The sequence below is a fragment of the Mesorhizobium sp. ESP6-5 genome (genome assembly GCF_020164695.1).
Taxonomy (GTDB): Bacteria; Pseudomonadota; Alphaproteobacteria; order Rhizobiales; family Rhizobiaceae; genus Mesorhizobium; species Mesorhizobium australicum.
In genome coordinates this window covers 169096-284438 of record NZ_JAIUGR010000008.1, presented here as the reverse complement: position 1 = coordinate 284438, position 115343 = coordinate 169096, and the positions used below count along the sequence as shown (strand labels likewise).

The window sequence follows — 115343 nt, the reverse complement described above, 5'->3', positions numbered from 1 at the left end:
GTCGTGTTCCTCGCCTTGGTCCAGACCGCAAAGGTGCTGCGTGGCCTGAGCGATGTCACGCCGCCCGACCTGCTTTCCCTGCTCGATCTCGTGGCGCTTGCCACCGTCTGCGACGTGGTGCCGCTCACGGGCGTCAATCGCGCCTTCGTCGTCAAGGGTTTGCAAGTGGCGCGACAGCAGAAGAATGAAGGCATGGCCGCGCTGGCACGAGTGTCGCGCGTTGGCGAGCCGATCAGCACCTTCCATCTCGCCTATCTGATCGGTCCGCGCATCAATGCGGGCGGGCGCATTGGCGATGCGGCACTCGGCAGCCGGCTGCTTGCAACGGACGATCCCGTCGAGGCGCAGACCATCGCAGAGACGCTAGACCGGCTGAACCAGGAGCGGCAGCTGATGGAGCAGGAGATGCTCGCCGCCGCGCGCGCCGAAGCCGATGCCGAGCTCGCGGGCGGCAGCGGCCCGGCGATCGTCGTCACCGCCAGCAACAGCTGGCACCCCGGCATCGTAGGCCTGCTTGCCTCACGACTGAAGGATCACGCACGGCGGCCGGCCTTTGCCATCGCCTTCAACGCCAACGGCACCGGCACGGGCTCGGGCCGTTCGGTGTCGGGTTTCGACCTTGGCCGGCTGGTGCGCGAAGCCGCCAATGCCGGGCTCATCGTCAAGGGCGGCGGCCATGGCATGGCTGCCGGCATCACCGTCGAGCGGGCAAGACTGGGTGAGCTCAGGGCCTTCTTCGAGGAGCGGGCAGCCGCCGACGTTTTCAGGTTGCAGGATGAGGAAAGCCTGGCGATAGACGGCGCGCTTGCCGCCGAAGGCGCGACGCTCGGCCTGCTCGATGCGTTGGAAAAGGCGGGGCCCTTCGGTGCCGGGCATGTCGCGCCTGTTTTCGTGCTGCCGCGCCATCGGCTGGCCGACATCAGGCCGGTCGGCACCAACCATATTCGCGCCGATTTACAGTCGGAGAGCGGCGGCCGCATCCAGGCGATCGCCTTTCGCGCCGTCGATACGGTGCTTGGCGAGTTCCTTTCCAAGAACCGCGGCAAGACGGTGCATGTCGCCGGCTCGCTGTCGGGCAATTACTGGAACGGCAACCGTACGGTGCAGTTTCGCATCATCGACGCCGCGCGGGCGTAGGGCGCGCCGGAAACCCGCGCAATTCAGCCGGCCGGCGCATAACGCAGCAACGTCACGCCCTGGGGGAGACTTTGCGTGCCGAGCGGGGTCAGCGCCAGCGACAGGCCGGATTCAAAATATGGCTTGCCGCCACCCAGCACCACGGGATGCATATAGAGCCGGTATTCGTCGATGAGGCCGGCTCGTGCCAGAGAGGCGGCAAGGTCGGCGCCGCCAAGGATGACGAGGCCATCGGCCTGCGCCTTGAGAGATCGTACCGCATCCTCCGCATCGCCATCAACCAGCCGGGCATTGAGCCCGACTTGCCGAAGCGTGGTCGAGAAGACGATCTTCGGCGTTTCGCGCCATGCATGGGCAAAATCCCGCTCGACCTCGGTGGCGCCGGTTTCGCGTTCAGGGCTGTCCCAGAAGCGCATGGTTTCGTACATGCGCCGTCCGGCGAGCACGGCGGAAGCCTGCCTCATCATGTCGTTGAAGTGCTGGTGCAGTTCCGCCTCGGGCACTGGCAAGCCGATGTCCCCGTTCGATCGGGCGATATAGCCGTCCAACGACGTCAGCATGGAATAGACAATCCTGGCCATCGGCACCTCCGCCTCAAGCGACGCAGACACCATAACCAATTGCGTTTGGCAATCAGTTTGCCCTGAGGCCAATACAACTTGAGGAACGGTCTAGGCGAGAACCGTCTGCAGCCGCGTCAGTTCGCCGATCTGCGCCATCGTCGCCTGGTAGCCGAGCTGGATCGCCTCGTCGGCCCGGTGAAATTCGGTGAGGCCGATATGGCTGAGCTTGGGCTGCAGCGACATGTCGGGCGGATCGCCGGCAAGTCTCGCCCGCGAAATACGGTCCTGGATGATGTTGAAGGCTTCGACCATCACGCCGGTGATGCCCAAACGCGTCTGGTGCGATTGGTGTTGGGCGTCGACCTGGCCGGGCCTTGGCGCATCCTTTTCGATAACCAGCTCGCCAGCGCTGTGCTTGATCACGGCGGCGCGGCCGAACAGGTCGTAGTGGAGGTTGACCGCCACGACGAGCGGCTGCTCGTAGGCGCGGCAGACCGAAACGGGCACCGGGTTGACCAGCGCTCCGTCGACCAGCACGCGGCCGTTGCAATCGACAGGCTCGAACACGCCAGGCAGCGCGTAGGACGCGCGCATGGCGGTGATCAGCGATCCGCTCGACAGCCAGATCTCGTGGCCGGTGCGGATTTCCGACGCGACGCAGACAAATGGCTTGGGCAGATCGTCGAAGCGGATGCCGGCCACGTGCTCGCGCAGGCGCGCGTCCAGCTTCATGCCGCCGAAGAGGCCGCTGCCGCGCAGGTTGAGATCGAGCAGGCCGAAGATACGTCGTCTGGTGAGGCTGCGGGCGAACTCTTCCAGCTCATCCAGTTTGCCGGCGAGATAACAGCCTCCGACCAGGGCGCCGATCGAGGTGCCGGCGATCATCGAGACTTCGATGCCGGCTTCATCGAGCGCGCGCAGCACGCCGATATGAGCCCAGCCTCTGGCGCAACCGCCGCCAAGCGCGAGCGAAATACCTGTTTTCTTGGGGGAGGTTGTTTCGGATGCGCCGCCTGCCGAGGACAGGCCGTTGGCCTCCCTGACATCTGGTCTGTTACGCAATGACGCCCATTCGAGCATCATGATCTCCCTTGTCCCAGGCTAGTATACGGACGGGCCGTATCGAAATGATGAATCTATGTGGTCGGTGTCAGGCAGAAGGTTCAAGCTGATGGCTTCCGATACGTGTTTTCCGCATCGAACAGCGGCTTGCTGCCGTCGTCGGCAAGCGTCCCCTTGCCGTCGATCAGCCCCACCGTCCGATAAAAGCATGAACGCCGGCCGGTGTGACAGGTTGCGTCGTGGCCCAACACTTTCACGCGAAGCCACACCGCATCCTGGTCACAATCCGTGAGCATCTCGACGACATGCTGGAAATTGCCCGAGGTTTCGCCCTTCTTCCAGAGCGTGTTGCGCGAGCGCGACCAGTAATGGGCAATGCCTGTTTCCAGCGTCAGAGCCAGCGCCCGTGCATTCATATGCGCGACCATCAGCAGCATGCCGTCGGCGGCATCGGTGACGACGACGGTGACAAGACCGGCGGCATCGAAGCGCGGCGAAAACACCGCGCCTTCCTCCAAGGCTTTCTTGTCCGAGGGAGCTTCCGGAAATTCCAGTGCCGACATTGCCGGTCTATCTTCCTATTGACCGCGACGTCGGCAAAGGGCTTACGCCCTGCCGCCGCGCACCATGGTGACAAAACGAACCTGCTCTTCGGGCGTATCCTTGAAGACGCCTGTGAAGGTGGAGGTCAGCGTGGTGGAACCTTGCTTGCGGATGCCGCGCATGGCCATGCACATGTGCTCCGCCTCGATCATGACGGCAACGCCGCGCGGGTTGAGCACATCCTGGATGACGCCGGCAATCTGGGCGGTCAGGGCTTCCTGCGTCTGCAGCCGATGGGCAAAGATATCGACGACGCGCGCGATCTTGGACAGGCCGACGACCTTGCCGTCGGGCAGGTAGCCGACATGCGCCTTGCCGATGATCGGCACCATGTGATGTTCGCAATGCGAATGGAACTGGATGTCCTTGACGATGACCAGGTCATCGTAGCCGGCGACCTCCTCGAAAGTACGGCCAAGCTCCTCGGCCGGGCACATGTCGTAGCCGCCGAACATTTCGCGATAGGCCTTGGTCACGCGCTTGGGCGTGTCGATCAAACCCTCGCGATCCGGATTGTCGCCGGTCCAGCGCAGCAAGGTGCGTACGGCGGCCTCGACTTCGGCCTCGCTCGGGCGGTCGGTGACCGGCTTTTCCATATAGGCGGACTGGGGCATTAGTTTCTTGATGACGGCATCCATAAAAGGCGTCTCCCGTAGTTCCTCTCTGAGGAGGAACGAGTTGAACGGACCACGACCTTTCGGTGTCGGAAACTCGCCCCGTTTCCAGCCCCGTAAGCGGCGTGAACTTCCCGGCAAGGACAGTGGCGTTCGCCGCCTTGTCGATACCGGACTGCCAGCATTATATATGGTCGTGCCGAGCGAATGAAAGACGCAACAACGGCAATCGCTGTTCGCTTGGCGGCGACGGATTGGAAAATAATGATCAACGACGTCTACAACGCGAAAATTCTCGGTTTTGCCGGAAATATTGCCCGCATCGGCCGGCTCGATCATCCCGACGCGACTGCGAAGGCGCATTCCAAGCTGTGCGGGTCGACCGTTACCGTCGACCTCAAGATGGAGGACGGCGTGGTCACCGACTTCGCCCACGACGTGAAGGCCTGTGCGCTCGGACAGGCATCGTCCTCGATCATGGCGCAACATGTCGTCGGCGCCAGCGCCGAGGAATTGCGCGCGGTGCGCGAGACCATGCTGAAGATGCTGAAGGAGAACGGCGCGCCGCCGGAAGGCCGCTTCGCCGACCTCGGCTATCTGGAGCCGGTGCGCGACTACAAGGCGCGTCATGCGTCGACCATGCTGACTTTCGACGCCGTGGTCGACGCCATCGGCCAGATCGAGAAGAAGCGCGCCGACGAAGCGGCCTGAGAGTGGTCTTCGACCTTACGGTGAGCGGATCCCGCCAGAGCGGTCGTTCATGCCATGGCTTGGTGTTCGCCGGTACTCTTGCCGCTTCACTTGTGTCGGCCGGTGGCTCAAGCGGGGCGGAACCAGCAGTCCAGCGCGATATCGGCGACTATCTCATGAGGGCCGTCCAGCCCTGTTGGAACGTGCCCGCAAATGCCACAAGTACTGCACGCGTCCGGATCAGCCTGAACAAGGACGGATCGCTCGCCGGGCCGCCAAAAATCGTCGGCCCCGTGACATCGGCAAGGCATAAGGTTGCCGAAGCCGCCATTCGCGCGATCACGCGTTGCGCGCCGTTTCCCGGGCTGGCGTCCTACGGCGCCGACTATGATTTGTGGCGCGACATCGTCGTCACATTCTACCCAGCAGTCGACCCGGCGGCGGGACATCCGTCCATGGACATCAACGACCTCAATAAACTTCTCGGAAAATACAAGAAGGTAAAGTAGCCGGCTCCGGCCAGCGCACGGCTCAGGCCGGAGCTTTCAGCGCTCGCCTGCTTTCGCTGAATTCGCTTCTTAGCCAGTCGGCGAAGGCCGCGGCCGGTTCGGAGAGACTGTGCAAACTCCTGGCCACCAGCCAATAGGCCCCGGATGCGACATCGATGTCGAACGGTTTGACCAGTGCTCCGGTCTCCAATTCTTCTCCAATCTGCAGGAGATCGCCCAGCGCCACGCCGTGGCCGAGCAGCGCGGCCTGCTTGGAGAGTGAGGCGTCCGCAAGCATCGGCCCGCGCGTGGGCATGGCGTTGGCGGGTACGCCCGCCGCCTCGAACCAGCGCGTCCAACCCTGGCGGTTTTCCTCGTGCAAAAGCGTGAAGCGAGCAAGATCGGCCGGCTTCCCGAGGGCTGGGCCCGATGAAAGCAGCGCCGGCGACAGAACCGGCGAATCGACTGTCGAGGCCAGCCGCTCGGCTTCGCTGCGGGGCCATGACGTCGCGTTCGAGCTGAAACGTAAGGCAAGTTCGGGCTGGTCGCTGCGGAACTCGATCAGCCTTGGGTCCACTTCGAGGGAGACGTCGATATCGGGCCGCAACTGGCGAAACCGGTTGAGCCGGGGCACCAGCCAGACGGATGCAATCGACGGCTCGACGCTGACACGAACCACGGCCTGCGCGGGAACCGCGACCAGTTCCGAGAGTAGTTTGTCGATGTCGTCGAAACTTCTGACCAGTTGAGCAAGCAGCCGACGGCCTGCATCCGTCAGTTCGACGCGGCGATGGTGCCGTTCGAAAAGCGGTTGGCGCAGGAAGGTTTCGAGTTCGCGAATCTGCCGGCTGATCGCCGCCTGCGAGACGAAAAGCTCCTCGGCGGCCTTGCTGAAGCTCAAATGCCGCCCCGCCGCCTCGAAGCTCCTCAACGCCGTAAGGGGCAAGCGTCCACGCTTCATTTCGCATAACCCAGGATTATCCGAAACGGAAATTATACTCGTTTGAAGGCGAAGGCCAGCGGCGGTCTAATCGTCTTCAAGGAGATGCCGCCATGATGCAGTTGCTTGAGATCCTTGGCGACGTCATACGGATCGCGACGTTCCAATGGCGCGACGAAAGACGCGCTACAAGGCATCACGAAGAATGGTCTCATCCTGGCCGCTGGGCGCCGCCAGCCGACCGACGGCCATTTCGCCGTTCCCGCCCGTGACCGCACGGCGATCGGGATTGCGTTCTCCGGTGCAAGCGCACATCTATCAGCTGGAAAACGCGGAGATCGCAGTGGGCGACCAGCACAGGCATGCGCATACAGCCGGAGCGTCGAGGCGCGGCCGCAACTGGCCCGGCCCCTGGCGCAAGACGCCGGGCCGCTTGCTCGGCACCTCGCTCGTGCGGCTTTACCAATTGACGCTGTCCGGCTTTGTCGGCAATTCCTGCCGCCATCTGCCGACCTGTTCGGAATACGCGCATGAGGCGATCGCCCGCCATGGCCTTTGGGCCGGCGGCTGGATGGGGTTGTTCCGCGTGCTGCGCTGCGGCCCATTCGGCACGCATGGCATCGATCTGGTTCCGGAAGCGCTGGCGGACCGTAACGTCTGGTTCATGCCCTGGCGTTATTGGCGGGTCGGCCGCAAGCGCGGCGAAGCGCAGGGCTAGGGTGGCTGGTCACGCCGCGCTGTTTACGCTCCGGTAGGGTTAACGCAAGCCTGCACAACAACTGCGCATTTGAGACAAAATCGAGACAAGAGACCCCGCTAAGCCCGCTCGCGAACCCCCTTCTGGAGCGAGCAGAAAATGCGCAATGTCGATCGTCTTCCCTTTATCATGGCTGGTGTCCTGTTCCTGCTCGCCTGGCTGCTGGGATTTCCGATGCGCGCGCAGTCCGCGCCGCTAGCGGATGTGCAGTGCACGCTGATCGCCGATGCCCAGAGCGGCAAGACGCTTTACCAGGACGGTACCTGCGACCAGCGCTTCAGCCCGGCCTCGACGTTCAAGATGCCGCTTTCGCTGATCGGCTACGACGCAGGCATCCTTGCCGATGAACATACCCCGGCATGGGACTACAAGCCTGAGTTCAACGCGGTGAAACGCGACCAGAAAACCGTCGATCCGACGATCTGGGAACGCGATTCCATCATCTGGTTCTCGCGCGAGATCACCCGCAAGCTCGGAACTCAGAAATTTGCCGGCTACGTATCGAAGTTCAACTATGGCAATGGTGACGTTTCCGGCAATCCTGGCAAGGATGACGGGCTCACCCATTCCTGGGTCAACTCCTCGCTTAAGATCACGCCAGTCGAACAGGTTGCCTTCCTGCGGCAACTGCTCGCCGGCACAATGCCGGTGTCGGCCAAGGCGCATGAATGACACGCGCCATCATGCCGAACTTCAAGGCTGGGGACTGGGCCGTTCAGGGCAAGACCGGCACGACCAGGCTCGGCGCGGGCGGCAAGGACAAGCGCTCGCTCGGATGGTTTGTCGGCTGGGCTGGGAAAGACGGCCGCCAGATCGTGTTCGCCCGGCTCGTCGTCGATACGAAGCGCACCGACATGCCGAAGGGGTTGGCGACACGGGCCGCGTTCCTGAAGGACCTGCCACGGCTGATTAAGTGAGCCGGGCTTTACGGCGGCGGCATCTGCTCATAAAAGACTGCCGCCGCCGGACGCATCCGGCACCCTGGCAGGTCGCAGCCCCGAACCGCTGATGATCTGCATTTACCACCCGCGCTCGTTTGCGGGACTGGATAGGAGATACACATGCTGAATTCCGTTTCCCTGACATTTCCCGATGGCTCCGTCCGCGACTACGACGCGGCGATGACCGGTGCGGGTCTCGCCGAATCGATCTCGAAGTCGCTGGCCAAGAAGGCCGTGGCCTATGCCATCGATGGCACCGTGCGGGATCTCTCGGACCCGCTCGGAAAATCCGGCAAGGTGGAGATCATCACCCGCGAAGATCCGCGCGCGCTGGAACTCATCCGCCATGACACCGCGCATGTGCTGGCGGAAGCCGTGCAGGAGATATGGCCGGGAACGCAGGTGACCATCGGGCCGGTGATCGAGAACGGATTTTATTACGACTTTGCCCGCAACGAGCCGTTCACCCCGGACGATTTCCCGGTGATCGAGAAGAAGATGCGCGAGATCATCGCGCGCAACAAGCCGTTCACCAAGGAAGTCTGGTCGCGCGACAGGGCAAAAAAGGTCTTTGCCGACAAGGGCGAGCGCTACAAGCTCGAACTGATCGATGCCATTCCCGAGGACCAGGACCTCAGGATCTATGCGCAGGGCGACTGGTTCGATCTCTGCCGCGGTCCGCACATGGCCTCGACCGGCCAGATCGGCAACGCCTTCAAGCTGATGAAGGTGGCCGGCGCCTATTGGCGCGGCGATTCCAACAATCCGATGCTGACGCGCATCTACGGCACGGCCTGGGCCGACCAGGCGCAGCTCGAAGCCTACCAAACGATGCTGGAAGAGGCCGAGAAGCGCGACCACCGCAAGCTCGGCCGCGAAATGGACCTTTTCCATTTCCAGGAAGAGGGGCCGGGCGTGGTCTTCTGGCACGCCAAGGGCTGGAAGATGTTCCAGAACCTGGTGAACTACATGCGGCGCCGGCTCGACGAGCAGGGCTACCAGGAGGTCAACGCCCCGCAGGTGCTCGACAAGAGCCTGTGGGAGACGTCAGGCCACTGGGGCTGGTACCGCGACGCCATGTTCAAGGTGACGGTCGCCGGCGATGAAACCGACGATGACCGCATCTTTGCGCTGAAGCCGATGAACTGCCCGGGCCACGTGCAGATTTTCAAGCATGGGCTGAAATCCTATCGCGATCTGCCGGTGAAGCTGGCGGAATTCGGCAATGTGCATCGCTACGAGCCGTCGGGCGCGCTGCACGGGCTGATGCGCGTGCGCGGCTTCACGCAAGACGATGCGCATATCTTCTGCACCGAGGAACAGCTGGCTTCCGAGTGCCTGCGCATCAATGACCTGATCCTGTCGACCTATGCCGATTTCGGTTTCGACGAAATCAGCGTCAAACTGTCGACGCGGCCCGAAAAGCGCGTCGGCACGGACGAGGCCTGGGATCATGCCGAGGCGATCATGGGCGGCGTGCTGGAGACGATCAGGACAAGGTCCGGCAATCGGATCAAGACCTCGATCAATCCGGGCGAGGGCGCCTTCTACGGGCCGAAGTTCGAATATGTGTTGAAGGATGCCATCGGCCGCGAATGGCAATGCGGGACGACGCAGGTCGACTTCAACCTGCCGGAGCGTTTTGGCGCCTTCTACATCGGCTCGGATTCGGAGAAGAAGCAGCCGGTCATGGTGCACCGCGCCATCTGCGGTTCGATGGAGCGTTTCCTCGGGATCCTGATCGAGAACTATTCCGGCCATTTCCCGCTATGGTTCGCTCCGCTGCAGGTGGTGGTGGCGACGATCACTTCGGACGCCGACAGCTATGCGACCGAGGTCGTGGCAAAGCTGAAGGCCGCCGGGCTGTTGGCGGAAGCCGATCTGCGCAACGAGAAGATCAACTACAAGGTCCGTGAGCACAGCCTGGCCAAGGTGCCGGTCATCCTCGTCTGCGGCAAGCGCGAGGCGGAGGAGCAGACGGTCAACATCCGCCGGCTCGGCTCGCGCGATCAGGAATCGCTTGGTCTTGCCGAAGCAATCGAACGGCTGACCGAAGAGGCGATTACACCTGACCGCCGACGCAAGCGCGCTGCTTGAATCGGAGTGTTTTCGATCGAATGGCGGTGGAGCGATCCACCGCCATTTTCATATCTCTGTCACGGCAACGTTGTAACGAGCCCTTATGCTCAAGATGAAAACGCGCGAACGACCGTTCCCCGAGCTTTCCTACGCCAATCCGCACCAGCCGGCGCTGGCGCGCTGGTTCATCCATTCGGTCGAAGGCCTGTCGGGCCGCGATCGCTTTGCCGCGCTTTATGATTTCTGGCGCCGCCAGGTGGTGCCGACGGGCGAACGTGTGTTCAGCCGCATGCTGGACCTCATCGATGTGGGCGTGCGAATTCCCGACCAATGGCCGCCCGCGCAATTGCCCGACACGCCGCTGGTGATCATTGCCAACCATCCCTTCGGCATCGGCGACGGCATTGCCGTGCTGTCACTGGCAGAGCAACTCGGCCGGCCCTTCCGGGTGATGATCCACAAGGACCTGCTCAGGATCCGCGAGATGGAGCCCTATTCGCTGCCGATCGATTTTTCCGAGACCAAGGACGCGGTGAAGAACAACATGGCCGTGCGCCATGAAGCAGTGCGGCTGCTCAGGGAAGGTGTCACCATCGTGGTGTTTCCGGCCGGCGGCGTCGCCACTGCGCCCAAGGGTTTTGGCCGCGCGCGCGACCTGCCGTGGAAGATGTTTCCGGCCCGTCTCGTCCAGGAGGCCAAGGCATCGGTCATCCCCATGCATTTCTCCGGCCAGAACGGCAGGCTTTTCCATCTGGTCAGCGGGCCGATGAACATGGCCGAGCGCGACGGGCGTGTGGCCAAATTCGTCGGCAAGGCCTCGCTGACCTTGCGCACCTCGCTGCTCATTCGTGAATTCGCGCGGCTGTCCGGCAGGGCGATCGACGTGCGCGTCGGTAACGTGCTGAGCTGGAGCGAACTGGAGCCGCTGCGCGATCGCAAAACGTTGCTCGACCGTCTCTATCGCGGTGTATTCGATCTGGCGCCGAGCCTGCCGCGCCGTCGCATTCCGTTCCTCCCGGCGCGAACCAAGCTCGCCGCCTGAAGGCTAATCGGCGCCTTCCTCGGGATCCATCGCCGCTGCTTCGGTGGCGAGAACCTCGATTTCCTGGTTCTGCCCGCCAACGACCGTGAAATCCTTCTGGTAGATGCGATCGCGGTTCTTGGCGATGATGGTGTAGTCGCCTTCGGCCAGCACCATCGAGGCGAAGGCGCCGACGGTTTCCTTGATCGGATCGCCGGATTCGTTGAGCAGCGACCACGAGGTGTCGGCAATCGCTTCGCCGCCCGTCTCGCGTACCAGCTTCATGGTGATTTCAGCGGCGTGATGCTCGACGGTGGCTTCCGTCAGCTTGCCCGCCTCGACGCGGATGTCGGATCGGATGACGGCGTTGACCGCGCCGTAAGTCGAGACGACATGATAGATGCCGGCATTGAGCCGCACGACGCTGTTGGGTTCGACATCGGGAATGATCAGCGCGCGGTCGCCATTGGCCTCGGCGGTGCCCTCATAGATCGAAAAGCGCAGTTTCTTCGGCGGTATGCGCACGCCGCCGGACAGGACCGCGTCTAGCTTCAGGCCGCCGGCATCGAGCACGAGGCTTTCTCGCTTGGCTTCCTTGCCGACTGTGATGCGCTTGGTGGCGCCGGCGCGGCCATAGGAAGCGTGGACCAGGTAACTGCCGGGCTCGAGCTGGAAGACGGCGCTGCCGCCATGGGAGGAGGCGACCATGGGCAATTTGCCGTTCACCGCTTCTGGCTTGAAGACACGCCAGACTAGCCCACGTGTGATGTCGGTGCCCTTGTCGGTCAACTGGGCCGAGAGCGTAATGGCGCCACCGCCGCCAAGCGCCAGCGGGGTCTCGCTCTTCGGCGTTGCATAGCTCGAAATTCCGGGAAGTTTCAGGTCGCCGACGCCGTCCTTTTCCTGCGCGACAGCCATGGAGACCGGCAGCAGGAACAGCGCGGCGCAGAGCCGAACCAGGAAAAGACGCAGTCGCCCCTCAAACATGCCTTGCGTTGAAGCCCATGGCGGTGGCAATTTCAAGGCTTAAGAGTCCGATCCGGGACTCTTCAGCCCGGCGTTTGCGCGCCTTTGCCCGAGCCGCCCGAATTCCCGATGGTGCGCTTCAGCTCAAAACAGAGTGTTTCAGGAGACTTGCGCCCATGGCGTCGCCGATCATCGACTTTCTATTGACCCGAAATTCAGCGCCGATACCCGACCTCAGGGAACCGGCGCCCAGCGACGCCGATATCGCCACGATGATCACCGCCGCCACACGCGTGCCCGACCATGGACGGCTCGAACCCTGGCGCTTCATCCTTTATCGCGGCGAAGCCCGCATCGAGATCGGCAAAAAACTAGCGGCCTTGGCCGAACAGCGCGAGGGGCCGTTGCCGGAAGGCCGTCGCAACCAGGAACTGGCGCGGTTCTCGCGCGCCCCGCTGGTGATCGGTGTCGTATCCATTCCGAGGGAGAACCCAAAAATCCCGCAATGGGAGATGTTCCTGTCCGGAGGCATGGCGGCGATGAACCTGATGATCGCGGCCACTGCGCTGGGCTATGGCACGAACATGATCAGCAACTGGTATTCCGACGTGCCGGAGGGCAGGGCGATTCTCGGACTGGCGCCGCAGGAGCGCGTCGTCGGGTTCATCCATATCGGCTCCTACGCCGGTCCGGCGCCGGAGCGGCCACGGCCCGATCCGGTCAAGCTCTACACCGATTACGCCGGACCTTGGGCGGGCTGAATGTTCTACGAGCCGTCCAAGGGGCATGGCCTGCCGCACGATCCTTCGAAGGCGATCGTCGCGCCGCGCCCGATCGGCTGGATATCGACGCTGAACCAGGCCGGCGAGGTCAATCTCGCGCCATACTCCTTCTTCAACGCCTTTTCGACGCGACCTTTCATTGTCTGGTTTTCCTCGGAGGGTGAGAAGGACAGCGCCTCGTTTGCCCAGGAAACCGGCGAGTTCGTCGCCAATCTGGTCAGCCGCGACCTTGCGGACAAGATGAACTACACATCCGTCGATGCACCGCGTGGCGTCAACGAGTTCGTCTATGCCGATCTCGCCATGGCGCCCTCGCGTCTCGTCAAGCCGCCGCGCGTGGCGGCTGCACCAGCGGCGCTCGAATGCCGGGTGACGGAAGTGTTTCGCCCGAAGGCGCTGGACGGATCACCGACGAGTGCCTTTGTCGTCGCCGGTGAGGTGATCGGCGTTCACATCGACGATGCTTTCCTGAAAGACGGCCTGTTCGACATCACCAAGGCCGGCAATGTCGCGCGTCTCGGTTATATGGATTACGCCAGCGTCGACGAGGTCTTTTCGATGCGGCGGCCACGCTGGGGCAAGGAGTAGCCGTCAGGCGGATATCCCGGCCGCTTTCGCGCGGGCCAGAAGGCGTTCGGCCAGCCGCAGATGCGGACGGTCGAACATCTTGCCATCGATGCCGACGACGCCCGGATTTCCGGCTGCCTCGAAGGCCGCCACAATAGCCGCCGACTGTTTCACCGCCTCGGCAGAGGGCGTGAAGGCGGTGTTGATGACGGACACCTGATCGGGGTGGATCGCCATTTTGCCGGTGAAACCGTCACGCTCGGCGTTGGCACATTCCGCGGTGAAGGCCGCCATGTCGCGAAAGCCGGGAAATACGGTGTCGATCGCGGCGACTTCCGCGGCTCCGGCCGCGAGAATGGTCGTCAGGCGGGCGTGACGGAAGAGATCGGTGTAGCGGCCGTGCTCGTCTCGGGCAGAGCGTGCGCCGATCGCGGCCGACAGGTCTTCCGCCCCCCAGGTGAGACCGGCGAGCCGTGCGCTTGTCCCCGCATAGGTGGCGGCTGCGAGCACGCCCGCCGGAGTTTCGGTGATGATCGGCAGGATTTTTATCGACCCGTCAGGCAGGCCGTTTTCGGCCTCCCGAACCCTGAGCTTGGCCGCGAGCTGCTGCACATCCTGGCCGCTGTTCGATTTAGGCAGCATGATGCCGTCCGGCCTTGCCGGAACGAGCTTGGCAAGATCATCGTCCGTCATCCCGGTCGAGAGGTCGTTGACCCTGACATAGAGCGCCAAGTTGGTTTGCCCCCTGCGTTCGAGGATGAAGCGCGCCGCGATCTCGCGCGCCCGCGCCTTGTTCTGCGGCGCCACGGAGTCCTCGAGATCGACGATGACCACGTCGGCGCCGGCGCCAAATCCCTTCTCCAGCTTCCGTTCGGAATCGCCTGGAACGAACAGCAGCGAGCGCATCAGTCTGCCTTCTTCAGCATCATCGCTTGCCTGATGCATTTCGCGACCAGATCGCCATGCTGGTTGTAGGCGCGGTGCTCGAATTCGACGATGCCGCGATCGGGCTTCGACCTGGATTCGCGCACCGAGACGACAGATGTTTCGACGCGGATGGTGTCGCCGTGGAAGACCGGGTGAGGAAACACGGTTTCCTTCATGCCGAGATTGGCAACCGTCGTGCCGACCGTGATGTCGTTGACCGAAATGCCGATCATCAGGCCGAGCGTGAACAGCGAGTTGACCAGCGGCTTGCCCCATTCGCTCCTGGCGGCGAAATCGAAGTCAATATGCAGCGGCTGCGGGTTCAGCGTCATCACCGAAAACAGCATGTTGTCGCTCTCGGTGACAGTCTTGCGCAGCGTGTGCTGGAAGACATGGCCGACAACAAACTCCTCCAGATATAGCCCGGCCATCTTCCGCCTCCTGCGCTGTCTGACGGTTGATAGGCGCTGCTTCAGGCGCTCGCAAGCCAGTTAATGAACATGGTGAACCGTTCGTAAACCATTTCTGCCTACCCTTCTCACGGGGCCGGAAACCTTCCGGCATGGGGCGTAAGCAGACGGGCATGGTAGTTGTTTCGCATTTCCTGAAATGGATCTACACGGCCAGGGTTTCGGAGCGCGCCGCCGCCGCTCATGCGCTGGCCCGAGCCTATGTCAATTGCGAATTGCCGTTCGAGGATCGCTGCGCCGCCGAGGCCGCGCTGACGCTGCTGCTCGACGACGCCTCGTCGAAAGTGCGGCTGGCGATGGCGGAAGCGTTCTCGATGAGCCATCACGCACCGTTGCAGATCATCAGTGCGCTTGCCGCCGACCAGCCGGAGGTCGCCGGGGTCGTGCTGGCGCGCTCGCCGCTGCTCACCGACGCCGACCTGATCAACCGCGTGGCGGCGAGCCAGAAGGCAACGCAGAAGCTGATCGCCGACCGGCCTTCCGTCTCGATGGCGCTTTCGGCGGCCATCGCCGAGGTCGGCGAGGCGGAGGCCTGCGCCGTGCTTTTGGCCAATAGCGGCGCCGACATCGCGTCACTCAGCTTCAGGCGCATGGCGCAACGCCACGGGCATCTGCCTCTGGTGCGCGAGGCGCTGATATCGGATATCAGGCTGCCTGCCGATTGCCGGCATATGCTGCTCGTCAAGCTCGGCGAGACATTGAAGACATCGCCGCTGGTCATGGCATTGATGGGAGCCGCGCGTGCCGACCGGGTCATGCGCGATGCTTGCGTCAAGGCCTCGGTGACGCTGATCGAGGGCACGCGCCAAGAAGAGCACGCGGCGCTGATCGAGCATCTCAGGCTGCGCGGCGATCTGACCGCGAGCTTCCTGATCCGCACCATCGCGCACGGCAAGGTCGATTTCTTCGGCTCGGCGCTGGTGGCGCTTAGCCAGCAATCCGAACCACGGGTGAGGGCGCTGCTGGCCGGCGGGCACGACGTGGCCCTGCAGGCGCTGTTCCGTAGTGCCGGCATGGCTGCCGCCACGCATGCCGTCATCCTGCGCGCCCTGAAGATCTGGCGCGAGGTCGCCAACGGCAAGCGCGTCGCCGGCGTGCAGGAAGTCAGTTGGCTGATGCTCAAGGAATTGGGCGGGCAATCCGCCGAAGGCGATCTTGCCGCATTGATCAAATCGATCCACCTAGACGCCCTGCGTGAGAACGCACGCGGCCATGCACTGGCGATCGCCGCTGCCTAGGTTTTCTCCCTTGCGAAGAAATCCGGGAAATCTTCCATCGCCGCGGCGATGATGCGCAGGGACGCCGCGATCTGCAGCATGTCGCCGGTGGCGTTTCGCTGGGCGATGCCTGCCGCATACTGCCGGGCGACGGCAATGGTCGCTGTTTGCGGATCCCCAGGGGCTCGGAAAAGCAGCTCGCGCGCCAGTCCCCTCAGGAAGGTGGCGATTGAAAGCGTCGTTTCCGATGGGAGGGAATGGTTTTGGCTGGCCGTGCGCAGCCGCAGGATTTCCAGGCCGACCGTGACGGAAGCGACGCCGCCGCCCAGCACCGCCTCGCCCTTCCTGCCGGAATTCTGCACCAGCGGCATCAACTGATTGACCCGGTCGTAAGCGAGGCTCTCGAAGGCTGAGCGCCTCGGCACGCGCTCATGCAGGCAAAGCCGCGCCAGATCCTCCCGCATGGCCCGCACGATGCGGTCGGCCGCGAGCCATGGATCGGCCGGCAATACCACGATGAAGACGCCGATGGCCAAGAGGATGCCGACGAGGATCGATGCCGAGCCGGCGAAGAAGGGGCCGGGATCGTAGGTCATCGCCTGATGTGGGCTGAGAAAGGCCAGGAAGTTGATGGCGAAGGCCGTCGCCACGCCGACATAGCGCGGATTGGCCATGGCGAGTGCCGCCGGCACCATGATGGGCACGACGAACAGCATGAACCAGCCGAAGCCGGGCAGAGCAGGGAGCGCAACCTGGCCGACGAGAAAGGCAAAAGGCAAAGCGAGCAGCGTTCCCTTGAAGAACCCCCAGGATACCTGCACCGGGTCGGGGCGAGCGGCAAACAGGCTCGACACGACAGCAACGAGGATGACGGTGCCGGCCGCCTCCGACCACTTCGTCGTCAGCCAGAAAGCCGCGACCAGAAGCGTGGCAACGGCCGCGCGGATGGCGTTGCGCGCAGCGCCGGGATAGTCGCGATGCACCACCAAGGCCGGCTGCTGGCTGCCGGGACCTGGACGGCGCGTGACCGGTGCGCGCAAGGCGTCGAGGCCACGCAGCACCTGTTTCAGCGCCTCGGCGAAATCGGCCGCTATGGTAAGGCGGGTAATGGTGCCGACCCTGTCCTCACCCGGCTCGATCGAGGCGTCGGGCATTTGCCTGGCCCTGATCGAGATCGCGTCGAGCCGCGCCACCCAGGATGAGGTATCGTCCAGCGCTCCCGGCTTGGCTGCCAGTTCGCTGACAAGGGCCTGCAGTTCCGAGCGCACCGGGATGAGGGCGGCGTTTTTGGGAGCGGCATGCGAATAGAGCGCGCGCGCCGCCGAAAGTGCCGAAAGCAGTTGTCCGATAGTGCGCCGCACCGGATGCGCGCGCGGCGCGAAGCTCGGCGCTTCGAGCCTGGCATAGGCGCGCATCTCGCCAAGCGTCTGGGTATCGGCGACAAGCTTCCGGTGCAGGCCGATCAGCGTTGCCCGGTCGCCGCCTGAAAACGCACCGCCGGCATAGGTGGCGAGGTCGAGAATGCAGCGTTTCAGCCGCGAGACGATGGCGTCGCTGGCCAGTTTCGGCAGGATCAGCCGGCTGGTGAGGCCGGCGCAGACGATGCCGAGCACGATCTCGGCACAACGCGCGACCGCGAGGTCTACGACCAGATGCGGTTGTCCGAAAGCGGGCAGGCCGATGATCATTGCGGTGTAGCCTGCAAGAGCCGCGCCATAGGCTTCGGGATTGCGCAGCAGCGACGAGACGAAGGTGCAAATGCCAATCCAGACAGCAAGCACCGTCACCAGAATCCAGGGGCCGGTGCCGAATGCCGTGGTGATGCCAATTGCCGCGACACCGCCGGCCAGCGTGCCGAGCAGGCGGTAGAAGCCTTTCGCCAGGACCATACCGGCAACCGGCTGGGCGACGATGAACACCGTCATCATCGCCCATTGCGGATGGTCGAGCTTCAGCGCGTAAGCGGCCAGCAATGCGATCATGCCGGCCGAAACGGTGCGCAGCGCGAAAATCCAGTCCGAGCGTGTCGGTTGCGTCAGCCCGGCCAGGCTCGTCTCGAAATAGGTTTTCAGCCGCGCCCAGGTCACATGCTGGTCTCCATGTCAGGAACGCAAGCTAAACGCGCCAGCGGCTAGATATCCAGCACTTCCGTCTCGGCGAATTCGGCGCGTTCCTGGATGAAGCGGAAGCGGGCTTCGGGTTTGGTGCCCATCAGCTCGTCGACCCTGTCCTTGGTGGCGGAATCGACTTCGTTCACATCGACCCTGAGCAAGGTGCGCTTCCTTGGATCCATGGTGGTTTCCTTGAGCTGCGCGGCCATCATTTCGCCCAGGCCCTTGAAGCGGCCAAGCTCGACCTTGCCGCGCCCGGTGAATTCGGTGCGCAGAAGCTCGTCCTTGTGGGCGTCGTCGCGGGCATAGGCGACCTTGCCGCCTTGCCTGATCGAGTAAAGCGGCGGCACCGCCAGATAGAGATGGCCGCCGCGCACCAGCGCCGGCATCTCCTGGTAGAAGAAGGTGATCAGCAGCGATGCGATGTGTGCGCCGTCGACGTCGGCGTCGGTCATGATGATGACGCGGTCGTAGCGCAAATCCTCGTCACGGTATTTTGACCGCGTGCCGCAGCCGAGCGCCTGGATCAGGTCCGATATCTGCTGGTTGGCGGCCAGCTTGTCATTGCCGGCACTGGCGACGTTGAGGATTTTTCCGCGCAGCGGCAAGACGGCCTGGCTGGCACGATCGCGCGCCTGCTTGGCCGAGCCGCCGGCGGAATCGCCTTCGACGATGAAGAGTTCGGCACCCGCCGCCGCGTTCTGCGTGCAGTCGGCGAGCTTGCCCGGCAAGCGCAGCTTGCGCACCGCGCTCTTGCGCGACACTTCCTTTTCCTGGCGGCGGCGCACCCGTTCGTCGGCGCGCGCGATCACCCAGTCGAGCAGCTTCGAGGCTTCCTGCGGATTGTCGGCCAGCCAGTGGTCGAACGGGTCGCGGATCGCGGTCTCGACGATGCGTATCGCCTCGATCGTCGCCAGCCTGTCCTTGGTCTGGCCGACGAATTCCGGCTCGCGAATGAACACCGACAGCATGCCGGCGGCCGAGATCATGACGTCTTCCGAGGTGACGATCGAGGCGCGCTTGTTGCCGACGAGGTCGGCATAGGCGCGCAGGCCGCGCGTCAGCACGTTTCGGAAGCCGGCTTCGTGGGTGCCGCCTTCACCGGTCGGGATGGTGTTGCAGTAGGAATTGATGAAGCCGTCGCCACCGAACCAGGTCACCGCCCATTCGAGCGAGCCATGGCCGCCTTGCTTGTCGCTCTTGCCGGCGAAGATTTCGCGCGTCACCTGGAATTCATCGCCGAGCGACGCCTTCAGATAATCCTTGAGGCCGCCTGGGAAATGGAATTCCGCCTTGGCCGGTGTCTGATCCTTTTCCCTGATCAGGGAGGGATCGCAGGTCCAGCGGATCTCGACGCCGCCAAACAGGTAAGCCTTCGAACGCGTCATGCGGTAGAGACGCGCCGGCTCGAAGGCCGCGCCCTTGCCGAAAATCTGTTCGTCGGGGTGGAAGCGGATTTTTGTGCCGCGACGGTTGTGGACTTCGCCGAGCTGCTCCAGTCCGGTCACCGGGACGCCGCGCGAAAAGCGCTGGCGATAAAGCTGGCGCCCACGTGCCACCTCGACCTCGAGATGATCCGACAGGGCGTTGACGACGGAGACGCCAACGCCGTGCAGGCCGCCGGATGTTTCGTAGACCTTGGAGTCGAACTTGCCGCCCGAATGCAGCGTCGTCATGATGACTTCGAGCGCCGGCTTCTTGAATTTTGGGTGCATGTCGACCGGAATGCCGCGGCCATTGTCGGTAACCGTGAGATGGCCGTCGGCGGAGAGTTCGACATCGATGAAGGTGGCGTGGCCGGCAACCGCTTCGTCCATCGAATTGTCGATGACCTCGGCGAACAGATGGTGCATCGCCTTGTCGTCGGTGCCGCCAATATACATGCCTGGCCGGCGGCGCACCGGCTCAAGGCCCTCAAGCACCTCGATGTCGGCGGCGCTGTAGCCCTCGCTGCCATCCTTGGTTGCGGCTGGACGCCTGGCGGCCGCCTGTACCAGCGGATCCGCCGGGCGCGCCGGCGTGCGAACCGGCTGCGGCTGTTTTTCCAGATTGCCGAAAAGATCGTTGTTGTCGTCCATGCCTGCCATAGAGTCCAAGCTGCGAATCACCCCGTCGATACTGCCACGCTTTTCAGCGCCAAGCGACGGAGGTTCCTGTTACGTTCGGGGATTTAACTGCTCTTACCCTAAAACCATTCGATAACCAAGCGGGCGGAAATAGGTCAAATGCCGCCGCGCAATATTCCTGATTCTTTAACAATGCCGCCTAGCGTGAGCCCAACATAACAAGAAACGACGGGCATCAGGGGTTTTCGGCGTGAGGGGCAAGGCCATAACGATGATCGGCATCGCCGCCGTTTTCGGCGCGATCTCGATCTTTGCCGCGGATTTCTGGGTCAAGAGCCAAGCGAAGGCCGATGCCCAGGAGAAAACGGCCTCGATCGCCGCTCCGGCCGCGCCCAGGATCGAGTTCAAGACCATCGTGGTGGCGAACGCGCCGTTGCGCTACGGCATGGAGCTCGACCGCGCCAAGCTCAGCGAAATCCCGTGGCCGCAGGATTCCCTTCCGCAGGGCGCCTTTGCCACCATCGATGGATTGCTCGGCGAAGGCGGTCGGGTCGCGCTGTCGCCGATCGAGATCAACGAGCCGGTGCTGCTCGCCAAGCTGTCGGGACCGAACGGCCGCGCAACGCTGTCCAACATGCTGACGCCCGGAATGCGGGCGGTCACCATCCGCACCGACGAGATCGCCGGCGTCGGTGGCTTCGTCACGCCGGGCGACCGGGTCGATGTCGTGCTGACGCGCGATGCCGGCGAAATCCAGGAAGTCGCCAAGAACGCGCAAGGGGCTGCCGGTTCGACCATCACCTCGGAGATCGTCGTTGCCGACGCCAAGGTGCTCAGCGTCGGGCAGGGCGCCGACGAGCGCCAGACGACGCCGCAGGTGGCCAATTCCGTGACCCTCGAGGTGACGAGCGACGGCGCGCAGAAAGTGGCGCTTGCCCGCACCGTCGGAACGCTGTCGCTGTCGCTTCGCTCCGCCAGCGAAGGCGGCGATGGCAAGAACGGCGTCACCACCATCTCTTCCTTCGGCGGATCCGTCGCTTCCAAGACGCAGGCCGTGGCCGGCTCCTTGTTCGATGCCATAGCGAAGGAGCCGGAGAAGCCGAAATTCAAGACGATCATCGTGACGCGCGGCACGCAGGCCGAGGAATATCAGGTTCCAACGCGGGACCAGAAGTAAAGACCGGTGGGGACCGGGCGGGACGGGACAATGTTGATGCGTACCCTATATCGAATGACGGCTCGGTCGCGCTTGGTGCGCGCCCTGGCGATGGCGTTTATCCTGGCTGCGAGCGGCGTGCTTGCCTTGCCCGGAGCGGCGAAGGCGGACAACGACATCGTCTATGTGTCGTCGACCAAGAATGCGTCGATCAAGGTTGCCAAGGGCAAGCCCAAGACGATCATGACGAGCGCGGCCTTCTACCAGATCGTCATCGGTGATCCGGAGATCGCCAACGTCAACCCGCTGACCGACAAATCCTTCTATGTGCTGGGCAACAATCTCGGCACCACCGGCATTGCGCTGTTCGACCAGAACAAGCAGCTCGTCGGCACCGTGGACATCGAGGTGACGCTCGACACCGACCAATTGGCGAACACTATCCGTGCCAGTGTGCCGGACGCCAAGATCAAGGTCGGCTCGGCCAACGGCCGTGTCGTGCTGTCGGGTGAGGCGGATGACGCGGTTGCAGCGGATAAGGCAAGCAAGATCGCCAGCCGCTTTTCCGGCAATGAGGAGGTGATCAACTCGGTCAATATCTCTTCGTCGCAGCAGGTTCAGCTCAATGTCCGGTTCGTCGAGATCAACCGCCAGGCAGGGCAGGACCTGGGCGCGAAATACAGCGCCAATTTCGCCTACGGCTTCGGCGGTCGCGACATTTCACTGGATCCGGGCACGGTCCCAGCGGCGGGGACCGGCGAGATCATCGGCCGACTGCTGTCGAACGGCGTCTCGATCGACATTGCCATCAAGGCGCTGGAAGAGCGCGGCCTTGCACGTCGGCTCGCTGAGCCGAACCTGATCGCGCGTTCAGGGGAGACAGCGAGCTTCCTGGCCGGCGGCGAATTTCCGATCCCGGTTTCGGAGGACAACGGCAAGATTTCGGTCAGCTACAAGAAATATGGCGTTAGCCTGGATTTCAAGCCGACCGTACTCAAGGACGGGCTGGTCAGCCTCGACATCGCGCCGGAAGTCTCCTCGATCGATGCGTCGGCGTCCTACAATATCGGCAACATTTCCGTGCCCGGCTTCATCGTGCGCCGCGCCAAGACCTCGGTCGACCTGAAGAACGGCCAGAGCTTCATGATCGCCGGGCTTTTGCAGTCCCAGAACGACATCACCACGTCTCGCATTCCCGGCCTTGGCAAGATGCCGGTGCTTGGAGCGCTGTTTTCGTCGAAATCCTATCAGCGGCGCGAGACCGACCTGGTCATCATCGTCACGCCCTATCTGGTCAAGCCGGTCGATCCGTCGAAGAAAATGGCTGAGCCGACCGATGGCACGCAGCCAGCCAGCAATGTCGACTATTTCCTCAACAACACCGAGGAGGTGAAGGCGCCGGATATGGGCCGCGCGCTGGCGCTGGCCGACGGCAGTGCCGCACGGGCCGCTCCTGCCACCAAAGTCGGTCATTTCCTCGACCTGCCGAAGGACTGAGCCATGCGTCTGATCCTGAGATCGTGCATCGGCCTGCTTCTTGCCGGTCTGGCAAGCGGCTGCACCAGCGACGACTACGTGCGCAGCGAGGGGGTGACGTCCGGCGCCGGCGAGGCGCAGGCCGCCAACACCGTCATGCAGATGGTCGACCCGTGGAAGTACGGCGTCCAGAACACGAGACTTCTCGTGCCTGCCAAGCGTGGCAGTGCCGGACCCGTCACGCCCGATCAGGCGGCCGGTGCCAAGGCAGCGCAAACGACCACCGACAACTGATCCAGACGGCGATCGACCTCACAGGCGGCGAGAATGGCAAACAGCACCAAGAAAATCCTGCTCGTATCGACAGACCGGACCTTCGCGCAGGACACGAAGACGGCCTTCGCCGCCTCCGAGATCATCCAGCTCATGACGGTGGAGAAGAACGTCACCGAGCTGCGCGGCGAGGTCCAGGAGGCCGAGTTCGGCGTTGTCATCGTCGACATGGATGCAGCGAAACTCGAGGAGATCGAGTCCCTGCAGCGCGTCATGCGCCGGCTCGAGGGCAAGGCACCGGTGGTCGTGGTCACCCAGGAGTTCAACGCCGCGGCCGTGCGCATCCTGGTGCAGCTCAAGGTCGCCGATTTCCTGGTCAAGCCGATCACCACCGCAGACCTCGTGCGTTCGGTCGTGCGGGCTCTGCAGGGACCCGGGCGCGAGGAAAACACCGAGTCGCAGATCTATACCTTCATGCCCGCCGCCGGCGGCGTCGGCACCACGACACTGGCACTGCAGACCGCGTTCCAGCTGCATCATTCGGTGACGCGCGGCGCCTCGACCTGCGTGGTCGACCTCAATTTCCAGCAAGGTGCCTGCGCCGAATATCTCGATCTCGAGCCGCGTTTCGACATCACCGAAATCGAGAACCAGCCTGAGCGCCTGGACCGGCAACTGCTCGATGTGATGCTGTCCAAGCACGCCAGCGGACTGTGTGTGCTGGCGGCGCCGACACATCCGTCCGAAATGCGCTCATTCAAGACCGATGTCGTGGTGCGCATGCTGGACCTCGTTTCGGCCTATTTCGACAATGTCGTCATCGACATGCCGCGCACCTGGTTTCCGTGGACGGAAACTGTGCTGCTCGGTTCCAACAAGCTTTACATCGTGGCCGAAATGACGGTGCCGTGCCTGCGCCATACGCAGCGGCTGATCCAGGCCGTCTACGAGACCGCCGGCAAGGAAGTGAAGCCGAACGTGATCGTCAACCGTTTCGAGCAGAAGATGTTCGACAACGGCATCAAGCAGGCGGACGTCCAGGAAATCCTTGGCGAGCATTTTGTCGGCGGCATCGCCAACAACTACCGGCTGGTGCGCGAGGCGGTCGACCGCGGCGTGCCGCTGCACGAGATCGATCCCAACGCCAATGTCGTCAACGACCTGAAGAAGATCATTCTTCCGGAAGAGGCGGTGGCAACCGCGAGCAAGTCGAAGTCGCTGTTCGGCTTCGGCAGAGGCCTCTTGAAAAGGAAAGCTGGATGACCAGCCGTTTTTCCACCCTGCAGAACCGTGACGCGCGTCCGCGCCCGGCTGAATCGACGCCGGTCGCGCATCATGCAGTCGTCATCCCGACCAGCCGAAAGGCTTTGCCGGCGAAAACGGAGGCGGCGCCTGCAAAGAATGCCAACAAGGTGCTCGATGCCCGCGTGCGCATCCACCGGATGCTGCTCGAGGAGATCAATCTCGTCGCGCTGGAGCGCTTGCCCAAGGAGGAGATGCGCCGGCAAGTGCATGATTTCGTATCGGAAAAGACCCGCCAGGAGCGGATGGCGATCAACACCGCCGAACTCGACGCGCTGGTTGACGACATCGTCGACGAGATGGTCGGCCTCGGCCCGCTCGAGCCGCTGCTCAAGGATCCCGATATCAACGATATCCTGATCAACGGCCACCAGAACTGCTTCGTCGAAAAGAAGGGCAAGCTGCAGCAGGTCCATATCCCGTTCAAGGACGAGGCGCATCTGCTCAGAATCGTCAACAAGATCGTGGCCGCCGTCGGTCGCCGCGTCGATGAATCGCAACCGATGGTCGACGCTCGCATGCTGGACGGCTCGCGGTTCAACGCAGCCATCCGCCCGGTGGCCGTCGACGGCCCGCTGGTGTCGATCCGCAAGTTCTCCAAGAACAAGCTTGGCCTGCACAGGCTGGTCGAATTCGGCGCCATCACACAGAACATGGCCGAAGTGCTGGCCGCGGCCGTCCACGCCCGCAAGACGACGATCATTTCGGGCGGCACCGGCACAGGCAAGACGACGATGCTCAACGCGCTGTCGGCGTTCATTCCGGAAGACGAGCGGCTGATCACCATCGAGGACGCGGCGGAACTTCAATTGCAGCAGCCGCATGTCGCACGCATGGAGACGCGTCCCGCCAACATCGAAGGCCATGGCGAGCTCAAACAGCGCGACCTGGTCAAGAACGCGCTGCGCATGCGTCCCGACCGCGTCATCCTTGGCGAGTGCCGCGGCGAGGAAGCCTTCGACATGCTGCAGGCCATGAACACCGGCCACGAAGGCTCGATGGCGACCATCCACGCCAATACGCCGCGCGACTGCATTTCGCGCCTCGAGCAGATGCTGGGCATGACCGGCATGCCAATGACGGTGCAGTCGATCCGCAGCCAGATCGCCAGCGCCATCGACATCATCGTCCAGCTGACCCGACTTTCCGACGGCAAGCGCAAGGTGACGAGCGTCGCCGAGGTGACCGGCATGGAAGGCGATGTCATCCAGATGCAGGAGATCTTCCGCTTCGTGCGCACCGGCATGGAGGCCGATGGCAAGATCCTTGGCTACTACGAGGCGACCGGCATTCGGCCGCGTTTCCTGGAAGATCTGCGCGCCATGGGCATCGACTTTCCCGGACGTTATTTCGAACCCGGCCGGCCGCAGGAGTAGCCGGCGTGTTCGACGGGTTCAGCGCGATATATGTCGTCTATGCCGGAGCCGCACTGACCGGCATCATGGTGGCCGAGGCGATCTACCTGCTCTATGCCGGACGCAGCGACAAGCGCACCGCCATCAACCGGCGCATGAAACTGCAGGAAAACAAGATCAGCCAGGAACAGGTGCTGATCCAGCTGCGCAAGGAGCGCGGTCTCGACGCGGGAACGTCGCTGTTTTCGCCCGACCGGTTCCGTGCCCTGCGCACGCAGTCGGGCATGGTGATGCCGCTTTCGAAATTCCTGACGATCACCTGCGGTGTGGCGACGGCCGTTGCCCTGGCCGCGATCTGGCGCGGGCTGCCGCTGCTGATGGGGCTCGTCCTGTTCGTCGTGCTGGTGCCGTTGCTGCCGGTCATTACGATGCGCTCCATGCGCAAGCGCCGGCTGAAGCGTTTCGGCATGCAACTGCCGGAAGCGCTGGAGCTAATCACGCGCGGCCTCAAGGCCGGTCATCCGGTGCCGGTGGCCATCGCCATGGTGTCGCGCGAGATGCCCGATCCGATCGGCACGGAATTCGGCGTCATTGCCGACGAAGTCACTTATGGTTCCGACCTGGTCACGGCGCTGAATGCACTGTTCGACCGGGTCGGCCACGAGGATCTGCCGCTGTTCATCACCGCCGTGTCGATCCAGACCAGTTCGGGCGGCAATCTGCGCGAGATCCTTGATGGGTTGTCGACGACGATCCGCGAACGCGGCAAGCTGCGACGCAAGGTGCGCGCCATTTCGACGGAAGGCCGCCTCTCGGCCTACATTTTGACGGCCGTACCGGCGCTGCTGTTCACCGCCATCATGGCCATGATGCCGGGATATTACAGCGACGTCTGGGGCGTGCCGAAGACATGGTACATGATCGGCGGCTCGGTCAGCTGGCTGATGCTGGGCAATCTGATCATGTTCAAAATGTCGAATTTCAAGTTCTGACATGCAAGGCGTCATTGAATTCCTCGCCTCTCTCGCGCCGACCTCGCTGATGCCGGTGGCCGTCCTCTTGCTGGCCGCGGGAGCGGCCGCTGTCGCCTGGCCGATGGTGGTGGCGAAGGGCGACCGCAACGACGTCAAGCGCCGGCTCAAGGTCGACCAGGGTCCGGTGGCCGCCAGACCCGAACCTGTGCAGAAGAAGAGTAGCGGCGTCGTGCGCGAGCAAGCGGTGAAGAGGGCGCAGGAATTCTATGCCAAGAGCGACCCGGAAAATGTCGCTCGCCTGCGCCTGAAGCTCATCCAGGCGGGCTACATGGAGCCACGCGCCGTCGGCATGTTCTTCCTCATTCGGTTCACGGCAATGATCGGCACGACGTTCGCGGTCTTCGTGCTCAACCGGTGGATGGCCAGTCCCGACGCGACCATGACCAGCCGGTGGACCTTCATCATCCTGTCGGGGGCCGCCGGCTATTTTTTTCCGGGCCTGGTGCTGACCCAGAAGGTGCGCGAGAAGATGCGCGAATACCGCAATGGCTTCCCCGATTTCATGGACCTGATGATCGTCTGTTCGGACGCCGGCATGAGCATGGAAGCCGGCGTCGAGCGCGTTTCGAAAGAACTCGCCAAGAGCTATCCGTCGCTCAGCCAGAACCTGCAGCTCGTGTGCTTGGAACTTCGGGCGGGGCGCAGCTTGGACGACGCGCTGAAGGCGCTCGCCGATCGTCTCAGCCTGGACGAGGTACGCTCCTTCGCCACGCTCCTGCAGCAGTCGAAGGAACTCGGCACCAGCCTGTCGGGCGCGCTCAGGGTGTTTTCAGACGAAATGCGCCACAAGCGCATGTCGCTGGCCGAGGAGAAGGCCCATGCCTTGCCGGCCAAGATGTCCGTGCCGGTCGTGGTCTGCATCCTGCCGGTGGTGCTGATGATCGCGGTCATTCCCATCATCGTCAAAATGACGGCCCATTAGCTCTACTTTGGAGTGAGATGGCACGCCCGGTGGTTAATGATCGGTATTCCGGAAACTGAAAGTTAGCTGCATTTCGGCACCGAAGCTTAATCGCTGTCTTGTAGTCTCTTTCCCGAAGAACGACCCGGCAAATCGGGCGACGGGGCAGGGCATGCGTCAGATAAAATTTGCGGCGATGGCCATGATGGCAGCCGTCCTAATGATCAGCGGGTGTACGACGAACAATAACGTCGACACGACCAAGACCACTGCGATCAAGCCTGCAGGGAAGGATGTCGCCACATCCGACCTGGCGGAAGGCAAGGCACAGTTTCGCGATGCCAATTATGGTCTTGCCGAAGCGCATTTCCGCAAGGCCGTCGAGCTGAAGGCCGACAATGCCGAGGCCTGGATGGGGCTTGCGGCTTCCTATGACGAACTTGGCCGCTTCGACTTCGCCGACCGCGCCTACGGCCAGCTCCTGAAGGTTGCCGGCCGCAAGCCGCAGATCGTCAACAATATGGGTTATTCGCAGTTGTTGCGCGGCAACAAGAAGAAGGCCCGGGCGCTGCTGCTCGAGGCGAAGGCCGGCATGAACGATCCCACCGTTGTCGACGCCAACCTCGCCTTGCTGAACAAGGGCTGATGCCGGTTGATGGTCGCCCCGTCAAGGGGTGCGATTTTGGTACAGGTGGCATCGACGCTTTGTAAACCCTATCCGCAGCTTGGGTCGAGAGATCGCCCGAAAACCATGTCCGAGGGCTGCCGCTGACCTAGAATGCGGCGCAACCGCCGACGCTCGAGAGGCCTCCGCCTGATATGCTGGATTTCAGTTCGCTCCTGCTCGCAGCCGCGCTGTCGGGTACCTGTCTAGCCGCTACCATGGTTGCGATCTGGCTCACGGCGCCGCGGGCGGGCTTCGTGCTGACAGTGGCGTGCGGCATTATCGTGCTCGTCGCGCATGTGATCCTGTTCTGGCGCTATACCAGGGAGCCCGATCCGCTGCTTTGCCAGATCGCGCTGGCGCTACTCAGCCTGGGTTTTCTCATCATCTGCATTTCGGCCATGCAGTATCTCGGCGTGCGCGAGCACAGGCGTGCAATCGCGCCGACATTTGCCGCCATGGCTGTCTGCGCGGCCGTGCATTTCATGGGCCTTGACGGGGTCGGCTTCGTGATCACCTACGCGACGGTTACCGCGCTGCTCTCGACGATCGGGGCCATGTTCTGGATCAATGGCAGTCACGATCGCCGTATTCTCCTGGTGGTATCGGTCCTGAGCGGCACCTGTGCGCTGTCGTTTGCCCTTTGCGGCGTGGTTCTGATGGCCAAAGGCCAGTGGACGCTCGGCGTCGCGCCCGACAATTGGGCCGAACGCCTTAACTCGGTCGTGGCGGTGGCCTGTATGACCGGCCTTGGCGCGCTGACGCTTTCGCTCCACCATCTGCAGGCGCAGATCGAGCTCAAGGCCGAGACCATGACCGATCCGTTGACCGGACTGATGAACCGTCGGGGTCTGGCGTCGCTTTATGGCGAGCGCACCTTCGGCCCGTTCATGGCGATCGTCATGTTCGATCTCGATCATTTCAAGCGGACGAACGACATCTATGGACACCCGGTCGGGGACCAGGTCCTGTGCCGCTTCGCCGCCGTCATCAGGAGATATGCCAGAACCGGAGTCGACGCCTTTCGCCTGGGCGGCGAGGAGTTCGCAATCGTCATGTCGCGCGTGACGGAAGAGCGGGCCTATGACCTCGCCAGCAAGATCGGCGTCGCTTTCGGCACGGAAGTCGTGCCCACCGCGCTCGGGCCCTTGCGCAGCACGGTCAGCGGCGGGATTGGCTTCGGCGAGGCCGACGGCAGCACCCTCGATGAGGTGCTGGCCAGGGCCGACGCCATGCTCTATGCCGCCAAGCGTGCGGGGCGAAATTGCGTCATCGGCCGCAAAAGGACGGGCAAGGCCGACGCGGCCGAGCCGGCCTTGCGTTCCGCGTAGCTATTCGGCCGCGCCCAGGTAATCCGACAGCGGCGGGCAGGAGCAGACCAGATTGCGGTCGCCGGCGACATTGTCGATGCGCGACACTGGCGGCCAGTACTTCGTCGCTGTGTCGGCGTCGCCGGCGGGATAGGCCGCCTCCAGACGCGAATACGGGTGGGTCCATTGACCGCCCAGCGCCTCGGCCGATGTATGCGGTGCATTGACCAGCGGATTGTCGGCCAAGGGCCATTCGCCTTTGGCCACTTTCGCCGCTTCGCCGGCAATGGCGATCATGGCCTCGCAGAAGCGATCCAACTCGCGCTTGGGTTCGGACTCGGTCGGCTCCACCATCAGCGTGCCGGCGACCGGAAACGACATCGTCGGCGCGTGGAAACCATAATCGATCAGGCGCTTGGCGATGTCCTCGACACTGATGCCGGCGCTCTCCTTGAGCACGCGGGTGTCGAGGATGCATTCGTGGGCGACGCGATCGCTCCTGCCCTTGTAAAGCAGCGGGAAATGCGGGGCGAGCCGCGTCGCCACATAGTTGGCCGAAACGATCGCTGTCTCGGTCGCCTGCTTCAGGCCGGAAGCGCCCATCATGCGGATGTACATCCAGGTGATCGGCAGGATGGAAGCGCTGCCGAAGGGAGCGGCGGCCACGGCATGAGCCGAGCCTTCGCTGACATGGCCGGGCAGATAGGGCTTCAGATGCGCCCTGACACCGATCGGACCGACACCCGGGCCACCGCCGCCATGCGGGATGCAGAAGGTCTTGTGCAGGTTCATGTGACAGACGTCGGCGCCGATGTCGCCTGGCCGAGCAAGGCCGACCAGCGCGTTGAGGTTGGCGCCATCGAAATAGACCTGGCCGCCATGCTCGTGGATGAGGGCGCAGAGGTGGCGGGCGCCTTCCTCGTAAACGCCATGGGTGGAGGGATAGGTGAACATCAGCGCCGCGAGATTCTTGGAATGCTCGTTGGCCTTGGCGCGCATATCGTCCATGTCGATGTTGCCGTCTTCCAGGCAGCGCACGACGACGACGCTCATGCCGGCCATCGCGGCACTCGCCGGATTGGTGCCATGCGCGGAAGACGGGATCAGGCAGACGGTACGATGGCCCTCGCCGCGCGAACGGTGATAGGCGCGAATGGCGAGCAGCCCGGCATATTCGCCCTGGCTGCCGGCATTGGGCTGCAAGGTCACGGCGTCGAAACCGGTGATCTCCGACAGCCAGCCTTCCAGTTCGCCGATCATGGCGCGGTAGCCGGCCGAATGGCTTGCCGGCGCGAAGGGATGCAAATTGGCGATGCTTGGCCAACTCACCGGCATCATTTCCGCCGCGGCGTTGAGCTTCATGGTGCAGGAGCCCAGCGGGATCATGGCGCGGTCGAGCGCCAGGTCCTTGTCGGCCAACCGGCGCAGAAAGCGCATCATCTCGGTTTCCGACTTGTTCTCGTGGAAGACCGGCTGGGTCAAAAACTCCTTGCCACGCGGCTTGCCGGGCACCGTGCTGTCGGCGGAAGCGGCAGCCTTGGCATCGAACAAGGCCGCGATCGCGTCGAGATCGGCGTCGGTCGAGGTCTCGTCAAAACTGATGCCCACATGGTCGGCATCGAGCACACGCAGCAGCCGGCCGGTCTTTTCGGCGGCCACCGCGATCTGGGCCGCCTTGCCGTTGGTCTCCACCGTCACCGTGTCGAAGCGGCTGGAGCCGAGCACCGATACGCCCGCCGCCTCGAGGCCGCTTGCCAGGCGGTTGGCCAGCGCGTGTATGCGCCCGGCGATCGCTTGCAGGCCGACCGGGCCGTGCCAGATGGCGTAGGCGGTGGCCATATTGGCAAGCAGGGCCTGTGCGGTGCAGATGTTGGACGTCGCCTTGTCGCGGCGGATATGCTGCTCGCGCGTCTGCAAGGCGAGGCGGTAGCCGGGGCGGCCCTTGCTGTCGGTCGACTGACCGACCAGGCGACCGGGCATCAGCCGCGTCAGCTTGTCGGAGACCGCGCAATAGGCCGCATGCGGGCCGCCAAAGCCCATCGGCACGCCAAAGCGCTGCATCGGGCCGACCGCGATGTCGGCGCCGAGTTTCGCCGGCGCGTCGGTCAGCGTCAGACCAAGCGGGTCGGCGATGAAGACGACAATGGCGCCGGTGGCGCGCGCTTTTTCGATGGCCGCCTTGTGGTCGCCATAGACGCCAAAAGTGTCAGGCCAGGAGACGAGCAGGGCGGCGGTGTTGTCGTCGATCGTCTCGCCGTCGATCTCGATGCCGAGCGGCTCGGCGCGGGTGCGCACGACGTCCAGCGTCTGCGGGTGCGGTGTGCCCGCAAGTGCCACCTTGGTGCGCTTGTCGCGGTGGTGGCGCAGCGCAATGCCGACCGCTTCGGCGACGGCGGTCGCCTCGTCGAGCAGTGAAGCCGATGCCACCGGCAGGCCGGTCAGTTCGGTGACCAGCGTCTGGAAGTTGAACAGCATTTCGAGCCGGCCCTGGCTGATCTCGGCCTGATAGGGCGTGTAGGCGGTGTACCAGGCCGGATTCTCGAACAGATTGCGCTGGATGACCGGCGGCACGTGGACGCCGTGGTAACCGGCGCCGATAAAGCTTTTCAGCACCGTATTTCTTGCCATGATCACCGACAATTCGGCGAGAGCTTCGGCTTCGCTGGTCGGCGCGGGGAGGTCCAGCGGCTGGTCGAGGCGGATCGATCTCGGCACGGCCTGGCTGATCAGTGTCTCGACGGAGGGAACACCGATGACGGCGAGCATGGCTCTGACGTCGGCAAGGCCGGGTCCAATGTGGCGGGCCGAGAAGGGGTAGGGAGCGGCGGTCATGTCAATAAGTTCCCGATGTCAGGCGATATGGGCTTTGTAGGCGGCCTCATCCATGAGGCTGGCGAGCTGACTTTCGTCGGCGAGCTTCATCTTCCACAGCCATCCGGCCCCGGTTGCCGCCGAGTTGACCAGCGAGGGGTCGGACGACAGCGTGCCATTGGCTTCGGTGATTTCGCCATCGACCGGCGCATAAACGTCCGAGGCTGCCTTGACGGACTCGACCACGACGGCGGTGTCGCCCTTGGCGAGCTTCTTTCCCGTTTCCGGCAGTTCCACGAAGACGAGGTCGCCGAGCTGCTCCTGCGCGTAATCGGTGATGCCGACGGTGGCGATGCCGCCCTCGACGCTGAGCCACTCGTGATCCGATGTGAAATAGGTTGTTGCCATGGAATTCATCCTTTGCGGTAGCGATGAGGGGTGAAGGGCAGAGAACTGACATCGACTGGGATCTTCGTGCCGCGCACGTCGGCGAAAATCCGCGTTCCGGGCTTTGCCAGCGGCGTGGAGACATAACCCATGGCGACCGGATGGCCGGCGGAAGGGCCGAAGCCGCCCGATGTGACATGGCCGGCAGGATTGCCGTCGGCTTCGAACAGCGCGGCACCGGCGCGCACCGGCTGGCGACCCTCCGGTTTCAGCCCGACGCGCTTCTGCGCCGGACCACGTTCCACCGCGGCGCGCAAGGCGTCGGCGCCAATGAAGGTGCCGGAGGCACGGATTTCTTTCGGGATCGCCCACATCAGCGCCGCCGCGGCCGGGTCGGTCTCGGGCGTGATGTCCTGGCCATGCAGGCAGAGGCCGGCCTCCAGCCGCAGGCTGTCGCGCGCGGCAAGGCCGATCCAAAGCACGCGTTCATCCTCCAGCAGCTTGGTGACAAGGTCACGCGCATCGGCTTCCGGCAGGCCGATCTCGAAACCGTCCTCGCCGGTGTAGCCGGACCGGCTCATGAACCAGTTTTTTCGCGGCTCGACCCCATGCATGAACAGCAGCGAGCCGGTCTCGATGCCGGCGCGGGAGAGTGCAGCCCAGGCTTCGGGACCCTGGATCGCCAGGAAGACGCGGTCGAGCGGCTCGACCTTCACCTCGAAATCGGTCGCCAGGGCGCGCAAATGCTTTTCGTCGGCGACGGCATTGCCGGCATTGGCGACCACCATGAACCTGGTGTCGCCGAGTCGGGTGACGATCAGGTCGTCGAGAATGCCGCCTGCTTCGTTCAGGAAAAAGGATAGCTTTGACTGCGAGATTTCGAGCGCGCCGGCGTCCAGCGGGCAGGCGCGGTTCAACAGCGCAACCGCTTCCGGGCCACTGACCTCGAACAGTTTCATATGCGAGATGTCGAACAACCCCGCATGCTCGCGGGTGTGAAGATGCTCTTTCATGACGCCGGCCGGATAGGTCAGTGGCATCGACCAGCCGGCAAAGGCGCCGAAGCGCGCTCCGGCAGCCGCATGAATATCTTCGAGGGGAAGGTGTTTGTCGTCGTCGCCCGTCATGTCGCCTCCAGAGTCGCACGCAATCGGCCGCTGATGGCGACCAGTCCGTGCCCCTCTGTCTGAAGCCTGAGAGACTCGCGCAGCCGGAACTCTGTCAGCGGCGCTTACACCTTCGGCGCGGGGGCAAGCCCCGACTTTCCAGAGTGTCTTTCCCGTCTACGGTTCTTTTGCCTGAGAGATTTCGGGCGATTTCCCCTTCGGCGGCAGCTCTCGCTGCTCTCTCCCGCAAACAGGTAGGACTCAGAACCCTGAGCCCTCGACGCGCCATCCATAGCCCGTCGACGACACCTTGTCACCTCCCAGCGACATTGTTCTGACAAGTCTTCGCTAACCACGCCGTTTGCCGGTTTTTCAAGACACTCCTGATAAAGCTGACCGATGTGACGCGTTGGGGCGGACGGGGACGACAGATGGGCGAGTTGATCATGAGTGCTCCGGTGGCGGGGCTGACTTCGAAGAACCGCATTGCTTCAGAGGACGTCGTGATGCTGCGCCGCGACGTGTTCGCCGACGGCGTGGTGAGCCGGGGCGAAGCCGAGGCCTTGTTCGCGCTCAACCAGACGGCGCGGGACAAATGCGCGGAATGGGCGCCGTTCTTCGTCGAGGCGGTCACCGACTACATCGTTCATCAGGAAAAGCCCTTGGGCTACATTTCGGGGGAGAATGCCGACTGGCTGGTCCGCACGATTTCGCGCGACGGCATGGTCGACAGCCGGACCGAACTCGAATTGCTGGTCCATGTGCTGGAAGAGGCGAAATCCTCGCCGAGCCGGCTTTGCGTCTACGCGCTGGAGCAGGTCGCCCACGCCGTCGTCGACGGTAAGGGACCGCTGATGCTCGGCGGCGCGCTGGTGCCCGGACTGATCGCCGGGGCCGAAGTCGAGCTTTTGCGCCGCATCCTCCATGCCCATGGTGGCGACGGCAACATCGCCATCACCCAGGCCGAGGCCGAGGTGCTGTTCAGGATCAACGAGCGGACCGCCCAGGCCAATAACGATCCGTCGTGGAACGACCTGTTCGTCAAGGCGATCGCCAATTTCGTCATGTGCTCGGCCGGTTATGAGGCGCCCACCCGCGAGGTGGCGCTGCGCCAGGAAACTTTCCTCGATCATGCCGATCCGGAAATCGGCGGCTTCTTCAGCCGCATGGTCTCCGGCGGTCTTGCCGGTGTCATCGAGGCCTACCGCTCTCCTGACGACATAGAGACCGAATGGGAGGCCAAGAACAGGGCCGCCGAGGCGCTGGCCCGCCGTGCCGAGACGATCGATGCCTGTGAGGCAAAGTGGCTGGTCGGACATATCGGGGTGAACCGGCCTCTTTACGAGAATGAGCGTGCGCTGCTGACCCTGATCAAGCATGCCTCGCCGGAAATTCATCCGGCGCTGAAGCCGTTGCTTGACAAGGTTGCCTAAGCCCCGCCGTCCGCTGCTATCGTTTTGCAAAGAATGATATTGGAATGGCCTTCGGGCCATCCCGAGAATTCGGCCATACGCTCGAAGCCAGCCTTTTCATAGAGATCTGGTGCCTGGAAGTCGTGGCTGGAGACCCAGATTTTCCTGACACCGCGATCGGCGGCCTCCGCGACAAAGGCGTCTAGCAACTGCCTTGCGTAGCCGCGACCTCGGTGAGCCTCGTCTATCCACATCAAGGTCAGTTCGGACGTGCCCGCCCAGGAATAGCCGGCGGCTACTCCGACCGCGTGTCCCGCACCATCGCGGATGACAAAGGTCAGCCCTCGGTCATCATCGCGGTCGATCATACGTCGGTTATCGCGGTTGAGACGATCCTCGAGCGAACTCAATTCCATGGGGGACAAGTCGTGCTCGGCCCGTATGCGAGGGACCGTCAAATCCCGCCATACCAGTCATAGCCGTTGTCTTCCCAATAGCCGCCCCGGCCGCCGCCGATAGTGGCGAAGCCATCGACCAGTTCGATCTTGTAGAGATATTTCGGCATTTTGTAGCCGAGCTGGCGCTCGACGCGAACACGCAGCGGCGCGCCGTTCTCGACCGGCAGCGGCTTGCCGTTCAGGCCGTAGGCAAGGATCGTTTGCGGATGGCGGGCATCGATGAGGTCGATCGTGCCGTAATATTTGATGTCGCCTGACAGGCTGCGGTCGATCGTGTCGAGGCAATGGAACATGACATAGCGGGCCTGTGGCTTGACCACCGCCTGGTCGAGCAGCAGCGCCAGTGGCGTGCCGGTCCATTTGGCGATGCAACTCCAGCCTTCGACGCAATCGTGTCGGGTGATCTGGGTGCGGCTCGGCATGTTCATGAGCTGCTCGCGGGTGAGTGACAGCGGCTTTTCCACGAGGCCTGACACCTCCAGTCGCCAATCGGCGAAGTTGTTGGCGAGCAGGGCCTTGTAAGCGTCGTCGTCCGGCGCGGTCACGCCGTTCGGCCGCATTGGCTGACGGATATCAGCCTCGGTGAATTCGGGCGCCAGCGAATTGCCGCCGCCGAGCAACCGTTGTGCCTTGTGGGTCAGGCCATTGGCGTTTTCGAGGAAGCTGCGCAGGCCGCTGCCGATGCTGAGCTGGCTGTCGAAGGCGTCGCAGCCCGACAGCATGATGCCGGACGCGCCGAGGCCGGCGGCGGTGAGGAACTTTCGGCGGCTTATCTCAAATTTCGCCATCTCAGGCACTCCTCTCGGACGTTTTGTCGTCATGCACGGGAGGATCGGTGCGGTACCAGCCGGTAATGATCGAGCGCAGTTCGTTGATCGGGCCGGCGGCGAGGATCATCAGGATGTGAATGACGAAGAAGGCGACCAGCAGCACCATGACGGTGAAATGGATGGTGCGTGCCGTCTGCCGGCCACCGGTCAATTCATTGAGGAAGGGCAGCACCGAATTCATGCTCGGCGACATTGCAAGGCCGGTGATGATCATCAGTGGCAAGAGCACGAACAGCACGCCGCCATAGGCCATCTTCTGCAGCGTGTTGTATTCGCGCGTGTGGTGGAATTTCAGCCTGGCGTGGTTGGCGACGTCCCGGGGCAAGCGTTTGAGGTCATCCAGGCGAGGCGCCAGATCGCGGCGGATGTGGCCGTTGATCAGGCTGGCGACGAGCCAGACGATCAAGGTCGTCGTCAATACCCAGGCGAAGAAGAAATGGATCACGCGGGCGGTGCCGAGGTCATAGTAGGACGGGATCGTCGCCCAGGACGGGAAACCGCGCGCCGTCTCGTTACCGGTCGGGCCCGACCAGCCAAGGACGCCTGTCGTGTCAAAGCGGTGCCCGAAGATTTCGGTGTAGCCGCGCGGCCCGGCATTGGTGTTTTCGGCGCCTATGGCGAAAATGGTGTTGTTGTAGTCGAAGCCGGATTGCTTGCCGATGTAGAGCTGCGGGCGGGCATTGAAGATCTGCAGGCCGGACAGCAGCATGAAAAACAACGAGATGGCCCAGAGCCAGTGTGTCAGCCGCGTCCAGCGCGACTGCCGGTAGATCAATGTTTTCTCTTTTGACGCGGGGGCGCCCGGTCCAATTTCGGATTGGCTTCTGGCAACCGATTCCATCTTGTCTGGTCTCCCGGCCTTGCGGCTTGTCCTAAGCGTTCATTGTCCTCTTGATACGTCGCGATCCAAACCGATGTTTCATGCGATCACGGATTTATTACGGACCGCCCAGGCTGACGGCGAGATTGACGGCGGCGGCGACAATGACCGTATTGAAGAAGAACGACAGGACCGAGTGGACAAGCACGACGCAGCGCATGTGCGTCGTCGAGATGTTGGTGTCGGCGGTCTGCGCCGTCATGCCGATGACGGTCGAGAAATAGAGGAAATCCCAGCCCTCGGGGCGTTTGTCGCCCGGGAACAGCAGGCCGCCGACCGGAATCTTCTTATTGGTGCCGGCGTCGACCGCGTCGCCGTCCATCCAGTAGACATGGGCATAGTGGAGCGCAGCCATGGCATGGATGGTGAACCAGCCGAGCGGGATCGACAGCAGTGCGAAGCCGAGTTCGATCGGGTGATCCCCATCCTTGCGATTGATCAGCAGGAACAGGGAGACAAGGGCAACGCCGACGACAACGAGCGTGACCGCGAAGATCACCAGCACCGGCTGATCGGTGGCGCGTGCATTCTTGCTCAGATACTTGCCGGTGAATTTGGGCATCTGGCTGACGACAAGAAGGACGTAAGCGGCAAAAAATATGTTGGCGCCGATCGAATAGGCGAGTGGGGCGTGCAGCAGCAGCGCCACAAGCAGCGCAAACGCACCGATACAGGCCGACACCGCGAACAGCATGTGGCGCTGCATCGGTTTCTTGATCGGGGTTTCGGCGGCCATGGCGGTCTCCACCTGGATGGCGCTTTGTTGCTAGCCCGGTGTGGCGGATTTCAGCGCGCGCCGCAAGATGCGGTCAAGTTCACCCAGGAACCGGGAACGATCCTGCGGCGCGAAGCTGGCATTGTAGCCCTTGCTCTCGCCGGTTTCGCGCAAATGCTGCTTGAGGTCCCGCATCGCCACCGCCATGCCGATCGTCTCGGGCGTGAACGGCCGCCCGGTCGGTCCCAACACATGCGCGCCGAGCGCCACCGTGCGGGCGGCGAGCGGAATGTCCGCCGTCACCACGATGTCGTTGGGCTTGGTGTTCTCGACGATCCAGTCGTCGGCGGCATCGGCACTCTTGGAGACCACGACATTGCGGATCATCGGGTCGCGGGAGGGACGCAGACCGCCATTGGAAACATAGGTGATGACGACGCCATGGCGTTCGGCGACCTTTTCTACCTCGGCCTTGACCGGGCATGCGTCGGCGTCGACGTAGATGGCGGGTGCGGGCATTGTCTCTCCGGAAACGAGCAAGGGCCGGAAACATATCCGGCCCCTGCCTGAAATCTCTCGGTGGTCAGGCCGGCAGGGCGCCGGATTTCTTCGCCGTCCAGGTGGCGATATAGTCCATCAGGCCCGGATTGAGGCAGTCATAAGGTTCCAGCCCGATCGTCTTCAGCCTGCCGCGAATGCCGTCCATGCGGCTTGGGTCGACACCCGATTCGATGATCGAGGAGACGAAGGCGGTGAAGCCCGGAGGCGACCAGCCGTCTTCCTCGAAGCGCTCGGGATGGATGAAGGACAGGCCCTTGAACGGATGGTCGCGCTCGACCGGCCCGTGCATGTGGACGCCGCATTGGGTGCAGGCATGACGCTGGATCAGCGCCGAGGGGTCGACCACCTTGAGCTTGTCGCCATTCTCGGTGACGGTGACATCGCCGGTGCCGGCAACGGCCACCACCGAGAACACAGCACCGTCCGGCTTCCAGCATTTGGTGCAGCCGCAGGCGTGGTTGTGGGCGATCTGGCCCTTGACCTTCACCTTGACCGGCTTGCTGGTGCAGGCGCAGACCAGCGTGCCGCCGGCAAAGCTGGCGCTCTCCTTGGGCAGCCCATTGTCGATCTTTGGATGCAGTTTCTCCGCCATTGTTTCTCTCCTCCCATGTTTCACCACAGGGGTCGCTGGCCGGATGGCCGGCGGCGTGTGGCTGTCTTTAGTAAACCACGACACTCCGGATCGATTTGCCCTCATGCATGAGGTCGAATCCCCTGTTGATGTCCTCGAGCTTCAGCGTGTGGGTGATCATCGGGTCGATCTGGATCTTGCCGTCCATGTACCAGTCGACGATCTTCGGCACGTCGGTGCGGCCGCGCGCGCCGCCGAAGGCGGTGCCCATCCAGCTGCGCCCGGTGACCAGTTGGAACGGCCGGGTCGAAATCTCCTGGCCAGCACCGGCGACGCCGATGACGACCGACTTGCCCCAGCCGCGATGTGAGGCCTCGAGTGCCTGGCGCATGACCTTGGTGTTGCCGGTGCAGTCGAATGTGTAGTCGGCGCCGCCGATCTGGTCGGCTCCGCGCTTGGTCATGTTGACGAGATAAGGCACGATGTCGCCGTCGATCTCCTTCGGATTGACGAAATGCGTCATGCCGAATCGCTCGCCCCATTCCTTCTTGTCGTTGTTCAGGTCGACACCGATGATCATGTCGGCGCCGGCAAGCTTCAGGCCCTGGATGACGTTGAGGCCGATGCCGCCGAGGCCGAAGACGACGGCGGTGGCGCCTTGCTCGACCTTGGCGGTGTTGATGACCGCACCAATGCCGGTGGTGACGCCGCAGCCGATGTAGCAGATCTTGTCGAAGGGGGCGTCGGGGTTAACCTTGGCCACCGCGATCTCCGGCAGCACGGTGAAGTTGGAGAAGGTCGAGCAGCCCATGTAGTGGAAGATCTTGTCCTTGCCGATCGAAAAGCGCGACGAGCCGTCCGGCATCAACCCTTGCCCCTGGGTGGCACGGATGGCGGTGCACAGATTGGTCTTCCTCGACAAACACGACGGGCACTGACGGCATTCGGGCGTATAGAGCGGGATGACATGGTCGCCCTTCCTGACCGAGGTGACGCCCTTCCCGACATCGACGACGATCCCGGCGCCCTCATGGCCGAGGATGGCGGGAAACAGGCCTTCGGGATCGGCGCCCGACAGCGTGAATTCGTCGGTGTGGCAGATGCCGGTCGCCTTGATCTCGACCAGCACCTCGCCATCGCGCGGTCCATCAAGGTCGACCTCCATGATCTCCAGCGGCTTTCCGGCGGCGACAGCGACAGCGGCGCGGGTTTTCATCGGGCAATTCCTCCAAAGGCGATTTTGAGCCAAGGTTTCAGGTTTTGAGCTGCTCATCAACTCTCAGATGAGACGAAATCTTGGCTTTCTTGACGCAGATAGCACACCGTCGACAACCAGCCCGGCTCGGCAGGGGAGTGCGACGGAAGCATTGGGAGGGACGCCCGTCATGTCGTCCGCTGCGGCACTTGAGACCTGGCGACATAGTCCATAGAACTGAACCATCTGCCGGAGGGGAATTCTGCCCGCATGTTCACCAAAATCCTGATCGCCAATCGTGGTGAGATCGCCTGCCGCGTCATCAGGACGGCGCGCAAGATGGGCATTTCCACGGTCGCCGTCTATTCCGACGCCGATCGCGATGCCGTGCATGTCGAAATGGCCGACGAAGCGGTGCATATCGGGCCGTCGCCTGCCGCGCAGAGCTACCTCGTTCCTGAAAAGATCATCGCGGCCTGCAAGGCGACGGGCGCTCAGGCCGTGCACCCCGGCTATGGCTTCCTGTCCGAGCGAGCCGCGTTCTGCGAAGCCCTGGAAGCGGAAGGCATCGTCTTCATCGGGCCGAAACCCAGGGCAATCAAGGCGATGGGCGACAAGATCGAGTCGAAGAAATTCGCCAACGCTGCCGAGGTTTCGACGGTTCCGGGTTGGCTCGGCGTCATCGAGAATGCCGATCACGCCGAAAAGATCGCCGGCGAGATCGGCTATCCCGTGATGATCAAGGCCTCGGCCGGTGGCGGCGGCAAAGGCATGCGCATCGCCTGGGACCAGTCGGAAGTACGTGACGGATTCGATCGGGCGCGCTCGGAAGCCAAGAGTTCGTTCGGCGACGACCGTGTCTTCATCGAAAAGTTCGTGGTCGACCCGCGTCACATCGAAATCCAGGTGCTGGCCGACGGGCATGGCAACGCGCTCTATCTTGGCGAACGCGAATGCTCGATCCAGCGCCGCAACCAGAAGGTGGCGGAAGAGGCGCCATCGCCCTTCCTCGATGCCAGGACGCGCAAGGCGATGGGCGAGCAGTCGGTGGCGTTGGCCAGGGCTGTCGACTACCAGAGCGCCGGCACCGTCGAGTTCATCGTCGACAAGGACAAGAACTTCTATTTCCTTGAAATGAATACACGATTGCAGGTCGAGCATCCGGTGACCGAACTCGTCACCGGCATCGATCTGGTCGAGCAGATGATCCGCGTCGCCGCCGGCGAAAAGCTCGCCATCAAGCAGAGCGACATCAAGCTGAACGGCTGGGCGGTGGAAAGCCGGCTCTACGCCGAGGATCCCTATCGCAATTTCCTGCCGTCGATCGGCCGGCTGACACGCTACCGGCCACCCGAGGAAGGCCGCTTCGGCGATGTCGTCATCCGCAACGACACCGGTGTCACCGAAGGCTCGGAAATCTCCATGTTCTACGATCCGATGCTGGCCAAGCTGTGCACCTGGGCGCCGACGCGGCTCGAGGCCATCGACGCCATGTCGGAAGCGCTGGACAGCTTTGTCGTCGACGGCATCGAGCACAACATACCGTTCCTGGCGGCGCTGATGCAGCATCCACGCTGGCGGGAAGGGGCGATATCGACCGGCTTCATCGCGGAGGAATATCCCGACGGTTTTGCCCCCGTCGTGCCGAACAGCGGGGAAAAAGCCGTTCTGGCATCGATCGCGACCGCGGTGGAACTGCTGCGCCGCGACCGTCTCGACCGGCTGGGCGGGCGGCTGGCGCCGCATTCGGGAGCGCTCAAGCGCGACTGGGTGGTGAAGATTGGCGATGAGTATTTGTCGGCGTCGATCCTCGAAGGCATGATTTCCATCCCAATGGAAATGGACCTGTCCATCGATGGCGGCAAGGCGCTGACCGTTTCGTCCGATTGGCGGCCCGGCGATCTCATCTGGCGCGGCACGGTCGGCGAGCGCAGGGTTGCCGCCCAGATCCGTCCTGTCGCCAATGGCCTCCGCATCGCCTGGAAAGGCATGTCGGTGACCGCGCGCGCCATGCTGCCGCGCACCGCCGAATTGGAACGGCTGATGCCGGAGAAAATAGCGCCGGACACGTCGAAACTGCTGCTCTGCCCGATGCCGGGCCTCGTCGTGTCGATCGCCGTTGTCGAAGGCCAGGAGGTCAAGGCGGGCGAGACGCTGGCCGTGGTCGAGGCGATGAAGATGGAAAACGTTCTGCGCGCCGAGCGCGACCTCGTCGTGGCGAAACTCAATGCCAAGCCGGGCGACAGCCTTGCCGTCGACGCGGTGATCATGGAATTCGCCTGAACGGCTGGAAGCCTGTGGGTCGGTAGTCGTTTGTGCTGGACTGGTATCGCCCGGTCCCGGACAATACATCTCCATCGACTCAAGTCTTACGGACAGCGCGAGAAACCATGGCGGATGAGAGACTTCCACGCGATCCCCTGAAGCGCGAGGCCGCGATCGCGGCCGCGCGGCCGGAGGTGCCGGCGCGGCCGTTCGTCCATCTGCGCGTGCACTCGGCCTATTCGCTGCTGGAAGGCGCGCTGCAACTCGGCAAGATCGTCGGCCATGCCGTCAAGGACGAAGCGCCAGCGATCGCGGTGACCGACACCAACAATTTGTTCGGCGCCTTGGAGTTCGCCCAGAAGGCGGTGAAGGACGGCATCCAGCCGATCATCGGCTGCCAGATCGCGCTTGCCTTTTCCGGCGAAAACAGCGACGGCCAGCGTGACCGTCGTCGGCAAGGTCCCGATATGCGGCCGGTCGTGCTGATCGCGGCGACCGAAACCGGCTATTCCAATCTCGTCCGGCTGGTCAGCCGCGTTTACCTTGAAACACCGCCCGGCGAAGCGGTGCACCTGACCACCGAAATGATGGATGGCCAATGTGACGGCCTGATTTGTCTTAGTGGCGGGCCGCGCGGCCCGATCGGCATGGCCCTGAAGGAAGATCGCCGCGATCTTGCCGAAGCGCGGCTGGTAACGCTCAAGGCGATGTTCGGCGACCGGCTCTATGTCGAGCTGGACCGGGTTTCGGGGTACGACCGGATGATCGAGAAATCCTCGATCGATCTCGCCTATGCCCATGAATTGCCGCTGGTTGCCACCAACGAGGCCTTCTTCTCGTCGCGCGACGAGTATGAGGCGCATGATGCGTTGATCGCCATCGCCGAGGGGTCGGTTGTCGCCGTCGACACCCGCCGCCGGCTGTCGCCGGACAATTTCCTGCGCAGCCAGGCCGATATGGCGAAATTGTTCGCCGACCTGCCTGAAGCCATCGACAACACTGTCGAGATCGCGCTGCGCTGCTCCTACTATCCAAAAACCCGCAGTCCGATCCTGCCGCGTTTCACGGGCGGCGATGCCTCCGACAAGGACGCCGCCGAAAAGGCCGAGGCCGAGGAACTGGCCCGTCAGGCGCGCGAGGGGCTCGATGCACGGCTCGCCCTGCACGGACCGACACCGGGCTACACGATCGAGCAGTATCGTGAGAGGCTCGAATTCGAGCTTGGCATCATCGAGAAAATGAAATTCCCCGGCTACTTCCTGATCGTTGCCGACTTCATCAAATGGGCCAAGGCGCAAGGCATTCCGGTCGGGCCGGGGCGTGGTTCGGGCGCTGGTTCGCTGGTTGCCTATTCGACCACCATCACCGACATCGATCCGCTGCGTTTCTCGCTGCTGTTCGAACGCTTCCTCAATCCGGACCGCGTGTCGATGCCCGATTTCGACATCGATTTCTGCCAGGACCGTCGCGAAGAGGTGATCCGCTACGTCCAGCAGAAATACGGCCGCGACCAGGTCGGTCAGATCATCACTTTCGGTACGCTGCAGGCGCGCGCCGTGCTGCGCGACGTCGGCCGCGTGCTGCAGATGCCGTACGGCCAGGTCGACAAGCTGTCGAAAATGGTGCCGCAGAACCCGGCCAATCCGGTCAAGCTCGCCGACGCCATCGCCAACGAGCCGCGCTTTGCGGAGGAGGCCGAGAAAGAGCCGATCGTGCAGACGCTGCTCGACATGGCGCAGAAGCTGGAGGGCCTCTACCGCCACGCCTCGACGCACGCCGCCGGCATCGTCATTGGCGACCGACCGTTGTCGGAACTGGTGCCGATGTACCGCGATCCGCGCTCGGACATGCCTGTCACCCAGTTCAACATGAAATATGTCGAGCAGGCGGGGTTGGTGAAGTTCGACTTCCTCGGCCTGAAGACGCTGACGGTGCTGGAGACGGCCGTCAAGTTGATCCGCCGGCGCGGCATCGATATCGACCTGGCGACCATCCCGCTCGACGATCCCGAGACCTATGCGATGCTGTCGCGCGGCGAGGTGGTCGGCGTGTTCCAGGTGGAAAGTGCCGGGATGCGCAAGGCGCTGATCGGCATGCGGCCCGACTGCATCGAGGACATCATCGCGCTGGTTGCCCTCTACCGGCCGGGACCGATGGAGAACATCCCGACCTACAACGCCAGAAAGCATGGCGAGGAGGAGATGGCCTCGATCCATCCCAAGATCGACCATCTGGTGAAGGAGACGCAAGGCGTCATCGTCTACCAGGAACAGGTGATGCAGATCGCGCAGGAGCTGTCCGGCTATTCGCTTGGCGAAGCCGACCTTCTGCGGCGCGCCATGGGCAAGAAAATCCGGGCCGAGATGGACAAGCAGCGCGAACGCTTTGTCTCCGGCGCGGTCGAGCGCGGCGTCGCAAAGCCGCAAGCCGACTTCATTTTCGACCTGCTGGCAAAGTTCGCCGACTACGGTTTCAACAAGTCTCATGCCGCTGCCTACGCTGTCGTCTCCTACCAGACCGCCTATCTCAAGGCGCATTATCCGGTCGAGTTCCTGGCAGCGTCGATGACGCTAGACATGGGCAACACCGACAAGCTCGCCGACTTCCGCCAGGATGCGCTGCGCCTCGGCATCGAAGTCCTGGCGCCGTCGGTGATGACGAGTTTCCGTGCCTTCGAGGTCGGCGACAACCGGATCTATTATTCGATGACCGCGCTGAAGGGCGTCGGCGATGCCGCGGTGGAGCACATCGTCGCCGTTCGCGGCGAAAAGCCGTTCAAGAGCCTGGCCGATTTCTGCGAGAGGGTCGACCCGAAGATCGTCGGCAAACGGGTTTTCGAAAGCCTGATCATGGCTGGCGCGCTCGACTGCTTCGGCCACGATCGCGCCCAGATGTTGGCCGGCGTCGAGCGAATGATGGGGCTGGCGTCGCTCGCCCAGCAGAACGCCGTTTCGGGTCAGGCCGACATCTTCGGCGCATCCCTCGGCGCACAGTCTCAGGCGCTCAACCTGCCGGCGACCGATCCGTGGCTCGCCGCCGACCGGCTGCACCGCGAGTTCCAGGTCGTCGGCTTCTATCTCTCGGCGCATCCGCTCGACGAGTACAAGGCGGCGCTGCAGAAGATGCGGGTGCAGAACTGGGCGGAGTTCTCCGCCGCCGTCAAGCGCGGTGCTTCCGCCGGCCGGCTTGCCGGCACCGTTACCAGCAAGCAGGAGCGCAAGACGCGCACCGGCAACAAGATGGGCGTGGTGGCCTTTTCGGACACCTCCGGCCAATACGAGGCCGTATTGTTTTCAGAAGGTTTGGCCCAGTATCGCGACCTCCTCGAAGCCGGCCGCTCGGTTGTCATCACTGTCGCGGCGGAGGACAGGCCCGAGGGCGTCAACCTGCGCATCAACTCCGTGCAATCGCTGGAGGACGAGGCAAGCCGCATCCAGAAGGCGCTGCGCATCTTCGTCAGGAACGATGGACCTGCCTCGATGATCCAATCCCAACTCACGCAGCGGGGTGAAAGCCAGGTGAGCATCATCGTGATCAAGGAAGAGGCGCAGGGCGAGGTCGAGATCGCTCTGCAAGGCGGCTATCGCGTCTCGCCACAGATCGCCTCGGCAATGCGCGCCGTGCCGGGCGTGATTGAAGTGGAACTGGTGTGATCTGCGCGCTTACCAGGCGGCACTCCGCGGGCCGGCACCGGCTGCTCATGCCAGCATGAAGGCCAAGGAGAGGCGTCCATCGCAGAACCTTTCCGCGACGGCGCGATTACGCGACAGGCTGCGCAGGCTCTATCACGGACGCTCGCCGGCCGCGTTCCGGTTCCAACTGGTGGCTGTCATCATCGACCTCGCCATCATCGCTTTTTTCATCGCCACCCCGGTCATCCAGCAGTCGCCCTCGTTTCTGTGGCTAGACTATGCCGTGGCGGCTCTCGTCGCCGCCGATCTGATTGCCAGGCTGCTCGCCTCCAACGACATGCTGCGCCTGACGAAGCAGCCGACCTTTTGGGTGGATGCCTTCATCCTTCTGACGCTGCTGATGCCGACGGCTCTCGCGAGCCTCGGCTTTCTGCGCATCCTGCGGCTATGGTCGCTGTCGCGCAGCGGTTCGATCTGGCGGCATTTCGAGATGCGTGGCCTGCGGCCCTGGCGCGAGGCAAGCCACGCGGTGATCAACCTTTTGACCTTTCTCTTTGTCATCACGGGCTTCGTCTACACGTTCTTTTTTCGCAACGGAGCCGGACTGGAAAACTACATCGACGCGCTTTACTTCACCGTCGCGACCGTGACGACGACAGGCTTCGGAGACATCGTGCTGCCGGGCATCGCCGGCAAGCTGACGGCGATCGTAACCATGATCATCGGCATATCGCTGTTCGTCAGGCTGGCGCAGGCGATCTTTCGGCCGGCCAAGGTGTTCTTTCCCTGTCCGCAATGCGGGTTGCAGCGTCACGAGCCGGACGCCGTACACTGCAAGGCGTGCGGACACGTGCTCAACATTCCAGACGAAGGGAACTGACTGGCAACGCTATGACGCCGCGACTTCTGCCGGCTTGACTGCCTTGCGCTGCAAGTTGAGCAGATTGCCCATCAGGATCAGCAATGCACCGCCAGCGGTGAAGGCGTCGATCTGCTCGCTGTAAAGCAGCCAGCCGATGAGCGCCGACAACGGTACACGCAGGAAATCCATCGGCGAAATGACGGTGGCGTCGGCGTAGCCAAGCGCGCGGGCCATGCAGAAATGCGAGGACATGCCGGTGAAGGCGATCAGCACGATCCATGGCCACAGTTCCAGCGGCGGGTTGCGCCACTCGTAAAGGGCTGGAACGAGGCCGACCACCGACTGGATGATCAGCATCCAGAAAATGATGCGCACGACGCTGTCCGTCCGCGTCAGCGACTTGACCAGGACCACCGAGATGCCGAAGCAAACCGCGGCGCCGAGCACGATGAGATGGCCCGGATCGACCGAGCCCACACCGGGACGAACGATGATCACCACCCCGATCAGGCCCAGTACGATCGCGGCAAGCTTTGGCCGGGACAACCTTTCACCAAGAAAGCTCACCGCCAAGATAGCCGTCCAGATCGGTGTGGTGAATTCGATCGAAATCAGCACGGCCAACGGAATCAAGGTCAATGCGTAGAGCCATGCCGCCTGCCCGGTATAGTGGATGACGTTTCTGGCGATATGAGCGACGGGACGCTGCGTGCGCATCGCCGCGAAGCCGCCGCTCATCATCACCAGCGGCAGCAGAATGAAGAACCCGATGACCGAGCGCAGTTCCAGCACCTGGAAGACGTTGAGCTCGGCGGTAGTGGCGCGGCCGGCGACCGACATCGCCAGGAACGAGGCGATCGACAGCGCCATCCAGAAAGCGGCCTTGGGGATCGAGGGGGTAGGTGCCATGTCAGCTATCTCGCAAGCCGGGGTTTTTGCCGCAACCACTAGCCGCCGCATTTGACTGGGCCAGAGATATTGACGCGACGTTGCAAACAGCCCTGTCGCGGGCGGAACCTGACATGGCAAGCCGCGTTGAGTCGCGATGTCCGCCTGAGCATCACCGATCGCCGTTCCACCCGTCACAAGGAGACCTTCGATGACATTACTCACGCGGTTTGTGCTTGCCGGGTGCCTGGCTGTCGCGGCCACTGCCGCGCATGCGGACGAGAGCAAATTTCTCCAATCCTTCAAGGGCAATTTCGCCGGCAAGGGAACCGTTCAGGTGACGACGCAGGCGCCAACGGTCAGCGTTTCCTGCACGTTCAAATCGAATGCGACATCGTCTTCGCTGTCCCTCGACGGCAACTGCCGCGGCCTGATCCTGGTGACACGCGCCATCAGTGCTCGCCTGAAGACCAGCGGCGCCAAATACAGCGGTGTCTATGTGGGATCGCGCACCGGACCGGCGCAGTTGAACGGAAGCCGTTCCGGCAATGCGATAAACCTCGCCATCCGCTGGGCCAAGGAGGTCAATGGCGACCGCGCCGCGCAGCTTACCGTGCAGAAAAACGGTGCGGACGGCATTGTCTTGACCGTGGTCGACCGCGATCCCAAGACCGGCAAGAGCGTGGTGACCAGCCGCATCGATCTTCGACGCAGCTGATCGGGTTCAATCTTCCAGCGGTTCCGGCGGATGGGCGTCGCGGCCCTTGCCGAAGGTGTAGCCGGTTTGCACCGCCTTGCGGCCGAACTTGTCGCGTAGTGCATCGATGGCGCCTTCGGCCATGGCGCGCTTGCGCGACTGCACATCGACCAAATCCGGCGGATCGGCCTTATCATCGTCGGAGAGGTCGCTGACGCCGATGCCGAGCAATCGGAATTTCGTTCCGTCGGTCTCCTTGCGAAGAAGTTCCACGCCGGTCGAAAAGATGCGGTCGGCGAGGCGGGTCGGGTCGCCGAGCTGACGGTTGCGCGTGCGGAGCCTGAAGTCCTGGGTCTTCAGCTTCAGCACCACGGTGCGCCCCGCAATGCCTGTTTTCTTCAGCCTCGCCGAGACTTTTTCCGAAAGGCCCCTCAGCACCGAGACAAGCTCGTCCAGTGAGGCGATATCGGTGTCGAAAGTGGTTTCGGCCGATACGCTCTTGGCGTCCTGGTCTGGGTCGACGCGGCGGACATCCTCACCGCGCGAAAGCCGGTAGAGCCGTTCGCCCATCACCCCATAGCGGCGCATCAGGTCGCCACGCTCCATCTTCTGGAGCTGGCCGATCGTGCGGATGCCATCCTGTTCCAGCGTGGCGTTGAACGCCTTGCCGACGCCCCAGATCATGGTCACCGGCTGCGTGGCCAGAAAGCCGACCGCCTCCGCCTCGCCGATGACGGAAAAGCCGCGCGGTTTGCGGAAATCGGACGCTATCTTGGCGAGGAATTTGCAATAGGACAGGCCTGATGAAACGGTGATGCCGATCTCCTTCTCCACCGCCAGCGAAAAGCGCGCCAGCACCACGGCCGGTGGCAGTCCGTGCAGGCGCTCGGTGCCGGCGAGGTCGAGGAAGGCCTCATCGATCGACAACGGCTCGACCAGCGGTGTCAAAGCCTGCATCATGGCGCGCACCTCGCGGCCGACGGCCACGTACTTTTCCATGTTGGGCGCGATCACGACCGCCTCCGGGCAGGCCTCGAGCGCCTTGAACATCGGCATGGCGGAGCGCACGCCGCGGATGCGAGCGATGTAGCAGGCGGTGGAGACGACACCGCGCTTGCCGCCGCCGATGATCAGCGGCTTGTCCTTGAGCGCAGGGTTGTCGCGCTTCTCGATGGCCGCGTAGAAGGCGTCGCAATCGATATGGGCGAGGTGCAGCCGGTAAAGCTCGGGATGGCGGGCAAGGCGAGGGCTGCCGCAGCGTTCGCAACGGCGCGTTTCACTGCGCTGAAAGGTCAGGCAGTCACGACAAAAACCGTGGTCGGGATTGTTGACAGGGGTCGCCATCGCTGCGAACATAAAGAGAACAAAACCAATGGTACGACAGCGCAAGGCCAGCGACAAGCCTGGCCTGGGGAGAACGCATGAGCACGACCGTAGTGCCGCTGGCGCCAGAGCTCTGGCCTGAATTCGAGGACCTTTTCGGCAAGCAGGGCGCCTGCTACGGCTGCTGGTGTACGCATTTCCGGCTGGCGCCGGCGGCGCGGCGCGAGAGCAGCCGTGAACGCAACAAGGATCACATCAAGGCGCGCATCGAGGCCGGCCCGCCGCCCGGCCTGCTGGCTTTCGAGGACGGCAAGGCGGTCGGCTGGATGCAGATCGGGCCACGCGCCGACGTGCCCGAATGGAACAACAAGGGCAGGGGCTCGGCGCCGATCGATCCCGCCGACGCGTCCGATCCGGCCGTTTGGGCGATCTCGTGCTTTTTCATCCGCGCCAAGGCGCGCGGCAGGGGCATCACCCACCGCCTCGTCGAAGGCGGCATCGAGTTCGCCCGCAGGAACGGGGCGCGGCTCGTAGAGGCCTGCCCGATCGACCTTTCGCGCGATTCGCGTTCGATCGGCCTGTTTGTCGGGTCATCGGGGGTGTTCGAGAAAGCCGGCTTCGAAAGGCTTGTGGAGCGCAAGGCCGGTCGGCCGCTGATGCGGCTGGTGTTGAAGCCGATTGCCTGACTGTCATCGTCTTGCGGTCGCGATGGTATTTCCCTACCAGAGATACGAAACCATTTTTGCCTTTTTGACGAACGGAGAATTCCCGTGAACCGTATGCTGCCTATTGCCTTTACCGCGTTCCTGCTGAGCGCGCCTGCTTTCGGCCAGACCGTCGACAGTCAGGGCGCCAAGCAGTTGTCCGATGATCTGTCGCGCTATGTCGGCAAACAGGCGCTCGACAAGGGCATCCTGAAGGTTTCGGCCGAAGGCGCCGCCTACAAGATCGTGGTCGATTTCAAGGCGCTGGCCAGCAGCTTTCCCGACCAGAAGCTGGTGAAATTCGACTTCGCGCCCTACGCCCTGCTGGTCAAGCCGCGCAGCGACGGGTCCTGGGATGTCTCGATGGATTTTTCGCAGAGCGCCTCCTTTGAATTCAACGGCCCTCAGGGAAAGCAGAGCACGCAGTTCTCGATCAAGGACGGCAAGGGCAACGGCGTCTACGATCCCAAGCTGGCGGCCTTCACCAGCGCCACGAGCTCGATGGCCGGAATGACGATGTCGTCGCAGGACGCCAAGCAAAAGATGGATGTGACCGCCGGTGCCGGCACCGTGACGCTTTCCGCGACCAAGGCGACCAATGGCGGCGTTGATTTCACGACGTCGCAAAAGATTTCGAGCTTCGTCGAAGCGATAAAATTCAACGACGCCGAGAGCGGGCTGAATTTTCCCGTCACCGTGAAGTCGCCGGAATTTTCCGTGGAGGCCAGCGGCAAGGGCGTGCAGACCAAGCCTCTGCTCGATCTCCTGGCGTTTGCCGTGGCCAATGAGGACGAGAAGACGCTGAAGGCAAACCAGGCGCAGCTCAAGTCGCTTCTGCTTGCAGCGCTTCCGGTGTGGGAGCGTATCGACGGAACCTATGGCTTCAAGGACTTCGCGGTCGACAGCCCTATCGGCACGTTCGGAGCAACCCAGTTCGGCATAGCGTTCGGTTCCGACGGCGTCGCCCAGAACGGAAAGGTCAGCTATGGCATCAAGGCTTCGGGGCTGACCGTGCCGCAGCAGCTTTTGCCGAGCTGGAGCGTGGCGCTGCTGCCCACCGATATCGACCTGAATTTCGGCGGCGCCAACATCGATCTCGACAGCATGGCAAAGAAGGCCATCGAAGCCTTTGATCTCAACCAGGATCCGCCGCTGCCGGCCGAGTTCGGCGACCAGCTCAAAGCCGAATTCCTGGCCAAGACGCCGAAGGTCGTCATCGGCCACAGTACCGTAAAGAACAAGGACATGGAGATCGCGCTGGAAGGTGAGATGACAAGCTTCGGCCAGAAACCCGACGCAAATCTCACTGTCGACGTCGCTGGCTTCGACAAGATCATGGAGCATCTGCAGGAAGCGGCGAAGGCGGAGCCGGAAGTCGGGCAGTACGTGCCTGTCGCTCTCATGGCGAAGGGTTTTGCCAAGACGCTGCCGGACGGCAAGCTGGAATGGGCTATCAACACCAAGGCCGACGGCTCGGTCACCGTCAACGGCGTCATGCTGAAGCCCGCCGACCCGGCGGTGGACGATAGCGTCGACGACGGTGACGGTTCGGACGATGAGAGCGGCGGCGATAATGGCGGTAGCGATAATGGCGGCGGCGCTAACGGCGGGGCAGGGGCGAAGCTCAATCCTTGAGTGTTCTGCCCTTGAGCAAATCCGGAACCGTTTTTCGGTCCGGGATCGCACCAGAACGCCTGGATTAGAACCCCAGCGCGCCAGCGATCTTAGGCGCGGCTTCGTGCCAATCCTGGACGACGATGACATCGTCCGGGACCGATGGCAGGAACGTACGCAGCGAATTGTCGGCCATCAGATGGAATAGGTTTGCGTCGGCGACCGAGTCACGCACCGACGCCAGATTGGCTGGCTGATCGTCGACGAAGACCACCGGCCTGCCGCTCTTGCCGCGCAGTTTGGCTACCGCCGGGCCCTTGGCCATTTCGGTGGTCAGCAGCGGATAGGCTAGCCCCAGTGCATCGAGATGGGCGCGTCGCACGGCGCGATGCCGGTGCGGCATGGCTGTCAGCAATATGATTTCGGCACGGTCTCCAAGTCCGGTCAGGGCTTCCGCGGCGCCATCGGTGATGCTTTGCCAATCGGCTTGCGCGTCGAAGAAATCGCCCAGGAGTGCGGTGACTTCAGGTTGTTCGATCAGGCGGCCGCTGGCTGTCTCGGCAATGTTGCCGGTCAGCCGGAAGGACGCCAGCGTCAGGCCATAGCCGCGCGCCTTGAGGAAATGCGGGAAGGGCCGGATGAATTCGAGCACCACGTCATCGACATCGAGCACCAGCAGCGGTCGGTCGTCAGCCGCCAGTTCCTCGATCTGGCGCGCGGTTTCGGGATCATCGCTCATGTGGAGTGCTCGTGATTGTCATCGCCAAGCGGCAAGGCGCGCAACGCCTTGCCGACAGCCGCTGGTGGCGTGCCGGTTTCCTCGGCGAAGCGCATCAAGGTCGGCTCGTGGGCAAGAATGAACTGCAGGACGCCGGCCAGGAAACCCGGCTCGCCGGCCGCCCGGCGGATCGAATGCGCCTCTATTCCCGTGATTGCCAGAAAGCGCGGTAAAAGCTCCGGATCGGTGGCAACGAAGCCCAGTGCCTTTACGGCAATGGTTTCCGCCTCTTCGCGCATTGACGCTGCGTTTGCCATCACTACCTTCGGTGCGTGGAATGAGTCTCTCCCGCAGTAATGGCAAGAATTGCTTGCGGCAAGCCATTAGCGTGTGGCGCGCCTTTTGGACGCGCAGGGAGGCGAGGCGGAATTCGTGCTGCTTTGCAGGCTTCGGGTTTCCGTTTCGTCAATCATATTGCCGTATAGTGAAGCAGGGTTTGGTGCGTTCAAGGAAAGAGCGCATGACGGCCACCTCCGGGTGGAGGACGGCCGGGACGGGATGCCGATGCCTAAGAAGGTCATGATCGTCGAGGACAATGAGCTCAATATGAAGCTCTTTCGGGACCTCATCGAAGCAAGCGGTTACGAGACGGTGCGCACCCGCAACGGTCTGGAGGCGCTCGACCTGGCGCGCCAGCACCGGCCGGACCTCATCCTGATGGACATCCAGCTGCCCGAAGTGTCGGGACTGGAAGTGACCAAATGGCTGAAAGAGGACGACGATCTGCACGTCATCCCGGTGATTGCGGTGACTGCCTTTGCGATGAAAGGCGACGAGGAACGCATCCGCCAAGGCGGCTGCGAGGCGTATATTTCGAAGCCGATCTCGGTGCCGCGTTTCATCGAAACCATCAAATCTTATCTGGGCGATGCCTGATGTACCCTTCCAGCCGAGCCGGAGCGTTGTGAAATGACTGCGCGGATCCTCGTCGTCGACGACATCCCTGCCAATGTGAGGCTGCTGGAAGTCCGGCTGCTGGCCGAGTATTTCGAGGTTCTGACCGCCACCAATGGGGCCGATGCGATCGAGACCTGCGAGAACGGCAAGGTCGATGTCGTGCTGCTCGACGTAATGATGCCCGACATGGACGGGTTCGAGGTCTGCCGGCGATTGAAGAGCGATCCGGCGACGTCGCACATTCCGGTGGTGATGATCACCGCGCTCGATCAGGTCACCGACCGCGTGCGCGGGCTCGAGGCCGGTGCCGACGATTTCCTAACCAAGCCGGTCAACGACTTGCAGCTGATGACGCGCGTCAAGAGCCTGGTCCGCCTGAAGTCGTTGACCGACGAGCTTCGGCTGCGCGCCTCGACCACGCGCAACATCGGCATCGAAGAACTTTTGAGCCGCAATTTCGCGTCCGAGGACACGACGCCGAAGGTGCTTTTGATCGACGAGCGCAAATCGTCGGTCGAGCGCATCCAGAAGATGCTGCGCGATCGTGCCGACCTCGACGTCACCGGCGATCCGCATGCCGGGTTCTTCCAGGCCGCGGAGACGCCCTATGAATGCGTGATGATCTCGACGGCCTTCGCCGATTTCGATCCGCTCAGGCTCTGCTCGCAACTGCGTTCGCTCGACCGCACCCGTTTCGTGCCGATCATCCTGCTGGCGGAGGAGGGCGAGGAGGAGCGCATCATCCGAGGGCTCGAACTCGGCATCAACGACTATCTGATGCGGCCGATAGACCAGCAGGAACTGACGGCGCGGCTGCGTACCCAGGTGCGCCGCAAGCGCTACAATGACCAATTGCGCGCCAGTGTCACCCAGACCATCGAAATGGCCGTGACCGACGGCCTCACCGGGCTGCACAATCGCCGCTATCTAGACAGCCATCTGCAGACGCTGTTCGATCGCGCCGTGGCGCGGCGCCGGCCGCTGTCGGTGATGATCACCGATCTCGACCGCTTCAAGTCCATCAATGATGCGCATGGGCATGACGGCGGCGACGAGGTGCTGCGCGAATTCGCGCGGCGGCTGCGCAAGAACGTCCGGGGTATCGACCTTGCCTGCCGGTTCGGCGGCGAGGAGTTCGTGGTGGTAATGCCCGACACCGACGGCGCAGTGGCCGAGAAGGTGGCCGAGCGCATTCGTGCCGAAATCGCCCAGATGCCGTTCGCCATCGGCGCCGAGGGCAAGACGATCGAGGTCACCGTCAGTGTTGGCGTGTCATCGGTGCTGAAGGGCGTGGATACGGTGGCGGCACTGATGAAGCGCGCCGATCTCGCGCTCTACGAAGCCAAGAGCGGCGGCCGCAACCGCGTCGTTGCCAAGGCAGCTTGACGCTCCGGCCCCGATAATCCGGTCAACCCCAACAGGGTTACCCATTTACCTTAATCCAAGCGATTCGCGAGCCTTGGTTAAGAAACTGTTGATTTCCATAAGCTCTTGCGCAAATGTGAAGGCCAAGACGAAGCCGGCACGAGGTAGACAGCCGGCTCGATCCTCGAATACCCCATGATGCTCAGGTCCGCCGCATCTCCTGGGTCCGTGGGGTCGGCCGGCCGGCGCTGGCACATAGTGGCCTCCTCGTACCGCTGCCAAACGCCGACCGGCCCCCTTTGCCCGATATGACATCAGGAATCTGCGTCAAGCCCCGGAAGAACCGGGGCTTTTTTGCAGCAGGTCCCGCTTTTCTGGACTGTAACGGCTTCGGTTGCACCCTCGCGTGCTATTGCTTGGCAACACCGCGACTTTTTCGCCGCCATATGCATAAGGGGAAGAAGAGGAGCCAGCCCCCTCCATTTCATACATATGGCGCGCAAGGGGCTTGCGGCAAGACCCGGCTGTTCCCGTAGAACCACGACCCAGGTTAACGGAAACGGGAGTGGCGAAATGCCGGAATTGTTGCCAGGAGGCCGAGTGCGTCGGGATCATGCCGTGGTGATCGCCGGAGGTGGTCCGACCGGGTTGATGCTGGCCGGCGAACTCGCATTGGCGGGCGTCGATGTGGCCGTTGTCGAGCGGCGGCCAAACCAGGAACTCGTCGGTTTGCGCGCGGGCGGCCTGCACGCGCGCACCATCGAGGTGCTCGACCAGCGCGGAATTGCCGACCGGTTCCTCTCGCAGGGACAGACATCGCCGTCGGTGGGCTTCCACATGATCCGATTGGACATCAGCGACTTTCCCACGCGGCACAACTATCTGCTGGCGTTGCGGCAAAACCACATCGAGCGGATATTGGCCGACTGGATCAGCGAGTTCGGCGTGCCGATCTATCGCGGGCAGGACGTCACGGGCTTCGCACAGGATAATGGTGGCGTCGACATCGATCTGTCTGGCGGCCAGCGGTTGCGGACGCAGTATCTCGTCGGCTGCGACGGAGGACGCAGCATGATCCGCAAGGCCGCGGGGATCGCGTTCGATGGATGGGATCCGACGATGAGCTGGATAATCGCCGAGGTCGAGACGGCGGAGGAACCAGCATTGGGCTTTCGCAGTGACGCCCATGGTATCCATGCGATCGGCAAGATTGAGGAAGACGGCCGGGTGGGTATCGTGCTGACCGAGCGACAACTGACCATTGGTGGCGAACCGACACTGCGCGATCTCAGCGAGGCGCTTGTCGGTGTCTACGGCACCGATTACGGGGTCCACAGTCCGACCTGGATTTCCCGGTTCACCGACATGACGCGGCAGGCTGCCGCTTACCGCGACAGACGTGTTCTGCTGGCCGGTGACGCCGCGCATATCCATCCCCCAATGGGCGGACAGGGCCTCAATATCGGCGTGCAGGACGCGGTGAACCTGGGGTGGAAGCTGGCCCAGGTGGTCAAGCGGATGTCACTGGAAGGCCTGCTCGACAGCTACCATGCAGAACGCCATCCGGTCGCCGCCCGCGTGCTGCGCAACGCGATGGCGCAGGTCGCGCTTCGCCGGATGGATGCTCGGACCAAGGCCTTGAGCGACACATTCGCCGAACTGCTCGCCATGGATGGGCCACGCAAACGGATCGCCGCGGAGATGTCTGGCCTGGGTGTCCACTACGATCTCGGGGAGGGGCACGCGCTGCTTGGGCGACGAATACCCGACCTCGATCTCTCCACCGCCAATGGGCCGTTGCGACTGTTCACGTTGCTCCACGACGCGCGGCCGCTGCTCCTCAATTTCGGTGAGCCAGGCAGGCTGGACATTGCGCCTTGGGCCGACCGGATCCGGCAGATCGACGCATCGTATGCCGGTGCCTGGGAGCTTCCCGTACTCGGAACGGTCGCCGCACCCGACGCGGTCTTGATCCGGCCCGATGGATACGTGGCCTGGGTTGGCGTTGAGGATGGACAGGGATTGGCCGATGCGCTGACCAGATGGTTCGGACCGGATGCCGGAGCCGGGCGCCCCTCCGAACGCAGCGCGTCACCTTCCACAGGCTGATGGCCAGCTGTCTCCTGACAAGCAATTGACAGGAGGCTCCATCCGTGCAGAAATTGGTTGGACCATTGGACCACTTGGAGGAAATGTGGACCAGAACAGCCTGCCACCAATTCAGACGACGGCGCGTGACGACGCCGTGCTGAAGGCATTGGTGGGCTTCGTCCGCGCCGAGGCCTTGCGGCCTGGCGAGCGACTGCCGACCGAGCGCATCCTGGCCGAACGGCTCAAGGTCAGCCGCAACACGGTGCGCGAGGCGCTGACGCGGTGGGAAGGATTGGGCCTGGTCGAACGCCGGCAAGGCAGCGGCACGTTTCTCAAGGCGGCCGTCTCGCCCGACATGCTGCATTTGCCGCTGACGCTGGCGGGCGGCAATGACTTCACCAGCCTGATGCAGACGCTGGAAATACGCCGCGCGCTGGAGGCGGAAGCAGCGGCACTGTGCGCCGAGCGGGCAAGCCCGGCCGACATTGCCGAGATCAAGGGCAAGCTCGATATCATGGAGCAGGCGTTTCGCACCCTTGATGGCATGTCGTCGGAAGAGGACTGGGAATTCCACCAGGCGATCTACCGGGTCTCCGGCAATCCACTGTTCGAACAGATCATCGCGGCCATGCACGAACTGTTCCATCGCTTCTGGGAGCATCCGCTCGGTGTGCGCGATTTCGGCCATGCCAGCTTTCCCTATCACCGCACCATCTACGAACGTATCGCCGCGCGGGATCCGCAGGGCGCCCGCGACGAGGCGCTCAAGCTCATCGCCACCGTCGAGGACGACCTCAAGCGCGGTGCGGCCAAACTCAAACTTTCGGACCTGAAATGAACGGGCATCCAGACGGTTTCGACCACGATTATCTCGCCGAGGCGGCGACGCTTTTGGCGCATGACGAACCGTTTCCCGGCGGCGCCGTCGTGCCGCCGATCTACCAGACCTCGTTGTTCACCTTCGCCAATTATGCGGAAATGGCCGATACCTTTGCCGGCAAACGAAAGCAGCCGATCTATTCCCGCGGCGACAATCCGACGGTCATGGAGTTCGAGGCTCGTGTCGCCGCGCTCGAGGGTGCAGAGGCCGCACGCGGCTTCTCCAGCGGCATGGCGGCGATCAGCGCCACCGTGCTTGCCTTCGTCGGGGCGGGCGAGCGCATCGTTGCTGTACGCAACTGCTATGGCGATGCCTACCGGCTGTTCGAGCGGCTCCTGCCGCGGCTCAACATCAAGGTGGACTATGTCGACGGTTCCGACCCGGACGCGGTCGCGGCGGCGCTTCCCGGCGCCAAGCTGCTCTATCTGGAAAGCCCGACCTCGATGGTGTTCGAGCTCCAGGACCTGCCGCATCTGACCCGGCTGGCAAAAGAGCAGGGCATCGTCACCACCATCGACAATTCCTGGGCGACGCCGGTGTTCCAGAAGCCGATCTCGCACGGCGTCGACCTCGTGCTGCACTCGGCCTCGAAATATCTCGGCGGCCACAGCGACACGGTCGCCGGCGTGGTGGCTGGCTCGGCAGCGCATATCAAGCAGATCAACGAGCAGACCTATTCCTATCTCGGCGGCAAGCTGTCGCCGTTCGAGGCCTGGCTTTTGCTGCGCGGCCTGCGCACGCTGCCGCTGCGCCTGCCGCACCATATGAAGAGCGGGCTTGCCATCGCCGAGCGGCTGAAGGCGCATGGCGATGTCGAGCGGGTGAACCATCCGGCCTATTCGAACCATCCGGGCAAGGCGACGCTTGCCGGCTATGGCGGGTTGTTCTCGTTCGAGGTTACCGAGGACATCGACATTCCCGTCTTCGTCGACGCGCTGAAATATTTCCGCATCGGCGTCAGCTGGGGTGGGCATGAGAGCCTGGTCGTACCGGCCAAGGCGTCGCTGGAGCAGACGCCAGGACTGAATTCGATGGCGCGCTTCGGCGTCAGCCCCCGAACCATCCGCTTCAATGTCGGATTGGAAAGTGTCGAGGATCTCTGGGCGGATGTCGCCCAGGCCCTCGAAAAAGCCAGAAAATAACAAGCGGGTTCAAAATGGGAGTCTTGAACATGAAAAAACTGACCGTCATGCTTGCCACCGTCGCGGGGCTGGCGATTTCCGCCGGTGGCGCGCTCGCCGATTCAACCCTGAAAATGGTCGAGGTGATCACCAGCCCGCCACGCACCGAATTCCTCAAGAAGCAGATCGCCGAGTTCGAGGCGGCCAATCCAGGCGTCAAGGTCGAACTGATCTCGCTGCCCTGGGGCCAGGCTTTCGAGAAATTCCTGACCATGGTGCAGGCCGGTGACACGCCCGATGTGGTCGAGATGCCGGAACGCTGGATGGGGCTTTACGCCAACAATGCCCAGCTCGAGGATCTCGGCCCCTATATGGCCAAGTGGGACGACGCCAAGACGCTCGGCGACCGCGCCAAACAGTTCGGCTCGACGGTCAACAACACCCAGTTCATGATCCCCTATGGCTACTATGTGAACGCGCTGTTCTGGAACAAGAAGCTGTTCAAGGAGGCTGGTCTCGACGGCCCGCCGGCGACGCTCGACGAGTTTGTCGCCGATTCCAAGAAGATCTCGGCCATTCCCGGAAAATACGGCTACTGCCTGCGCGGCGGGCCGGGCGCCTTCAACGGCATGCACATGTTCATGAACATCGCTCAGGGCAAGGGCGGGTATTTCAACGAGGACGGCACCTCGACCATCAATGAAGAAGGCTCGGTCAAGGGCCTGCAGATGCTGGCCGACATGTACAAGAATGGTCTAGCGCCGAAGGATGCCGTGAGCTGGGGCTTCAACGAAACCGTCACCGGCTTCTACTCCGGCACTTGCGCCATGCTCAATCAGGATCCGGACGCGCTGCTCGGCATCGCCGACAAGATGAGCGCCGACGACTTCGCCGTGGCGCCGCTGCCGGTCGGACCAAGCGGAAAGTCCTATCCGACGCTCGGCTATGCCGGCTGGGCGATGTTCGCCAACTCGCAGCACAAGGATGATGCCTGGAAGCTGATGGCGACGCTCCTGTCGCCGAAGGACAATCTGGAATGGGCCAAGGAAGTCGGCGTCGTGCCGATCCACAACGGTGCCGACCAGGATCCCCATTTCAAGACCGAGCAGTTCAAGGGCTGGTTCACGGAACTCAGCGACAGCTCCAAATATGAAATGGTGACGCCGCCGACGCATCTGGAAAACCTCGGCAATTTCGTCGACCAGGTCGCGATCAAGAACTTCCAGGAAGTGCTGCTCGGCCAGAAGACGGCCAAGGAGGTCGCCGACCAGTGGGCTGCCTTCCTGACCAAGGAACAGCAGGACTGGCTGGCGAAGAACAAGAAGTAGCTTTTCTTCCCTTCTCCCCGTTCACGGGGAGAAGGTGGCCCGATAGGGCCGGATGAGGGGCTGCGCCAAGTTCTGAAAAGCTGGCGCCGCCCCTCATCTGCCTGCCGGCATCTTCTCCCCGTGAACGGGGAGAAGGACGCTCATTGTCCATCCCGCCGCTCCAGGGAGCCATTTCTCAGCCAAATGACCTATGCCGTATCCGAAATTCGGTCCGCAGCGGCGCCGCGAAAAAAGCGGCTCTCCTACGCGACGATCGAGCCTTGGCTCTACCTCAGCCCGGCGATCATCCTGCTGGTCGTGGTGCTGCTCGTGCCGCTGGTCATCGGCATCAGCTATTCCTTCCGCAAATTTTCGGCCTTCAAGTCCGAGTATGTCGGGCTCGGGCAGTATCAGGCGATGCTGTCGGACCAGGTGCTGGGCCAGGCGCTGATCAACACGTTGTGGTGGACGGCGGCCAGCCTGTTCTTCCAGTTCTTCCTCGGCCTTGGCCTGGCGTTGCTGCTCGACAAGCCTTTCCCAGGCCGCAAGGCGGTGCAGGCACTGGTCTTCCTGCCCTGGGCGGTGCCGTCCTTCCTGTCGGGCCTGACCTGGGCCTGGCTGTTCAACCCGATCGTCGGTCCGCTGCCGCACTGGCTGTTCGCCTTGGGGCTGAAGGCCGAACCGACCAACGTCCTGTCCGATCCCTCCACCGCCATGTGGGGGCCGATCATAGCCAATGTCTGGTTCGGCATTCCGTTCTTCGCCATAACGCTGCTGGCGGCGCTGAAGTCTATTCCCTCGGAACTGCATGAGGCGGCGGCGATCGACGGCGCTTCGCCGTGGCAACGTTTCACCAAGGTGACGCTGCCTTTCCTGGCCCCAACCATCGCCATCACGGTGATGTTGCGCACCATCTGGATCGCCACTTTCGCCGACCTGATCTTCGTCATGACCGAGGGCGGACCGGCCGGCTCGACCAACACGGTGCCGGTCTACATCTATGTCAGCGCCTTCAAGTCGCTGGACAAGGGCTATGCCTCGGCCGTGGCCGTGCTGCTGCTGGTCCTGCTCATCGCCTACGCGATCGTGCTCATCGCCATCCGCCGCTCGCTTGTGAGGCACGTCTGATGATTGCCGGACGCTCAGCATCACAGCGCTTCTTCGGTGGCATCGGCCTCTACGCCGCGATCGCCGCCTACGTCGTCTTCGCTCTGTTCCCGATTTACTGGACGCTGAAGATCTCGGTCACGCCGGAGCGGCTGCTCTATTCCGAAGGCATCACCTTCTGGCCGTCGCACATGACGTTGCAGAATTTCGTGACCGTGCTCGAAGCCACCGATTTCCCGCGCTATTTCCTCAACAGCGTCATCGTCTCGGTGTCGACGGCGGCACTGGTCACGGTCATCGCCACGCTCGCCGGCTACGCCATGTCCCGCTTCACCTTTCGCGGCAAGGCTGCACTGGCTCTCATGTTGCTGCTGACCCAGACCTTTCCGCTGGTGATGGTCATTCCGCCTATCTACCGCGTGATGGGGCAGATCGGCCTGATCAACAGCCTGACCGGGCTGATCATCATCTACACCGCCTTCAACACCGCCTTCGCCACCTTCCTGATGCAGTCCTTCTTTGACGGCATCCCCAAGGACCTGGAGGAGGCGGCGATGATCGACGGCTGCACGCGCGCGCAGGCGATGCGCAAGGTGATCGTGCCGCTGACGCTGCCCGGCATGGGCGCGACGCTGGGCTTCGTCTTTACCGCCGCCTGGAGCGAGCTGCTGTTCGCGCTGATGCTGATTTCCAGCGACGACCAGAAGACCTTCGCCGTCGGCCTGCTCACCTTCATCGGCAAGTTCGCCGTCGACTGGGGACAGATGATGGCGGCGTCGATCCTGGCGCTGATCCCGGTCTGCATCTTCTTCGCTTTCCTGCAACGCTATCTCGTCACCGGCCTGACCGCCGGCGCCGTCAAAGGATAGACCGATGGCCTCTGTCACGCTCGAAAAAGTCCGCAAGGATTACGGCGCCGTGCGCGTCCTCCACGCGGTCGATCTTGAAATCGCCGATGGCGAGTTCGTCGTGCTGGTCGGTCCGTCCGGCTGCGGCAAGTCCACGCTGTTGCGCATGATCGCCGGGCTCGAGGAAGCCTCGGGCGGCGAGATCCGTATCGGCGAACGGCTGGTCAACGATGTTGCGCCCAAGGACCGCGATATCGCCATGGTGTTCCAGTCCTATGCGCTCTATCCGCATATGGACGTCTCGAAGAACATGGGCTTCAGCCTGATGCTGCGAAAGGCCGAGAAGCCGGCGATCGATGCCCGCGTCGATGGTGCCGCCAAGCGGCTGGGGCTCGATACGTTCCTGCAACGCCTGCCCAGGCAATTGTCTGGTGGCCAGCGCCAGCGTGTCGCCATGGGCCGCGCCATCGTGCGCGATCCCAAGGTTTTTCTCTTCGACGAGCCGCTGTCGAACCTCGATGCCAAGCTGCGCGTTCATATGCGCGCCGAGATCAAGGCGCTGCACCAGCAGTTGAAGACCACTTCGGTCTACGTCACCCACGACCAGATCGAGGCCATGACCATGGCCGACCGCATCGTCGTCATGCATGACGGGCTGATCCAGCAGGTGGGGGCGCCGCTCGATCTCTATGACCGGCCGGCCAATATGTTCGTCGCCGGCTTCATTGGCTCGCCTGGGATGAATTTCCTGTCGGCGACGGTGGAGAAGGGCGGCAAGGTGGACGCCGTGTTGTCCGATGGCCAGAAGCTTCGGCTGCCGGACGGCCTGCCGCTCAGGGACGGTGACGTCATCACCGTCGGTCTGCGGCCCGAGCATATCCGGCTGGCTGATGACGGCGCGCTGCAAGGCGAAGTGGGAGTGGTGGAGCCGCTCGGCCTGTCGACGCAGTTCTACGTCAAGCTGGCCGGCCAGCAGCTTTGCGTCTTTGCGATGGGGCGCGCGGCCGTGAAGCCTGGCGACATGGTGCGCCTGTCGGCCGATCCGGCATCGCTGCATTTGTTCGACGGGAAGAGCGGCGACCGCATCGGCTAGAGCATGATGCCGAAAAGTGTGAAGCGGTTTTCGGACGACATCATGCTCTATCTCTTTGATTTAGAGACGGATTCAGAGTTCAGGTCGACTCGACCTGAAATCATCCGGCTCTAAGGCGCTGAGCCGGGCTGACGGACTTCAGCCGCCCGGGCCGAACGAAAACGCCGCCCGATGGGCGGCGTTTGGCATTCCAGAGGAAAAACCAGATTACTTGATCTTGGTTTCCTTGAATTCGACGTGCTTCTTGGCGACCGGGTCGTACTTGCGGAACGACAGCTTGTCGGTCTTGGTACGGCTGTTCTTGCTGGTGACGTAGAAGAAACCGGTGTCGGCGGTCGACAGAAGCTTGATCTTGATGTTTGCGGCTTTGGCCATGATCTCAGTCCGTTATGTTCGTGGGGTTTTGGCCGCTGGAGCACGGGAAAACACCCGGACGCGGGAAACTTGGCGCGACACATAAAGAACGTGCCTGGAAAGTCAAGCCCGGCTCGCCTGATGTGGCCGGCCCAAGCTGCCCAGAACGCATAAATCAGGCGGTTTCCGCCTCGGATACCGCAACCTTCTTCCAGTCTCCGGTCGTGTTCCACCAGCGATTCGGATTGGCACGGTCGTCCAGCCCCTTGGAGCGGCTGGCAAGGATCGGCTGGATGCGGATCACCGGTTCCTGATAGGAATGCGCCTGGAAGATCGCTTCGACGACGCGGGCCGCCAGCGTCTGGTCGTCGGGCAGTTCGAACGAAACCTCGACCGTGCCCGGGCGGCGGCGCAATTCGGTCTCGGCGCCGGCCGCGGCCCCTTCAAGCGGCCTGTAGCGCTCGATGCCGTGTGCCGACTGATACGCGTTGCGGTCATATTTGCCCATGGCGAGCGGTGCGATCGCGACAACCGCGTCCATGATGCGGTCAACATCGGCAGCTGGAGCCTGGAGCAGCAGAAGCGTCATTCGCAGTGATGTGGTCTCAAAGCCGCTGTCGATCATGGCAGTGTCCTCAACTTCGGGTATCAGGGGACACTCTTTTAACCGGACGCTCCTGACACGGTTCTGTCAGCATCCGCCGCGGCGCGGCGGATAAGGGCACTCGACGGCACAGCGTTACAGCAGGAGCTTGCGCACGAGCCTGAAGCAGACCAGGGCGATGTAGGCGCCGAAGAACAGGCCGAGTGACCAGCCGAATCCGGAAGGCCCGAAACTGTCCATTCCGATGCCGATCGCCTGCGGGCCAAGCACCATGCCGACGCCGTAGCAGAGCACGAAGGCGGCGTTGGCGGAGGCCAGTTCGTGGCCGGAGAGCTGCGAGCCGAGATGGGCGAGGCCGATCGTGTACATGGCGGCGACGACACCGCCCCAGACGAAGAGTAGCGCGGCCATCAAATGCCAGTTCGCGGCAAAGAACGGCATGAATATCGTGCCGACGAGGCCGACCGTGGCGCAGGCGAGCAAGAGATAACGCCGGTCGGAGACGCGGTCGCTGATCATGCCGATCGGAATCTGCAACAGCACATTGCCGAGGCCGATCATGGTCAGCAGCAGCGCCGCGTCGGCCTCGGAATAACCGATGCGGTTGCCGTAGACCGGGAACAGCGCGAAGCCGCCTGTCTCAACCGCGCCGAACACGAGCACGGCGAAAGTCGCGGTCGGCACCAGCCAGATATAACGCAGGAAGTGGCTGGTTTCGCTGTCGGCCACGATGGTCGGGCTTTCGTTGCGCGCGGCGAGCACCGGTATGGCAGCCAGCGTCACCAGGGCAATGATGACGCCGAACGGCCTGAAGCCGGAGCTGCCGAGATGGGCGAACAGCCACGGCCCGGCGGCAAAGCCGAGCGACAGGACGGTGGCATAGATGCCAAGCACAAGGCCGCGCCGGTGTGGCGGCGCCGACGTGCTGATCCAGAATTCCGACAGGATGAACAGCACGGTCAGCGCGATGTGCAGAACGACGCGCAGCGGAAACCACATCCAGAAATCGGGCGCGAAATGGAAACCGACGAAGGCGAGCGCGCCGGTGGCAATCATGGCGATCATGGTCCAGGCGACGCCGAAGCGCATGGCGAGCGGCGTGGCCAACGGCGCCCCGGCGATCGAGGCCAGGCCGGCGACAGCCGTGTTCAGGCCGATCATCGAGGCCGAATGACCGCGTGTTTCCAGGATGACGCTGAGCAAGGGCATGCCGAGGCCAATGGCGATGCCGACGACGCTGATCGACGAAATGGCCGCCACCATCGGCAGCCAGTGTACGCGTTCGTCGCCCTGTGGTTGGGTATCGACCGTCATGGGATGCTGAATACTCTGTCTTTTTGATCTTGCGCAATTCCCGTGGGAAACCGCGGCACAGTTTTCCTGGAATTGCTTTAGAGAAGTTCGCGGGTGAAGCGGTTGCGGACAAGCCGGTAGAAAGGGACAGGTCCGCCCGGCCGAAGCAGCGGATCGTCGGCGAGCCGCTTTTCCAGCTCGTCCAGGATCATGCGGGTGATGTCGGGTATGTCGGCCTGCTTGGCCTTGGCGAGCGGCAGCCAGACCAGTTCCTCCAATTCGTTGGTCGGACCGCCATCGGGCAGTTCGACGGCGACGTCGCCACGCCAGGCGCTGAAGAAGCGGGTGTCGAAGCGGCGCACCCGGTTCGGCGGCGTGATGGCGCGCGCGACGAAGCGCAATGCTTCCAGCGACGGTGCCACGCCATGTTCGACGAAACCCTGCCAATCGCGCCTGGTCGTGGCAAAGGCGCCTTTGCGGCCGATCAGCAGGCCGGCTTCCTCGTAGGTCTCGCGGACCGCCGACAAGGCAATGGCGCGGGCGCGGGCGCGGCTGGTGCGGCCGGGGCCGGCCGTCAGCTTGGCTTCTTCGTGCTGGTCAAGTGCCGTCGCTGTCGGTATGCGGCTGTCGGCAGGGTCGGTTCGGCCGCCGGGGAACACGAACTTGCCTGGCATGAAAGCGTGTGCGGCGTGGCGGCGCCCCATCAACACCAGGACGTCGTCGCCCTTGCGGTCGAGCAGGATGAGCGTCGCGGCGTCACGCGGACGCAGGCGCCCGCCGCCATGCGTGGCAAGACCCTTGTCGAGCTTGTCGGCATCCGCCTTGGTCAATGCTTCCATGCGCAGGGACCTAGCGGAAACTTCTTGCATGCGAAAGTGGCCTTACCGATTGGCGTGTTGCGCCAGCGGCGCCTCAGGCGCCGTGGTGGGACTCCGTCCCATCCTTTTGGCCACCGAACCCGTGCATATAGAACGCCCATTGCAGTCCGATGACGGCACCCTTGACCGGTTGCAGCAGCGCGATGGAGAGCAGGATGGTCAAGGGCACCCATATTGCAATGTGCTGCCAGGTGGAGAGCGTCGAGGTCGCTTCCACGCCCATGAAGGCACCGAGAACGATATGGCCGACGATGACGATGACCAGGTAGGCCGGCAGATCGTCGGCGCGATGGTGATGGATCTCCTCGCCGCAGACGCTGCAGGTTTCGACAGTCTTGGTGAAGCCGCGGAACAGCTTGCCTTCGCCACAGTTGGGGCAGCGGCCCAAGAAGCCCCGCCTCATCGCCGTCCACAAGGGGCGGGCAACCCGGCCAGAGTGATGTTCGCCACCAAAAACCTGTTGTTCCATCATCGTCTCCTGCCGCGCGACCCCGGTCGCGATTGCGACGCACGGGCGCGGCCCTTAGCCTTGTGAAACGACCTGCTGGAGCCTGGCAGGGGCTTTGGGTCGGTCAACATCTCGAAGCGCATCGCGCCGGCCATTGGCGCCACCTCGACGAGCCGGACCTCGACGCGGTCCGCGAGCTGGTAGCCTTTGCCCGAGCGTTCTCCGAACAGGGAGCGGGCCGTTTCATCGTATATATAGTAATCGCCGCCCAAAGTTGACACCGGGATGAAACCATCGGCGCCATATTGCGGCAATTGGACAAAAAGTCCTGATTTGGTGACGCCGGAGATGCGGGCGTCGAAGCGGTCGTCGATGCGCTCGGCGAGGTAGGCCGAGATCAGCCGGTCGACCGTGTCGCGCTCGGCAGCCATTGCGCGCCGCTCGGTGCCGGAGATCAGCACCGCAACGTCTTCGAGGCGGGCCTCCTCATCCTGCGTCAGCCCACCTGGGCCGAGGCCCAGCGCGGCAATAAGCCCGCGATGCACGATCAGGTCGGCGTAGCGGCGGATCGGCGAGGTAAAATGGGCGTAACGGCTGAGGTTGAGGCCGAAATGGCCGATGTTCTTGGGTGAATATTCGGCCTGGCTCTGCGAGCGAAGCACCACTTCGTTGACCAGCGCCTCATTGTCGGCGCCGCGCACACGCTCAAGAATGCCGTTGAATTGGCTGGGCCGCATCTGGGCGCCGCGTGCCAATGACAGGCTAAGCGTCTGCAGGAATTCGCGCAGCGATTCCTGCTTGGCCAGCGACGGCGCGTCATGGACGCGATAGACCAGCGCCTGCTTCTTGCCTTCCAGCGTTTCGGCCGCGGCGACATTGGCCTGGATCATGAACTCTTCGATCAGCTTGTGGGCCTCGAGCCGCTCCGGCACGATGACGCGGTCGACCGTGCCATCCGGCTTGAGCAGGATCTTGCGCTCCGGCAGGTCGAGTTCCAGCGGCTGGCGGCCATCGCGGCCGCGCTTGAGGATCGCATAGGCCTCCCACAGCGGCCTCAGCACAGTGTCGAGGATCGGGCCGGTCTTGTCGTCCGGTACACCGTCGATCGCGGCCTGGGCCTGGCTATAGGCTAGCTTGGCCGCCGACTTCATCATGACGCGGTGGAAGGAGTGCCTGATCTTTCTGCCATCGGCGGAGAAAGTCATGCGCACCGCGAGTGCTGGGCGATCCTGACCCTCGCGCAGCGAACAGAGATCGTTGGAGATGCGCTCGGGCAGCATCGGCACGACGCGATCGGGGAAATAAACCGAATTGCCGCGCTTCAGCGCTTCGCGGTCGAGCGCCGTGCCATGGCGGACATAGGCCGCGACATCCGCGATGGCGACCGTCGCGATGACGCCGCCGGGGTTCTTCTCGTCGGGATCAGGGGTGGCGAAGACCGCGTCGTCATGGTCCTTGGCGTCGGCCGGATCGATGGTAACCAGCGGCAGGTCGCGCCAGTCCTCGCGACGGTCAAGCGTCGCGGGCTTCACCGCCTCGGATTCGGCAATGACGTCGGCCGGGAAAATGTGGGGAATGTCGTGCGCGTGGATGGCGATCATCGAAACCGCCTTTTCGCTGGTCAGCGAACCCAGCACGTTCAGCACCTTGGCGCGGGGCAACCCAAAGCGGGGGGCTCGCGCTGGCTCGACTTCGACAAGATCGCCGTTTTTGGCGCCGTTCTGGAATTCCTTGTCGACGATCAACTCGGGCTGGCGCCGTTCCACCGGCTCGATGCGGAAGCTGCCGTCCTGAAGCACGCGAAAGACGCCGAGGACAGCGTCCGTGCGCTTCTCGAAGATCTTGATCACCCGGCCGGTATACGCAGGCCCTGACGGATCGTCGGTCGGGAAGGTTTTGGCCAGCACGCGGTCGCCGATGCCTGGCGCGGGACCGTTGCCGCTGCGCGAAACGCGGATCGAGACCACGGGAGGCTCGCCCGGACCGACTGCCTCGGCCGGGTGCGCCAGCAAGATGCCATCGCCGTCGCGGCCAAAGATGTCGAGCACGGCGACATGGGGTAGGGCGCCGACCCGGGCTAACCGCTTGCGCTCCTTGGTCAGAACGCCTTCGTCCTGCAGGTCGCGCAGGAGATCCTTCAGCCAGATGCGGTCGTCGCCGCGCAGCGCGAACGCCTTGGCGATGTCGCGCTTTCCGGCGCGATCTGGGTTTTCGGCGATATAGCGCAGGATTTCGTCGCGCGAGGGCCGATAATTGTCCTTGACCTTGGCCCGGGTGTCGGCGGTGCGGGGATCGCCGTGACTTCTTCCGGTGATCCTGCGCGCCACGCCGTTCTACCCTTTTTTCTTCGCGGCCGGCTTCTTGGCCGCTGTTTTCTTGGCGGCGGGGGCTTTGGTTGCCGCCGCCTTGCGGAACGGCTTCTTGCCACCGCCGCCCTTGGCTTCCTTTTCGGCGATCAGCGCCAGCGCATCCTCGATCGTCACCGATTGCGGATCCTTGCCCTTGGGCAGCGTGGCGTTGACCTTGCCGAAATTGACGTAGGGGCCGTATTTGCCGTCGCGCACGACGATCTTGCCGCCGCCATCCGGATGGTCGCCAAGCTCCTTCAGAGCCGCAGGCGTGCCACCATTGCGGCCACCCTTGCCCTTGGACTGCTTCTCGGCAATCACCGTAACGGCACGGTTGAGGCCAATGGAAAACACATCCTCGATGCTGTCGAGATTGGCGTAGGTGCCATCGTGCAGCACGAACGGCCCGTAACGGCCGAGGCCGGCCGAGATCATCTTGCCGGATTCGGGATGTTTGCCCACGTCGCGCGGCAGCCCCAGCAAGGCCAGCGCCTTCTCATGGTCGATGGAATCAGGCGTCCAGCCCTTGGGCAGGCTCGAACGCTTTGCCTCCTTGCCGTCGCCGCGCTGGATATACGGGCCGAAGCGGCCGGAGCGCAGCGTGATTTCCTCGGCCGTATAAGGATCCTTGCCCAGCACCTTGGTACCGTCCTCGCCGCCGCCATTCTCGCCATTGGGATTGGCGGCGTCGCCGAGCTGGCGGGTGAAGGAGCATTCGGGATAATTCGAGCAGCCGACGAAAGCGCCGAACTTGCCGAGCTTCAGCGACAGATTACCGGTGCCGCATTTCGGGCAGATGCGCGGGTTGGAACCGTCCTCGCGGGCGGGAAATACCAGCGGCGCCAGTTCCTCGTTCAGCGCATCGAGCACATCGGTGACGCGCAGCTCCTTGATGTCGGCGACGGCGCCCGAAAAATCCTTCCAGAAATCGCGCAGCACGTCCTTCCAGGCGAGCTTGCCGTCGGAGATCTCGTCGAGCTTTTCTTCCAGCGATGCCGTGAAGTCGTACTCGACATAGCGCTCGAAGAAGCTTTCCAGGAAGGCCGACAGCAGGCGTCCCTTGGCCTGCGGCACCAGCCGGCGCTTGTCGATGGTGACGTAGTCTCGGTCCTCGAGCGTCTTCAGGATCGCGGTGTAGGTCGAGGGGCGGCCGATGCCGAGTTCTTCCAGCTTCTTGATCAGCGACGCCTCGGAGTAGCGCGGCGGCGGCTCGGTCGTGTGCTGGGTGGCATTGATCGCGCGGCGGGCAAGCTGCTCGCCGGAGCGGATCTCCGGCAGACGGCGGTTTTCCTCGTCTTCGGCGTCGTCCTCCTTCTGATCGGTGTAGGCGGCGATGAAGCCGTCGAAGCGAACGACCGAACCGACAGCGCGAAGTTCAGCGGTGCGGGCGCCATTCAGCGCCTCGATCTCGACAGTGGTGCGCTCGATCTCGGCCGACTGCATCTGGCTTGCGATGGCGCGCTTCCAGATCAGTTCATAAAGCCGCATCTGGTCGGAATCGAGATATTGCCTGACCGACGCCGGGGTGCGCATGAAATCCGTCGGCCGGATGGCCTCGTGCGCTTCCTGCGCGTTCTTGGCCTTGGCGGTGTATTGGCGCGGCTTCTCCGGCAGGTATTTCGGGCCGAATTCCTTGGCGATGGCATCGCGCGCGGCGTCGATCGCCTCGGGGGCCATCTGCACGCCGTCGGTTCGCATATAGGTGATCAGGCCGGTGGTTTCGCCGCCGATCTCCATGCCCTCATAGAGCCGCTGGGCCACCTGCATGGTGCGCGTGGCCGAGAAGCCGAGGCCCGATGAGGCGGCCTGCTGCAATGTCGAGGTGGTGAAGGGCGGACCGGGGTTGCGCTTGGTCGGCTTGGCTTCGACGGACAGCGCCTTGAAGGTGGCGCCTTCGAGCATCGCCTTGATGTCGTCGGCTTGTGCCTTGTTGGCAATGTCGAGCTTTTGCAGCTTCTTGCGCTCGAAGGCGGTGAGGCGGGCTTCGAAGGTCTCGTTGCGCGGCGTGCCGAGGAGAGCTGATATCTGCCAGTATTCCTCGCGGATGAAGCGCTCGATCTCGGATTCGCGGTCGCAGACCAGGCGCAGCGCCACCGACTGGACACGGCCGGCGGAGCGGGCGCCCGGCAATTTGCGCCACAGGACAGGCGACAGGGTGAAGCCGACGAGATAGTCGAGCGCGCGGCGGGCCAGATAAGCGTCGACCAGCGGCGCATCGATCTGGCGCGGATTGGCCATCGCCTCCAGCACCGACGATTTGGTGATGGCGTTGAAGACGACGCGGCTGACCGGCTTGTCCTTCAGCGCGCGCTTCTGCTTGAGCACTTCCAGAACGTGCCAGGAGATGGCTTCACCTTCACGATCCGGGTCGGTGGCGAGGATCAGGCCGTCGGCGTCCTTGACTGCCTTGGCGATGTCGGCGAGCCGCTTGCCGGAGGCGGTGTCGACCGCCCAGGACATGGCAAAATCCTCATCCGGGCGCACCGAGCCATCCTTGGCCGGCAAATCGCGGACATGGCCGAACGAGGCCAGAACCTTGTAGTTCCTGCCCAGATATTTGTTGATTGTTTTTGCCTTGGCCGGCGATTCGACGACGACGACGTCCATGAGGTCTCATATCAGCTGTGATGCGGCAGAAGAATTCCGCTGCGCGCGACGAAATCTCGGTTCTGTTCGTCGCTCACATGGCCGCGCTTTTGCATCCGGTCAAGGGCAAGCGCCCAAATTGCGGGGCCGCCGACAGCAATACACTCTAAGAGTGTATGGAGAACATCACATATTTTAGAATGAGTGGGCGCAAGCCTCGGAAGATTGGGAGAGGTTCAATTTGTTGCTGGTCCAATCGGCCTGGAATGGGTCAAGTCGAGTCCGTGACGGCCCGGCCGCCGGACTTGGAGGGATGCCCGGCGGCCGGTGAGAAGTCCCGTTTGGCGGAACTCCCGATGGGGAAATCAGTCCGCCTTGACAACGTGCCAGACGCCGGCGACGCCATCACCGGTCACGTCGCCGGCCTTCTTGTCCTTGATGAAGGTGTAAACCGGCTTGCCGTCATAGGCCCACATCTTGGTGCCGTCGGTACGGTCGACGACGCTCCATTCATCGTCCGCCTTGGCGCCCGCCTCGGCCTTCAGCGGCGGCCAGTTGGTGGCGCACTTGTCGTAGCAGTTGGTCTTGCCCTTCTCGTCCTTGTCATAGGTGTAGAGCGTCATGCCATTGGCGTCGGTGTAGATCTTGGTGCCATTGACCTCGGCTTCCTTCCACGCTTCGGCGGCAAAGGATGCGGCGGTGCTGAGCAGGAGCGCGGCCAGCGCCGCGGTTATCGTTTTCATGGAAATCTCCGTGGCTGATATTCGAAGGCGCGCGGGAAATCGCGGCCTCGTCGTGTCAACGCCCTGCGCGGATGCTTTCTTCCCCGCCCGCGATGACTTGCCACACGATGGTGATTGGCGGACGAACCGGCGTGCCGCTATATCGGACGCCAAAGGTTGGAGTTTTGGAATGGCATTGGATATCGGCTATGTCAGCGCGGTCGGGGCGGGGGCCATCTCGTTCCTTTCGCCATGCGTGCTGCCGCTGGTGCCGCCTTATCTCTGCTACATGGCCGGCGTCTCCGTCGACGATTTCCGCGGCAATGCAGGTGCGACGGCACGCGAGGGCGCGCGCGGCGCGCTGCTCTATTCCTCGATCGCCTTCGTGCTCGGTTTTTCCACCGTGTTCGTCGCGCTGGGCGCCGGCGCGTCGACCATCGGCCGGCTGCTGCGCGTCTGGCAGGAGCCGCTGGCGATGGGCGCCGGCGTGCTGATCATCCTGATGGGCCTGAATTTTTTGGGCATCCTGCGTATCCCGCTCCTGTCACGCGAGGCGCGCTTCCAGTCGCAGGGCAAGCCAGCCAGCGCCGTCGCCGCGTATGTCATGGGCCTTGCCTTCGCCTTCGGCTGGACGCCCTGCATCGGCCCGGTACTGGGGCCGATCCTGACGCTGGCCGGTGGCCGCGAGACGGTCGGCGAGGGGGCCCTTCTGCTCGCCGCCTATTCGCTCGGCCTCGGCATCCCGTTCCTGATTGCGGCGCTGTTCTCCGGCGCCTTCATGCGCTTCCTGGGCAAATTCCGCGTCCATCTCGGCCGCGTCGAAAAGGCGATCGGCGCGTTGCTGGTGGTCGCCGGCGTGTTTTTCCTCACCGGCGGCGTGCAGACGGTGTCGTACTGGCTGCTTGAGAATTTCCCGGTGCTGGGGCGGCTGGGATAGCGGTGCGTGCTCTCTTGCCCAGTTTGGTCCCGCGTTCGACACCTTAACTTATGGTCCGCGTTATTGGTCTTGAGCGAGCTGTGCCGAAGTCAGATCCAAATTATGCTTCACCAAAAACGCTTCGATGGTTTCAACGACAGTACGCGCCTTGAACACAATCCCAAGATCGATCATCTCTTGCTGCTGAGCCATCGGTTGAACCTGAGTAGGTATTGGCACGGGGATAATCTGGTTCAGTTGAGTGCGGAAAAAGACCGCCGCAACGACTCCTACGAATAGGAAGCGTGAGCCGATTGTCATGCCGCCATTCTTGTTAGCCCAAGAGCCGTGATTGAGGATAAATACCGGACTGCCGCTTGAGCCCCCAAAGACTGATGCGTCTATCAGAAAACGGGGTGTACCTTCAAAGTCCACTTCGATCGGACTGGCGGTGGTACCGCGCCGCATTACAGGCAAGAGGTTTTTGCTATCCCAAACCCCATTAGGATATCCCACGAATGTCACCGATTCTAGGGCATCCAATTCGGCGATCTGCTGTGCATTGGGAATTAGGCTGGAGTCCACGGACCGAAAAAACAATTCCGTATTGTGCTGTTGCTTCACGAACTCAATGAGGGGAACGAGAGGGCAAATGGCAATATCTACATTCTCGTCAGGATGGCCAAACCACATATCAACCCAATTCTTTGGATCAAGGTGGAGGTTGAATCCACCGCCAAGGGTGGGCATCCCGTCCTTCTGCTTCAAAAACGAGAAGCGGCCCTCACGCATCCCCAAAACAACATGCTTATTCGTGACCACGAACAACGCATCTTTGTCTCCAAATACATGAGAAAAAAAGAAGCCGGTCCCAGAACCCTGCATGCCCGTCGCCGTAAGGGTGTCGATCCGCACTGTGGTGAAGAAGAGCTGCTCGGCGATGGTTTTGACTTGCATACGGCGTCCTGTTCAATTCAATCTAACTGTTATACTGGCGATAGAGTTGAATTTAGTCCAGCGTTCAATGAAGCCAGGGGAGCTCCCATCCCACCGGAAATTTAACCGCATTGGTGCAGCATGGCGCCACTGCTATCCTGTATTGATTCCCAACCCTTTCATACGGTTGCCCGTCCATGAGCCAGAGATCCTGCCTGTCCGTCATCCTCGCTGCCGGCGAAGGCACGCGCATGAAGAGCGCGCTGCCGAAAGTGCTGCACCAGATCGCCGGGTTGCCGATGGTGGCCCATGTGGTCAAGGCGGCCGAGGCCGCGGGTGCGAGCGGGCTGGCGCTGGTGATCGGCCATGGCGCCGACGAGATGCGCAAGGCGGCGGCGAAGTTTGCACCGAAGGCGGAAACCTTCGAGCAGGAAAAGCGCTTGGGTACGGCGCATGCCGTTATCGCTGCTCGCGAAGCAATATCAAAGGGTTATGACGACGTCCTCGTGATGTTTGGCGACACGCCACTGATCGATGCGGATGCGCTCACGCTGGCGCGGCGGAGATTGGCGGAAGGTGCTGCCGTCGTGGTGATCGGATTCCGCCCACCCAATCCGACCGGCTATGGCCGGTTGATCGAAAAGGATGGCAAGCTCACAGCTATCCGCGAGGAAAAAGACTGCTCCGAAGAGGAGAAGAAAATCGGCTTCTGCAATGCCGGCATGATGGCGGTGGCCGGCGCGCACGCGCTGAAACTGCTCGACGCGGTCGGCAACGAGAATGCCAAGGGCGAGTATTATCTGACCGATATCGTCGAGATCGCCAGTGCACAAAATCTCGATGTCGTTGCCACCGAAGCCAGCTTCGAAAGCGCGCTCGGCATCAACAATCGCGCCGAACTGGCGCAAGCCGAAGCCATCTGGCAACAGCGCCGGCGCCATGACGCGATGCTGTCGGGCGTGACTCTGATCGCCCCGGAAACCGTGTTTTTCTCGCACGACACTGAAATCGGCGCCGACACCATCGTCGAACCCAACGTCTGGTTTGGTCCGGGCGTGAGGATCGCCAGCGGCGCCAAAATTCACGCCTTCAGCCACATCGAGGGCGCCACCATCGCTTCCAATTGCGATGTCGGGCCGTTCGCCCGGCTGCGGCCAGGCGCCGATCTCAGGAACAAGGCCAAGGTCGGCAATTTCTGCGAGGTCAAGCAAGCCGTTATCGAGGACGGCGCCAAGGTCAACCATTTGACCTATATTGGCGACGCGCGTGTCGGCGCGGGCGCCAATATCGGGGCGGGCACCATCACCTGCAACTACGACGGCTACTCAAAGTTCTTCACGGACATCGGCGCGGGCGCCTTCATCGGCTCCAATTCCTCGCTCGTGGCCCCGGTCACCATCGGCAATGGCGGCTATATCGCCTCGGGCAGCGTCATCACCGAAAGCGTACCCGACGATGCGCTGGCCTTCGGCCGCGCCCGCCAGAAGACGATCCCCGGCAAGGGCAAGGAATTGCGCGAACGCTTTGCTTCCGCGGCGGCCGCGAAGAAGAAAGCGGCTGGCGCCGACCATTAGCGATTGGGTCGACGGTCTGCTTTCTCGCCGAAGCAATCGAAAAAACCGAACGATTGCCGTAACCGGATTGCAAGAGCGGGCTGTCATGGTGCATGCCTGCTGAAGCGTCCGTTACAGCGGACGAAATGCAATGTGACTTTCGCGGCAGGCCGGCCACGCCTAAATATCGCTGGTTTTCCGTGGGCAATCGGGGACTGTCTGCATGTGCGGTATCGTTGGAATCGTCGGCCACTCGCAGGTTGCGCCGCTCATCGTCGACGCACTGAAGCGGCTCGAATATCGCGGCTATGACTCCGCCGGCGTCGCCACCATTGAGAAGGGCGAGCTCGGCCGCCGCCGTGCCGAGGGCAAGCTGGTCAACCTCGAACGCCGGCTCAAGGATGAGCCGCTCGACGGCAGGATCGGTATCGGCCATACGCGCTGGGCAACCCACGGCGTGCCCAACGAGACCAATGCGCACCCGCATTTTTCAGACGGCGTCGCCATCGTCCACAACGGCATCATCGAGAATTTCGCCGAACTGCGCGAGGAGCTGATCCGCGACGGCTATTCCTTCTCGTCGCAGACCGACACCGAGGTCGTGGCACATCTGGTGGCGCGAGAACTCGCCAGGGGGCTGAAGCCGGTCGAGGCCGCGCACCAGGCGCTGAAGCGGCTGGAAGGCGCCTTTGCGCTAGCCATCATGTTCAAGGGTGACGAGGACCTGATCGTCGGCGCGCGCAATGGCCCGCCTTTGGCCGTTGGCCATGGCGACGGCGAGATGTTTTTGGGGTCCGACGCCATCGCGCTCGCTCCGTTCACCAATTCGATCACCTATCTCGAGGACGGCGACTGGGCGGTGGTGCGCCGCGACGGTGTCGCCATCTTCGACATCGACGGCAAAAAGGTCGACCGCAAGCGCCAGCAGTCGCTCTCGACCAGCTTCATGGTCGACAAAGGCAACCGCCGCCATTTCATGGAAAAGGAGATCCATGAGCAGCCCGAGGTGATCTCGCACACACTGGCTCATTATGTGGATTTTGTCTCCGGCGTCTCCAAGCCGCTCGATCTGCCATTCGACTTCGCCAAGATCGGCCGGCTGGCGATCTCCGCCTGTGGCACCGCCTATCTCGCCGGCCTGATCGGCAAATACTGGTTCGAGCGCTATGCGCGGCTCCCGGTCGATATCGATGTCGCGTCGGAATTCCGTTACCGCGAGATGCCGTTGTCGGCCAACGACGCCGCCTTCTTCATCTCGCAATCGGGCGAGACCGCCGATACACTGGCCTCGTTGCGCTATTGCCGCAAGGCCGGGATGAAGATCGGCGCCGTCGTCAACGTGCGGGAATCGACCATGGCGCGCGAATCCGACGTCGTGCTGCCGACGCTGGCCGGGCCAGAGATTGGCGTCGCTTCGACCAAGGCTTTCACCTGCCAGCTGTCCGTGCTCGCGTCGCTTGCCGTGCGCGCCGGCGTGGCGCGCGGAGCGATCTCGAAGGAGCAAGAGAAAACGCTGGTGCGAGCGCTTTCGGAAGCGCCGCGCTATGCCAACCAGGTGCTGAAGCTCGAAGAGCAGATTGAACGGATCGCGCGGGAACTGTCGCGTTACAAGGACGTGCTCTATCTCGGACGGGACACCAATTTCCCGCTCGCCATGGAAGGCGCGCTGAAGCTGAAGGAGATTTCCTACATCCACGCCGAAGGCTATGCCGCCGGAGAGCTGAAGCATGGGCCGATCGCGCTGATCGACGAGAACATGCCGGTGATCGTGATCGCGCCGCACGACCGCATCTTCGAAAAGACCGTGTCCAACATGCAGGAAGTGGCGGCGCGTGGCGGCAAGATCATCCTGATCACCGACGCCAAGGGCGCGGCACAGGTGAGTCTGAAGACGATGGAGACCATCGTGCTTCCGGATGTGCCGGAAATCATCTCGCCGATCATCTATGCGCTGCCGATCCAGATGCTCGCCTACTTCGCCGCCGTGTTCATGGGCACCGACGTCGACCAGCCGCGCAATCTGGCGAAGTCGGTGACGGTGGAATAGGCGCTTGTAAACAGGCGCCTTTAAAAACTTCGCAGTTCCAAAGCGTCTTCCGGTTCACTAATGTCGCGTCGCAATAGCGCCTCCGGTGAACCATGTCAGACGCTCCCAAGACTTCCGGCATGACACGGCTGAGGAACTATTTCCTCACGGGCTTCATCGTCTGCGCGCCGCTGGCGATCACCGCCTATATCGCCTGGTCGTTCATCGGCTGGGTCGATTCCTGGGTGAAACCGTATATTCCGGCGCGCTACAGCCCCGACACCTATCTGCCGTTTCCGGTTCCAGGGTTCGGGCTCATCGTTGCGCTCATCCTGATCACGCTGATCGGTTTTCTGACCGCCAACATTGTCGGCCGCGCCATAGTCGGCTTTGGCGAGCGCTTGCTTGGCCGCATGCCGCTGGTGCGCGGCATATACGGCTCGCTGAAGCAGATTTTTGAGACCGTGCTGTCGAACAAGGGCGACATGTTCCGCCAGGTTGGGCTGGTCGAATATCCACGCAAGGGCGTGTGGTCGCTGGTGTTCGTCGCCAGCGAAAAGGAAACCGAGATCAACCAGAAGCTCGACCAGGAAGGTGATCCGCTGATTGCCGTGTTCATGCCGTGCACGCCGAACCCGACGACCGGTTTCCTGATGTATGTGCTGAAGTCGGACATCGTGCCGCTCGACATGACGATCGAGGACGGCGCCAAGCTGATCGTATCAGCCGGGTTGGTGGCTCCCGAGGTGAAGACGAAACTGGTGACGCTGAACGGCGAGCCGATCAACGGAACCCTGGCCAATCCGCCTATAGGGCCTCACCCGGCGCGCAGGAGCCGCACGGCCTCGTCGCGGCCGAACAAGTAGAGCAGGAGCCGCAGCGCCTCGCCGCGGTCCGATTGCAGTTCTGGGTCGCGCGACAGGATCAGCCTGGCGTCGTCACGGGCGGCCTCCAGTAGGTCGGCATGCACCTCGATGCGCGCCACCTGGAAACCCGGCGTGCCGGACTGGCGGGTGCCCAGCAATTCGCCTTCGCCACGCAATTTCAGGTCCTCCTCGGCGATCAGGAAACCGTCCTCGGTCTCGCGCATCACCGACAGCCGGCGTTTTGCGGTCTCGCCAAGCGGATCCTTGTACAGCAGCACGCAGGACGAGGGCTTGTCGCCGCGTCCGACCCGGCCGCGCAGCTGGTGCAACTGAGCGAGGCCGAAGCGTTCGGCATGCTCGATGACCATGATCGTGGCGTCAGGAACGTCGACGCCGACCTCGATCACCGTGGTGGCGATCAGGATGCGCGTCTCGCCTTGCTTGAAGGCGCGCATCGCCTCGTCCTTCTCGACACCCTTCATGCGGCCGTGGACAAGGCCGATGCGATCGCCGAACAGCGGCTTCAGCGAGGCAAAGCGATCCTCGGCCGACATCAGTTTTATTTCTTCGGATTCCTCGACCAGCGGGCAAATCCAGTAGATCTTCTGGCCATCCGCGACGGCATCGAGCATGCGGCCGACCAGCTCGTCGAGCCGCTCCAGCGGCAGCGTGACGGTGCGGATCGGCTGGCGGCCGGCGGGTTTTTCCGTCAGCTTCGACACGTCCATGTCGCCGAAGGCGGTCAGTACCAGCGTGCGCGGGATGGGGGTCGCGGTCATGACCAGCATGTCGGGCGCGTCGCCCTTGGCGGTGATGGCAAGCCGCTGGTGGACGCCGAAGCGATGCTGCTCATCGATGACGGCCAGGACCAGGTCGTGGAAGCTGACCGTTTCCTGAAACAGCGCATGGGTGCCGACGACGATGTCGATCTCGCCGCTGGCAAGACCCGCCAGCGTTTCGGCTCGCTCGCGACCCTTTTCACGGCCGGTCAGGATGGCGATGCGCAAGCCGACCTTGGCGGCAAGCGGGGTGATCGTCGCCAGATGCTGGCGCGCGAGGATTTCGGTCGGCGCCATCAGCGCCGCCTGGCCGCCGGCCTCGACAGCGCGTGCCATGGCAAGCAGCGCCACCACCGTCTTGCCCGAGCCGACGTCACCTTGCAGCAGCCGCAGCATGCGCTCCGGATCGGCGAGATCAGCGTTGATTTCGGCAAGCGCGAATTCCTGCGAGGGCGTAAGCGAATAGGGAAGGGCTGTACGCAGCTTCTCGACGATGCGCCCATCGCCGACGAGAGGGCGGCCTGACAGGCGCCGCACCTTTGCCCGCACCAGGGCCAGCGAGACCTGGCCGGCGAGCAATTCATCATAGGCGAGGCGGCGCCATGCAGCCCCTTCGACCGCGACATCGATCGGATCAGCGGGATAATGGATGCGGGTCAGCGCGTCGCCGAAGGACGCAAAGCTCTGGCGGCGCATGAAGGCATCATCCTGCCATTCCGGCAGCTCCGGCAGGCGGCCGAGCGCCTGGCCGATCGCCCGGCGCAGCACCTTGCCCGAGAGGCCGGCGGTCAGCGGATAGACCGGTTCGACCAGCGGCAGGTTTTCCGCTTCGCTGGCGAGCGCGATATGGTCGGGGTGGACCATGGTCGGGCGGCCGTTGAACCATTCCATCCGGCCTGACACCACGACATGCTCGCCCACAGGCATTGCCTTTTCGAGATAGGCGGCATGGGCATGGAAGAAGGTCAGGCCGATTTCGCCCGTGTCGTCATGGGCGTAGACCCGGTAGGGCACCGACCTGTTGCCGCGCGGTGGCGGCTGGTGACGGTCTATGCGCAGCTCAAGCGTGACGATGGCGCCTTCGGCCGCGAGTGCGATGCCCGGCCGGTTTCGGCGGTCGATGACGGTGTGCGGCAGCACGAACAGGAGGTCGCCGGCGCGTGCGGCGCGGTCGCCGAGATCGGCGGCAACGACCTTCTCGATCAGCGCGCCAACCTTCGGCCCGACGCCGGCAAGCGAGGTGATCGGGACAAACAGGGGATCGAGGATGGAAGGACGCATGATGTCAGCTTATGTCGCGACGGCCGCAGCGCAAGGCTGACAGCGCCCACTATCCACGCTATATGCGCCGCTTGAAGTGAGGATGCGGCACAATGACCGGAACGAAACGATCAAGCGAGGGGCTGGACGCCCATCGCCGCAAGCTGTTGTTCCGTTCCTGGCATCGCGGCATGCGCGAGATGGATCTCATCCTCGGCACCTTCGCCGATGCCGAGATCGGCACCTTGACCGCCGAGGAAATCGACCAATATGAGAGGCTCCTCGATATTGCCGACACGGAATTCCTGCCGCTGGTTACGGGCGAACGCCCGGTGCCGGCGGAGATCGACTGTGCCGTCCTGCAAAAAATCCTGGCGTCCCGCCGGACCATGACTTTCTGAACACAAGCAATTCCAGGAAAAGTGCGCAGCGGTTTTCCCATGGGAATTGCGACAAACAAGACCGTGATTTGATGGCTCTCATTCCCACCATTGGCTTGCCGAAGGGCCGCGCCGGCCAGTTCATCGTCGACGGTGTCGCCGACGGCTACGAGGCTTTCGCACTGGTGCAGACGGCGCTCGAGATCGCGCCCGACAAGCCGGTGCTGTTCGTGGCCCGCGACGGCCAGCGCCTGCCTTCGATCATCGAGGCGCTGTCCTTCGTCGCGCCGGGCCTGCCTGTGCTGGAACTGCCTGCCTGGGACTGCCTGCCATACGACCGTGTCTCGCCTGGTTCGGATGCCGCCGCCAAGCGCCTCGATGCGCTGACCGCCATGATCGCACTGGCGAAGAAGCCGCACCGTGCCGTCATTCTCACCACCGCAAATGCGCTGCTGCAGCGCGTTCCGCCCGCGGAGCTTGTCGAGGCCCAAACTTTCCACGCCAGGCCCGGCAACCAGATCGACATGAATGCGCTGATCGCCCGGCTGGAGACGTCGGGATTCGAGCGGGTGCCGACCGTGCGCGGCATCGGCGAATTCGCGGTGCGCGGCGGCATTCTCGACCTCTTTGCACCCGGCTGGAGCGAGGCGCTAAGGCTTGATTTCTTCGGCGACACGCTGGAATCGATCCGCGTCTTCGATGCCGCGACGCAGCGCACCACCGGCCAGCGCAAGTCGATGGCGCTTCAGGCGATGAGCGAGGTGGCGCTGACGCCCGAAACCATCAGCCGCTTCCGCCGTTCCTATATCCAGGCTTTCGGTGCGCCCCAGCGTGACGACGGCCTCTATGCGGCGGTCAGCGAAGGCCGGCGTTTCGCGGGCATGGAGCATTGGCTGCCGTTCTTCTACGAGCGGCTGGAGACGGTGTTCGACTACCTCCCCGACGCACCCGTGGTTTTCGACCATCTGGCACATGAGGCGCTGGCCGAGCGCCATACGCTGATCCTCGATCACTACGAGGCGCGCAAAAAGCAGGCTGACGCGGCGCTCAAGGATGCGGTCCCCTACAAGCCGGTGGCGCCGGATCTGCTCTATCTCTCGCCGGAGAATCTGAAGGCTTCGCTTGGCGAGCGCGAAGACATCGACTTTACCGTGTTCGACGCGCCGGACCTGGGGAGCAAGAAAGTCTTCCACGCCGGCTCGCGCCATGGCCGCAGCTTCGTCGAGGAGCGAGCCGATCCGAACGTCAATGTCTTCGATGTGGTCGTCCGGCACATAGCCGACGAGCGCGCGGCGCGCCGCCGGGTCGTTATCGCCGGCTGGACCGAGGGCTCGCTCGACCGCCTTGGCCAGATCCTGGCCGAGCACCATCTCGGCAATCTCAAGCAGGTCGAGACGCTGGCGGAGGCCGAACAGCTCGAGCCGGGACAGGCCGCATTGGCGGTTTTGCCGCTGGAATCCGGTTTTGAGACCGAAAAGCTGGTCGTCGTCGCGGAACAGGACATTTTGGGCGACCGGCTGATCCGCCGCTCGAAGCGCAAGAAGCGCGCGTCCGACTTCATTGCCGAAGCCTCGGCCTTGTCGGCCGGCGATATTGTCGTCCATGCCGACCATGGAATTGGCCGTTTCATCGGCCTGCGCACCATTGAGGCGGTTGGCGCGCCGCATGACTGCCTGGAAATCCACTATGCCGGCGACGACCGGCTGTTCCTGCCGGTGGAAAACATCGAGCTGCTGTCGCGCTATGGCTCCGACACGGCCGAAGCGACGCTGGACAAGCTGGGCGGCGGCGCCTGGCAGTCGCGCAAGGCGAAGCTGAAGCGGCGCCTGCTTGACATGGCCGGACAACTGATCCGCATCGCCGCCGAGCGGCAGATGCGGGCCGCACCGGCCCTGGTGCCGGCCGAAGGCCTCTATGACGAGTTCGCCGCCCGGTTCCCTTACGAGGAAACCGACGACCAGCAGACGGCCATCGACTCGGTACGTGACGATCTCGGCGCGGGCAGGCCGATGGACCGGCTGATCTGCGGCGATGTCGGCTTCGGCAAGACCGAAGTGGCGCTGCGCGCCGCCTTTATCGCGGCGATGGAAGGGTTTCAGGTCGCGGTGGTGGTGCCGACGACACTGTTGTCGCGCCAGCATTTCAAGACATTCTCGCAGCGCTTTTCCGGACTGCCGATCCGTGTCGCACAGGCGTCGCGGCTGGTGGGCTCAAAGGAATTAGCCGAGACCAAGAAGGGCATTGCCGAAGGGCAGGTCGATATCGTTATCGGCACCCATGCGCTGCTGGGCTCCGCGATTTCGTTCAAGAATCTCGGCCTGCTGATCATCGACGAGGAGCAGCATTTTGGCGTCAAGCATAAGGAACGGCTGAAGGACCTGAAGACCGACGTCCATGTTCTGACCCTGTCGGCGACGCCGATCCCGCGCACGCTGCAACTGGCGCTGACGGGCGTGCGCGAACTGTCGCTGATCGCCACGCCACCGGTCGACCGCATGGCGGTGCGCACCTTCATCTCGCCCTTCGACCCGCTGGTCATTCGCGAGACGTTGTTGCGCGAGCGCTACCGAGGCGGCCATTCCTTCTATGTCGTTCCGCGTATCAGCGATCTGGCGGAAATCCATGATTTCCTGAAGGAATCAGTTCCTGAGCTGAAGGTAGCGGTGGCGCATGGCCAGATGCCACCGGGCGAACTCGACGACATCATGAACGCCTTCTACGACGGCCAGTACGATGTGCTTTTGTCGACCACCATCGTCGAATCCGGGCTCGATATTCCGACCGCAAACACGCTGATCATCCATCGCGCCGACATGTTCGGCCTGTCGCAGCTCTACCAGTTGCGCGGCCGCGTCGGGCGCTCGAAGGTGCGCGCCTATGCGCTGTTCACACTGCCGGCCAACCGCAAGCTCACCGACACCGCCGAGCGCCGTCTGAAGGTACTGCAGTCGCTCGACACGCTCGGCGCCGGCTTCCAGCTCGCCAGCCATGACCTGGATATCAGGGGCGCCGGCAACCTGCTGGGGGAGGAACAGTCCGGGCACATCAAGGAGGTCGGTTTCGAGCTCTACCAGCAGATGCTGGAGGAAGCGGTCGCCGAGGTGAAGGATTCCGGCGAGGTGCAGGATGGCGGCTGGTCGCCGCAGATCGCCGTCGGCACGGCAGTGATGATCCCGGAAGGCTACGTGCCGGACCTGCAGCTCAGGCTGGCGCTTTACCGCCGCCTTGGCGATCTCGAAAACACCGAGGAGATCGACGCCTTCGGCGCCGAACTGATCGACCGTTTCGGCCCGTTGCCGGAGGAAGTGAAACATCTCCTCAAGATCGTCTTCATCAAGGCGCTGTGCCGCAAGGCCAATGTCGAGAAGCTCGATGCCGGGCCGAAGGGTATCGTCATCCATTTCCGCAAGCGCGAGTTCTCGAACCCGGTCGGGCTGGTCAAGTATATTGGCGAGCAGGGTTCGCTGGCCAAGATCAGGGCCGACCATAGCGTGGTCTTCATCCGCGACTGGCCGACGGCGGAGAAGCGTCTGGCGGGCTCGGCCGTGGTCATGACGCAGCTGGCGCGACTGGTGGAGAAGGCAGCCTGATCTCGCCTTTCGGGCCGTCCTGGGCGCGTCAGCCATTCGCCAGCACCGAAATTCCGGTCTAGAATAGGAAATCGGCTTCGTGTATGGAGCCGCCACCCCAGTTTGGGGCGGGAAATGGCGGGCGAGGGTGTCCGCCGGAAAGAGCGTTGGGTGCAGCGATGACGAAATGGTCGCCGAATTCGTGGAGAGCAAAGCCGATCAAGCAAGTTCCCGCCTATCCGGATCTTGCCGCGCTGAAGAACACCGAAGCCCAACTCGCCACCTTCCCGCCGCTGGTCTTTGCCGGCGAAGCGCGCAAGCTGAAGAAGCAGTTGGCAGCGGTTGCCGCCGGCGAAGCCTTCCTGCTCCAGGGTGGTGATTGCGCGGAGAGTTTTGCCGAGCATGGCGCCGACAACATCCGCGACTTCTTCCGCGTCTTCCTGCAGATGTCCGTGGTGCTGACCTTCGCCGGTGCGCAGCCGGTGGTGAAGGTTGGCCGTGTCGCCGGCCAGTTCGCCAAGCCGCGCTCGTCCGACAACGAGACCAAGGGCGAAGTGACGCTGCCGAGCTATCGCGGCGACATCATCAACGGCATCGAGTTCGACCAGAAGTCGCGCATTCCCGATCCCGCCCGCCAGGAAATGGCCTACCGCCAGTCGGCGGCCACGCTCAACCTCCTGCGTGCCTTCGCGCAGGGCGGTTATGCCAGCCTGGAGAATGTGCATCGCTGGATGCTCGGCTTCGTCTCCGACAGCCCGCAGGGCGAGAAATACGAGTCGCTTGCCAATCGCATCACCGAGACGATGGATTTCATGCGCGCGGTCGGCATTACGTCCGAAACCAATTTCGCGCTGCGCGAAACCGACTTCTACACCAGCCACGAGGCCCTGCTGCTCGGCTATGAGGAGGCGCTGACGCGTGTCGATTCGACCTCGGGCGACTGGTACGCCACGTCGGGTCACATGATCTGGATCGGCGACCGCACGCGTCAACCCGACCACGCCCATGTCGAATATTGCCGCGGCATCAAGAACCCGCTCGGCCTGAAATGCGGTCCGTCGCTGACGCCGGACGGCCTCCTGGAACTGATCGACCTGCTGAACCCCGAGAACGAGCCGGGGCGGCTGACGCTGATCGCCCGCTTCGGTTCGGACAAGGTTGCCGACCATTTGCCGAAGCTGGTGCGCGCTGTGCAGAAGGAGGGCCGCAGCGTGGTCTGGTCGTCGGATCCGATGCATGGCAACACGATCGAGGCGGCCGGCTACAAGACACGGCCCTTCGACCGCATCCTGAAGGAGGTGCAGACCTTCTTCGAGGTGCACCGCGCCGAAGGCACGCATCCGGGCGGCATCCATGTTGAGATGACCGGCAAGAACGTCACCGAATGCACCGGTGGCGCCCGTGCCATCACCGCCGAGGAGTTGCAGGACCGCTATCACACCCATTGCGATCCGCGCCTCAATGCCGACCAGGCGATTGAACTGGCCTTTCTGGTCTCGGACCTCTTGAAGAAGAGCCATCCGGTGCAGCACAAGCAAGCGGTCAACGGCTGATCCGCCACGGCCTTGCCAAATTGAAGAGCAGCCGCGCAGCCGGGGGCGCCATGGACCTAGCGACCGTCTTTCAGGTCTATTCCTATGGCCTGCCGGCCCGGCCGGACGATATAAAGCGGCTGTGCCAGATCTATCCGGACATTCCCGCCGGCTATTTTGAGATGGTCAAGGAAATGACCAACTTGGTCCTGCTGTGGAACCGCCACGGCGAATTGCGCCTCTGGGGTCCCGAGCAAGTCGTGGTGATGGACCAGGCCTATGGCGTGTCGGCGGCAATCCCCGGGGCGATGCCCTATGGCGACAATGGCGGCGGCGAATTGCTGGTTCATGGCGTGGGACCCGCGGGGCTGGCCACCTATCTGGTCGACACGGGATCCTTGTTTCTCGACGAAGACGCGCCGCTGGTCGCGCCCGACCTGCAAAAATTGCTGCACACCGCACAAGGCGCGGAGCTGATCTTCAAATCGGACCAAATATCCGAAAAAGACATTGGGCCGCCGCGCTTCGAAGAGGGCCAGTATCGCTGATGACGCGAGCCCGCCGAGAGGTCAGGCTGTCAGGAAAGCGCGCCTGAAACCCCATCCCGTCTGTTGTCAGTCTTTCTTGTAGAGCAGCCAGCTTTTGCCGGCGCGCCCTGCCATGGCTGAATGCCTGGTGACGCGGTTGCGCCCGCTGACCTTGGAGCGGTAGAGCGCCCGATCCGCCTTGGTGTAGAGGTCTTCCGGGCCTTCGGCCTCTGATGCCATGCAGATGCCCATCGATACCGTCACGGTGCCGTAATTCATGCCGGTCTGGCTGCTGGTGAACGGCGTCTGCTCGATCAGGGCGCGAATGCGTTCCGCGATCTCGTAGGTTGCGTCCTCGCTGGCGCCCTCGATGATCAGCGCGAACTCCTCGCCGCCGGTTCGGGCGACGAACATGTCGCCGCGGATGCTGGTCTGCAAAATCTCGGCGATGATCTGGATGATCTTGTCGCCGACAGGATGGCCATAGCGGTCATTAATGTCCTTGAACCGGTCGATGTCGACAAGGACAAGGGCATTGAACAGAATACCCTTGTTGCTGTTGTAGATCCTGGTGATTTCCTTGTCGAAAGCGCGACGATTCCAGATCTGGGTCAACGGATCCGTATCGGCCAGCCGCTTGTATTCCTCGAGCTTCGACTTGACGCTCTCAAGCTCCGCCGTCTTGTCGCTGAGCGTCGAGGCGACCTGCCGGCCGTGGTCGATCGTCGAATTGGTTGCGATCGTCATTGCGTTGGCGATCTTTTGCAGAAGATCCTGGGAGAGAAGGCTGCGGTTGCTCAGGCCACTGGATGTCTCGTCGAGGATCCTGCCGTATTTTTCGATATGGCTGCGCTCGCTGCGCAGGAGCGACGCGACCTCCTCAAGCTCCTTGGCGATGACGTCCCGGGCATGCTCGATGATGCCCGGGCCATGATTATGGGCAAAGAAAGCGCGCCCGATCTGATCCAGCTCATCCTGCGTCGGCCGGCTGCTCAGCGACAAGACGGCAAGACCGAGCTCGCGGTTGGTGCCGCTCAGGGCCTCATAGAAGATCTCGTAGTTGCGCGGCAGGCCGAGCACGCCAAGCTGGCGCATGGTGGCCACGACTGTGCTTGCGATCTCAGTGTTTCGTTCGGTCTGGGTGGCCGCCGGCTGCATGGTTGTTCGCTCTTCCCTTGGGAACGCGCCTGAACTTGGCGCATATCCATCATCGCTGACGCGGGGACGCCACCCATTCGAAGCCGACACACGAAAAGGCGCGTCCCCACACGCGACCTTCGATGGAGACCACCATAGATGCAGTAGCGCTAAAGTTTCCTTAATCGGCAGAACTCACGCCTTTTCGCTACATCAGGCTGCATGCGTCCAACCAAACTATCAACCTCCAGGCAGCGCTGATTGGCGGCGTTGCATGCAAATTCGCGTACCGATCTGGCTGAGCGAAGCTGAACTTCGGATTTTCCACAACAACAGATGTCGCAATTGCTTACGCATGACGGCCGCAAAGCTGGAATGCTGGTGCCTTCGTCAGACTACAGTTTAGGGGAGAAACCCAGTGCGGGAGAGTCACCAGGGATCATGCCTGTGCGGAGCGGTCCGCTTCCGGACAAGTGGGGCACTGCGTGGCGTCGTCTACTGCCATTGTTCGCAATGCCGCAAACAGAGCGGGCATTTCTATGCCGCGACCAATGTTGCCGATACCGACATCGTGATCGAAGGCACGGAAAGCATCACCTGGTATGAAGCGTCCGGCTTCGCCAGGCGCGGCTTTTGCAAGACATGCGGGTCGCTGCTGTTCTGGAAGGCAATGGACCAAGACCATATCTCGGTCATGGCGGGATCGTTCGACAAGCCGACAGCGCTCGAGGGCGAATGTCATATCTTCGTCGGCGACAAGGGCGACTATTATTCGATCGACGATGGGCTGCCGCAGTTTGAAAAGTCGACACCGGCCATACCGGTCGCCGAATGAAATTTGGACGATCCGCCTTATTCCATTGATCGGGGCATTGCTTTATCCCGGGCCGGTGATTCCGAGAGGGGCCTTGGCATGCAGCGGCTGATCGATGCTTTTATCAATTCGGTGCGGGCATTTCGCAAGCTTGCGGTTAGCGAGAAGGCTTTCCAGCAGGAACTGATGCTGCTGGTGCTGGCCTTGCCCGCTGGCTGGTTCGTTTCGGTGTCTTGGCGCGGTTACGCGCTGCTGATCGGCGCGGTGCTCCTCTTGATCATGGTCGAAGTGCTGAACACGGGCATCGAGGCGGCGTGCGACGCAATTTCTCGTGAATTCCATATCGATATCCAGCTCGCCAAGGATTGCGGCTCGCTGGCGGTGCTGATTTCTGTGGTGATTGCCGGTGGCGTCTGGGGCATCGCTCTCATCGAGCGCATAACGGGGGTGCCGATCTGAAGCTTTGATGCCTATATGACGGTCACCAAAGGAGACCGTCATGGCAGAGGTCACGAATTCATCGCTTCTCGAACGCCTGGGCCTGCCGGACGACCTGCGCTGGCTGGCCGACAAATATCCCCGCGAAAACTGGCAGGCTCACGCCAACATTCACGGCATGGCCAATATGTGGCTGCAGCGGCACGACATGTTCCGCGAACTCGGCGGCATGCTCACCGGCGGCATTGGCAACTATCGCGAAGGCAGACTGACGGCCCCCGATTTCGCGCGCTGGTTCGCGCCGCGCCTCAACCATTTTCTCGGGCATCTCGACGGCCACCACAATGTCGAGGACTACCAGTATTTCCCGGCCTTCACCAAGGCGGAGCCCCGTCTGAAGCGCGGGTTCGAGATTCTCGATGCCGACCACCACACCATCCATGAAGGATTGGAGCGCAACGCCGAGGCGGCGAACGTCTTCATCCGCACACTTCAGGAGAGTGAGGACAAGCAGCGCTTCGCCGCCGATGCCTATGCCGACGAAAACAACCGTCTGATCGCGATGCTGACCCGGCATCTGGCCGATGAGGAGGACCTGATCATCCCGCTCATCCTCGATCGGGGGGACCAGGCGCTCGGCATCGACTGACGGTCAAAACTCCTTGTCGCGCTCCCGCTTGGCGACATTGCGGGCGACAAGCCAGGCAAGCACGGCCACGGCAAGGCCGATGCCGAGCCCGACGAACAGCCGCTCGTGCTGGATCACCGCCTGGCCGATCAACTGCTCGGCTCCCAATCCGAAGACATAGCCGATCGTGCTGAACAGGACCGCCCAGATGACCGAGGAAATGGCGTTGAGGATGACGAAGCGCGGTGCCGCTATGGTCGAAAGGCCGGCCGCGATGCCGCCGACCAGGCGCATGCCGTAGACATAGCGGTTCGACAGCACGAAGATGTTGGGATGAGTGTTGAGCAGACGGTAGGCGCGGCGAAAGCCGGACCGCCGGCGCAGCCTGACGACATGGCGATTATCGGCGAAACTCCTGCCGAGGATGAAGAAAAAGGTGTCGCCAGCGAAGGCGCCCAGCGCTGCCGCGACAAAGGCATGCCACAGCACGAAAACATGCTGGTGGGCGAAGAAGCCTCCCAGGATCGCGGCACTTTCGCCTTCGGCCACGCAGCCGAGAAAAACCGCCAGCAACCCGTATTGCTCGATGAAATGGTGGATCGCTTCGGTCATGAGGCCGACTGCTGTGACAGTCTTTCGTCGATCCGCTTGACCAGTTCGGCCAGCCGCACGATTTCGTCGCGCATGCCGATGATCTGGCTGTGGCGCAGTTCGTCCAGCTTCTCATGCAGCGCCATGATCTCGATCTCGGCCTTCAGATTGACCTCGTAATCATGGGCGGCATCGATGCGGTCGCGTTCGGTCTGGCGGTTCTGCGCCATCATGATCACCGGCGCCTGCAATGCGGCGACCATCGACAGGACGAGGTTGAGGAAGATGAAGGGGTAGGGGTCGAATGCATCGCGCGACAACAGCCAGACATTGGCTGATGTCCACACGATCAGGAAGGCGATGAAGGTCAGGATGAACGACCAGGAGCCGCCGATGCGGGCGATCGTATCGGCAAGGCGGTCGCCAAAAGTCTGGTGGAAAGCGACGGCCTTGTTGGTGTCCCTGGTGATGGTGGTACGCTCGATGGTGCTTTGCAGCACCCGGTTTTCCAACTGGCTCAGCCCATCCGGCTTCCGCTTCAGCCAACGGTTCGCCAGGTCGTCGATGGTCTTGTTCATGGCCGTCTCCAAGCGCTTTGCTGCGCTAAAGCGCGTCGCGTCGAAGCGGATTGAGGCGACGCGCTTTAGGTTTTTGCTTTTATGCATGTCGTCTTCCCAAAACCGAGGTCACTTTTGGGCGACATGCATTAGAGGTAGAGGCTGCCGGCCCGGGCGGGAAGTGCTAGATTGAGGCGAACCGAGGGGACCGATGGCCGACTTCAAGAAAATTCGCGCTCGCGCGGCAAATCGCAAGGGCGGTGAGGCGGAACTGACCTCGCTGTTGGGTCCGATACCCGACAATGCCGCCGTCGCCGACATTGCCGACGCCCGCATCCTTTCGACCATGGCCGAGCGCGTCTTTGCCGCCGGTTTCGTCTGGCGCGTCATCGAGCAGAAATGGCCCGGTTTCGAGGAAGCGTTCCTGCGCTTCGAGCCGAAGCGGCTTTTGTTCCAGCCCGACGATTTCTGGCACGATCTGGCCTCGGACCAGCGCATCGTGCGCAATCCGCAGAAGATCAGGTCCGTTCGCGACAACGCCGCCTTCGTCGAGCGCGTGTCCCGGGAACATGGCGGCTTCGGCAATTTTCTCGCCGAATGGCCCGCCGATGACCAGGTCGGGCTGATGGCCTATCTCGGCAAGCATGGCAGCCGGCTCGGCGGCAACACCGGCCAGTATTTTTTGCGCTGGCTGGGCTGGGATGCTTTCGTCATTTCGGCCGATATGGCGGCAGCCCTTCGCGACGCGGGCCTCGACATCGCGGACAACCCGACATCGAAGAAGGACCTCGACAAGATCCAGGTCCAGATCAACCGATGGGCCGACGAGACAGGGCTGCCGCGCCGGCATCTCTCGCGCATCCTGGCCATGTCGATCGGCGAAAACCACTCTCCGCAATCGCTGCGCGAGTATATGGGCGACGATTGACGGGCTGAATTGGTCCAAACGAACGCCATTGCGAGGTGAATTCCGCCGCGCTAAGTCAGCAGCATGACCAAGAAGCTCGACATACTGCGTATCGCCATCGCCCAGCTCAACCCGACTGTCGGCGACGTCGCCGGCAACCTCGCCAAGGCGCGCGAGGCGAGGGCGGATGCCGCCCGCCAGGGCGCCGATCTCGTGCTCTATACCGAGCTTTTCCTCGCCGGCTATCCGCCGGAGGATCTGGTGCTCAAGCCGGCCTTCCTCAAGGCATGCGAGCGGGCAGCACAGGATTTTGCCGCGGACACCGCCGATGGCGGTCCCGGCGTCATCATCGGCACGCCGCTGAAGCGCAAGAGCGGCACGCATAATTCCATCGTCTTCGCCGATGGGGGCAAGATCATCGCCGAACGCTACAAGCTCGACCTGCCCAATTACGGCGAATTCGACGAGAAGCGCGTCTTCCAGGCCGGGCCCGAGATCCAGGGACCGGTCAACTTCCGCGGCGTGCGCATCGGCATACCGATCTGCGAGGACATCTGGGGCGACGTCGCGGTCTGCGAGACGCTGGCCGAAAGCGGCGCGGAAATCCTGCTGGTGCCGAACGGGTCGCCCTATTATCGCGCCAAGATCGACGTTCGCCACCAGGTCGTGATCAAGCAAGTCATCGAATGCGGCCTGCCGATGATCTATGCCAACCAGCTCGGCGGCCAGGACGAGCTGATCTTCGACGGCGCCTCCTTCGCCATCGGGGCGGACAAGACGCTCGCCTTCCAGATGAGTCAGTTCGAGGATGCGGTCGACGTCACCACCTGGAAACGTACCGATGATGGCTGGGTCTGTTCGGAAGGACCGATGTCGAAAATCCCGGACAAGGAGGAGGCCGACTACCGCGCCTGCATGCTCGGCCTGCGCGATTACGTCAACAAGAACGGCTTCAAGAATGTGGTGCTTGGCCTTTCCGGCGGCATCGATTCCGCGATCTGTGCCGCATTGGCCGTCGATGCGCTGGGCGAGGAACGGCTGCGTGCCGTCATGATGCCTTATCGCTACACTTCGAAGGATTCCCTCAAGGACGCCGAGGACTGCGCCCGCGCCCTCGGCTGCCGCTATGACATCGTGCCGATCTTCGAGCCCGTCGAAGGCTTTTTGCATGCGCTGACGCAATTGTTCGAAGGCACTAAGGAAGGCATCACCGAGGAGAATTTGCAGAGCCGCGCGCGCGGCACCATCCTGATGGCGATCTCCAACAAATTCGGCTCGATGGTCGTCACTACGGGCAACAAGAGCGAGATGTCGGTCGGCTACGCCACGCTCTACGGCGACATGAATGGCGGCTTCAATCCGATCAAGGACCTTTACAAGATGCAGGTCTACGCGCTCTCGCGCTGGCGCAACAGCCATGTGCCGCCGGGTGCGCTCGGGCCTTCGGGCGAGGTGATCCCGAAGAACATCATCGACAAGGCGCCATCGGCCGAATTGCGCGAGAACCAGACCGACCAGGATTCGCTGCCGCCCTATCCGGTGCTGGACGACATCCTCGAATGCCTGGTCGAGAACGAGATGGGCGTCGACGACATCGTCTCGCGCGGCCATGACCGGGCGACGGTGGCGCGCATCGAACATCTGCTCTACATCGCCGAGTACAAGCGCAGGCAGGCGGCACCGGGTGTGAAGATCACCAGGAAGAATTTTGGCCGCGACCGCCGCTATCCCATCACCAATCGTTTCAGGGATCGTGGCTGAAGCGCAGTTCGTCTGCTGGGCGAAAATACGCGGCATGGCGGGATAGGGATACCAGCATGCCTGACTGTGAAATCAGCTTCGACCTCTCACGGATCGACTTTCGTGCGACCTCCGACCTGTTGATGGAAAGCTACTGGGGAGCTGGACGCAGCGACGAGTTCCATCGCCGGGCCTTTGCCAACTCGTTCTGCGCCGCCGCCTACATCGCTGGCAAACAGGTCGGTTTCGGCAGGGCGATCACCGACCGCACGGTATTCGCCTATCTCGCGGATATCATCGTCTGGCCCGTGCATCGCGGGCAGGGCGTCGGCTTGCGGCTGGTGCGGGCACTCATCGACCATCCTGAACTCAGCACCGTCTCGCATTGGAGCCTGTCGACCAGCGACGCGCATGGGGTCTATGAAAAGCTGGGTTTCAAGGCATCGATGGATGGGCGATACATGCGCCTCGATCGTGCGCCGCATGCCGGGTGAACGACGTGCGACGGCGATAGGCAGGGATAGCGACTGTTGCAAAATCGCCTCATCGGCTGGGCCAGAGATGCTTTTGGCCATGGCTTGCCTTGGCGCGCAATCGAAGCACCCCTATAAGAGCCTTTCCGCGATTCCCTTCAGGGAGGACCGAATGCTAGGATTTGACATCGTTATGCGAGGCCGCGAGGCCTAGGTCTGCGCCGGTGTTCCGAAGTATCGGAACCATACCGGGCGTAGAAAAGGCATTTGCCGCTGCCGGTCGCCGCCCATGGGCAGGCGACCAACGCCGAACCTCCGCATTCATGGGCAATTCGCCCCGGCGCGGTTTTTCAACCTTCGACCTTTATTTGGGATCGGGCTCGTTTTGCGTCCGAATGACATCATGGCTCGTTTCAAGATCGATTTGCGCGCGAGCGCCTTTCGCAGCGTTCTTGGCTTCACACTTACCCATTGGCGGCGTCAGCCTTGGCGGCTCTCGCTCATCATTGGCGGTTTCCTGCTGTCGACGCTGGCCGACGTGCTGACGCCGCTCTACTCCGGTCGGCTGGTCGATGCTGTCGCCAGCAGCGCCGGAGCGGATGCCATTGCCTGGAACGCCGCGATGACGGCATTTTTCTTCTTGATGGCGCTGGCGCTGACTGGCGTCGTGTTGCGCAATCTTGCCTTCATGGGCATCGTGGAGCTGACACTCAAGATGATGGCCGACATCGCGGCCGACGCCTTCCATCGCGTTCAGCGCTTTTCGACCGACTGGCATGCCAACTCGTTTGCCGGCTCGACGGTGCGCAAGGTGACGCGCGGCATGTGGGCGCTCGACCTGCTCAACGACACGATCCTGATCGCGCTGCTGCCGTCGGTGGTCATGCTCGCCGGCTCGACGCTGCTGCTCGGCTGGTTCTGGCCGCTGATGGGCGTGGTCGTCGCGGCCGGCTCCCTGCTGTTCATCACGGTGACGGCCATGTTGTCGCTGGGCTATGTCGCGCCCGCGGCAAGGCTTGCGAACACCTGGGACACGCGCCTCGGCGGCTCGCTGGCCGACGCGGTCAGCTGCAATGCCGTGGTCAAGGGCTTTGGCGCCGAGGCGCGCGAAGAGCGCCGCCTCGCCAGGGTGGTCGCCAAATGGCGCGACCGCACGCGGCGCACCTGGGTGCGCGGCACCATCAACGGCACCACGCAAGGGGCGCTGCTGCTGGTCATGCGGGCCGCCGTAATCGGCCTGGCGCTGATGCTGTGGTCGTGGGGGCAGGCGAGCGCCGGCGATGTCGCTTTCGTGCTGACCTCGTTCTTCGTGCTGCAAGGCTATTTGCGCGATATCGGCACGCATATCCGCAATCTGCAGCGTTCGATCAACGACATGGAGGAACTGGTCGATTTCCAGTCCGAACCGCTCGGCATCGAAGACAGGCCCGGCGCCGAACCGATTGCCATCACGCAGGGCCACATCGCCTTCGACAAGGTCACCTTTCACTACGGCAATCACCGGTCGCCGCTCTACCGTGACTTTTCGGTGGATATCGCGCCGGGCGAGCGTGTCGGGCTCGTCGGTCACTCGGGTTCGGGCAAGACCACATTCGTCAAGCTCATCCAGCGGCTCTATGACGTTAATGCGGGAAAGATCGTGATCGATGGCCAGGATATCTCACAGGTCGCCCAGTCGTCGCTGCGCGCCCAGATCGCCATCGTTCAGCAGGAACCGATCCTGTTCCACCGGTCGCTGGCCGAAAACATCGCCTATGCCAGGCCAAGCGCGACGCAGGGGGAGATCGAGCATGCCGCCAGGCTGGCGAGCGCGCATGACTTCATCACCAGCCTGCCGAAGGGCTATGGGACGCTGGTCGGCGAACGTGGCGTGAAACTGTCGGGCGGCGAGCGCCAACGCGTGGCGATCGCCCGCGCTTTCCTGGCCGATGCGCGCATCCTGATCCTGGACGAGGCGACGTCGAGCCTCGATTCGGAATCGGAGGTGCTCATCCAGCAGGCGATGGAACGGCTGATGGTCGGCCGCACGACACTGGTCATCGCGCATCGGCTTTCGACGGTGCGGGCGCTCGACAGACTGCTGGTCTTCGATCGCGGCAAGATCGTCGAGGAAGGCTCGCATGACGAGTTGATCCGGCTGAAGGGCGGCATCTACCGCCGCCTGTTCGAGCGCCAGGCGCTGGAACTTACCAAGGGCCTCGTGATGTGATCCGAGGTGGCCTCCGGCTGCCGGGGGCCACCTCTATCGGTTGCCATAAGCCGGCGAGCCATGTGGCGCTCGCAATCGCAGCGCGAAGCCAAAGTCCCGAGTGCGGGACGTCTGTTTACGTTACCGGCCGAGATTCGTTGTTTCCACTTTTGGTTGCTGTACTCTGTAAAAGCAACCTGTTCGGTGTTTACGATGCATCTCGTTTCCGCAAATGCCGGCGCGCAAAAGGTGACGGCCCCGTCGGTGCTGGACTCCCAGCACGGCTCGGTTCGGCCACTCGCCGCCGAAGATCTCGAGCGCGTCGCGGCACTCTTCCTGACGAAGTTTCGCCGCCGCCGCCGTCACCTCCTCGATCGCGCTATCGAGGAGACGGCCGAATACATGAGAAAGATCTATCTTGACCCCGCCGGCCTGTCCGGTGCGAGCAGCGCTCTTGTCCAGATCAACCGGCAGGGCGATCTGGGCGGGTTCCTCGGCGTCCTGAAAGCCCGTTACGAGTTCAACGGCGCTGGATTGAATGCGGCGATCATCGGTCCGTTCATGGCCGACACCGGCGCCGACGATGGCTCGGCAGGACCGCAATTGCTGCGCGCCTTGCACCAAGGCGAATTCGATCTGCAACTGACGGATTCGGCCAACCGGGTCTCCCTGGCCTTCGCGCGACCGATGAAATACCAGCTCCTGCCGGTCCACTGCCTGGGATGGACCTGCATCTTGCGGCCAGCCGCGATGGCCGCCGCCGCGCTGCACCGTAAATGGCCCGGCCTGCCTCGCTTGGCACTCGATCCCTGCGCGAGAGCATTCGACGCTGTCGCGAAGCGAAGGTTCGGATCGCCTTTCCAGCCTTCATCGTCGCATCGGGTCCATGCCGAGCCGATCAATGCCGCGCAGTTTGCCGAGCGGCTGCCGACCTTTCTCTCCGATTACGCTCTTCGGCCGAGTTGGAAGGACGGCGAACTGCCGCGGCTGCTCGCGCTGGCGGCCGAGAAGCGGGCCGACGGACCACTTCATTTCGGCGGGACTTACGATGAGACAGGCAAAATGCTCGGTTGCTATGCCTTTTACGGCCGGGTCGGAGACATGGCGGTCCTGCTGCAAATCCAGGCTTCCGGACACCACTGGGGCGCGACGCTGGACGGCCTCGTCGCGGCAGCGCGGGATATGGGCTGCGCAGGCATCACCGGGCAGACCCAGGGCAAGTTCATGCCTCACCTTTTCGGCTACAGGAATGTCTTCTTCCGCTATGCTGGCGGGACGATGGTTCGCTCGCGAATCGCCGAGGTCACGCAAGCGGTCCGTTCCGGCGACATCGCTATCGGCGGCTTGATGGGCGACCGCTGGACCCGCCTGAGTTCAGACGACTTCGGCCGCTGATCGTCCTCAACCGTCTATTCGTCGGCTCCGCCGGCTGCTTGCCCTCTCACGGCGGGGTCTTGCGCCAGCTGAGGCGTGCCGGCCCGGTCTTTTCATTCCAGCCGCCATGTTCTATGTCTGCGGCACGGCGCGGGGGCGCATCTTGTCAATCATAAAGGCATCCGGTACGCCCCGCTCATGACAGTTACCGTTCGTTTCGCCCCGTCACCGACCGGCCGCATCCATATCGGCAATGCGCGCACCGCTCTGTTCAACTGGCTGTTTGCCCTCAACAACAAGGGCCGCTTCATCCAGCGCTTCGACGACACCGACATCGCCCGCTCGAAGCAGGAATTCGCCGACGCCATCCTTTACGACCTGCACTGGCTGGGCATTTTCCCGGATGCCACCGAGTATCAGTCGCGGCGCTTCGAAATCTATGACGCGGCGGTGGAGCGGCTGAAGGCGGCGGGCGTTCTTTACGCCTGCTACGAAACGCCGGAAGAACTCGATCTCAGGCGCAAGGTGCGCCGCACGCGGGGCCTGCCGCCGGTCTATGGCCGCGAGGCATTGGCGCTGACGACAGAGCAGGTGGCCGAATATCAGGCCGATGGACGCCGGCCCCACTGGCGTTTCCTGCTGCCCAATTTCTCCGGCGATCCGCTGCAGCCGGAGCGCACCGAGATCCGCTGGGACGATTTGGTGCGTGGCGAGGAGATGGTGGATCTGGCCTCGCTGTCCGATCCGGTGCTGGTGCGTGAGGACGGCACCTATCTCTACACGCTGCCCTCCGTCGTCGACGACATGGAGATGGGTGTCAGCCATGTCATCCGCGGCGACGATCATGTCACGAATACCGGCGTGCAAATCGCCCTGTTCAAGGCGCTGGGTGCCGAGCCGCCCGTCTTCGGCCACCACAATCTCCTGACCACCGTCTCGGGCGAGGGGCTGTCGAAGCGCACCGGCGCACTTTCCATCGAGAGCCTGCGTGAAGACGGCATCGAGCCGATGGCCGTCGCTTCGCTGGCCGTACTGGTCGGCACGTCGGAGAATGTCGCGGCCGCGCATGACCTGACCGAACTCGCCGGCCATTTCGACCCGGCCGCGACCTCGAAATCGTCCTCCAAGTTCGATCCGGCCGAATTGTTCGTGCTCAACCGGGTGCTGCTGCATCACATGCCGTTCGACGAGGCGCGGGACCGGCTGATGGTGCTGGGCATTTCCGGCGAACAGGCCGAACCATTCTGGCTGGCGGTGCGCGGCAATCTCGACCGACTAGCCGATGCGGTTGCCTGGTGGCGCGTCCTGCGCGAAGGGCCGCGGGAGAAGCCCGACTTTTCCGACGACGACCGCGATTTTCTGCACCAGGCGCTCGATCTCCTGCCTGAGGAGCCGTGGAACGGGACGGTCTGGAAGGATTGGACCGGCAAGATCAGGGAAGCGACCGGCCGCAAGGGCAAGGCGCTGTTCATGCCGCTCAGGCTTGCCCTTACTGGACTGCCTTCGGGGCCGGAGCTTGCAGATCTATTGCCCCTGATGGGTCGGGAAGGAACGTTGGCCCGACGACCCTGACCTTGCGCTGGTCCGGAGGCACGGCAGAAACCGGCGATGTCACAGGCTTGGCCGAGAGGCGCTTGATGGCCTCACGGTCGAGCCCGCCGTCCCTGTTGGCCAGGGTCTCCGGGTCGGCACCCGGATCGGGCTTTAAGGCCGGCACCGGAACGAGCGGTGCCGCTTCCGGTTCGGGCTGTGACTGTTGGGGGCTTGGCGAGTTGCCGCCAATGATCTGGAAATTCTGCGCGGCGTTGCAGCCGCACGCGGGCGGCCGCGACATGTCGGGCTGCTTGTAGAGATAGGCGGTCGGCAATTCGCCGTAGGGCCTGCCGGTGACCGATGACATCATCGATGCCGAATCATCGTCCATGCCGCGCGAATAGAAGACCTGCATCTCGGTCCCGGGGCAGGCCGATTCGCAATTCTTCTGGTCGCGCTCGAAATCGCCGGCCGAGGCGGCGTTCGACATGGGGAAGAAATAGCCGTCGCAAGTGCGCACGCAACTGGTGTGGAACTCGCCGCCGCTGCTCGCAACGTCCGGACTGCCGGGCTGGTTCAGGACGCGGCCGACATCGCGTTCCTCCCCGGAATCGTCAGGCTGGTCCAATGTATCGATCTGGCGGTCGTCGCCGCCGAAAAGCTGGTCGAAGAGATTGGCATTGCCTCCATCTTCACGATTCGCTTCCAGCGGAGGCTCGCGGCGGGAGGACACCGCATCGTCACGGCAGTCATTGGCATCGAGCGCCGCCAGGATACGGCCCCGGTCGCGGCGTGAACTGCCGCCGGCGAGTTGGGCGCGCTTGGCCTGCAGACTGTCGAGATTGGCGCTCATGCGCTCGATGGTGGCGTTGAGCCCGGCACACCGGTTGATGTTGCGGGAAAATAGTGAAAACCCGCAACCGGCATTGTCCGCCTGGCTGCGGGCCTTGGAGATCTGTTCGCGCTGCCGGTCGATGGCCGCATCGTATTTGCGGATCATTGCCGGACCGCCGCCGCCACGCGAAGCCGCGGCGAGCTCGGCCTCCAGTTGACGGCAGACCCGCGAAGCGGCCCGCGGCTCGCTGACCACCGTGCCGGACAGCAGAAGGCCAAGCAGCACGGCAGCATGCGCCTGCTTCAAACCTCCGCTCGCCATCCGCCTCGATCCCGCTTGCCTGTGGTCGCCAAGGCTACCCCGTTCGCGGTTAATCGTCCATTTCGGAAGTTGCTTAGTTGCCGGCTGAAAGCCGCGCGCATTCTATGTGCCAATCAGTCCGGCAATGGCAGGGTGGGCCGTCAGAACTTGTAGTTCATCCCGATCCTGACCGTACTGAACGTGTTGTCGAAAGTCGTATTGGAGTTGGGCGCGTAATTGATCGTCTGATCCCGCAGGTCGACATATTGGTATTCGGCATTTGCCGACCAATGATCGGTGATTGCCTGCTCCAGCCCGGCGCCAATCGTCCAGCCAGTTTTGGTGTTCTTTTCGGAATAGCTGTCGGCGGGGCCATCGAGATACCGGTTCTCGACACCTCCGATAGCGAGGCCGCCGGTCCCGTAGACAAGGGTGCTGCCGAACGCATAGCCTGCCCTGGCGCTGATCGATCCGAACCAATCCACCTTGGTGTCGTAGACATCGCCTCCGCCGACATTGACCTCGTCGGAATGCCCCTTGATATCGGCGCCCGAAATATCGGCCTCGATCCCCAGAACCGCGGAATTGACCTGGTAATTGTAGCCGATCTGGACACCGCCCAGAAAGCCGTCGATGTCGTAGTCCTGCGTGCCCCGGATCGCTGGCGTATTTGGCAGGTTGTAGGTCGCGTCGGTTTTGCCGAAACCATAGCCGAGATGCCCGCCGACATAGACGCCGGACCAGTCATGCGCGGCCGGGCCCAGCCCGACGGCGTCGGCGGCGAACGCCTGTCCGCCAATCACAGTCAGCATTGCCGAAGCGAGCAACAGGGCTCTCATGACATTTTCACCGCCCGATCAGACGGTGTGACCATATCAAATTGACCCGGTCCGAGAAATCCGCATTCGTCCGATGCCGGATTACTCGGTTAAGAGTTGTCGGTTCGCAACATTCGATCCCGCCAATGCGGTCCGTGGCGCGTCGCCACCACACCTCAATCGGGGCCGGATCAATCCGATCGCGACCGCCGGTTCAGTCCAGATTGGCGATCGCCTGGGCCTTATGCGCGGCTTCGACCACCGCCAGCGCCGTCATGTTGACCACACCGCGCGAGGTCACCGAGGGAGTCAATATGTGCGCCGGCTTGTCGGTGCCGAGCAGGATGGGGCCGACATGCAAGGCATCCATCATGGCCCGCAGCGCCGTCAGCGTGATGTTGGCCGAATCGAGGTTCGGGAACACCAGGAGATTGGCTTCGCCCTTCAGGCGCGAATGCGGATAGACGCGCTGGCGCAGATGCTCCGACAAAGCGGAATCGGCGTGCATTTCGCCGTCGCACTGCAGCTCCGGCGCGATGCGCGCCAGAATCGCCGCGGCCTGACGCATCTTCAGCGCGCTCGGCGAATCGCGCGAGCCGAAATCCGAATGCGACAAGAGCGCCGCCTTCGGCTCGATGCCGAAACGCTGGATTTCTTCCGCCGCCAGCACGGTCATCTCGACGATCTCGTCGGCCGTCGGGTCGACGGAGACGTGGGTGTCGGTGAGGAAGATGATGCCGCGTTGCGAGATCAGCATGGATAGCGTCGACAGGTCTCGGTCCTTGATGCCGGTGCGCGGCCCAATGATCAGCGTCACATTGCGCAGATGCCGCTCGAAACGGCCTTCGAGGCCGCAGACCATGGCGTCGGCATCGCCGCGCTTCAGCGCAAGTGCGGCGATCACCGTGTTGTCGGTGCGCACCATGGTGCGTGCGGCCTCCGTCGTCACGCCGCGGCGGCCGGCGAGTTCGATCAGGAGGTCGACATAGTGGCGGTAGCGCGGATCGTCCTCCGGGTTGATCAGGCCGAAATCGACCCCGGGCTTGATACGCAGGCCATAGCGCTTCAGCCTGACCTCGATGACGTGCGGGCGGCCGATCAGGATCGGCTCCGCGATGCCTTCCTCAAGCACAACCTGGGCGGCACGCAGTACGCGCTCGTCCTCGCCGTCGGCGTAGATGACGCGCTTGGCGCTGGAGGCCTTGGCGGAAGAGAACACCGGCTTCATCACCAGGCCGGAGCGGAAGACGAAGCGGTTGAGCTTGTCGATATAGGCGGCGAAGTCGGTGATCGGCCGTGTTGCCACACCGGTGTCGCAGGCTGCCTTGGCCACCGCCGGCGCAATGCGCAGGATGAGGCGCGGATCGAAGGGCGAGGGGATCAGGAATTCGGGTCCGAAGACCGGCGTCTCGCTGGAATAGGCGCGCGCGGCGACATCGGAAGGCTCTTCGCGGGCAAGGGCGGCGATGGCCCGCACCGCCGCCATCTTCATCTCCTCGTTGATGGCGCTGGCGCCGCAGTCGAGCGCACCCCTGAAGATGTAGGGGAAGCAAAGCACATTGTTGACCTGATTGGGAAAATCGGACCGTCCGGTGCAGATCATAGCGTCCGGACGGGCCGCGCGCGCCACTTCCGGCATGATCTCCGGATTGGGATTGGCCAGCGCCAGGATCAGCGGCTTCGGTGCCATGTGTTGCAGCAGTTCCGGCTTCAGCACGCCGGCGGCTGAGAGACCGAGGAAAACATCGGCGCCCGGGATGACATCGGCCAGCGTGCGCGCGTCGGTGTCCTTCACATAAGGGTCTTTCCAACGATCCATCTCATCGACACGGCCCTTGTAAGCGACGCCGAACCGGTCGGTGACCCAGATGTTTTCGACGCGCACGCCGAGGGAAACGAGAAGATTGAGACAGGCTAGTGCGGCAGCACCCGCGCCGGAGGTGACGACCTTGATGTCCGAAATGGTCTTGCCGGCGAATTCCAGCCCGTTGAGCACGGCAGCGGCAACGATGATGGCGGTCCCGTGCTGATCGTCATGGAACACCGGTATGCTCATGCGAGCCTTCAGGCGTTCCTCGACCTCGAAACACTCCGGCGCCTTGATGTCCTCGAGGTTGATGCCGCCGAAGGTCGGCTCCAGAGCGGCAACGGTTTCGACCATGCGCTCGATTTCCGGCGCGTCGATCTCGATGTCGAAGACGTCGATGCCGGCGAACTTCTTGAACAGGACCGCCTTGCCCTCCATCACCGGCTTGGAGGCGAGGGGCCCGATATTGCCGAGGCCGAGCACGGCCGAGCCGTTCGATACGACACCGACGAGGTTGGCGCGCGCCGTGTAGTCGGCGGCGGTTGCCGGATTGTCGCGGATCTCAAGACAAGGCGCCGCCACGCCGGGCGAATAAGCGAGCGCCAGGTCGCGCTGGTTGCCGAGCGGCTTGGTCGCCTGGATCTCGAGCTTTCCCGGCGTCGGGTGCTTGTGGAAATAGAGCGCGGCTTCGTCGAGGTCCGAACGTGCCGTTTTCTTGTTCTCGCCTTCCATGCGGCCGCTCCTCGAAACCTGCTTCGGGAGTCCTTTTAGCATGAGGCCAAGGTTTTTCGCGACGCTAATTGACGCGCCGGCATCTTTAAGCGCCAGCGCATCGAAAATCTCTAGATGTCAGACACTTACGGCTGTTACATGCCGGATGTTTCGCGCCGCTTTGCCGACATTTCGGTCAGAAAGCGCTGACGTAGAGACCGCCATCGACGGGTATATTCTGCCCGGTCAGGTAGCCGGCATGGACCGAGCAGAGGAAGGCGCAGATCTGGCCGAATTCCTCCGGCGTGCCGAGCCGTTTGGCCGGCACGTCGGCACTGATGCGGGTCTTGCGCGCCGCGGCCGCCTTGGGATCCTCTGGCGTGCCAGCCTCATGCGGGCCGCGCAGTCGGTCAGTGTCGAGCTTGCCGGGCAAGAGACTGTTGATGGTCACGTTGCGCTCGATCACCGTGCGCGCCACGCCGGCGAGAAACGAGGTCAGGCCGGCGCGCGCGCCCGATGACAGGTCGAGGCCGGGTATGGGGACGTAGACCGATAGCGAGGTGATGTTGACGATGCGCCCGAAGCCGCGCGCAGCCATGCCGTCAATGACCGCCTGCACCAGTTCGATCGGCGTCACCATGTTCTGGGTCACGCCTTCGAGGATTTTTCCGCGATCGAGTTCGCGGAAATCGCGCAATGGCGGTCCGCCATTGTTGTTGACGAGGATGTCGGGTTCCGGACAGGCGGCGAGCAGCGCTTTCTGTATCTCCGGCTTAGAAACGTCGCCGACCACTTCCGTCACCGTCACGCCATGGCGCTGGCGCAGTTCCGCGGCGGTTTTCGCGACCAGCTCCGCATTGCGCCCATTGACGACGATGTCGCAGCCCGCCTCGGCCAGCGCCATGGCGCAGCCACGGCCAAGCCCCTTGCTCGAAGCGCAGACGATGGCCTTCTTTCCGCGGATACCGAGATCCATGACGATTTTCTCCTTTGATTTGCCCGGCAGGCTAGCGCCAGCGCTGGACCAATCGCAACCGTCATACGGTTGTTGCATGAATCGGGGCATAGGCTGCTCGAAAGCAAGGGTGAATCCGCGATGTCAGGCCAAGAGCCCCGCACTTTCCGCAGCATGTTCATTTCCGATGTCCATCTGGGCTCGAAGGCGGCGAAGGCCGATTTCCTGATCGACTTCCTGCGCTACCACGATGCCGACATCATCTATCTGGTCGGCGATATCGTCGACGGCTGGCGCCTGAGGCGCAGCTGGCATTGGCCGCAAAGCCACAATGACGTCGTGCAGAAACTGCTGCGCAAGGCGCGCAAAGGCGCCTCGATCACCTATATCGCCGGCAATCACGACGAATTCGCCCGCCAGTTCCAGGGCGTGCATTTCGGCGGCATCGTCGTTGCCGACCGCGCCATCCATGAAACCGCCGATGGCCGGCGGCTGCTGGTCATCCATGGCGACCAGTTCGACACCGTAGTCCATAACCAGCGTTGGCTCGCCTATCTCGGCGACCATGCCTATGACGCCGCCATGCAGGTCAACCGGGTGATCACGCGGCTGCGCCAGCTGCTCGGCCTGCCTTACTGGTCGTTTTCGTCCTGGGCCAAGGTCAAGGTCAAGAAGGCGGTGAACTTCATCGGCTCGTTCCAGACAGTGCTCAGCGAGGAAGCGCGACGCTCGCATGTCGACGGCGTCATCTGCGGGCATATCCACCATGCCGCCATCGAAAGCTATGGGGACGTACAATATATCAACACCGGCGACTGGGTGGAGAGCTGCACCGCCGTGGTCGAGCATTTCGACGGCCGCATGGAAATCCTGACCTGGGCGCATGTATTGCCTGAAGCGCTTGACGAGCCCTTCATCCCGCTGCTGATCGAGGACAGGGTGGTGCAGGCGGCCTGAGGCGGAAGCCGGCCCTGCAATTTCTGGTGTTAATCGACTGGTCCAGCCGGTTTCGCCCGCTTTTTGCTCATGTTAAGGATCGGCTTGCGCTGCTCGCCGGTCGTTGAGCGCAGCGTCATTGGATCGATTCATGCCGCTGCCACCGCTTTCGCCCGAACAACTCGTGAAGCCGAGCCGTTTTGAACTGCGCATGAGCCTGATCTTCGGCACGTTGTTCATATCGCTTGGCACCCATTTGCCCTATTTCCCGCTTTGGTTGCAGGCCAAGGGGTTTCATGCCGAGCAGATCGCCGTCATCCTGGCGGCGCCGATGTTCCTGCGCGTCGTAACGACGCCGCTGCTGACCACACTTGCCGATCGAGCCAGGGACCGCGCCGATGTCTATGTCGTGCTCGTCGCCGCATCGCTGCTGCTGTCCGCGGGATACTTCCTGACCCCGACATACGCGACGGTGCTGGCGGTGTCGCTGGTGCTGACCATTGTCTGGACGCCACATTCGCCGATCGCCGATTCGCTGGCGCTTTCGGGTGTGCGCCGCTTCGGGGCCAATTATGCGAGCATGCGCAAATGGGGGTCGATCTGTTATCTCCTGGCCAATGTCGCGGGCGGTTTCATCCTGGCAGCCAGTGGCCCTGGAGCCGTCCCGGTGATCATATTCCTTGCCCTTGGCGCGGCACTCATCGCAGGCCTGCTGGCACCGCGCATGGGACGGCCGCGAAAGGCCTCGCCGCTGTCGGCAGTGGAAATCCAGCATGCGGCGCCAAGCCTGTTCAACGCTTATTTCCTCTCCTTCACCCTTGGCGTCGGCATCATTACAGCCAGCCACGCCTTCCTCTACGGTTTCGTTTCCATCTATTGGAAATCGATCGGCATCAGCGATTCCGTTGTCGGCCTGCTGTGGGCGTGGGGCGTGGTGTCGGAAGTCTGCATGTTTTTGTTTTTCAATCGCATTTTCGCCTCCGTGTCTGTCGTCAAGGTGATGGTGATTGCCGGCGTCGGCTCCGTTGTGCGCTGGATCATCTTTCCACTGATATGGCCGCTCGGCCTCGGCATCGCCGGCTTCTTTGCCGTGCAGTCGCTGCATTCGGTGTCTGTCGCAATGGTGCTGATCGGCCTGCAGAAAATGATCGGCGAGACCGTCTCCGAAGAGCGCACGGGTGCCGCGCAAGGCATCGCCTATTTCTTCAACGGCTTCTTCATGGCCGCCGTTACGCTTGTTTCCGGCCCGCTCTATGACCGTCTCGGTGTCGATGGATTCCTGGCGATGATCCCGATCGCGATCGTCGGCCTTATGCTGATCGGGTTTGCCGCGCGCTCAGCCCCACAGAGCCCGGTCCGGGGGTGAGACGAGCGATCCCTGGTAAACGAGACCCGGCACACGATCCCGGGCAAGCAGCAGCGGACCGTCGAGGTCGACGAAATCCGCTCCTTGCGCGAGCAGCACCGCCGGCGCCATTGCCAGCGACGTGCCGACCATGCAGCCGACCATGATGCCAAAACCCAGCTCACGGGCGCGGTCGCGCAAGGTGAGCGCCGCCGTCAGCCCGCCGGACTTGTCGAGCTTGATGTTGACAGCGTCGTAGAGGCCGACAAGCGCCTCGAGGTTTCCTGCTTCATGGACGCTCTCGTCAGCGCAGATCGGCACCGGATGGGCTATGTGGCGCAGGATGCCGTCACGGCCCGCCGGCAGCGGCTGCTCGATCAAGGCGATATCTTGCTTCGCGGCAAAAGCGAGATTCGCGACGATGTTGTCGTCGGTCCAGCCTTCATTCGCATCGAGGATCAATCGGCTCCCGGGCGCCGCCTGCCTCACCGCCTGGATGCGGGCGGCGTCGTTGTCGCCGCCGATCTTGACCTTCAGCAGCGGCCTGCCGGCATTGGCGCGGGCCTGCGCAGCCATCGCCTCCGGTTCGCCGAGCGACAGCGTGTAGGCGGTTTCGAGCTGATGCAAAGGGGCCGGCCAGATTGCGTTCGCCACCGGATTGCCGCTGATCTTGGCTTCAAGGTCCCACAGGGCACAGTCTACAGCGTTACGCGCCGCTCCGGCAGGCATTGCGTCGAGCAGGGCGGCACGGTCCATCCCGCCGGCGATCCGGTCGCGCATCGCCGCGATCGCGCCGCTCACGCCGTCCATGGTCTCGCCATAGCGCTTGTAGGGAACGCATTCGCCGCGACCGACATGGCCGTTGTCGCTGATCGTGCAGGTGATGACCTCGGCCTCTGTCTTGGAGCCGCGCGAAATGGTGAAGGTCCCGGCGATCGGAAAACGCTCGGCCTCGACCGAAATGACACGCGCCATATTTTTCTGCTCCGGCTATGCGAGAAGGGTTGTCGGCAAATCGACAAGGTCGGACCCATCAGGCTAAACAGGACGCCATGTTGACCATCGGCAAACGCGACGCAAGCGGCACGACCGCCTCGGGGACTGACCACGACCCGCGCGTCGCGGTCGGCGAGGAGGATGGGGTCCTCGGCTGTGCGTTCTCCGGCATCTGGACGACGCGGACGGTGGCGCTGATCGACGCCGAGATGCGCAAGATCGAGAAACGAAGCGGGTTCAAGATGTTGGCGCTCGATCTTTCGAAAATCGAGAAGATCGACACCGCCGGCGCCTGGCTGATCGACCGGCTGGTCAGCGTCTTCGAGAAGAAGAATGTCGAGGTAAGGCTGCAAGGCCAAAGTGACGTCGCTTCCATCCTGCTCGAAGCAGTGAGCGAGGCCGTCCGGCGCGAACCCGAAGCCGGACCGGCGGGACCACCCAACATTGTCATTCGGGCACTGGAGGCGGTGGGCCGGCGCGTATACGAGATGCGCGACGATTTCCTCGCCTCGATGAACATATTGGGCGCCACCATCCGCGGCGCGCAGATGAAGCTCGGCCGTGGCCATGCCGTGAATCCGGCGGCGATCTTCAACCAGATCGATCGCATGGGCGTCGGCGCTATCCCCGTGGTGGTGCTGATGTCGGCGATCGTCGGCGCCATCGTCGCCCAGCAGGGTGCCTATCAGCTGAGCTATTTCGGCGCCGACATCTTCGTCGTCGACCTAGTCGGCGTGCTGATCCTGCGCGAACTCGGCGTGCTGATGACGGCAATCATGATCGCCGGCCGCTCCGGCAGCGCGATCACCGCCGAAATCGGCTCGATGAAGATGCGCGAGGAGGTCGACGCGCTGAAGGTCATCGGCCTCAATCCGATCGGCGTCCTGGTCTTTCCACGTCTGGTTGCCCTGGTGATCGCCTTGCCCTGTCTGACGATCATCGCTAATTTCGCCGCGCTCGGCGGCGGCATTGTCGCGGCCTGGCTCTACTCCGATATCCCCCCCGCTGCCTTCATCGACCGGTTGCGTGTCGCAATCGATCTCAGCACGATTTTCGCCGGGCTGATCAAGGCGCCGTTCATGGCCATGATCATCGGCACGATCGCTTCAGTCGAGGGCATGAAGGTCGGCGGCAGTGCCGAATCGCTCGGGCAGCACGTGACCGCTTCGGTGGTGAAGTCGATCTTCGTCGTCATCATTCTCGACGGACTTTTCGCCATGTTCTACGCAGCGATCCAGTTCTAGTAACATGGCAAAGGGAAACGGAATCACGACTGAGGCGCCGCACGAGAGCGAAATCGTGCTTTCGGTGCACGACGTCACCGTTGCCATCGACGACAAGCTGATCCTCGACAAACTGTCGCTCGACATCAAGCGCGGCGAGATACTGGGGTTCGTCGGTGCCTCGGGCGCCGGCAAGTCCGTGCTGTTGCGAACCATTCTCGGACTGATGCCCAAGCAGTCGGGAACAATCAAACTGTTTGGCGTCGACGTCGACAAGGCAAGCGATCTCGAGCGGCTGCGCATCGACATGCGTCTTGGCGTTCTGTTCCAGCATGGGGCGCTGTTTTCGGCGCTGACCGTGATGGAGAACGTGCAGGTGCCGATGCGCGAATATCTCGATCTGCCAAGAAAGCTGATGGACGAGTTGGCGCTGCTGAAAATCGAGCTGGTCGGACTGCCGCCGGATGCGGCGCAGAAGTTTCCCTCCGAACTCTCCGGCGGCATGATCAAGCGCGCGGCACTTGCCCGCGCCCTGGCGCTCGACCCCGACATCGTTTTTCTCGACGAGCCGACGTCCGGCCTCGATCCGATCAGCGCGGCCGAGTTCGACGAACTGGTCGTCAAGCTGCGCGACACCATGGACCTGACCGTCTATATGGTGACCCACGACCTCGACACGCTGTTTACCGCCTGCGACCACGTGGCGGTGCTCGGCAAGAAAAAGGTGCTGGTCGAAGGCACGATCGACGACATGCTGAAGAGCGAGGAGCCGTGGGTAAAATCCTATTTCCGCGGAAAACGCGCACGGCAACTTGATCTTGCCGCACGTGCATAGCCATAAGTGAAGCAATGGAAACCAGAGCCAACTACGTCATTGTCGGCATTTTCACGCTGGTTGCGATCCTGGCGGCGTTCGCCTTCGTCTATTGGACGGCGGCGATCGGCGACAGGGGCGAGACGACGCTGCTGCGGGTGCGCATTCCGGGCTCGGCCTCTGGTCTCGGCCGCGGCAGCTTCGTGCTGTTCAACGGCGTCAAGGTCGGCGACGTCAAGCGCGTCTACATCGACGTCGACAATCCGACTGTCGCCATCGCCGACACCGAGATCGACCGGATGACGCCGATCACCAAGTCGACGCAGGCCGATATCGGCCTCGCCGGCCTCACCGGGCAGGCCAATATCGAACTCAAGGGCGCCGACCCCAAGGAAGTCAAGCTGCTCGACCAGGCCGAGAAGGAAGGCAAGGTCGCCGAGATCGTCGCCAATCCTTCTGCCGTGACCAATCTGCTGCAGACGGCGCAAAACATCTTCACCCGTGCCGACAAGGTGCTGACGGAGTTGGAAGGCTTCACCAAGGATGTGCGAGGGCCGCTGACGCAGACCGTCCAGAACGTCCAGACGTTTTCCGACGCATTGGCCAGGAATTCCGACGGGATCGACAAATTCCTGTCCGCCGTCAGCGCGCTGTCCGATGAGCTGAAAGGCGTTTCAGGCAAGCTCGACGGCACGTTGAAGGCAGCGGAAGGCCTGCTGAATGCCGTCGACAAGGACAAGATCAAGAGCATCGTTGCCAATGTCGATGCGGTGACGGGGAACCTCAAGGAAACCTCGCAGCAGCTGGACGGTGTGATCAGGAATGTCGATACGGCGGTGGGATCGGTCAACGATTTCGCCAAGCAGACGCAAGGCACGCTGGCCAAGGTCGATGGCGTGCTCGACGGCATCGATCCGGCGCAGGTGCGCCAAGCGCTCGCCAACATCCAGAAGGCCAGCGACAGCGCCAACAAGGCGGCTGCCGATATCGCGGAGGTGACCGGCAAGATCGCCAATCGGGCTGACGACATCGACCAGACGATCAAGGACGCGAGGCAGCTGGCGCAACGGCTCAACGACGCCTCTGTGCGGGTCGACGGCATTCTCGCCAAGGTCGACAAGCTGCTCGGCTCGGGCCAGGCCGACGGCGTGATGGCCGACGCCAGGGATACGCTGAAATCGTTCAAGCAGGTCGCCGATACGCTGAATGCCCGGCTTGGGGTCATCACCGACAATCTGGCGCGCTTCTCGGGCCAGGGACTGCAGAATGTCGAGGCGCTGGTGCAGGATAGCCGCCGCTCGATCAACCGCATCGAGGAGGCGGTGACCGATCTCAGCCGCAATCCGCAGCGCATCCTTTCGGGCGGCGACGGCGAGGTTCGGCAGTTCGACGGCAGGGCGCGGCGTTGACTTCGGCATCGGCCCGCCGCAAGAACAGTGCTCGTGAATGCGGGTTGATCTTGCGATCAGGGGATAACGGGGATCACGCGTGAGATTGAGTAGGCTTGGAACGGGCGGGTTGAAATCGGCTGCGGTGCTGCTTGTCCTGGCGGTTGCCGGCTGCGCGGCGCTCGGCGGCAAGCCGGCACCGCTCGACACGTTCGAACTGTCGGCGCCGTCGGTCGACGCGCATGGCCACAGCCGCAAGCAAATCCTGATCGCCCAGCCTTCGGCGCTGAAGGCACTGGACAGCCAGAACATCGTCATCAAACCCTCCGACGGCTCGATCCAGTATCTGAAGGGCGCGCAATGGGCCGACCGCCTGCCGCTGATCGTGCAGGCGCGGCTGGCCGAGACATTCCAGCGCTCGGGCAGCTTTGCCGGCGTTGGCAAGCCGGGCGAGGGGCTGGCGATCGACTATCAGGTCATCGTCGAGGTTCGGTCCTTCGAAGTGCGCGTCAATGGCGGCGAACATGCCGAGGTCAACCTGTTCGTGCGCTTGCTCAACGACCGCAACGGGGAAGTGAAGGCTTCCAAGAGCTTCACCGCATTGGCACCCGTTTCGGGGAGCGGCAACCCGGCCTATGTCGGCGCGCTCGACGCCGCCTTCGGCGATGCGGCCAAGCAGGTCGTTCGCTGGACCGATTCGGTGATCTGAGCGCCAGGCGCGCCGGGATTCCACCAACGCTTCCGGGTTACGGACGGTCGAAGGTGTCCGGCCGCAGCTTTCCAGTCTTCAGGTGCTGCAGGGTGTAGGTTACGGACAGCGCATCGTCGAGCGCGTCATGCCCCTGCAGTGGCGGATGTTCGATAATCCGCAAGCTTGTTGCTCGGCGTCCTTGCCAGGTCCTCGATCGGCATGCCGGCCGCGACCAGCAGCTTGACCGCATTGTCGAACCGGGTGGCCGGGATAGGCGGCCTGATGCCCGCGACATAGCAACTGATGGCGATCATGTTCAGTTTGTCCTTGCCCCAGGACCACAGCCGCGCTCCGGCGGAAAACCTATCGACGCCGGCCAGGGCGTCTTTCAGCGCAATGCCCTCGGCCTCGATGATTTCTTCGGTGATGCCGGTCAGTCCAGTGAAGAACGGATCGAGCGTGTACCGCTCGCCAAACCGGTCGACCGGTCTGATATAGGCCTTGTGCGTGCCCAGCACGGGGAATCACCTTCGAGGCCGAGCCTGCCGCGCCGATCTGCGCAATGATCGGATCGAGATCATGGGCCGCGCACCAGAATCGGCGTTGTGATCCCTCAAGGCAGAGAAATTCGCAGTCGAAGATGATTGCCGTCTTCACAACTCAGGATCCGGTTCCGGAAAGCGAGATCAAACCCGGATCCGTCTCCGGGTGGCGAGTCAGTTCCTTCACGAAAAAGGCGGGAGACAATCCCCCGCCTCTTTCGGTTTGGCTTGTCGACCGCCTAATGCAGGCGGCCGCTGGCATGGGCCAGCATGGTGTAGACCTTGCCGGTGTCCGACGTGAGATAGGTCTGCGCCATGATGTTGTCGCGGTCGTTGCGCGAGACATCCTTCAGCAGCTTCTCGAAATCGTCGCAATAGCGGTCGACGGCGGTGCGGAATTCGGCCTCCGCCTGGTACTTGCGGCGGATTTCATCGAACGTCTGCTGGCCCTTGAGCGTGTAGAGCCTGCGCGTGAACACGTCACGCTCGCCGCGGCGGTAGCGGTTCCACAGCTCGATCGAGGCATCGTGGTCGATGGCCCGCGCGATATCGACGGACAGCGAGTTCAGCGATTCCACGACATGTGCCGGCGAACGCTGGGCAGGGGCCGCGCGCGGGGCTTCCGCTGGCGCCTGGGGAGCCGCCGGCCTGAGCTCGGCATCGTTCGACGCCGCGGTCAAGAGATCGCGCACCCAGCCGCCTTGCGGCGCGCGGGCAGTGGCGTCGGTGGCACGCTGGCGCGGTGCTGCCTCAGCCGGGCGCTCCAGATCGAGCGTGCCGCGCAGTCCCGCGCCGCCCAGTGGGGCCTGTGGCGGGCGCAGGTCCGCCTGCGGTGCCGGGGCGCGACGGGGCGGCTCGGCGGCGCGTGCGGCCGGCGCCTGCGGCGCAGGACGCAAGGGGCGCGGTTCTGAAGTGTCGCTGCCACGACCGGACTTCGCCACGATGTCCGAAAGCTCCTTCAAGGCGTTGATCTGCTCGGAAACCGCGCGGCGGATGGCCGATGTCGACTCCTTTGCCTCTTCCGGCATCTCGATGACGCCCTTCTTGAGCTCGGCGCGGGTGAGGTCGAGTTCACTCTTGATCGAGCCCGCGGTGCGCCGCATCTCCTCGGTCGCATCGGCGAAACGCTTGGTTGCCGAATCGACGACGTCGGTGATGGCGTTGCGGATCTTGTCGGCGGACTCCATCGTCTTGCCCTCGGCGTTCTGCAGGGTCTGGCCGACGAGATTTTCGAACGAGCGCATGACCCGTTCGAGATCTTCCGACTTCTTGACCAGGCCGACGGCGAGGTCCTCAAGTGAGGACTGCCTTTCCAGCGTGTGTTCGAGGTTGCTCTGGGCCGAGCTCAACAGGTCCGAGGCGCTGGCCAGCAAGCGGCTGTGTTCATCGAACTTGGTGGCGATTGAGGCGACTTCGCGCAAGGTCGACGACGACAGTTCCGTCAGCCTCGTCGTGTTGGAATCGACCAGACGCGCCGAGCTGGCAAAGGTCTGCGCCGCCTTTTCGGTGGTCGCCGCGAAGCTTTGCGTGCTGCCGGTCAGACGTTCGTCGACCTCGCCGAGGTTGACCGCGGCCTGCTCGATCAGCTGACCGAGCTGCGAGCTGGACTTGGTCATGCGGCCGATCAGATCGGCGACGCTGTCGGACAGCGACGAGCGGGCGCCTTCGACCGCCGACAAGGTTTCGGCGGTGCGGCTGGCCAGTGCGTTGACCAGGGCTGCATTCTCGCTGCGCAGCTTCTCGGTCGCGCGTTCCGTGACCTCTTCCATGCTCTTCTGCAGTTCCGAGCCGCCCTGGGCGAAGCGCTCGACCAAAGGCCGCGCGGTTTCGTCGAGGATCTTCGACATCTCGGCCGACCGCGCCGCGAGCATGGTGTTGAGCTCGCGGGTGTTGGCGCCGATCGTCTTGGCCGCGTCATTGGTGCTCTGGCCGATATGTTGTCCGACCGCGGTGAAGGTTTCCGCGATCACATTGGCACGCGATACGAGTTGTGCCTCGGCACTCGACACCTGCTCATTGAGCTTCTGGCCCATCGTCTCGGTGGTGTAGGCGAGCCGGTTTTCGACCCCAGCGATCTGTTCTTCGACACGGGCGGCCGCTGCCGCCGCGCTCGATGCAAGACGCTCGTCGGCGCCGGCAAGCGCCTGCTCGATTT

The 115343-nt window shown here is 63.0% G+C and carries 100 protein-coding genes, 2 pseudogenes and 1 riboswitch (2 of these 103 only partly in view); of the genes and pseudogenes, 58 read left to right on the top strand and 44 right to left on the bottom strand.

Translation table 11 applies throughout. From position 1 onward, the window contains the following. Positions 1-1137, top strand: the 3' portion of a protein-coding gene (gene recJ, locus LB524_RS15860) for a single-stranded-DNA-specific exonuclease RecJ (protein ID WP_224528007.1). It extends 645 nt beyond the left edge of the window; only the last 1137 of its 1782 coding nucleotides appear in the window; its start codon lies off the left edge, out of view; the stop codon is at positions 1135-1137. A 23-nt stretch (positions 1138-1160) separates the two neighbouring features. Here the strand turns inward: recJ and LB524_RS15855 are convergent, their stop codons facing one another. From LB524_RS15855 to folE, 4 genes are all read right to left on the bottom strand, one after another. Further along, entirely contained in the window at positions 1161-1718 is a 558-nt protein-coding gene (locus tag LB524_RS15855; RefSeq protein WP_015317574.1) for a dihydrofolate reductase family protein, read from the bottom strand. Between the two features lie 90 nt (positions 1719-1808). Then, on the bottom strand, positions 1809-2783 hold the full coding sequence (locus tag LB524_RS15850) for a patatin family protein (protein WP_411908811.1): 975 nt from the start codon (positions 2781-2783) through the stop codon (positions 1809-1811). An 80-nt stretch (positions 2784-2863) separates the two neighbouring features. After that, a complete protein-coding gene (gene hisI / locus LB524_RS15845; RefSeq protein WP_015317576.1) occupies positions 2864-3325 on the bottom strand; it encodes a phosphoribosyl-AMP cyclohydrolase in 462 nt (153 codons plus the stop codon). Positions 3326-3367: 42 nt separating this feature from the next. Then, positions 3368-4003 carry a GTP cyclohydrolase I FolE gene (gene folE / locus LB524_RS15840; RefSeq protein ID WP_015317577.1) on the bottom strand — a complete coding sequence of 212 codons (636 nt, stop codon included), beginning with the start codon at positions 4001-4003 and terminating at the stop codon, positions 3368-3370. 240 nt (positions 4004-4243) lie between these two features. Between folE and LB524_RS15835 the strand changes: the two genes are divergently transcribed. Beyond that, the gene (locus LB524_RS15835) at positions 4244-4690 is read left to right on the top strand and encodes an iron-sulfur cluster assembly scaffold protein (RefSeq protein ID WP_015317578.1); all 447 of its coding nucleotides are present in this window, start codon (positions 4244-4246) and stop codon (positions 4688-4690) included. 2 nt (positions 4691-4692) lie between these two features. Further along, on the top strand, positions 4693-5178 hold the full coding sequence (locus tag LB524_RS15830; protein WP_224528005.1) for a cell envelope integrity protein TolA: 486 nt from the start codon (positions 4693-4695) through the stop codon (positions 5176-5178). 22 nt (positions 5179-5200) lie between these two features. Here the strand turns inward: LB524_RS15830 and LB524_RS15825 are convergent, their stop codons facing one another. Then, positions 5201-6118, bottom strand: coding sequence for a LysR substrate-binding domain-containing protein (locus LB524_RS15825; protein WP_224528002.1), 918 nt, complete (start codon positions 6116-6118; stop codon positions 5201-5203). A 322-nt stretch (positions 6119-6440) separates the two neighbouring features. Between LB524_RS15825 and yidD the strand changes: the two genes are divergently transcribed. From yidD to LB524_RS15805, 4 genes and pseudogenes are all read left to right on the top strand, one after another. Then, on the top strand, positions 6441-6815 hold the full coding sequence (yidD, locus tag LB524_RS15820) for a membrane protein insertion efficiency factor YidD (protein WP_224528126.1): 375 nt from the start codon (positions 6441-6443) through the stop codon (positions 6813-6815). 138 nt (positions 6816-6953) lie between these two features. Beyond that, a pseudogene (gene blaOXA, locus LB524_RS15815) lies at positions 6954-7771 on the top strand (class D beta-lactamase). Between the two features lie 144 nt (positions 7772-7915). Next, complete coding sequence (thrS, locus tag LB524_RS15810; RefSeq protein ID WP_224527998.1) at positions 7916-9892, top strand: threonine--tRNA ligase; 1977 nt, start codon at positions 7916-7918, stop codon at positions 9890-9892. An 85-nt stretch (positions 9893-9977) separates the two neighbouring features. Next, the gene (locus LB524_RS15805) at positions 9978-10916 is read left to right on the top strand and encodes a lysophospholipid acyltransferase family protein (protein ID WP_224527995.1); all 939 of its coding nucleotides are present in this window, start codon (positions 9978-9980) and stop codon (positions 10914-10916) included. Positions 10917-10919: 3 nt separating this feature from the next. On the opposite strand, the gene LB524_RS15800 is transcribed toward LB524_RS15805, so the two are convergent. Next, positions 10920-11882 (bottom strand): hypothetical protein, encoded by a 963-nt coding sequence (locus tag LB524_RS15800; protein ID WP_140616135.1) that lies wholly within the window; start codon positions 11880-11882, stop codon positions 10920-10922. A 155-nt stretch (positions 11883-12037) separates the two neighbouring features. On the opposite strand from LB524_RS15800, the gene LB524_RS15795 reads away from it, so the two are divergent. Then, a complete protein-coding gene (locus tag LB524_RS15795; RefSeq protein ID WP_224527986.1) occupies positions 12038-12622 on the top strand; it encodes a nitroreductase in 585 nt (194 codons plus the stop codon). After that, positions 12623-13231 (top strand): flavin reductase family protein, encoded by a 609-nt coding sequence (locus tag LB524_RS15790; protein WP_140661155.1) that lies wholly within the window; start codon positions 12623-12625, stop codon positions 13229-13231. A 3-nt stretch (positions 13232-13234) separates the two neighbouring features. On the opposite strand, the gene LB524_RS15785 is transcribed toward LB524_RS15790, so the two are convergent. Together LB524_RS15785 and LB524_RS15780 are read right to left on the bottom strand one after the other, a co-directional pair. After that, positions 13235-14116 (bottom strand): HpcH/HpaI aldolase/citrate lyase family protein, encoded by an 882-nt coding sequence (locus tag LB524_RS15785; protein WP_224527984.1) that lies wholly within the window; start codon positions 14114-14116, stop codon positions 13235-13237. After that, positions 14116-14568 (bottom strand): MaoC family dehydratase, encoded by a 453-nt coding sequence (locus LB524_RS15780; protein WP_140791008.1) that lies wholly within the window; start codon positions 14566-14568, stop codon positions 14116-14118. The genes LB524_RS15785 and LB524_RS15780 overlap by 1 nt, the downstream gene beginning before the upstream one ends. Before the next feature lie 152 nt (positions 14569-14720). Here LB524_RS15780 and LB524_RS15775 point away from each other — a divergent pair, with 152 nt between their 5' ends. Further along, the gene (locus LB524_RS15775; RefSeq protein ID WP_140616143.1) at positions 14721-15845 is read left to right on the top strand and encodes a DUF2336 domain-containing protein; all 1125 of its coding nucleotides are present in this window, start codon (positions 14721-14723) and stop codon (positions 15843-15845) included. Here the strand turns inward: LB524_RS15775 and LB524_RS15770 are convergent. Then, positions 15842-17911, bottom strand: a complete 2070-nt coding sequence (locus tag LB524_RS15770; RefSeq protein WP_224527981.1) for an FUSC family protein — start codon at positions 17909-17911, stop codon at positions 15842-15844. The two genes, LB524_RS15775 and LB524_RS15770, sit on opposite strands and share 4 nt — an antisense overlap. 44 nt (positions 17912-17955) lie before the next feature. After that, a complete protein-coding gene (gene parE, locus LB524_RS15765) occupies positions 17956-20013 on the bottom strand; it encodes a DNA topoisomerase IV subunit B (protein ID WP_140723623.1) in 2058 nt (685 codons plus the stop codon). 238 nt (positions 20014-20251) lie between these two features. On the opposite strand from parE, the gene cpaB reads away from it, so the two are divergent. The 9 genes from cpaB to LB524_RS15720 all read left to right on the top strand — a co-directional run bounded on the left by cpaB (position 20252) and on the right by LB524_RS15720 (position 29493). Continuing rightward, entirely contained in the window at positions 20252-21178 is a 927-nt protein-coding gene (gene cpaB, locus LB524_RS15760) for a Flp pilus assembly protein CpaB (protein WP_245262879.1), read from the top strand. 30 nt (positions 21179-21208) lie between these two features. Further along, positions 21209-22654, top strand: a complete 1446-nt coding sequence (locus LB524_RS15755) for a type II and III secretion system protein family protein (protein ID WP_224527978.1) — start codon at positions 21209-21211, stop codon at positions 22652-22654. Between the two features lie 3 nt (positions 22655-22657). Next, positions 22658-22927, top strand: coding sequence for a hypothetical protein (locus LB524_RS15750; protein ID WP_015317594.1), 270 nt, complete (start codon positions 22658-22660; stop codon positions 22925-22927). Positions 22928-22960: 33 nt separating this feature from the next. Then, positions 22961-24169 (top strand): CpaE family protein, encoded by a 1209-nt coding sequence (locus LB524_RS15745; RefSeq protein ID WP_015317595.1) that lies wholly within the window; start codon positions 22961-22963, stop codon positions 24167-24169. Next, the gene (locus tag LB524_RS15740) at positions 24166-25584 is read left to right on the top strand and encodes a CpaF family protein (protein ID WP_224527975.1); all 1419 of its coding nucleotides are present in this window, start codon (positions 24166-24168) and stop codon (positions 25582-25584) included. Before LB524_RS15745 ends, LB524_RS15740 begins: the two co-directional genes overlap by 4 nt. Positions 25585-25589: 5 nt before the next feature. Beyond that, positions 25590-26555 carry a type II secretion system F family protein gene (locus tag LB524_RS15735; protein ID WP_224527972.1) on the top strand — a complete coding sequence of 322 codons (966 nt, stop codon included), beginning with the start codon at positions 25590-25592 and terminating at the stop codon, positions 26553-26555. Between the two features lies 1 nt (position 26556). Further along, entirely contained in the window at positions 26557-27519 is a 963-nt protein-coding gene (locus tag LB524_RS15730; protein WP_224527970.1) for a type II secretion system F family protein, read from the top strand. A 151-nt stretch (positions 27520-27670) separates the two neighbouring features. Further along, complete coding sequence (locus LB524_RS15725; protein ID WP_140821871.1) at positions 27671-28144, top strand: tetratricopeptide repeat protein; 474 nt, start codon at positions 27671-27673, stop codon at positions 28142-28144. 173 nt (positions 28145-28317) lie between these two features. After that, positions 28318-29493: a GGDEF domain-containing protein gene (locus tag LB524_RS15720; protein WP_224527953.1), complete on the top strand. Its 1176-nt coding sequence runs from the start codon at positions 28318-28320 to the stop codon at positions 29491-29493. Here LB524_RS15720 and gcvP read toward each other — a convergent pair whose 3' ends face one another. Genes gcvP through gcvT form a run of 3 tightly spaced genes read right to left on the bottom strand, consistent with a single transcriptional unit; the run spans position 29494 to position 33797 of the window. Next, positions 29494-32304 (bottom strand): aminomethyl-transferring glycine dehydrogenase, encoded by a 2811-nt coding sequence (gene gcvP, locus LB524_RS15715; protein ID WP_224527951.1) that lies wholly within the window; start codon positions 32302-32304, stop codon positions 29494-29496. An 18-nt stretch (positions 32305-32322) separates the two neighbouring features. Then, positions 32323-32691 carry a glycine cleavage system protein GcvH gene (gcvH, locus tag LB524_RS15710; RefSeq protein ID WP_015317602.1) on the bottom strand — a complete coding sequence of 123 codons (369 nt, stop codon included), beginning with the start codon at positions 32689-32691 and terminating at the stop codon, positions 32323-32325. Positions 32692-32696: 5 nt separating this feature from the next. Then, complete coding sequence (gene gcvT / locus LB524_RS15705; protein WP_140716754.1) at positions 32697-33797, bottom strand: glycine cleavage system aminomethyltransferase GcvT; 1101 nt, start codon at positions 33795-33797, stop codon at positions 32697-32699. A gap of 149 nt (positions 33798-33946) precedes the next feature. Continuing rightward, positions 33947-34033: riboswitch (glycine riboswitch) on the bottom strand. A gap of 174 nt (positions 34034-34207) precedes the next feature. On the opposite strand from gcvT, the gene LB524_RS15700 reads away from it, so the two are divergent. Next, positions 34208-35209 carry a hypothetical protein gene (locus LB524_RS15700; RefSeq protein WP_140790995.1) on the top strand — a complete coding sequence of 334 codons (1002 nt, stop codon included), beginning with the start codon at positions 34208-34210 and terminating at the stop codon, positions 35207-35209. On the opposite strand, the gene LB524_RS15695 is transcribed toward LB524_RS15700, so the two are convergent. From LB524_RS15695 to LB524_RS15665, 7 genes are all read right to left on the bottom strand, one after another. Beyond that, complete coding sequence (locus LB524_RS15695; RefSeq protein ID WP_015317605.1) at positions 35206-35604, bottom strand: GNAT family N-acetyltransferase; 399 nt, start codon at positions 35602-35604, stop codon at positions 35206-35208. The two genes, LB524_RS15700 and LB524_RS15695, sit on opposite strands and share 4 nt — an antisense overlap. A gap of 38 nt (positions 35605-35642) precedes the next feature. After that, the gene (locus tag LB524_RS15690) at positions 35643-36434 is read right to left on the bottom strand and encodes a molybdopterin-binding protein (RefSeq protein WP_140616171.1); all 792 of its coding nucleotides are present in this window, start codon (positions 36432-36434) and stop codon (positions 35643-35645) included. Position 36435: 1 nt separating this feature from the next. After that, the gene (locus tag LB524_RS15685; RefSeq protein ID WP_224527948.1) at positions 36436-37317 is read right to left on the bottom strand and encodes a cytochrome b/b6 domain-containing protein; all 882 of its coding nucleotides are present in this window, start codon (positions 37315-37317) and stop codon (positions 36436-36438) included. Between the two features lie 97 nt (positions 37318-37414). Beyond that, the gene (locus tag LB524_RS15680) at positions 37415-38092 is read right to left on the bottom strand and encodes a DUF1345 domain-containing protein (RefSeq protein WP_015317608.1); all 678 of its coding nucleotides are present in this window, start codon (positions 38090-38092) and stop codon (positions 37415-37417) included. Between the two features lie 30 nt (positions 38093-38122). Continuing rightward, positions 38123-38590: a YaiI/YqxD family protein gene (locus tag LB524_RS15675; protein WP_140723596.1), complete on the bottom strand. Its 468-nt coding sequence runs from the start codon at positions 38588-38590 to the stop codon at positions 38123-38125. 64 nt (positions 38591-38654) lie between these two features. Beyond that, the gene (gene gfa, locus LB524_RS15670) at positions 38655-39224 is read right to left on the bottom strand and encodes an S-(hydroxymethyl)glutathione synthase (RefSeq protein WP_224527946.1); all 570 of its coding nucleotides are present in this window, start codon (positions 39222-39224) and stop codon (positions 38655-38657) included. A gap of 67 nt (positions 39225-39291) precedes the next feature. Then, positions 39292-40419, bottom strand: coding sequence for an S-(hydroxymethyl)glutathione dehydrogenase/class III alcohol dehydrogenase (locus tag LB524_RS15665; protein ID WP_140793377.1), 1128 nt, complete (start codon positions 40417-40419; stop codon positions 39292-39294). Between the two features lie 249 nt (positions 40420-40668). Between LB524_RS15665 and LB524_RS15660 the strand changes: the two genes are divergently transcribed. The 3 genes from LB524_RS15660 (at position 40669) to LB524_RS15650 (ending at position 47175) form a co-directional block, all read left to right on the top strand. Beyond that, positions 40669-42681, top strand: coding sequence for an acetyl/propionyl/methylcrotonyl-CoA carboxylase subunit alpha (locus tag LB524_RS15660; protein WP_224527944.1), 2013 nt, complete (start codon positions 40669-40671; stop codon positions 42679-42681). A 107-nt stretch (positions 42682-42788) separates the two neighbouring features. Beyond that, entirely contained in the window at positions 42789-46316 is a 3528-nt protein-coding gene (gene dnaE, locus LB524_RS15655; protein WP_224527935.1) for a DNA polymerase III subunit alpha, read from the top strand. Between the two features lie 55 nt (positions 46317-46371). Further along, positions 46372-47175, top strand: a complete 804-nt coding sequence (locus LB524_RS15650) for a potassium channel family protein (protein WP_140661174.1) — start codon at positions 46372-46374, stop codon at positions 47173-47175. Positions 47176-47184: 9 nt separating this feature from the next. On the opposite strand, the gene LB524_RS15645 is transcribed toward LB524_RS15650, so the two are convergent. Next, a complete protein-coding gene (locus LB524_RS15645; RefSeq protein WP_140723582.1) occupies positions 47185-48066 on the bottom strand; it encodes a DMT family transporter in 882 nt (293 codons plus the stop codon). 190 nt (positions 48067-48256) lie between these two features. On the opposite strand from LB524_RS15645, the gene LB524_RS15640 reads away from it, so the two are divergent. Continuing rightward, positions 48257-48763 carry a hypothetical protein gene (locus tag LB524_RS15640; protein WP_015317615.1) on the top strand — a complete coding sequence of 169 codons (507 nt, stop codon included), beginning with the start codon at positions 48257-48259 and terminating at the stop codon, positions 48761-48763. Positions 48764-48769: 6 nt separating this feature from the next. On the opposite strand, the gene LB524_RS15635 is transcribed toward LB524_RS15640, so the two are convergent. After that, entirely contained in the window at positions 48770-50098 is a 1329-nt protein-coding gene (locus tag LB524_RS15635) for a DNA polymerase IV (RefSeq protein WP_224527933.1), read from the bottom strand. Between the two features lie 65 nt (positions 50099-50163). Here LB524_RS15635 and LB524_RS15630 point away from each other — a divergent pair, with 65 nt between their 5' ends. Both LB524_RS15630 and LB524_RS15625 read left to right on the top strand, forming a co-directional pair. Continuing rightward, on the top strand, positions 50164-50751 hold the full coding sequence (locus tag LB524_RS15630) for a GNAT family N-acetyltransferase (protein WP_015317617.1): 588 nt from the start codon (positions 50164-50166) through the stop codon (positions 50749-50751). 93 nt (positions 50752-50844) lie between these two features. Beyond that, positions 50845-52404 carry a hypothetical protein gene (locus tag LB524_RS15625; RefSeq protein WP_224528123.1) on the top strand — a complete coding sequence of 520 codons (1560 nt, stop codon included), beginning with the start codon at positions 50845-50847 and terminating at the stop codon, positions 52402-52404. Between the two features lie 64 nt (positions 52405-52468). Here the strand turns inward: LB524_RS15625 and LB524_RS15620 are convergent, their stop codons facing one another. Both LB524_RS15620 and LB524_RS15615 read right to left on the bottom strand, forming a co-directional pair. Further along, positions 52469-53122: a hypothetical protein gene (locus LB524_RS15620; RefSeq protein ID WP_015317619.1), complete on the bottom strand. Its 654-nt coding sequence runs from the start codon at positions 53120-53122 to the stop codon at positions 52469-52471. Further along, the gene (locus LB524_RS15615; protein ID WP_140793364.1) at positions 53119-53418 is read right to left on the bottom strand and encodes a DUF3572 domain-containing protein; all 300 of its coding nucleotides are present in this window, start codon (positions 53416-53418) and stop codon (positions 53119-53121) included. Before LB524_RS15615 ends, LB524_RS15620 begins: the two co-directional genes overlap by 4 nt. A gap of 262 nt (positions 53419-53680) precedes the next feature. Between LB524_RS15615 and LB524_RS15610 the strand changes: the two genes are divergently transcribed. The 9 genes from LB524_RS15610 to LB524_RS15570 all read left to right on the top strand — a co-directional run bounded on the left by LB524_RS15610 (position 53681) and on the right by LB524_RS15570 (position 63870). After that, positions 53681-54037, top strand: coding sequence for a response regulator (locus LB524_RS15610; RefSeq protein WP_280110242.1), 357 nt, complete (start codon positions 53681-53683; stop codon positions 54035-54037). A 33-nt stretch (positions 54038-54070) separates the two neighbouring features. Then, positions 54071-55444, top strand: coding sequence for a PleD family two-component system response regulator (locus LB524_RS15605; protein ID WP_015317622.1), 1374 nt, complete (start codon positions 54071-54073; stop codon positions 55442-55444). A gap of 552 nt (positions 55445-55996) precedes the next feature. Further along, positions 55997-57532, top strand: a complete 1536-nt coding sequence (locus LB524_RS15600) for an FAD-dependent monooxygenase (RefSeq protein ID WP_224527922.1) — start codon at positions 55997-55999, stop codon at positions 57530-57532. Between the two features lie 85 nt (positions 57533-57617). Further along, positions 57618-58352 (top strand): FadR/GntR family transcriptional regulator, encoded by a 735-nt coding sequence (locus LB524_RS15595; RefSeq protein ID WP_224527920.1) that lies wholly within the window; start codon positions 57618-57620, stop codon positions 58350-58352. Beyond that, positions 58349-59536: a PLP-dependent transferase gene (locus LB524_RS15590; protein ID WP_140716774.1), complete on the top strand. Its 1188-nt coding sequence runs from the start codon at positions 58349-58351 to the stop codon at positions 59534-59536. Before LB524_RS15595 ends, LB524_RS15590 begins: the two co-directional genes overlap by 4 nt. A gap of 29 nt (positions 59537-59565) precedes the next feature. Further along, positions 59566-60843, top strand: a complete 1278-nt coding sequence (locus LB524_RS15585; protein WP_224527917.1) for an ABC transporter substrate-binding protein — start codon at positions 59566-59568, stop codon at positions 60841-60843. 183 nt (positions 60844-61026) lie between these two features. Next, entirely contained in the window at positions 61027-61950 is a 924-nt protein-coding gene (locus tag LB524_RS15580) for a carbohydrate ABC transporter permease (RefSeq protein WP_015317627.1), read from the top strand. Continuing rightward, complete coding sequence (locus tag LB524_RS15575; RefSeq protein WP_015317628.1) at positions 61950-62798, top strand: carbohydrate ABC transporter permease; 849 nt, start codon at positions 61950-61952, stop codon at positions 62796-62798. Before LB524_RS15580 ends, LB524_RS15575 begins: the two co-directional genes overlap by 1 nt. 4 nt (positions 62799-62802) lie before the next feature. Then, positions 62803-63870, top strand: a complete 1068-nt coding sequence (locus LB524_RS15570) for an ABC transporter ATP-binding protein (protein WP_140873702.1) — start codon at positions 62803-62805, stop codon at positions 63868-63870. A 207-nt stretch (positions 63871-64077) separates the two neighbouring features. On the opposite strand, the gene rpmG is transcribed toward LB524_RS15570, so the two are convergent. The 8 genes from rpmG to LB524_RS15530 all read right to left on the bottom strand — a co-directional run bounded on the left by rpmG (position 64078) and on the right by LB524_RS15530 (position 73124). Further along, a complete protein-coding gene (rpmG, locus tag LB524_RS15565) occupies positions 64078-64245 on the bottom strand; it encodes a 50S ribosomal protein L33 (RefSeq protein ID WP_006201775.1) in 168 nt (55 codons plus the stop codon). 154 nt (positions 64246-64399) lie between these two features. After that, positions 64400-64849, bottom strand: coding sequence for a hypothetical protein (locus LB524_RS15560; protein ID WP_224527915.1), 450 nt, complete (start codon positions 64847-64849; stop codon positions 64400-64402). Between the two features lie 114 nt (positions 64850-64963). Beyond that, a complete protein-coding gene (locus LB524_RS15555; protein WP_140616205.1) occupies positions 64964-66142 on the bottom strand; it encodes an MFS transporter in 1179 nt (392 codons plus the stop codon). Between the two features lie 77 nt (positions 66143-66219). After that, the gene (locus LB524_RS15550) at positions 66220-66960 is read right to left on the bottom strand and encodes an NUDIX hydrolase (RefSeq protein ID WP_224527913.1); all 741 of its coding nucleotides are present in this window, start codon (positions 66958-66960) and stop codon (positions 66220-66222) included. 73 nt (positions 66961-67033) lie between these two features. Continuing rightward, positions 67034-67468: a DUF983 domain-containing protein gene (locus LB524_RS15545; RefSeq protein WP_224527910.1), complete on the bottom strand. Its 435-nt coding sequence runs from the start codon at positions 67466-67468 to the stop codon at positions 67034-67036. Further along, positions 67468-69774: a ribonuclease R gene (gene rnr, locus LB524_RS15540; RefSeq protein ID WP_224527907.1), complete on the bottom strand. Its 2307-nt coding sequence runs from the start codon at positions 69772-69774 to the stop codon at positions 67468-67470. The genes LB524_RS15545 and rnr overlap by 1 nt, the downstream gene beginning before the upstream one ends. Positions 69775-69780: 6 nt before the next feature. Beyond that, positions 69781-72402, bottom strand: coding sequence for a type I DNA topoisomerase (gene topA, locus LB524_RS15535; protein WP_224527904.1), 2622 nt, complete (start codon positions 72400-72402; stop codon positions 69781-69783). A 344-nt stretch (positions 72403-72746) separates the two neighbouring features. Continuing rightward, positions 72747-73124 carry a hypothetical protein gene (locus LB524_RS15530; RefSeq protein ID WP_140716784.1) on the bottom strand — a complete coding sequence of 126 codons (378 nt, stop codon included), beginning with the start codon at positions 73122-73124 and terminating at the stop codon, positions 72747-72749. Between the two features lie 169 nt (positions 73125-73293). On the opposite strand from LB524_RS15530, the gene LB524_RS15525 reads away from it, so the two are divergent. After that, positions 73294-74040 (top strand): cytochrome c biogenesis CcdA family protein, encoded by a 747-nt coding sequence (locus LB524_RS15525; protein ID WP_015317638.1) that lies wholly within the window; start codon positions 73294-73296, stop codon positions 74038-74040. Between the two features lie 60 nt (positions 74041-74100). On the opposite strand, the gene LB524_RS15520 is transcribed toward LB524_RS15525, so the two are convergent. After that, entirely contained in the window at positions 74101-74976 is an 876-nt protein-coding gene (locus LB524_RS15520; protein ID WP_224527902.1) for a trypsin-like peptidase domain-containing protein, read from the bottom strand. A gap of 176 nt (positions 74977-75152) precedes the next feature. Between LB524_RS15520 and glmU the strand changes: the two genes are divergently transcribed. The 3 genes from glmU (at position 75153) to LB524_RS15505 (ending at position 79400) form a co-directional block, all read left to right on the top strand. Further along, entirely contained in the window at positions 75153-76529 is a 1377-nt protein-coding gene (glmU, locus tag LB524_RS15515) for a bifunctional UDP-N-acetylglucosamine diphosphorylase/glucosamine-1-phosphate N-acetyltransferase GlmU (RefSeq protein ID WP_224527899.1), read from the top strand. 202 nt (positions 76530-76731) lie between these two features. Then, complete coding sequence (glmS, locus tag LB524_RS15510) at positions 76732-78555, top strand: glutamine--fructose-6-phosphate transaminase (isomerizing) (protein ID WP_140664309.1); 1824 nt, start codon at positions 76732-76734, stop codon at positions 78553-78555. 92 nt (positions 78556-78647) lie between these two features. Further along, positions 78648-79400, top strand: a complete 753-nt coding sequence (locus LB524_RS15505) for a DUF502 domain-containing protein (protein WP_224527896.1) — start codon at positions 78648-78650, stop codon at positions 79398-79400. Here LB524_RS15505 and recG read toward each other — a convergent pair. Continuing rightward, positions 79352-81460 (bottom strand): ATP-dependent DNA helicase RecG, encoded by a 2109-nt coding sequence (gene recG, locus LB524_RS15500; protein WP_224527894.1) that lies wholly within the window; start codon positions 81458-81460, stop codon positions 79352-79354. The two genes, LB524_RS15505 and recG, sit on opposite strands and share 49 nt — an antisense overlap. Positions 81461-81552: 92 nt before the next feature. On the opposite strand from recG, the gene LB524_RS15495 reads away from it, so the two are divergent. From LB524_RS15495 to LB524_RS15480, 4 genes are all read left to right on the top strand, one after another. Continuing rightward, positions 81553-81840 (top strand): succinate dehydrogenase assembly factor 2, encoded by a 288-nt coding sequence (locus LB524_RS15495; protein ID WP_224527891.1) that lies wholly within the window; start codon positions 81553-81555, stop codon positions 81838-81840. Positions 81841-81911: 71 nt separating this feature from the next. Continuing rightward, positions 81912-85409, top strand: coding sequence for a transcription-repair coupling factor (mfd, locus tag LB524_RS15490; protein ID WP_224527873.1), 3498 nt, complete (start codon positions 81912-81914; stop codon positions 85407-85409). Positions 85410-85567: 158 nt separating this feature from the next. Then, positions 85568-86941 carry a class II 3-deoxy-7-phosphoheptulonate synthase gene (locus LB524_RS15485; RefSeq protein WP_140616228.1) on the top strand — a complete coding sequence of 458 codons (1374 nt, stop codon included), beginning with the start codon at positions 85568-85570 and terminating at the stop codon, positions 86939-86941. 50 nt (positions 86942-86991) lie between these two features. Beyond that, positions 86992-87468, top strand: a complete 477-nt coding sequence (locus tag LB524_RS15480) for a hypothetical protein (RefSeq protein ID WP_140616230.1) — start codon at positions 86992-86994, stop codon at positions 87466-87468. 66 nt (positions 87469-87534) lie between these two features. Here the strand turns inward: LB524_RS15480 and LB524_RS15475 are convergent, their stop codons facing one another. Further along, entirely contained in the window at positions 87535-88605 is a 1071-nt protein-coding gene (locus LB524_RS15475) for a GGDEF domain-containing protein (protein WP_015317646.1), read from the bottom strand. A 397-nt stretch (positions 88606-89002) separates the two neighbouring features. Between LB524_RS15475 and LB524_RS15470 the strand changes: the two genes are divergently transcribed. The 3 genes from LB524_RS15470 (at position 89003) to LB524_RS15460 (ending at position 90485) form a co-directional block, all read left to right on the top strand. Further along, positions 89003-89419, top strand: a complete 417-nt coding sequence (locus LB524_RS15470; RefSeq protein WP_015317647.1) for a GFA family protein — start codon at positions 89003-89005, stop codon at positions 89417-89419. A gap of 78 nt (positions 89420-89497) precedes the next feature. Next, positions 89498-89857 carry a diacylglycerol kinase gene (locus tag LB524_RS15465; protein ID WP_015317648.1) on the top strand — a complete coding sequence of 120 codons (360 nt, stop codon included), beginning with the start codon at positions 89498-89500 and terminating at the stop codon, positions 89855-89857. A 40-nt stretch (positions 89858-89897) separates the two neighbouring features. Beyond that, positions 89898-90485 (top strand): hemerythrin domain-containing protein, encoded by a 588-nt coding sequence (locus LB524_RS15460; protein ID WP_224527871.1) that lies wholly within the window; start codon positions 89898-89900, stop codon positions 90483-90485. Between the two features lie 3 nt (positions 90486-90488). Here LB524_RS15460 and LB524_RS15455 read toward each other — a convergent pair whose 3' ends face one another. Both LB524_RS15455 and LB524_RS15450 read right to left on the bottom strand, forming a co-directional pair. After that, complete coding sequence (locus tag LB524_RS15455) at positions 90489-91076, bottom strand: DedA family protein (RefSeq protein WP_224527867.1); 588 nt, start codon at positions 91074-91076, stop codon at positions 90489-90491. Beyond that, a complete protein-coding gene (locus LB524_RS15450) occupies positions 91073-91633 on the bottom strand; it encodes a DUF1003 domain-containing protein (protein WP_015317651.1) in 561 nt (186 codons plus the stop codon). Before LB524_RS15450 ends, LB524_RS15455 begins: the two co-directional genes overlap by 4 nt. Positions 91634-91823: 190 nt before the next feature. Between LB524_RS15450 and LB524_RS15445 the strand changes: the two genes are divergently transcribed. From LB524_RS15445 to LB524_RS15420, 6 genes are all read left to right on the top strand, one after another. Then, positions 91824-92540 carry a DNA-3-methyladenine glycosylase I gene (locus tag LB524_RS15445; RefSeq protein ID WP_140664293.1) on the top strand — a complete coding sequence of 239 codons (717 nt, stop codon included), beginning with the start codon at positions 91824-91826 and terminating at the stop codon, positions 92538-92540. Positions 92541-92603: 63 nt separating this feature from the next. After that, complete coding sequence (locus LB524_RS15440) at positions 92604-94280, top strand: NAD+ synthase (protein ID WP_015317653.1); 1677 nt, start codon at positions 92604-92606, stop codon at positions 94278-94280. Between the two features lie 56 nt (positions 94281-94336). Further along, positions 94337-94753: a GNAT family N-acetyltransferase gene (locus tag LB524_RS15435; protein WP_015317654.1), complete on the top strand. Its 417-nt coding sequence runs from the start codon at positions 94337-94339 to the stop codon at positions 94751-94753. A gap of 382 nt (positions 94754-95135) precedes the next feature. Then, positions 95136-96941, top strand: coding sequence for an ABC transporter ATP-binding protein (locus LB524_RS15430; RefSeq protein WP_140664290.1), 1806 nt, complete (start codon positions 95136-95138; stop codon positions 96939-96941). Between the two features lie 60 nt (positions 96942-97001). Then, a complete protein-coding gene (locus tag LB524_RS15425) occupies positions 97002-98315 on the top strand; it encodes a hypothetical protein (RefSeq protein ID WP_224527864.1) in 1314 nt (437 codons plus the stop codon). A gap of 177 nt (positions 98316-98492) precedes the next feature. Then, entirely contained in the window at positions 98493-99866 is a 1374-nt protein-coding gene (locus LB524_RS15420; protein ID WP_015317657.1) for a glutamate--tRNA ligase, read from the top strand. Here LB524_RS15420 and LB524_RS15415 read toward each other — a convergent pair. The 4 genes from LB524_RS15415 to LB524_RS15400 all read right to left on the bottom strand — a co-directional run bounded on the left by LB524_RS15415 (position 99784) and on the right by LB524_RS15400 (position 105274). Beyond that, positions 99784-100983: a DUF2865 domain-containing protein gene (locus tag LB524_RS15415; protein ID WP_224527862.1), complete on the bottom strand. Its 1200-nt coding sequence runs from the start codon at positions 100981-100983 to the stop codon at positions 99784-99786. The two genes, LB524_RS15420 and LB524_RS15415, sit on opposite strands and share 83 nt — an antisense overlap. Positions 100984-101123: 140 nt before the next feature. Then, on the bottom strand, positions 101124-101801 hold the full coding sequence (locus LB524_RS15410) for an outer membrane protein (RefSeq protein WP_224527848.1): 678 nt from the start codon (positions 101799-101801) through the stop codon (positions 101124-101126). 193 nt (positions 101802-101994) lie between these two features. Further along, complete coding sequence (locus tag LB524_RS15405) at positions 101995-104319, bottom strand: NADP-dependent malic enzyme (RefSeq protein WP_224527845.1); 2325 nt, start codon at positions 104317-104319, stop codon at positions 101995-101997. 175 nt (positions 104320-104494) lie between these two features. Next, positions 104495-105274 carry an SDR family oxidoreductase gene (locus LB524_RS15400; protein ID WP_140664287.1) on the bottom strand — a complete coding sequence of 260 codons (780 nt, stop codon included), beginning with the start codon at positions 105272-105274 and terminating at the stop codon, positions 104495-104497. Between the two features lie 153 nt (positions 105275-105427). Here LB524_RS15400 and LB524_RS15395 point away from each other — a divergent pair, with 153 nt between their 5' ends. Beyond that, positions 105428-106210 (top strand): UDP-2,3-diacylglucosamine diphosphatase, encoded by a 783-nt coding sequence (locus LB524_RS15395; RefSeq protein ID WP_181171109.1) that lies wholly within the window; start codon positions 105428-105430, stop codon positions 106208-106210. 130 nt (positions 106211-106340) lie between these two features. Next, the gene (locus LB524_RS15390) at positions 106341-107555 is read left to right on the top strand and encodes an MFS transporter (protein WP_224527843.1); all 1215 of its coding nucleotides are present in this window, start codon (positions 106341-106343) and stop codon (positions 107553-107555) included. On the opposite strand, the gene dgcA is transcribed toward LB524_RS15390, so the two are convergent. After that, entirely contained in the window at positions 107526-108509 is a 984-nt protein-coding gene (gene dgcA, locus LB524_RS15385) for an N-acetyl-D-Glu racemase DgcA (protein ID WP_140664281.1), read from the bottom strand. The two genes, LB524_RS15390 and dgcA, sit on opposite strands and share 30 nt — an antisense overlap. Before the next feature lie 77 nt (positions 108510-108586). On the opposite strand from dgcA, the gene LB524_RS15380 reads away from it, so the two are divergent. From LB524_RS15380 to LB524_RS15365, 4 genes are all read left to right on the top strand, one after another. Further along, on the top strand, positions 108587-109774 hold the full coding sequence (locus tag LB524_RS15380) for an ABC transporter permease (RefSeq protein WP_140664278.1): 1188 nt from the start codon (positions 108587-108589) through the stop codon (positions 109772-109774). Between the two features lie 4 nt (positions 109775-109778). After that, positions 109779-110588: an ABC transporter ATP-binding protein gene (locus LB524_RS15375; protein WP_015317666.1), complete on the top strand. Its 810-nt coding sequence runs from the start codon at positions 109779-109781 to the stop codon at positions 110586-110588. Between the two features lie 14 nt (positions 110589-110602). Continuing rightward, complete coding sequence (locus tag LB524_RS15370; RefSeq protein ID WP_015317667.1) at positions 110603-111976, top strand: MCE family protein; 1374 nt, start codon at positions 110603-110605, stop codon at positions 111974-111976. 109 nt (positions 111977-112085) lie between these two features. After that, complete coding sequence (locus tag LB524_RS15365) at positions 112086-112664, top strand: ABC-type transport auxiliary lipoprotein family protein (protein ID WP_224527839.1); 579 nt, start codon at positions 112086-112088, stop codon at positions 112662-112664. Positions 112665-112701: 37 nt separating this feature from the next. On the opposite strand, the pseudogene LB524_RS15360 reads toward LB524_RS15365, so the two are convergent. Both LB524_RS15360 and LB524_RS15355 read right to left on the bottom strand, forming a co-directional pair. After that, positions 112702-113303: pseudogene (locus LB524_RS15360) on the bottom strand (exonuclease). 124 nt (positions 113304-113427) lie between these two features. Then, positions 113428-115343, bottom strand: partial view of a kinesin gene (locus LB524_RS15355; RefSeq protein WP_224527836.1) — the final stretch only. Its footprint extends 4438 nt past the window's final position; the window shows 1916 of its 6354 coding nt (coding positions 4439-6354); its start codon lies beyond the right edge, outside the window; the stop codon is at positions 113428-113430.

Excerpts from the sequence above, each read along its gene's own strand:
- LB524_RS15855 (WP_015317574.1), bottom strand. The coding sequence starts at position 1,718 with ATGGCCAGGATTGTCTATTCCATGCTGACGTCGTTGGACGGCTATATC.
- LB524_RS15850 (WP_411908811.1), bottom strand. The coding sequence starts at position 2,783 with ATGATGCTCGAATGGGCGTCATTGCGTAACAGACCAGATGTCAGGGAG.
- hisI (WP_015317576.1), bottom strand. The coding sequence starts at position 3,325 with ATGTCGGCACTGGAATTTCCGGAAGCTCCCTCGGACAAGAAAGCCTTG.
- folE (WP_015317577.1), bottom strand. The coding sequence starts at position 4,003 with ATGGATGCCGTCATCAAGAAACTAATGCCCCAGTCCGCCTATATGGAA.
- LB524_RS15835 (WP_015317578.1), top strand. The coding sequence starts at position 4,244 with ATGATCAACGACGTCTACAACGCGAAAATTCTCGGTTTTGCCGGAAAT.
- LB524_RS15825 (WP_224528002.1), bottom strand. The coding sequence starts at position 6,118 with ATGAAGCGTGGACGCTTGCCCCTTACGGCGTTGAGGAGCTTCGAGGCG.
- thrS (WP_224527998.1), top strand. The coding sequence starts at position 7,916 with ATGCTGAATTCCGTTTCCCTGACATTTCCCGATGGCTCCGTCCGCGAC.
- LB524_RS15805 (WP_224527995.1), top strand. The coding sequence starts at position 9,978 with ATGCTCAAGATGAAAACGCGCGAACGACCGTTCCCCGAGCTTTCCTAC.
- LB524_RS15800 (WP_140616135.1), bottom strand. The coding sequence starts at position 11,882 with ATGTTTGAGGGGCGACTGCGTCTTTTCCTGGTTCGGCTCTGCGCCGCG.
- LB524_RS15795 (WP_224527986.1), top strand. The coding sequence starts at position 12,038 with ATGGCGTCGCCGATCATCGACTTTCTATTGACCCGAAATTCAGCGCCG.
- LB524_RS15790 (WP_140661155.1), top strand. The coding sequence starts at position 12,623 with ATGTTCTACGAGCCGTCCAAGGGGCATGGCCTGCCGCACGATCCTTCG.
- LB524_RS15785 (WP_224527984.1), bottom strand. The coding sequence starts at position 14,116 with ATGCGCTCGCTGCTGTTCGTTCCAGGCGATTCCGAACGGAAGCTGGAG.
- LB524_RS15780 (WP_140791008.1), bottom strand. The coding sequence starts at position 14,568 with ATGGCCGGGCTATATCTGGAGGAGTTTGTTGTCGGCCATGTCTTCCAG.
- LB524_RS15775 (WP_140616143.1), top strand. The coding sequence starts at position 14,721 with ATGGTAGTTGTTTCGCATTTCCTGAAATGGATCTACACGGCCAGGGTT.
- parE (WP_140723623.1), bottom strand. The coding sequence starts at position 20,013 with ATGGACGACAACAACGATCTTTTCGGCAATCTGGAAAAACAGCCGCAG.
- LB524_RS15755 (WP_224527978.1), top strand. The coding sequence starts at position 21,209 with ATGTTGATGCGTACCCTATATCGAATGACGGCTCGGTCGCGCTTGGTG.
- LB524_RS15750 (WP_015317594.1), top strand. The coding sequence starts at position 22,658 with ATGCGTCTGATCCTGAGATCGTGCATCGGCCTGCTTCTTGCCGGTCTG.
- LB524_RS15745 (WP_015317595.1), top strand. The coding sequence starts at position 22,961 with ATGGCAAACAGCACCAAGAAAATCCTGCTCGTATCGACAGACCGGACC.
- LB524_RS15740 (WP_224527975.1), top strand. The coding sequence starts at position 24,166 with ATGACCAGCCGTTTTTCCACCCTGCAGAACCGTGACGCGCGTCCGCGC.
- LB524_RS15730 (WP_224527970.1), top strand. The coding sequence starts at position 26,557 with ATGCAAGGCGTCATTGAATTCCTCGCCTCTCTCGCGCCGACCTCGCTG.
- LB524_RS15725 (WP_140821871.1), top strand. The coding sequence starts at position 27,671 with ATGCGTCAGATAAAATTTGCGGCGATGGCCATGATGGCAGCCGTCCTA.
- LB524_RS15720 (WP_224527953.1), top strand. The coding sequence starts at position 28,318 with ATGCTGGATTTCAGTTCGCTCCTGCTCGCAGCCGCGCTGTCGGGTACC.
- gcvP (WP_224527951.1), bottom strand. The coding sequence starts at position 32,304 with ATGACCGCCGCTCCCTACCCCTTCTCGGCCCGCCACATTGGACCCGGC.
- gcvH (WP_015317602.1), bottom strand. The coding sequence starts at position 32,691 with ATGGCAACAACCTATTTCACATCGGATCACGAGTGGCTCAGCGTCGAG.
- gcvT (WP_140716754.1), bottom strand. The coding sequence starts at position 33,797 with ATGACGGGCGACGACGACAAACACCTTCCCCTCGAAGATATTCATGCG.
- LB524_RS15700 (WP_140790995.1), top strand. The coding sequence starts at position 34,208 with ATGGGCGAGTTGATCATGAGTGCTCCGGTGGCGGGGCTGACTTCGAAG.
- LB524_RS15695 (WP_015317605.1), bottom strand. The coding sequence starts at position 35,604 with ATGGAATTGAGTTCGCTCGAGGATCGTCTCAACCGCGATAACCGACGT.
- LB524_RS15690 (WP_140616171.1), bottom strand. The coding sequence starts at position 36,434 with ATGGCGAAATTTGAGATAAGCCGCCGAAAGTTCCTCACCGCCGCCGGC.
- LB524_RS15685 (WP_224527948.1), bottom strand. The coding sequence starts at position 37,317 with ATGGAATCGGTTGCCAGAAGCCAATCCGAAATTGGACCGGGCGCCCCC.
- LB524_RS15680 (WP_015317608.1), bottom strand. The coding sequence starts at position 38,092 with ATGGCCGCCGAAACCCCGATCAAGAAACCGATGCAGCGCCACATGCTG.
- LB524_RS15675 (WP_140723596.1), bottom strand. The coding sequence starts at position 38,590 with ATGCCCGCACCCGCCATCTACGTCGACGCCGACGCATGCCCGGTCAAG.
- gfa (WP_224527946.1), bottom strand. The coding sequence starts at position 39,224 with ATGGCGGAGAAACTGCATCCAAAGATCGACAATGGGCTGCCCAAGGAG.
- LB524_RS15665 (WP_140793377.1), bottom strand. The coding sequence starts at position 40,419 with ATGAAAACCCGCGCCGCTGTCGCTGTCGCCGCCGGAAAGCCGCTGGAG.
- LB524_RS15660 (WP_224527944.1), top strand. The coding sequence starts at position 40,669 with ATGTTCACCAAAATCCTGATCGCCAATCGTGGTGAGATCGCCTGCCGC.
- dnaE (WP_224527935.1), top strand. The coding sequence starts at position 42,789 with ATGGCGGATGAGAGACTTCCACGCGATCCCCTGAAGCGCGAGGCCGCG.
- LB524_RS15650 (WP_140661174.1), top strand. The coding sequence starts at position 46,372 with ATGAAGGCCAAGGAGAGGCGTCCATCGCAGAACCTTTCCGCGACGGCG.
- LB524_RS15645 (WP_140723582.1), bottom strand. The coding sequence starts at position 48,066 with ATGGCACCTACCCCCTCGATCCCCAAGGCCGCTTTCTGGATGGCGCTG.
- LB524_RS15640 (WP_015317615.1), top strand. The coding sequence starts at position 48,257 with ATGACATTACTCACGCGGTTTGTGCTTGCCGGGTGCCTGGCTGTCGCG.
- LB524_RS15635 (WP_224527933.1), bottom strand. The coding sequence starts at position 50,098 with ATGTTCGCAGCGATGGCGACCCCTGTCAACAATCCCGACCACGGTTTT.
- LB524_RS15630 (WP_015317617.1), top strand. The coding sequence starts at position 50,164 with ATGAGCACGACCGTAGTGCCGCTGGCGCCAGAGCTCTGGCCTGAATTC.
- LB524_RS15625 (WP_224528123.1), top strand. The coding sequence starts at position 50,845 with ATGCTGCCTATTGCCTTTACCGCGTTCCTGCTGAGCGCGCCTGCTTTC.
- LB524_RS15620 (WP_015317619.1), bottom strand. The coding sequence starts at position 53,122 with ATGAGCGATGATCCCGAAACCGCGCGCCAGATCGAGGAACTGGCGGCT.
- LB524_RS15615 (WP_140793364.1), bottom strand. The coding sequence starts at position 53,418 with ATGGCAAACGCAGCGTCAATGCGCGAAGAGGCGGAAACCATTGCCGTA.
- LB524_RS15610 (WP_280110242.1), top strand. The coding sequence starts at position 53,681 with ATGATCGTCGAGGACAATGAGCTCAATATGAAGCTCTTTCGGGACCTC.
- LB524_RS15605 (WP_015317622.1), top strand. The coding sequence starts at position 54,071 with ATGACTGCGCGGATCCTCGTCGTCGACGACATCCCTGCCAATGTGAGG.
- LB524_RS15600 (WP_224527922.1), top strand. The coding sequence starts at position 55,997 with ATGCCGGAATTGTTGCCAGGAGGCCGAGTGCGTCGGGATCATGCCGTG.
- LB524_RS15590 (WP_140716774.1), top strand. The coding sequence starts at position 58,349 with ATGAACGGGCATCCAGACGGTTTCGACCACGATTATCTCGCCGAGGCG.
- LB524_RS15585 (WP_224527917.1), top strand. The coding sequence starts at position 59,566 with ATGAAAAAACTGACCGTCATGCTTGCCACCGTCGCGGGGCTGGCGATT.
- LB524_RS15580 (WP_015317627.1), top strand. The coding sequence starts at position 61,027 with ATGACCTATGCCGTATCCGAAATTCGGTCCGCAGCGGCGCCGCGAAAA.
- LB524_RS15575 (WP_015317628.1), top strand. The coding sequence starts at position 61,950 with ATGATTGCCGGACGCTCAGCATCACAGCGCTTCTTCGGTGGCATCGGC.
- LB524_RS15570 (WP_140873702.1), top strand. The coding sequence starts at position 62,803 with ATGGCCTCTGTCACGCTCGAAAAAGTCCGCAAGGATTACGGCGCCGTG.
- rpmG (WP_006201775.1), bottom strand. The coding sequence starts at position 64,245 with ATGGCCAAAGCCGCAAACATCAAGATCAAGCTTCTGTCGACCGCCGAC.
- LB524_RS15560 (WP_224527915.1), bottom strand. The coding sequence starts at position 64,849 with ATGATCGACAGCGGCTTTGAGACCACATCACTGCGAATGACGCTTCTG.
- LB524_RS15555 (WP_140616205.1), bottom strand. The coding sequence starts at position 66,142 with ATGACGGTCGATACCCAACCACAGGGCGACGAACGCGTACACTGGCTG.
- LB524_RS15550 (WP_224527913.1), bottom strand. The coding sequence starts at position 66,960 with ATGGAAGCATTGACCAAGGCGGATGCCGACAAGCTCGACAAGGGTCTT.
- LB524_RS15545 (WP_224527910.1), bottom strand. The coding sequence starts at position 67,468 with ATGGAACAACAGGTTTTTGGTGGCGAACATCACTCTGGCCGGGTTGCC.
- topA (WP_224527904.1), bottom strand. The coding sequence starts at position 72,402 with ATGGACGTCGTCGTCGTCGAATCGCCGGCCAAGGCAAAAACAATCAAC.
- LB524_RS15530 (WP_140716784.1), bottom strand. The coding sequence starts at position 73,124 with ATGAAAACGATAACCGCGGCGCTGGCCGCGCTCCTGCTCAGCACCGCC.
- LB524_RS15525 (WP_015317638.1), top strand. The coding sequence starts at position 73,294 with ATGGCATTGGATATCGGCTATGTCAGCGCGGTCGGGGCGGGGGCCATC.
- LB524_RS15520 (WP_224527902.1), bottom strand. The coding sequence starts at position 74,976 with ATGCAAGTCAAAACCATCGCCGAGCAGCTCTTCTTCACCACAGTGCGG.
- glmU (WP_224527899.1), top strand. The coding sequence starts at position 75,153 with ATGAGCCAGAGATCCTGCCTGTCCGTCATCCTCGCTGCCGGCGAAGGC.
- glmS (WP_140664309.1), top strand. The coding sequence starts at position 76,732 with ATGTGCGGTATCGTTGGAATCGTCGGCCACTCGCAGGTTGCGCCGCTC.
- LB524_RS15505 (WP_224527896.1), top strand. The coding sequence starts at position 78,648 with ATGTCAGACGCTCCCAAGACTTCCGGCATGACACGGCTGAGGAACTAT.
- recG (WP_224527894.1), bottom strand. The coding sequence starts at position 81,460 with ATGCGTCCTTCCATCCTCGATCCCCTGTTTGTCCCGATCACCTCGCTT.
- LB524_RS15495 (WP_224527891.1), top strand. The coding sequence starts at position 81,553 with ATGACCGGAACGAAACGATCAAGCGAGGGGCTGGACGCCCATCGCCGC.
- mfd (WP_224527873.1), top strand. The coding sequence starts at position 81,912 with ATGGCTCTCATTCCCACCATTGGCTTGCCGAAGGGCCGCGCCGGCCAG.
- LB524_RS15485 (WP_140616228.1), top strand. The coding sequence starts at position 85,568 with ATGACGAAATGGTCGCCGAATTCGTGGAGAGCAAAGCCGATCAAGCAA.
- LB524_RS15480 (WP_140616230.1), top strand. The coding sequence starts at position 86,992 with ATGGACCTAGCGACCGTCTTTCAGGTCTATTCCTATGGCCTGCCGGCC.
- LB524_RS15475 (WP_015317646.1), bottom strand. The coding sequence starts at position 88,605 with ATGCAGCCGGCGGCCACCCAGACCGAACGAAACACTGAGATCGCAAGC.
- LB524_RS15465 (WP_015317648.1), top strand. The coding sequence starts at position 89,498 with ATGCAGCGGCTGATCGATGCTTTTATCAATTCGGTGCGGGCATTTCGC.
- LB524_RS15460 (WP_224527871.1), top strand. The coding sequence starts at position 89,898 with ATGGCAGAGGTCACGAATTCATCGCTTCTCGAACGCCTGGGCCTGCCG.
- LB524_RS15455 (WP_224527867.1), bottom strand. The coding sequence starts at position 91,076 with ATGACCGAAGCGATCCACCATTTCATCGAGCAATACGGGTTGCTGGCG.
- LB524_RS15450 (WP_015317651.1), bottom strand. The coding sequence starts at position 91,633 with ATGAACAAGACCATCGACGACCTGGCGAACCGTTGGCTGAAGCGGAAG.
- LB524_RS15445 (WP_140664293.1), top strand. The coding sequence starts at position 91,824 with ATGGCCGACTTCAAGAAAATTCGCGCTCGCGCGGCAAATCGCAAGGGC.
- LB524_RS15440 (WP_015317653.1), top strand. The coding sequence starts at position 92,604 with ATGACCAAGAAGCTCGACATACTGCGTATCGCCATCGCCCAGCTCAAC.
- LB524_RS15435 (WP_015317654.1), top strand. The coding sequence starts at position 94,337 with ATGCCTGACTGTGAAATCAGCTTCGACCTCTCACGGATCGACTTTCGT.
- LB524_RS15430 (WP_140664290.1), top strand. The coding sequence starts at position 95,136 with ATGGCTCGTTTCAAGATCGATTTGCGCGCGAGCGCCTTTCGCAGCGTT.
- LB524_RS15425 (WP_224527864.1), top strand. The coding sequence starts at position 97,002 with ATGTGGCGCTCGCAATCGCAGCGCGAAGCCAAAGTCCCGAGTGCGGGA.
- LB524_RS15420 (WP_015317657.1), top strand. The coding sequence starts at position 98,493 with ATGACAGTTACCGTTCGTTTCGCCCCGTCACCGACCGGCCGCATCCAT.
- LB524_RS15415 (WP_224527862.1), bottom strand. The coding sequence starts at position 100,983 with ATGGCGAGCGGAGGTTTGAAGCAGGCGCATGCTGCCGTGCTGCTTGGC.
- LB524_RS15410 (WP_224527848.1), bottom strand. The coding sequence starts at position 101,801 with ATGAGAGCCCTGTTGCTCGCTTCGGCAATGCTGACTGTGATTGGCGGA.
- LB524_RS15405 (WP_224527845.1), bottom strand. The coding sequence starts at position 104,319 with ATGGAAGGCGAGAACAAGAAAACGGCACGTTCGGACCTCGACGAAGCC.
- LB524_RS15400 (WP_140664287.1), bottom strand. The coding sequence starts at position 105,274 with ATGGATCTCGGTATCCGCGGAAAGAAGGCCATCGTCTGCGCTTCGAGC.
- LB524_RS15395 (WP_181171109.1), top strand. The coding sequence starts at position 105,428 with ATGTTCATTTCCGATGTCCATCTGGGCTCGAAGGCGGCGAAGGCCGAT.
- LB524_RS15390 (WP_224527843.1), top strand. The coding sequence starts at position 106,341 with ATGCCGCTGCCACCGCTTTCGCCCGAACAACTCGTGAAGCCGAGCCGT.
- dgcA (WP_140664281.1), bottom strand. The coding sequence starts at position 108,509 with ATGGCGCGTGTCATTTCGGTCGAGGCCGAGCGTTTTCCGATCGCCGGG.
- LB524_RS15380 (WP_140664278.1), top strand. The coding sequence starts at position 108,587 with ATGTTGACCATCGGCAAACGCGACGCAAGCGGCACGACCGCCTCGGGG.
- LB524_RS15375 (WP_015317666.1), top strand. The coding sequence starts at position 109,779 with ATGGCAAAGGGAAACGGAATCACGACTGAGGCGCCGCACGAGAGCGAA.
- LB524_RS15370 (WP_015317667.1), top strand. The coding sequence starts at position 110,603 with ATGGAAACCAGAGCCAACTACGTCATTGTCGGCATTTTCACGCTGGTT.